Source organism: Streptomyces sp. AN091965 (genome assembly GCF_022698285.1).
GTDB lineage: Bacteria > Actinomycetota > Actinomycetes > Streptomycetales > Streptomycetaceae > Streptomyces.
Genome location: NZ_JALDMY010000001.1, coordinates 2,832,466 through 2,947,284, shown reverse-complemented (window position 1 = coordinate 2,947,284; position 114,819 = coordinate 2,832,466). Strand labels below are relative to the sequence as shown.

The following is a 114,819-nucleotide window of genomic DNA, read 5'->3' as shown; positions in this document are numbered from 1 at the left end:
CGGGCGGAGTTGACGCCCGATGATGAAGCAAGTTCTCTTCGCGGGTGTGATCGGGCTCTTCCTGACCCTGGTCGGGACGCCCCTGCTGATCAAGCTCCTGGCACGCAAGGGCTATGGCCAGTACATCCGCGACGACGGCCCGCGCGAGCACCACAGCAAGCGCGGTACGCCGACCATGGGTGGCATCGCCTTCATCCTGGCGACCCTCATCGCGTACTTCCTGAGCAAGATCATCACGGGTGCCGAGCCGACCATCTCGGGTCTGCTCGTGCTCGGCCTGATGGCGGGCATGGGCCTGGTCGGCTTCCTCGACGACTACATCAAGATCGTCAAGCGGCGCTCGCTCGGTCTGCGCGCCAAGGCGAAGATGGCCGGACAGCTGATCGTCGGCATCGCCTTCGCCGTGATCTCGCTGCAGTTCGCCGACGGCCGGGGCCAGACCCCGGCGTCCACGAAGCTGTCCTTCGTGGAGGACTTCGGCTGGTCGATCGGCCCGGTCCTGTTCGTCGTCTGGGCGCTGTTCATGATCCTGGCGATGTCGAACGGCGTGAACCTCACCGACGGCCTCGACGGCCTCGCCACCGGCGCCTCCGTGATGGTCTTCGGCGCGTACACGTTCATCGGTGTCTGGCAGTTCCAGGAGTCCTGCGCCAACGCCCAGGACCTCACCAACCCGGCCGCCTGTTTCGAGGTCAGAGACCCGCTGGACCTGGCCGTCGTGGCGTCCGCGCTGATGGGCGCCTGCTTCGGCTTCCTGTGGTGGAACACCTCGCCCGCCAAGATCTTCATGGGCGACACCGGCTCCCTCGCGCTCGGCGGCGCCCTCGCGGGCCTCGCCATCTGCTCGCGCACGGAGATGCTGCTCGCGCTCCTCGGCGGCCTCTTCGTCCTCATCACCATGTCGGTGGTCATCCAGGTCGGCTCCTTCCGACTGACCGGTAAGCGGGTCTTCCGGATGGCGCCACTGCAACACCACTTCGAACTCAAGGGCTGGTCCGAAGTCCTGGTCGTGGTCCGCTTCTGGATCATCCAGGGCATGTGCGTCATCGTCGGACTCGGCCTCTTCTACGCCGGATGGGCAGCCAAGAAGTGAGCGCCTCGCAGGACTCCTGGAAGGGTCTGCGCGTCACCGTCGCCGGGCTCGGCGTCAGCGGCGTCAGCGTCGCGCGCGCCCTCGCGGGCCTCGGCGCCGCGGTGACCGTCGTGGACGGCGGCTCGGGCCCGGCGCTCCAGGCGCGGGCCGCGGAGCTCGCCGAGGCGGGCGTCGCCGTGCGCCTCGGGGACGCGGAGACGCTGCCCGAGGGCACCGGCCTCGTCGTCACCTCGCCGGGCTGGAAGCCGGACAGCCCGCTGTTCGCGGCCGCCGCCGCGGCGGGCGTCGACGTCATCGGCGACGTGGAGGTCGCCTGGCGCCTGCGCGGCCCCGGCGCCGCCCCCTGGCTGGCCGTCACCGGCACCAACGGCAAGACCACGACCACGCAGATGCTGGCGTCGATCCTGCGCGCCGGCGGCCTGCGCACCGCGGCCGTCGGCAACATCGGCACGCCCATCGTCGACGTCGTCCTGGAGGACAGGGCGGCGCGCGAAGCACGGGCGGCCGGGACCGGTGGTGAGCGACGCGAGGACGACAACGCCTACGACGTCCTGGCCGTCGAGCTGTCCAGCTATCAGCTGCACTGGGCGCCCTCCCTGCGCGCGCACTCCGCCGCCGTGCTGAACCTCGCGCCGGACCACCTCGACTGGCACGGCTCCATGGAGGCGTACGCCGCCGACAAGGGCCGGATCTACGAAGGCAACCAGGTCGCGTGCGTCTACAACGCCGACGCCACCGCCAAGCCGTCCACCGAGGACCTGGTCCGCGAGGCCGACGTCGAGGAGGGCTGCCGCGCCATCGGCTTCACGCTGGCCGCGCCCGCCCCCTCGCAACTCGGCGTCGTGGAGGGCATCCTGGTCGACCGTGCCTTCGTACCGGACCGCCAGAAGCAGGCCCAGGAGCTCGCCGAGGTCTCCGACGTCCGGCCTCCGGCCCCGCACAACATCGCCAACGCCCTCGCGGCGGCCGCCCTCGCGCGCGCCTTCGGCGTGGCCCCGCAGGCGGTCCGCGACGGCCTGCGGGCCTTCCACCCGGACGCCCACCGCATCGAACACGTCGCCGACGTGGCCGGGGTCGCCTACGTCGACGACTCCAAGGCCACCAACACCCACGCGGCCCAGGCCTCGTTGGCGGCGTACGAGTCGATCGTGTGGATCGCGGGCGGCCTCGCCAAGGGCGCGACCTTCGACGAGCTGGTCGCCGCCTCGGCGAAGCGGCTGCGCGGGGCCGTCCTGATCGGCGCCGACCGCGCCCTGATCAGGGAAGCCCTCGCGCGACACGCGCCACAGGTGCCGGTCGTCGACCTCGACCGGACCGACACTGGGGCGATGGCCGAGGCGGTACGCCAGGCGGCACGGCTCGCAGCGCCGGGGGACACCGTCCTGATGGCCCCGGCCTGTGCGTCGATGGACATGTTCACCAACTACAACAAGCGTGGTGACGCGTTCGCGGAAGCGGTTCGCGAACTCGGCGCGAGCGCCTGACACGGACCCGGGACGGGTGCCGTCGTCAGGCACCCGGCACCGTGAGGAGGGCACGTGAAAGCGTCGGCGTTGTGGGTGTGGGGGCGTTCTCGGGTACGGCCGCGCGCCGGTCGGGGGCGGCGCTGATGGCCGGGCGCGCCCCGGTCCGCACGCCCCGGGCCCCGCGGACGCCGAAGCGCCCGGCCCGCCCGCGCAGCACCCCGGTGCCGCGCGAGAGCCCCGTGCGACGGCTCTACGTCCGGGCCCGGCGGGCCTGGGACCGGCCGCTGACCGCGTACTACCTGATCCTCGGCGCCGCCCTGCTGATCACCGCCCTCGGCCTGGTGATGGTCTACTCGGCGTCGATGATCCAGGCGCTGCAGCTGAACCTGCCCGCCTCGTACTTCTTCCGCAAGCAGTTCGTCGCCGCGGTGCTCGGCAGCGCGCTGCTGCTCGTCGCCATGCGGATGCCGCTCAAGCTGCACCGGGCGCTGTCCTACCCGATCCTCGCGGGGTCCGTCTTCCTGATGGTCCTCGTCCAGATCCCCGGGATAGGGCGCAGCGTCAACGGCAATCAGAACTGGATCTATTTGGGCGGTCCGTTCCAGCTCCAGCCCAGCGAGTTCGGCAAGCTCGCCCTGGTCCTGTGGGGCGCCGACCTGCTGGCACGCAAACAGGACAAGCGGCTGCTCACGCAGTGGAAGCACATGCTGGTGCCGCTCGTGCCCGTTACCTTCATGCTGCTCGGCCTGATCATGCTGGGCGGCGACATGGGCACGGCGATCATCCTCACCGCGATCCTCTTCGGCCTGCTCTGGCTTGCCGGGGCGCCCACGCGGCTCTTCGCGGGCGTGCTGAGCATCGCGGCCGTCCTCGGTGTGATCCTCATCAAGACGAGCCCCAACCGCATGGCGCGCCTGCAGTGCATCGGCGCGACCGAGCCGGGCCCCGGCGACTCCTGCTGGCAGGCCGTGCACGGCATCTACGCCCTCGCCTCGGGTGGGTTCTTCGGTTCCGGACTGGGCGCGAGTGTGGAAAAATGGGGTCAACTACCCGAACCGCACACCGACTTCATCTTCGCCATCACCGGCGAGGAACTCGGTCTCGCGGGGACACTGTCGGTGCTCGCCCTGTTCGCGGCTCTAGGCTATGCGGGTATCCGCGTGGCCGGACGCACGGAGGACCCCTTCGTGAGGTACGCCGCGGGAGGTGTGACCACCTGGATCACGGCCCAGGCCGTGGTCAACGTCGGTGCGGTGCTCGGCCTGCTGCCGATCGCCGGTGTCCCGCTCCCGCTGTTCTCCTACGGAGGCTCAGCCCTGCTGCCGACCATGTTCGCCGTCGGACTCCTCATCGCCTTCGCGCGACAGGACCCCGCGGCGAAGGCGGCCCTGGCCATGCGGCAACCTCGGGTGAGATGGAACACGATGCGACGGCGCGTCAAGGCGCGTTCGTCCGGAGAGCGGTGAATTTCGGTGCATGTCGTACTCGCCGGCGGGGGGACCGCCGGCCACATCGAGCCCGCGCTTGCCCTCGCAGACGCCCTGCGCAGGCAGGACCCGACCGTGGGCATCACGGCCCTCGGCACGGAGCGCGGCCTCGAGACCCGACTCGTACCCGAGCGCGGTTACGAACTCGCCCTGATCCCCGCCGTCCCCCTGCCGCGCAAGCCCACACCTGAGCTGATCACGGTGCCCGGGCGGCTGCGCGGCACCATCAAGGCGGCCGAGCAGATCCTGGAGCGCACCAAGGCGGACTGCGTCGTCGGCTTCGGCGGCTACGTGGCGCTGCCCGGCTACCTCGCGGCCAAGCGCCGCGGCGTGCCGATCGTGGTGCACGAGGCCAACGCGCGCCCCGGCCTCGCCAACAAGATCGGCTCCCGGTACGCGGCGGCCGTCGCGGTCTCCACGCCCGACAGCAAGCTGCGCGGCTCGCGCTACATCGGCATCCCGCTGCGCCGCGCCATCGCCATGCTGGACCGCGCGAAGGTGCGCCCGGAGGCCCGTGACACCTTCGGCCTGGACCCGAACCTGCCCACCCTGCTCGTCTCCGGCGGCTCCCAGGGCGCCCGCCGGCTGAACGAGGTCATCCAGCAGGTCGCCCCGGTCCTGCAGCGCGCGGGCATCCAGATCCTGCACGCCGTCGGCCCGAAGAACGAATTGCCGTACGTCGAGAACATGCCCGGAATGCCGCCGTACATCCCGGTACCGTACGTGGACCGGATGGACCTCGCGTACGCGGCGGCGGACATGATGCTCTGCCGCGCGGGCGCGATGACCGTCGCCGAACTCTCCGCCGTCGGGCTCCCGGCCGCCTACGTCCCGCTGCCCATCGGCAACGGCGAACAGCGGCTCAACGCCCAGCCGGTGGTCAAGGCGGGCGGCGGACTGCTGGTCGACGACGCGGAACTGACGCCCGAATGGGTCCAGTCCCAGGTGCTCCCCGTGCTCGCCGACCCGCACCGCCTGTACGAGATGTCCCGCGCCGCCTCGGAGTTCGGCCGCAGGGACGCCGACGACCTCCTCGTCGGCATGGTGCACGAGGCGATTGCGTCACGCCGCAGCGCGTGAGAAGGCAGGGGAGAGTGGCCGGACAGAAGACCGCCGAACGGCAGGGGCCCAAGTCCGGCCCGCCCCGCCCCCGCTCGCGCCGCCCCCGGCTGCCGAGGTCGCGCACCCTGATCCTGCTCGCGGCCCTGCTGTGCGTTCTCGGCGGGGCCGCGGTCTGGGTGCTCTACGCCTCGCCCTGGCTGCGCGTGGAGCGGGTCACGGCGACCGGGACGGTGGTCCTTCGGCCGGACCAGGTGCGCGAGGTGGCCGGGATCGGCACCGGCGGACCGCTGATTTCGGTCGACTCCGACGCCGTCGAGGAGCGGCTGCGCAGAGAATTGCCCCGGATTGACTCGGTTGACGTCATCCGCTCCTGGCCCCACGGAATCACCCTGAAGGTGACCGAGCGCACCGCCGCCCTGCTCATTGAAAAGGGTGGAAAGTTCGTCGAAGTGGACGCCAAGGGTGTGCGCTTCGCCACGGTCGACAAGGCTCCCAAGAACACCCCCCGGCTGGCCCTGACACCGCATCAGTCCGGCGACGCGGCGGCCAGCCTGCGCCGCTTCGGCCCCGACCGGCTGCGCCGGGAGGCGGTCCGGGTGGTCACGGACCTGCCCGGCGCCGTGGCCGGGGAGACCGCCACCGTCAAGGTCCGCTCGTACGACTCCATCTCGCTGGAGTTGGCGGACGGGCGCACCGTCGCCTGGGGGAGCAGCGAGAACGGGCGTATGAAGGCCGAAGCCCTGAGCGCCCTGATGAAAGCCGTCCCCAAGGCGCGGCACTTCGACGTGACGGTCCCCACCGCCCCCGCGTCATCGGCGAGTTGACGTACATCAGCGCAGGCCAGCACCCTGGATGGGCATTGCTACGCCTGATCACATAGGGTGAAAAGAAAAACGGGAGGTTCGGCGTGTTCGTTGAACGCGCGCCACTTGTCGACTTAGTGTCCTGTTCGGAAGAGTCCAGGGAACAGACACACTGGTAACCCTAAACTTCAGCGTTAGGGTTCGGGTCGGCGATTCGGACCGTCCCATTCGGCATCAGTCGGCGTATCGCGGCAGTGCGGTACGACGACACGTAACTCGAGGCGAGAGGCCTTCGACGTGGCAGCACCGCAGAACTACCTCGCAGTCATCAAAGTCATCGGTGTCGGCGGCGGTGGTGTCAATGCCATCAACCGGATGATCGAGGTCGGTCTCAAGGGCGTCGAGTTCATCGCCATCAACACCGACGCGCAAGCCCTGTTGATGAGCGACGCCGACGTCAAGCTCGACGTCGGCCGTGAACTCACCCGCGGACTCGGCGCCGGCGCCAACCCGGCCGTCGGCCGCAAGGCCGCCGAGGACCACCGCGAGGAGATCGAGGAGGTCCTCAAGGGGGCCGACATGGTCTTCGTCACGGCCGGTGAGGGCGGCGGCACCGGCACGGGCGGCGCGCCCGTGGTCGCCAACATCGCGCGCTCCCTCGGCGCCCTGACGATCGGTGTGGTCACCCGGCCGTTCACCTTCGAGGGCCGCCGTCGCGCCAACCAGGCGGAGGACGGCATCGCCGAGCTCCGCGAAGAGGTCGACACCCTCATCGTCATCCCGAACGACCGGCTGCTCTCCATCTCGGACCGCCAGGTCAGCGTGCTCGACGCCTTCAAGTCGGCCGACCAGGTCCTGCTCTCCGGCGTTCAGGGCATCACCGACCTCATCACCACTCCCGGCCTGATCAACCTCGACTTCGCCGACGTCAAGTCGGTCATGTCCGAGGCCGGTTCGGCACTCATGGGCATCGGCTCGGCCCGCGGCGACGACCGCGCGGTGGCCGCCGCCGAGATGGCGATCTCCTCGCCGCTCCTGGAAGCCTCCATCGACGGTGCCCGCGGGGTGCTGCTCTCCATCTCCGGCGGCTCCGACCTCGGCCTGTTCGAGATCAACGAGGCGGCCCAGCTGGTCAGCGAGGCCGCCCACCCGGAGGCCAACATCATCTTCGGCGCGGTCATCGACGACGCGCTCGGCGACGAGGTCCGGGTCACCGTCATCGCCGCCGGGTTCGACGGCGGACAGCCGCCCGCCAAGCGGGACAACGTCCTGGGATCGACCTCCAGCAAGCGCGAGGAGCCCGCTCCCACGAGCCGTCCCGTCGAATCCTCCCGTCCGGGACCGGCCTTCGGCGGCCTCGGCAGCGTCACGCCGCGCGAGGAGCCCCCGGCCCCGGAGCCCGTCGAACCGGCTCCGGTGAACGAGGCGCCCGCGACGTCGGCGACGCCCCCGCAGGTCCCGCCGACCCGTCTGCACCAGGACAGCCAGGCCGAAGAGCTGGACGTGCCGGACTTCCTGAAGTGATAGGCAAGCGCTCCGGAACGAGCACTGCGAGCGGCGCGCACTTCGCCTTCACCGACCGGTGGGGCGGAGTGAGCGCCGTTCCGTACGCGGAGCTCAACCTCGGCGGAGCGGTCGGCGACGACCCCGACGCCGTTCTGCGGAACCGCGAACTGGCCGCCAAGTCCCTGGGCATCGACCAGGGACGGGTGGTCTGGATGAACCAGGTGCACGGCCGGGACGTCGCCGTGGTCGACGGGCCCTGGCCCGCGGACCAGGAGATTCCGGCGGTCGACGCCGTCGTCACCGCCGAGCGGGGCCTCGCCCTCGCCGTGCTGACCGCCGACTGCACCCCCGTACTCCTCGCCGACCCGGTGGCGGGCGTCGCCGCCGCGGCGCACGCGGGCCGTCCCGGCATGATCGCCGGAGTGGTGCCCGCGGCCGTCCAGGCCATGGTGGCCCTCGGCGCGGAGCCCGGCCGGATCGTGGCCCGCACCGGGCCCGCGGTCTGCGGCCGCTGTTACGAAGTGCCCGCGGACATGCGCGCCGACGTCGCCGCCGTGGAACCCGCGGCGCACGCCGTCACGAGCTGGGGCACACCCGCGGTCGACGTGACCGCCGGAGTGCACGCCCAACTCGAACGGCTCGGGGTGCGCGACCGGGAGCAGTCGCCGGTGTGCACGCTGGAGTCGGGAGACCACTTCTCGTACCGCCGCGACCGCGTCACCGGTCGGCTCGCGGGCTATGTCTGGCTGGACTGATGGGGCATGACGGACCGTAAGTCGGAACTCGCCACAAATCTGGCGCATGTGGAAGAGCGCATCGAGGCGGCCTGCGCGGCCGCCGGGCGCAAGCGTGAAGAGGTGACCCTCATCGTGGTCACCAAGACCTACCCCGCGAGCGACGTACGCGCGCTCGCCGGGCTCGGCGTCCGTCACGTCGCCGAGAACCGCGACCAGGACGCGGCGCCCAAGGCCGCCGCCTGCGCGGACCTCCCGCTGGACTGGCACTTCGTCGGCCAGCTGCAGACCAACAAGGTGCGTTCCGTGGTCGGTTACGCGGACGTGGTGCAGTCGGTGGACCGGCCGAAGCTCGTCACCGCGCTCTCGGCCGCGGCCGTGCGCGCCGAGCGGGAGGTGGGCTGCCTGCTCCAGGTCGCCCTCGACGCCGGGGAGAGCGGCCGCGGGGAGCGGGGAGGCGTCGGCCCCGGTGGAATCGAAGAGTTGGCCGGTCTCGTGGCCGACGCCCCCGGGCTCCGGCTCGACGGTCTGATGACGGTCGCGCCGCTCACCGGGGAGTACGCGGGACGGCAACAGGCGGCGTTCGAGCGGCTGATGGTTTTGTCGACTGCCCTGCGCGTGGCCCATCCGGCTGCGAACATGGTGTCGGCAGGTATGAGTGCGGACCTCGAACAGGCCGTTGCGGCCGGTGCGACACATGTGCGCGTCGGGACAGCGGTACTCGGAGTCCGACGCGGGCTCGGGTAACGTCGCCAGGAAGTCGGACCACAGCAGAAAATATGGTCATTCCCACCGCTGAGCGGGGATGACTCGTGGATCGCGGGCAGTTGGTGACGACCCTCTCGATCCACCACAGAGCGGAGGACTCAGAGCATGGCCGGCGCGATGCGCAAGATGGCGGTCTACCTCGGCCTCGTGGAGGACGACGGTTACGACGGCCGGGGCTTCGACCCCGATGACGATTTCGAGCCCGAGCCGGAGCCCGAGCGCGACCGCCGGCGGCACGAACCACCGCACCAGTCGCACCAGTCCCACCTCGCGGACCGGGACTTGGAACGGGACGAATCGGTACGAGTGGTGCAGCCACCGGCACAGCGCGACCCGGCGCCGCGACCCGCTTCGCTTGCCGCCGAATCGGGACGACCGGCGCGAATCGCCCCCGTGGCATCTATCACACCTGAACGTCAGAGCCTGGAGAAGAACGCACCGGTGATCATGCCCAAGGTCGTGTCCGAGCGTGAGCCCTACCGCATCACCACGCTTCACCCCCGGACCTACAACGAAGCCCGTACCATCGGGGAACACTTCCGCGAAGGCACCCCGGTGATCATGAACTTGACGGAGATGGACGACACCGACGCGAAGCGACTTGTCGACTTTGCCGCCGGTCTGGTCTTCGGTCTGCATGGCAGTATCGAGCGAGTGACGCAGAAGGTGTTCCTGTTGTCGCCTGCTAACGTCGATGTCACGGCGGAGGACAAGGCCCGTATCGCAGAGGGCGGGTTCTTCAACCAGAGCTGAGACGCAGTGCAGTAGACAGCAGCAGTACCGGACCGATTCAGCGCGGATGCGACCAGAAGCAGGGGAGAGGGAAACGCGGACATGGGCGTGGTCTTGCAAGTGATCTACATCGCGCTGATGTGTTTCCTCATCGTGCTGATCTTCCGGCTGGTCATGGACTACGTCTTCCAGTTCGCCCGCTCATGGCAACCCGGCAAGGCGATGGTGGTCGTTCTGGAGGCCACCTACACTGTCACCGATCCACCGCTCAAGCTTCTGCGGCGGTTCATTCCGCCGCTACGTCTCGGCGGCGTGGCGCTCGACCTGTCCTTCTTCGTACTGATGATCATCGTCTACATCCTGATCACCGTCGTGAGTCAGCTGTGAACGATACGGTCTTGCCGAATGCCGACGACTACGTTGAGGTGAAGAGATGCCGTTGACCCCCGAGGACGTGCGGAACAAGCAGTTCACGACCGTCCGCCTCCGAGAAGGCTATGACGAGGACGAGGTCGATGCCTTCCTCGATGAGGTCGAAGCCGAACTGACGCGCTTGCTCCGCGAGAACGAGGACCTGCGCGCCAAGCTGGCCGCCGCCACGCGCGCGGCCGCGCAGAACCAGCAGCAGGGCAACATGCGCAAGGGCCCCGAGGGCGGCCCCCAGGACCAGCGAGGTCCCGGCGCGCCCGTGCCCGCCGCAATATCTGGTCCGCAGCCGGTTCCGCCGCAGCAGCAGATGGGCGGCCCGATGGGCGGCCCGCCGCAGCTGCCCGGCGGTGCGCCGCAGCTGCCCGCAGGCCCCAGTGGGCACGGCCCGCAGGGTGGTCCGCAGGGTCCCGGCCCGATGGGCCAGGGTCCGATGGGGCAGGGGCCGATGGGTCAGGGTCAGATGGGTGGCCCCATGGGCGGTCCCATGGGCGGCCACGGCCCGCAGATGCCGCAGCCCGGCCAGGGCCCCGGCGGCGACAGCGCCGCCCGTGTGCTCTCGCTCGCGCAGCAGACCGCCGACCAGGCGATCGCCGAGGCCCGTTCCGAGGCCAACAAGATCGTGGGCGAGGCCCGTTCGCGCGCCGAGGGCCTGGAGCGGGACGCCCGTGCCAAGGCCGACGCCCTGGAGCGGGACGCGCAGGAGAAGCACCGGGTCGCGATGGGCTCCCTGGAGTCCGCCCGCGCCACCCTGGAGCGCAAGGTCGAGGACCTGCGCGGCTTCGAGCGCGAGTACCGCACGCGGCTGAAGTCCTACCTGGAGTCGCAGCTGCGTCAGCTGGAGACCCAGGCCGACGACTCGCTCGCCCCGCCGCGCACTCCGGCGACCGCCTCGCTGCCGCCGTCCCCGGCGCCTTCGATGGCTCCGGCCGGCGCGGGTGCCCCGTCCTACGGCGGCAACCAGTCGATGGGCGGCAACCAGCCCGCGGGCGGTCCGTCGTACGGCGGCCAGCAGCAGATGTCGCCCGCGATGACGCAGCCGATGGCGCCGGTGCGGCCGCAGGGCCAGCCGCCGATGCAGCAGGCTCCGTCCCCGATGCGCGGCTTCCTCATCGACGAGGACGACAACTGACGGGCGACACCACGCCATAGGCGTCGGCAGCGTTCAGGGCGGAGCCCCCGGATTCCCCGGGGGCTCCGCCCTTTTGCGCGCCCTGCCGGGTGTGCGCTGACCGGTACCCGCCGGACCCACGGCGACGCGTACGACATGACGAAGGCCCGGCCCCACCAAGCTGCTTGGTGGGGCCGGGCCTTCGGGGTTGCCCGGGTTACGCCTTGCGGAGGCGGAACGTCAGGTTCAGGGAGTCGTCCTTGAACGGCTCGCCGTAGCTGTCGTCCGCGTCGCCGGAGGCGAAGTCCGTGGCCAGGACCTCGTCGGCGATGAGGGCGGCGTGGTCCGTGAGGGCCGTCACCGTGGCCTCGTCCGCGGACGTCCAGCGCAGCGCGATGCGGTCCGCGACGTCCAGGCCGCTGTTCTTGCGGGCCTCCTGGATCAGCCGGATCGCGTCGCGCGCGAGGCCCGCCCGGCGCAGCTCGTCCGTGAGCTCCAGGTCGAGGGCGACGGTGGCGCCGGAGTCGGACGCCACCGACCAGCCCTCGCGCGGGGTTTCGGTGATGATGACCTCGTCCGGGGCGAGCGTCACGGTCTCGCCGTCGACCTCGACGGACGCGGTGCCCTCGCGCAGGGCGAGGGACAGCGCGGCCGCGTCGGCTTCGGCGACGGCCTTGGCCACCGCCTGGACGCCCTTGCCGAACCGCTTGCCGAGGGCGCGGAAGTTGGCCTTCGCGGTGGTGTCGACCAGGGAGCCGCCGACTTCGGAGAGGGAGGCGAGGGAGGACACGTTCAGCTCTTCGGTGATCTGGGCGCGCAGCTCCTCGCCCAGCGTCTCGAATCCGGAGGCGGCGACCAGGGCGCGGGACAGCGGCTGGCGGGTCTTGACGCCCGACTCCGCGCGCGAGGCGCGGCCGAGCTCCACCAGGCGCCGGACCAGGACCATCTGCCGCGAGAGCTCCGGGTCGACGGCCGACAGGTCGGCCTCCGGCCAGGTGGACAGGTGCACCGACTCCGGGGCGTCCGGGGTGACGGGCACGATCAGGTCCTGCCAGACGCGCTCGGTGATGAACGGCGTCAGCGGGGCCAGCAGGCGCGTGACCGTCTCGACGACCTCGTGCAGGGTGCGCAGCGCCGCCTTGTCGCCCTGCCAGAAGCGGCGGCGCGAGCGGCGCACGTACCAGTTGGAGAGGTTGTCGACGAAGGCCGACAGGAGCTTGCCCGCGCGCTGGGTGTCGTAGGCGTCCAGGGCCTGCGTCACCTGGTCGGTGAGCGCGTGCAGCTCGCTGAGCAGCCAGCGGTCCAGGAGCGGGCGGTCGGCGGGCGCCGGGTCGGCGTCCGAGGGGGCCCACTTCGACGTACGGGCGTACAGCGCCTGGAAGGCGACCGTGTTCCAGTACGTCAGGAGGGTCTTGCGGACGACCTCCTGGATCGTGCCGTGGCCCACGCGGCGGGCCGCCCAGGGGGAGCCGCCCGCGGCCATGAACCAGCGGACCGCGTCGGCGCCGTGCTGGTCCATCAGCGGGATCGGCTGGAGGATGTTGCCCAGGTGCTTGGACATCTTGCGGCCGTCCTCGGCGAGGATGTGGCCGAGGCAGACGACGTTCTCGTAGCTCGACTTGTCGAAGACGAGGGTGCCGACCGCCATCAGCGTGTAGAACCAGCCGCGGGTCTGGTCGATGGCCTCGCTGATGAACTGCGCCGGGTAGCGGGACTCGAACAGTTCCTTGTTCTTGTACGGGTAGCCCCACTGTGCGAAGGGCATCGAGCCCGAGTCGTACCAGGCGTCGATGACCTCCGGCACGCGCACCGCTTCGAGGGAGCAGCCCTCGTGGGTGCAGGTGAAGGTGATGTCGTCGATGAACGGGCGGTGCGGGTCCAGGTCCGTCTGGTCGGTGCCGGTCAGCTCGGTGAGCTCCGCGCGCGAGCCGACGCAGGTGAGGTGGTTCTCCTCGCAGCGCCAGATGGGCAGCGGGGTGCCCCAGTAGCGGTTGCGGGACAGGGCCCAGTCGACGTTGTTGGTCAGCCAGTCGCCGAAGCGGCCGTGCTTGACCGACTCGGGGAACCAGTTGGTCTTCTCGTTCTCCTGGAGGAGGCGGTCCTTGACCCTCGTGGTGCGGATGTACCAGGACGGCTGTGCGTAGTACAGGAGAGCGGTGTGGCAGCGCCAGCAGTGGGGGTAGCTGTGCTCGTACGCGATGTGCTTGAAGAGCAGGCCGCGGTCGTCCAGGTCCTGGGTGAGCGTCTCGTCGGCCTTCTTGAAGAAGACGCCGCCGACCAGCGGGACGTCCTCCTCGAAGGTGCCGTCCGGGCGGACGGGGTTCACGACGGGCAGGCCGTACGACCGGCAGACCTTGAGGTCGTCCTCACCGAAGGCGGGGGACTGGTGGACGAGACCGGTGCCGTCCTCCGTGGTCACGTAGTCGGCGTTGACGACGAAGTGGGCCTCGGCCGGGAACTCCACCAGGTCGAAGGGGCGCTGGTACGTCCAGCGCTCCATCTCGGCGCCGGTGAACTTCTGGCCCGTGGTCTCCCAGCCCTCGCCGAGGGCCTTCTCCACCAGGGGCTCGGCGACGACCAGCTTCTCCTTGCCGTCGGTGGCCACCACGTAGGTGACGTCCGGGTGGGCGGCGACGGCCGTGTTGGACACCAGGGTCCAGGGGGTCGTCGTCCACACCAGGAGGGCGGCCTCGCCCGCGAGGGGGCCGCCGGTGAGAGGGAAGCGGACGTAGACGGACGGGTCGACGACCGTCTCGTAGCCCTGCGCCAGCTCGTGGTCGGACAGGCCGGTGCCGCAGCGGGGGCACCAGGGGGCGACGCGGTGGTCCTGGACGAGGAGGTCCTTCTTGAAGATCTCCTTCAGGGACCACCAGACGGAGTCCACGTACTCCGGGTTCATCGTGCGGTACGCGTCGTCCAGGTCGACCCAGTAGCCCATGCGGGTCGTGAGCTCGGCGAAGGCGTCGGTGTGGCGGGTCACGGACTCGCGGCACTTGGCGTTGAACTCGGCGATGCCGTACGCCTCGATGTCCTTCTTGCCGTTGAAGCCGAGCTCCTTCTCGACCGCCAGCTCGACGGGCAGGCCGTGGCAGTCCCAGCCGGCCTTGCGGGCCACGTGGTAGCCGCGCATGGTGCGGAAGCGCGGGAAGACGTCCTTGAAGACGCGGGCCTCGATGTGGTGGGCGCCCGGCATGCCGTTGGCGGTGGGCGGGCCCTCGTAGAACACCCACTCGGGGCGGCCCTCGGACTGCTCCAGGCTCTTGGCGAAGATCTTCTGCTCGCGCCAGAAGTCGAGCACGGCGTGCTCGAGGGCGGGCAGGTCGACCTGGGCGGGTACCTGGCGGTACTGCGGCGGCGTCATATCGCGCTTCCTCCGGCGGACGTGCGTTCCGTTCCGTCGGAGGGACGAGAGCCTTGTCTGCGCTCCCGCGGTACCACCCTCCTTGGCCGTCGTGGCGCCGGTGGCGCTCTTGACGACCCCCTCATTGGGGTCGCGATGCCGGTTCTACTCGCCTCTGCCCCGCCTCTGCGGCGGTGGGCCTGGCTTTCCTCCGGCGGCTCCGGGGTGATCTTCACGTCGCGCTCGCCCCCGGGCTCACACCGTCCCCGGGTCGCTCATGGCTGCGTACGTCGCTACTCGTCCCCATCCAAGCTTTTCGCTCCAGCCAGTGTACGGCGCCCGGGGAGGGGCGGCCCACCGGATTTCGACGGGCCCCCGGCGGTACGGGGCGCGAGGGGCGTACTGACCCGAATGGCGAGACGCGCGCCCACGCGTCCCGGTGCGCCCCGGCCGGCGGATTACGGGGCGGGGAGCTGGGCACAACGCATGAAGGCTCGCCGCGCGGCACCCGTGGGGCGGGCGAATCGGGCGGCGTGCCCCGTTGCCGCGGGCCTGGAGTCGATTTATCGTCCCAGCACGATTCGCGTGCAAGATCACAATATGTGAAGGGGCCGCGGCCATGGTGGCGAAGAAGACCGCCGTACAGCATTCGGCGTCCAGCAGATCCACAGCCGCGGGGGCCGGCGGGGCGGCCGGAGAAGGGGGCGGCAAGGCGTCCCGCGCCGTGAAGACCGTACGGGCGGGCAAGGCGGCGGGCGCCGCCGGGGAGGGGCCGAAGAAGACGGCCACGAAGGCGGCCGCCAAGAAGGCGGCTGCCTCCGGGGCCCCGGCCGGGAAGGCGGCCGCTGCCAAGGCCCCCGCCAAGAAGGCCGCCGCCAAGAAGGCCGCCGCTTCGAAGACGGCCTCCACGGCGGCCGCGAGGGCGACGGCCGAGAAGGCGACAGCCAAGAAGACCGCGACCAAGAAGACGGCGACCAAGAAGGCCGCGGGCAAGGAGGCAGCCGCGAAGGCCCCGCCCGAGGAGACGGGTGCCGAGCAGGCACCACCGGCGAAGCAGACCGCGACCAAGAAGACCGCGACGAAGAAGACCGTGGCCAAGGAGACCGCGACCAAGGAGACCGTGGCCAAGAAGTCCGTGGCCAAGAAGGCGGCGACCAAGAAAGCTGCCGCCAAGGAGCTGGTCGCCGAGAAGACGGTCGCCAAGGAGACCCCGGCCAAGAAGGCGGCTCCCAAGAAGGCCGCGGCCAAGAAGACGGCGTCGGCCAAAGCGGCGGCGCAGCCGCAGGCACCGCACGAAACGGCGGCGGCCGCGGCCGGGGGCGAGGGCGCGGCAGGAGACGCCGCCCCCGGCAGGGAGGTGAGCGGGGGTCGTGGTGCGTCCAAGAAGGGGACGGGGGCCACGGCGAGGAACCGAGGGACCAGCACACGTTCGGCCAAGAAGACGGCCGCGCCCGCGGCCGAGGATGCGGCTCAGGCCGCGGAGACGACGGGAGCCACGACAGTGGTTGCGAAGAAGACTCCGGGCACGGCGACGGCGACGCAGCAGGCGGCAGCCGCGACGAAGGCGGGAACGGTACCGAAGGCGCGGGCCGCGACCGTGCCGGGCGAGCTCGCGGTGCGGCCCGGTGAGGACCCGTGGACCCCGGCCGAGGTCGCCGAGGCGCGGACCGAGCTGATGGCGGAGACGATGCGGCTGCGCACCGAGATCGAGGCGTCCGAGACGTCCCTGGCGGGGCTGATGCGGGACTCCGGGGACGGCGCGGGCGACGACCAGGCGGACACCGGCACCAAGAACATCACGCGTGAGCACGAGATGGCCCTGGCCGCGAACGCCCGGGAGATGCTGGAGCAGACCGAGCGCGCCCTGGAACGCCTCGACGCGGGCACGTACGGGCTCTGTGAGAACTGCGGCAACCCGATCGGCAAGGCCCGCATGCAGGCCTTCCCGCGCGCGACCCTGTGCGTCGAGTGCAAGCAGAAGCAGGAGCGGCGCTCCTGAGCGCGGCCTGGAAACCGGCTGCCTTATGCGTGTGTCGTACCCTCGTCCCAGTCAGGTACCTAGGTTGAGGGATTCACGTGGCAGAGGCGGAGCGCATCATCGGTACGCCGGACATCCCTGAGGCAGAGCACGGCGCCGACGGCGGCCAGGACGCCGAGGGCGGCCAGGACGCCGAGGGCGGCCAGGACGCCGAGGGCGCACAGAAGCCCACGGGCAAGCGCAAGATCGCCGTGCTCTTCGGTGTGGCCCTGGTCGCGTACGCCCTGGACCTCGTCAGCAAGATGGTCGTGGTCGCCAAACTGGAGCACCACGAGCCGATCGACGTGGTCGGTGACCTGCTGCGCTTCAACGCGATCCGCAACGCGGGCGCCGCCTTCGGCATGGGCGAGGCGTACACCATCATCTTCACGGTGATCGCCACGGGCGTGATCGTGGTCATCGCCCGGCTCGCGCGCAAGCTCTACAGCCTGCCGTGGGCGATCGCGCTCGGCCTGCTGCTCGGCGGCGCGCTCGGCAACCTGACCGACCGGATCTTCCGCTCGCCCGGCGTCTTCAAGGGCGCGGTCGTCGACTTCATCGCCCCCAAGGGCTTCGCGGTGTTCAACCTCGCGGACTCGGCGATCGTCTGCGGCGGCATCCTGATCGTGCTGCTCTCCTTCCGCGGGCTCGACCCGGACGGGACCGTGCACAAGGACTGACCCGTACCGAAGGCCCCGCGCGCGGGGCCTTCGGTACGGGAGTGTCCGCCCCCTCCTGCATACTCGTGGGGTGAGCACGATTCCCGAGATCCGTACCCTGCCCGTGCCCGACGGCCTGGAGGGCGAGCGCGTCGACGCCGCCATCTCGCGCATGTTCGGGTTCTCCCGCACGAAGGCCGCCGAGCTCGCGGCCGCCGGCAAGGTGCTGGTCGACGGCGCGGTCGCCGGCAAGTCCGAGCGCGTGCACGGCGGCGCCTGGCTGGAGGTGGAGATGCCGCAGGCGCCCGCCCCGGTGCAGATCGTCGCCGAGCCCGTCGACGGCATGGAGATCGTGCACGACGACGAGGACATCGTCGTGATCGTCAAGCCCATCGGCGTCGCCGCGCACCCGAGCCCCGGCTGGACCGGCACCACCGTGATCGGCGGCCTCGCGGCGGCGGGGTACCGCATCTCGACGTCCGGCGCCGCCGAGCGCCAGGGCATCGTGCACCGCCTGGACGTGGGCACCTCCGGCCTGATGGTGGTCGCCAAGTCCGAGCGGGCGTACACGTCGCTGAAGCGCCAGTTCAAGGAGCGCACCGTCGACAAGCGGTACAACGCGCTGGTGCAGGGCCACCCCGACCCCATGAGCGGCACCATCGACGCCCCCATCGGCCGCCACCCGAACCACGACTACAAGTGGGCGGTCACCGCCGAGGGCAAGCCCTCGGTCACGCACTACGACCTGATGGAGGCCTTCCGCTCCGCCTCGCTGCTCGACATCAAGCTGGAGACGGGCCGCACCCACCAGATCCGCGTCCACATGGCCGCCCACCGCCACCCGTGCGTGGGCGACCTGACGTACGGCGCGGACCCGACGATCGCCAAGCGCCTGGGCCTGACCCGGCAGTGGCTGCACGCGGTGCGGCTCGGCTTCGAGCACCCCGGGGACGGCCAGTGGGTCGAGTACGCGAGCGGCTACCCCGACGACCTCCAGCAGGCCCTCGACCGGGTGCGGGCGGAGAGCCAGTGAGCACCCCGGTGACCTGCCGGGTCGCGGTCGGCCAGGAGGACCTGGACGCCTGTTTCGCCGTCCGCAAGGAGGTCTTCGTCGCCGAGCAGGGCGTGCCCGAGGACCTGGAGTACGACGCGTACGACACGGGCGCCGTGCACGTCCTCGCGGGGCGCCGCGAGGACGGGGCGCCGCTCGGCACCGGCCGGCTCCTCACGGGCGAGGCCGCGGCCGTCAAGAACGGCGGGGACGCCACCGTGGGGGCCCTGGGCAGGCTGGCCGTGCTGCGCTCCGCGCGCGGGCTCGGGGTCGGGGCCGCGCTGGTCCGGGCCATCGAGGACGCCGCCCGCCAGCGCGGGCTCGGCGCCGTCGACCTGCACGCGCAGACGCAGGCCCTGGGGTTCTACGAACGGCTGGGGTACGAGGCGTACGGCCCGGAGTTCCCCGACGCGGGGATCCCGCACCGCGCCATGCGCAAGGCGCTGCGCTAGCCGGACGCAGCCGGGCAGGCGGGTGATTCGCCCGGTTTACCCCCTTCCGTGGCAAGGTTGAGGTCCTGATCGTGCAGGACTCGGCTCCCGGAGGGCACCCGTGGATCAACTGGCGCTGCTGCTCGTCCTGTTGCTGGGGGCCGTGGTGACCGTGCCGCTGGGGGACCGGCTCGGGCTTCCCGCGCCCGTCCTGATGACGCTCGGGGGCATCGTCCTCGCGTATCTGCCCTTCGTGCCGAACGTGGACGTGCCGCCGGACTTCATCCTTCCGCTGGTGCTTCCGCCGCTGCTCTACGCCGCCGTGCAGCGCACGTCCTGGCGGCAGTTCGCGGCCAACATCCGCCCCATCCTGCTGCTCGCCGTCGCCCTCGTCTTCGTGACGACGGCGGCCGTCGCGGCCGTCGCGCACGCGATCGTGCCGGGCCTGCCGCTGGCCGCCGCGCTCGCCCTCGGCGCGCTCGTCGCCCCGCCCGACCCGGTCGCGGCGACCGCCGTGGCCGGGTCGCTCGGCCTGCCGCGGCGCCTCGTGTCGATCCTGGAGGGCGAGGGCCTGTTCAACGACGTCACGGCGATCGTGCTCTACCACGTGGCGATCGCCGCCGCCGTCAGCGGCACCTTCTCCTGGCCGTCGGCGGCCGGTCAGCTCGTGCTCTCGGCGGTCGTCGCCGTGGCCGTGGGGCTCGCGCTCGGCTGGCTGAGCAACCAGCTGATGGGCCTGCTCGCCGACGCCACGCTCCAGACGGGCCTGACCCTGCTCGTGCCGTTCGTCGCGTACGTCCTCGCCGAGGAGCTGCACGGCTCCGGCGTCCTCGCCGTCCTGACCACCGCGCTCTATCTCGCCGAGCACGCCGTCGACGCCGACGACGTGCTCGGCCGGATCACCGGCCAGTCCTTCTGGCAGATCGTCGACACGCTGGTCACCGGCGTCGCCTTCGGGCTCATCGGGCTCGAACTGCACAACGTCTTCGGTACGTCCGAGGGGCGCGAGTGGCAGATGCTCGGCTGGGGCGCCGTGGTCGTGGCCGTCGTCGTCGGCGTACGGCTGCTGTGGCTGCTGCCCGCGACGTGGCTCGCCAAGCGGCTGCACCAGCGGCGCGACTACGACGAGGAGATCCCGATGTCGTGGCGCGAGACCGTCGTCATGTGGTGGTCGGGGATGCGCGGCGTCGCCTCGGTCGCGCTCGCCCTCGCCATCCCGCTCAAGACGGACGACGGGGCCCCGTTCCCGGGCCGCGACGAGGTCGTCTTCATCGCCTTCTGCGTCATCATGGCCACGCTCGTCGCCCAGGGCCTGACCCTGCCCTGGCTGGTGAAGAAGCTCGACGTGCGTGCGGACACCGACGCCGAGCGGGCCCTGGAGCGTGACCTCGCGCTGCGCGCCGCCAAGGCCGCCAAGGCCCGGCTGCGGGAGATCGAGGAGGTCGAGGAGCTGCCCGAGGAGCTGTCCGAGCGGCTCCTGCGCGGCGCCTTCGACATCGGCGCCAGGATCAGCCCGGACATCGTCGACGACGAGCGGCGCGAGCGGTACGCCAAGCGCGTGGACCGCTTCAAGGCGGTCCAGCGCATCCAGCGCGAGATGATGTCGGCCGCCCGGCACGCGGTCCTCTCCGCGCGCAGCGAACCCGGCTCCGACCCGGAGATCGTGGACCGGGTCCTTCGCCAGCTCGACGTCCGCAGCCTGCGCTGACGGGCGCCCCGATCAGCCCCGGCCCGTGCGCGGCGTGTGCGGTGGCCTCGGGCGCGGCCGGGCGTCGTCAGGCGGCAGCTCCGCCCAGGCGGTGTTGACCCGCGGCAGCGCGTACGGATGGTGCTCGGCCAGCCAGGCGACGAGCTGCTCGCGGACGGTGACCCGTACGGTCCAGATGTCGTCGGCGTCCTTGGCGGTGGCGAGCGCGCGCACCTGGATCGTGCTGACCGTGGTGTCGGTGACCGCCAGGCCCCAGTCCCGGCCGTCCCAGGCGGCGCAGTCGCGCAGCACGTCGTGCAGCTTCTCGCGCATGGCCGCGACCGGGGCGCTGTGGTCGAGCTGGAAGAAGACCGTGCCGGTCATCTGGGAGCCGCCGCGCGACCAGTTCTCGAACGGCTTCGACGTGAAGTACGAGACGGGCATCGTGATCCGCCGCTCGTCCCAGGTGCGCACGGCCAGGAACGTCAGGGTGATCTCCTCGACGGTGCCCCACTCGCCGTCCACGACGACCGTGTCGCCGATCCGCACCATATCGCCGAACGCGATCTGAAGGCCGGCGAAGAGGTTCCCGAGCGTGGACTGCGCGGCGACGCCCGCCACGATGCCCAGGATGCCCGCGGAGGCCAGGAGCGAGGCCCCGGCCGCCTGCATCGCGGGGAACGTGAGCAGCATCGCGGCCACCGCCACCACGCCGATCAGGGCCGCGACGACGCGCTGGATCAGCGTCACCTGCGTACGGACGCGGCGCACCCGGGCGGGGTCGCGGTGGGCGGCGGCGTAGCGCGCGTACGAGGCCTCCACGATCGCCGTGGAGATCCGCACCGCGAGCCAGGCCACCGAGCCGATCAGGACCAGGGTGAGCGCTCTGCCGATGCCCGCCGAGTGGTCCTCGGCGATCTTCGCGTGCGCGTACGAGCCGCGCAGCACGGCGGCGCACAGGACGACTTGCAGGGGCAGGCGGCAGCGGCGGAGCAGTCCCCACAGGGGACGCTGCGGCTGCAGGGCGTCGGCACGGCGCAGCGCCGTGTCCACCAGCCAGCCGACGGCCAGGGTGAGCACGAGTGCGGCGCCGACCACGATCAACGGTCGCAGGACGTTCTCCATGTCTCCGAGGGTAGGTGGAGCGGGTGGGACGTTCGAGGGTAGGTGGGGCGGGTGGGGTCGGATGGCACGATGGATCCATGAACATCGTGCTTTTCCATTCGACGTACGGGCTGCGGCCCGCGGTGCGCGCGGCGGCCGACCGGCTGCGCGCGGCGGGCCACCAGGTGTGGACCCCCGACCTCTTCGAGGGGCGCGTCTTCGACACCGTCGAGGAGGGCATGGCCCACCAGGAAGAAGTGGGCAGGGACGAGCTCCTCAAACGTGCGGTTCTGGCCGCGGCGCCGTACTCGGACCGGGGCCTGGTCTACGCGGGCTTCTCGTTCGGCGCCTCCGTCGCGCAGACGCTCGCGCTCGGCGACGACAAGGCGCGCGGCCTGCTGCTCCTGCACGGCACGAGCGACATCGCCGAGAACGCGTCGGTGGACGGCCTGCCGGTGCAGCTGCACGTCGCCGAGCCCGACCCGTTCGAGACGGACGACTGGCTGAGCGCCTGGTACCTGGGGATGGGCCGGGTCGGCGCCGACGTGGAGGTCTACCGCTACGCCGGGGCGGGCCACCTGTTCACCGACCCGGACCTGGACGACTACGACGCCGACGCGGCCGAGACCACCTGGCGCACGGCCCTCGGCTTCCTGGAAACCCTCTAGGGGCCGCCCGCGGGGCACGGTGTCGCGCGTGCGCCACACCGTGCCCGGCGAGCGGTCAGCGCACCGGCTCGCGCACCCGCTCCACCTTCTGCGTCCCGCTGAGCGTGCGGTACGAGCGGGCCCAGGACGACGTGGCCTTGGGGTCCTTGCGGTCGGAGACCACGTAGTAGTCCATCTGCGAGCGCTCGGCGGTCACGTCGAGGACGCCGTAGCCGTGCGAGTCCATGTCCAGCCACTTCACATGGCGGTTGGCGGCCTTGACGGCGGCGACGCCGACGAGCGACAGCGTGTGCGGCGCCACCTTCAGGTAGTCGTCGACGTTGTCGGAGGTCACGGACGTGACGACGAACTCCGTGGCCGCCGACGGCGACGACGGGTACGTGGCGGCCGTGACGGGCACGTCGTTCGCCCAGGCCATGTGGATGTCGCCGGTCAGGAACACCGTGTTCTTGACGCCCTTGTCCCGCAGGTGCCCGATCAGCTCCTTGCGGTCGTGCGTGTAGCCGTCCCACTGGTCGGTGTTGACGGCCAGGCCCTCCTTGGGCAGGCCGAGCAGCTCGGCCAGCGGCGCGAGCAGATACGCAGGCAGCGAGCCGAAGGCCACCGGCGAGATCATCACCGAGGTGCCGACGAGCTTCCACGCGGCGTCGGAGGAGGCCAGACCCGCCTTCAGCCAGTCGAGCTGGGCGCGCCCCGTGATCGTGCGCTCCGGCGAGTCCACGGCGCCGCTGCCGGGCTTGGCCTGCTGGGAGCGGAACGAGCGCAGGTCGAGCAGGTGCAGATCGGCCAGCTTGCCGAAGCGAAGGCGGCGGTAGACGGTGCCTTCGGTGGAGGGGCGGACCGGCATCCACTCGAAGTACGCCTGCTTGGCGGCGGCCACGCGCGCGGCCCAGGGGCCCTCGGTCTCGGGCTGGTGGTTCTCCGCGCCGCCGGACCAGGTGTCGTTGGCGACCTCGTGGTCGTCCCAGATCGCGATGACCGGGTGCGTGGCGTGCATCGCCAGGGCGTCGGGGTCGGTCTTGTGGACGCCGTGGCGCTCGCGGTAGTCGGCGAGCGTGACGATCTCGTGCTCGGGGCGGTGCTCGCGCACCAGGCCGCGGGTGGAGGCGTAGCCGCCGGACGCGTACTCGTACAGGTAGTCGCCGAGGTGCAGGACCGCGTCGAGCTCCGTGCGGGCCGCGAGGTGGCGGTACGACGAGAAGTAGCCCGCCTCCCAGTTGGCGCAGGAGACCACGCCGAAGCGCACGCCGGGCGCGGCCGCGTCGTGCGCGGGCGCGGTGCGGGTCCGGCCGACGGGGGAGCGCACCGTGGAACCGCCCTCTACGGAGAAGCGGTAGTAATAGGTGGTCGCCTGGCTCAAGCCCCTTACGTCCGCCTTGACGGTGTGGTCGCTCGCCGCCGTCGCGGTGGTGGTTCCCCGGCCGACGACCCGGGTGAAGCCCTTGTCCTCGGCCACCTCCCAACCCACCCGCACGTCGGGTCCCTTGCCGGAGCCGGGCACCGCGTCCGGGGTCGGCGTGACGCGCGTCCAGAGCAGGACGCCGTCGGGCAGCGGGTCGCCGGAGGCGACGCCGTGTGCGAAGGCCGGGCCGTCGGCGGCGCGGGCGGTCCCGGCGGCCGCGAGCGGCGCGGCGAGGACGGCGGTGGCGGCCGCGGCTTTGACGACGGTCCGGCGGCGCGGCGCGAGGGCGGCGGCCCGCGGTCTGCCGGAGTCCTCGGCGCCCGCGGGGGAGTTGTTGTCTATTCGACTGGTCACGAGGAGGAACCCTACGGACCAGTAACGCGGAAAGAGCGGGCGCCCTCGAAAAGTTCGCCCGCTCTTCCACAAGTCGTCTACTGCGCTTGCGTGATAACTCCCGGTCAGGCCTTCAGGGCCTTGTCCACGGCCTTGGTGAAGTCCTCGGGCGTCATCGGGGCGTTGCGGCCGTCGGCGCCCTTGAGCTGCTTGCCGTTCATGACGAAGGCCGGGGTGCCCTCGACGCCGTCCTTGTTGTCGCTGAAGGCGTCCGACACGGCCAGGGCCCAGCGGTCGTACGTGCCGTCCTTGACGTCCTTCTTGAAGGCCGCGCTCTTCTTGAGCTCGGGCACCTCGTTGGCGATCTTCAGCAGGTACGCGTCGTCCTTGAACTTGTCCTGGTCCTCCGCGGGGTGGTTGTCGGCGGAGTACAGGGCCTTCTTGTAGGCGAGGAAGGCGTCCGGGGAGACGTTCAGGGCGGCGCCGAGCGCGCTCATCGCGTTGCGCGAGCCCTCGCCCGGGAAGTTGCGGTCGAGGAAGGTCGCGCCGACGAACTGGACCTTGTACTTGCCGTCCTTGAGGTCCTTCTCGACGGTCGGGCCGACGGCCTGCTCGAAGCTGGCGCAGATCGGGCAGCGCGGGTCTTCGTAGACCTTCAGGGTCTTCTTGGCGCCGGCCTTGCCGACGACGATCGTCGTGCCGTCCTTGCCCGAGGTGTTGGCGGGCTTGACCAGCTTCTGGTCCTTGGCCTCTTCCCAGTAACCGGGCTTGTTGTTCTGGACGACGGCGTAGCCGATGCCGCCGGCGATGGCGATGACGCCGACGACGGAAACGCCGACGATGATCGACCGCTTGCGCTTCTCGCGCTGGCGCTCGGCCTCCTGCTGGGCGCGGATCCGCTCGCGGGCGGCCTGCTTGGCGGCCTGGCTGTTGCGCTTGCTCATGGTGGTACTCCGTGATGGTGGGAGGGGGACGTGCGTACTCAGGCGACAGCGGCCGAGTACGGCGGTCCGCGCCGTCCCACGCAGTGCACGAAGAGCCGGGTGCGCGCCGCCCGGGCCCGGAGCACGGGCCGCGGCGCGCGCTGCTCCGGGGCGACCCGGGCGGTCACCACGGCCAGGGCGATCAGGAGCGGCCGGAAGGTGGCGGCGGCCACGGCGCGCAGCAGCTGGGCGAGGGCGCGCTCGCCCCGGTGCAGCCACGCGGCGGCGGCGAGACCGACGCCGACGTGCGTGGCGAGCAGCAGCCAGGCCGCGCCCGGGTCGGCGTCCGCGAGCAGGGCGGCGGCGCCGTGCAGCCGCTCGCCGCCCGCCATCCGGGCCAAGGGGCTGCCGACGTCGGCGCCGCCGCACAGCACGTCGACGCCGAAGGAGCGCAGCGGGCCCGCGACCGGGCCGCCGGCCTGGCCGTAGCAGACGTGCTGGCCGGTGGTGAAGACCGTGTCGGCGGCGAGCTCCAGCGGGACGAGCAGCGCGGCGATCTTGCCGAAGCCGCGCTCGCGCCCGGCCAGGGCGTACGCGATGACGTAGACGACGGCCGTGATCCCCAGACAGGTGGTCAGCGGCAGCGGGGCCCGGGACAGCAGGATGTGCGACGCGGCGGACAGCAGCACGACGACCGTCGTGAACAGCGCCGCGCGCACGACTCTCAGCTGGGTCCCGAATATGTCCATCGCGGAAGTGAGTGTCCCACGGGCCGTCGTAAGGGAGCCCTAAAGGGTCCCTGTGAATCGGACGACGCGGCCCCTCACGGCACCGGACCCTCTAGAGGCCCGGTATCCGGCCGTTGCGGAACAGGTCGACGAAGACCTGGTGGTCGGCGCGCGCACGGGCGCCGTAGCCGTGGGCGAAGTCGACGAGGAGGTCCGCGAAGCCCGCCTCGTCGGCCGCGATCGCGGCGTCGATCGCCCGCTCCGTGGAGAACGGCACCAGGTCCGAGTGGCCGCTCTCGTCGTCCGCCGCGGCGTGCATCGCGGCCGTGGCCCGGCCCAGGTCGGCGACCACCGCGGCGATCTCCTCCGGGTCGTCGATGTCCGACCAGTCCAGGTCGACCGCGTACGGCGACACCTCGGCGACGAGCTGGCCCGCGCCGTCCAGCTCGGTCCAGCCGAGCCAGGGGTCGGCGTGCGCCTGCAGGGCGCGCTGCGAGATGACCGTGCGGTGGCCCTCGTGCTGGAAGTACGCGCGGATCGAGGCGTCCGTGACGTGCCGCGAGACGGCCGGGGTCTGGGCCTGCTTGAGGTAGATCACGACGTCGTTCTCCAACGCGTCGCTGTTGCCCTCCAGGAGGATGTTGTACGAGGGCAGCCCGGCCGAGCCGATGCCGATGCCGCGGCGGCCCACGACGTCCTTCACGCGGTAGGAGTCCGGGCGGGTCAGGGAGGACTCCGGGAGCGTCTCCAGATAGCCGTCGAAGGCCGCGAGGACCTTGTAGCGCGTGGCGGCGTCCAGCTCGATGGAGCCGCCGCCCGGCGCGAAGCGGCGCTCGAAGTCGCGGATCTCCGTCATCGAGTCCAGGAGCTCGAAGCGGGTCAGGGAGCGGGCGGCGCGCAGCGCGCCGAGCAGCGGGCCCTCGGCGGTGTCGAGCGTGAAGGGGGGCACTTCCTCGCTCTTGGCGCCCGTCGCCAGGTCGTGGATCCGCGCGCGGTAGGCCGCCGCGTAGGTCCGCACCAGGCCGGTGATCTGCTCGTCGCTGAGCGCCTTGGTGTAGCCGATCAGGGCGAGCGAGGCGGCGAAGCGCTTCAGGTCCCAGGTGAAGGGGCCGACGTACGCCTCGTCGAAGTCGTTCACGTTGAAGATCAGGCGGCCCTGGGCGTCCATGTACGTGCCGAAGTTCTCCGCGTGCAGGTCGCCGTGGATCCACACCCGGCCCGTGCGGTCGTCCAGGTACGGACCGGTGTGTATCTCCCCGCCGCCGCGCCCGGCGTGCTCGCGCTCCAGGTCGTGGTAGAAGAGGCAGGCCGTGCCCCGGTAGAACGCGAAGGCGGAGGCCGCCATCTTGCGGAACTTCACCCGGAACGCCGCGGGGTCGGCGGCGAGCAGCTCGCCGAAAGCGGTGCCGAAGACGGCGAGGATCTCCTCGCCGCGCTGCTCGGCGGTGGGCTGCGGGACCGACATCGCGGGGTGCCTCCTGGTGCATGACATGGGACAGGTGTTCCGTGCCCCCTGCCCTCTTCCAACGCCCGACCGTACTCCTGAGTGCCCGCCCGTCACCCGACCACCACCCCACAACGAGACGCTGCGCGCCGCAGTATCAGACCCTGCTGTCAGTGACCCGGACTAGACTTCCCCGCTGTCCCCCCAGACTGTCCGCAGCCTGTCGCCGAGCGTTTCCGTTGGAGGCCCAAGCCGTGTCGAAGCCGCCCTTCACGCACCTGCACGTGCACACCCAGTACTCGCTCCTGGACGGCGCGGCACGGCTGAAGGACATGTTCAAGGCGTGCAACGACATGGGCATGACCCACATCGCCATGTCGGACCACGGCAACCTCCACGGGGCGTACGACTTCTTCCACACCGCCCAGAAGGCCGGGGTCACCCCGATCATCGGCATCGAGGCGTACGTGGCGCCGGAGTCGCGGCGCAACAAGCGCAAGATCCAGTGGGGCCAGCCGCACCAGAAGCGGGACGACGTCTCCGGTTCGGGTGGTTACACGCACAAAACGATCTGGGCGGCGAACAGGACGGGCCTGCACAACCTCTTCCGGCTGTCCTCGGACGCGTACGCCGAGGGCTGGCTCCAGAAGTGGCCCCGCATGGACAAGGAGACGATCTCCCAGTGGTCGGAGGGGCTCATCGCCTCCACCGGCTGCCCGTCCGGCGAGCTCCAGACCCGGCTGCGCCTCGGCCAGTTCGACGAGGCCCTGAAGGCCGCGTCGGAGTACCAGGACATCTTCGGCAAGGACCGGTACTTCCTGGAGCTGATGGACCACGGCATCGAGATCGAGCGCCGGGTCCGCGACGGCCTCCTGGAGGTCGGCAAGAAGCTCGGCATCCCCCCGCTGGTCACCAACGACTCGCACTACACGTACGCGCACGAGGCGACCGCCCACGACGCCCTGCTCTGCATCCAGACCGGCAAGAACCTCTCGGACCCCGACCGCTTCCGGTTCGACGGCACCGGCTACTACCTGAAGTCCACGGACGAGATGTACGCCGTCGACTCCTCGGACGCCTGGCAGGAGGGCTGCCGCAACACCCTCCTGGTGGCCGAGCAGATCGACACCAGCGGCATGTTCGAGAAGCGCGACCTCATGCCGAAGTTCGACATCCCCGAGGGCTTCACCGAGGTCACCTGGTTCCAGGAGGAGGTCCGCCGCGGCATGGAGCGCCGCTACCCGGGCGGCGTCCCCGAGGACCGCCAGAAGCAGGCCGAGTACGAGATGGACACGATCATCTCGATGGGCTTCCCGGGATACTTCCTGGTCGTCGCCGACTTCATCATGTGGGCCAAGAAGCAGGGCATCGCGGTGGGCCCCGGCCGAGGCTCCGCGGCCGGCTCGATCGTCGCGTACGCCATGGGCATCACCGACCTCGACCCGATCACGCACGGCCTGATCTTCGAGCGGTTCCTGAACCCCGAGCGCATCTCCATGCCCGACGTCGACATCGACTTCGACGAGCGCAGGCGCGTCGAGGTGATCCGGTACGTGACGGAGAAGTACGGCTCCGACAAGGTCGCCATGATCGGCACCTACGGCAAGATCAAGGCGAAGAACGCCATCAAGGACTCCGCCCGCGTCCTCGGCTATCCGTACGCGATGGGCGACCGCCTCACCAAGGCCATGCCCGCCGACGTCCTCGGCAAGGGCATCGACCTCGACGGCATCACCAACCCCACCCACCCGCGCTACAGCGAAGCGGGCGAGATCCGGGGGATGTACGAGAACGAGCCGGACGTCAAGAAGGTCATCGACACCGCCAAGGGCGTCGAGGGCCTGGTCCGGCAGATGGGCGTGCACGCCGCGGGCGTCATCATGTCCAGCGAGCCGATCGTCGACCACGCCCCGATCTGGGTGCGGCACACCGACGGCGTCACCATCACGCAGTGGGACTACCCGCAGTGCGAGTCGCTCGGCCTGCTGAAGATGGACTTCCTCGGCCTGCGCAACCTCACGATCATGGACGACGCCGTCAAGATGGTGAAGGTCAACAAGGGCATCGACCTGGAGATGCTCGACCTCCCGCTCGACGACCCCAAGACCTTCGAACTGCTCTGCCGCGGTGACACGCTCGGCGTGTTCCAGTTCGACGGCGGTCCGATGCGCTCGCTGCTCCGCCAGATGCAGCCCGACAACTTCGAGGACATTTCCGCCGTCTCGGCCCTGTACCGGCCGGGCCCCATGGGCATGAACTCGCACACGAACTACGCGGAGCGCAAGAACGGCCGCCAGGAGATCACCCCGATCCACCCGGAGCTGGAGGAGCCGCTCAAGGAGACCCTGGGCCTCACCTACGGCCTGATCGTGTACCAGGAGCAGGTGCAGAAGGCCGCCCAGATCATCGCCGGGTACTCCCTCGGCGAGGCCGACATCCTCCGTCGCGTGATGGGCAAGAAGAAGCCGGAGGAGCTGGAGAAGAACTTCGGCATCTTCCAGGCGGGCGCCCGCAAGAACGGCTACTCCGACGCGGCGATCCAGGCCCTGTGGGACGTCCTGGTCCCGTTCGCCGGATACGCGTTCAACAAGGCGCACTCCTCCGCGTACGGCCTGGTCACGTACTGGACCGCGTATCTGAAGGCGAACTACCCGGCCGAGTACATGGCGGCGCTGCTCACCTCGGTGAAGGACGACAAGGACAAGTCGGCCGTCTATCTGAACGAATGCCGGCGCATGCGGATCAAGGTCCTCCCGCCGAACGTGAATGAGTCGGTGCACAACTTCGCCGCCCAGGGCGACGACGTGATCCTCTTCGGCCTCGAAGCCGTCCGGAACGTGGGCACCAACGTGGTGGACGCGATCATCCGCTCCCGTAAGGCCAAGGGGAAGTACGCCTCCTTCCCCGACTACCTGGACAAGGTCGAGGCCGCCGCCTGCAACAAGCGCACCACGGAGTCGCTGATCAAGGCCGGTGCCTTCGACACCATGGGGCACACCCGCAAGGGCCTGACCGCGCAGTACGAACCGATGATCGACAACGTGGTCGCGGTCAAGCGCAAGGAGGCCGAGGGCCAGTTCGACCTCTTCGGAGGCATGGGCGAGGACGACTCCAGCGAGCCCGGCTTCGGCCTGGACGTGGAGTTCTCCGAGGACGAGTGGGACAAGACCTATCTGCTCGCCCAGGAGCGCGAGATGCTCGGTCTGTACGTGTCCGACCACCCCCTCTTCGGCCTGGAGAACGTGCTCTCGGACAAGGCCGACGCGGGCATCGGACAGCTCACCGGCGGGGACTTCTCCGACGGCGCCGTCGTCACCATCGGCGGCATCATCTCCGGCCTCCAGCGCAAGATGACCAAGCAGGGCAACGCCTGGGCCATCGCCACCGTCGAGGACCTCGCGGGCTCCATCGAGTGCATGTTCTTCCCGGCGACCTACCAGCTGGTGTCGACCCAGCTCGTCGAGGACGCCGTCGTCTTCGTCAAGGGCCGCCTGGACAAGCGCGAGGACGTGCCCCGGCTCGTCGCGATGGAGCTCCAGGTCCCCGACCTGTCGAACGCGGGCACCAACGCCCCGGTCCTCATCACCATCCCCACGGTGAAGGTGAGCCCGCCGATGGTCACCCGGCTCGGCGAGATCCTCAGCCACCACAAGGGCAACAGCGAGGTGCGGATCAAGCTCCAGGGGGCGCAGAAGACCACGGTGCTGCGGCTCGACCGGCACCGCGTGAAGCCGGACCCGGCCCTCTTCGGCGACCTGAAGGTGCTGCTCGGCCCGTCCTGCCTGACGGGCTGACCGACCGCCGGGTCAACGGGCCGCCCGCCCGCCGGGCCCACCGCCTGCCGGACCCGGAGCACCGCACGGCTGAGGGGCGCACCCGCATCGGGTGCGCCCCTCGGGTGTGCCTGAGCCCGCGTCAGTTGTGGCCGAAGCGGCGCTCGCGGTGCTTGCGGGCGACATCGCCCGGGTTCGCCTCGGCTGCGGACTTCGCCTGGGCCTCCATCGAGGACTGCTGGGCCTGCTGCTGACCGCGCTCGGCCTGGGCGGCGGCCTTCTGGTTCCGGTCGCGGTTCTTGTTCTTGGCCATATTGATCTTCCTCCTGCGAAGGATCGGGGGGCCAGGACGCGACCAGACTCACATATGCGTGACAATCGCGCATTTCGGGCACTCACCGTGCGTAATAGGGGCTGCCGGAGGGTACGGAGCGGATACGCCACGCCGAAGATCGAGTTTCGAGCCGTTAACCTCCGCGAGGTCGGGCAGACTCGAAGCGAACCCGAAGTGACCCCCAGGACCGCAGGTCCGCGGCCATGCGCCGGTGAGACCGTTCGGGGCACCCGTGGGGAGCTTTCGGGCAAGGCCGGGCAAGCCGGGCAACCTGGAAAGAGGGTGGATCGCGTGGACCGCTGCGTCGTCCTGGTGGACGCCGGGTATCTGCTGGGAGCCGCCGCGAGCCTCCTCGCGGGAGAGCCGTCCCGGTCCAGGATCACCGTCGATCACGCCGCGCTCATCCAGGGCCTGCGCGAGCGCGCCGAGTCCGACACCGAGCGGCCGCTCCTTCGCATCTACTGGTTCGACGGCGCGCCCGACCGCGTGCCGCAGCCGGAGCACCGCAGGCTGCGCGTCATGCCGCGCGTGACCGTCCGCCTGGGCGCCCTGACCCGCAGCGACGGGCGGTGGGCGCAGAAGGGCGTGGACGCCGCCATGCACGCCGAGCTGACGGAGCTGGCCCGCAACCGCGCCTGCTCCGACGTCGTGCTCGTCACCGGCGACGGCGATCTGCTGCCCGGCATGATGGCCGCCAAGGAGCACGGCGTCGCCGTCCACCTGTGGGCCGTCCAGGCCGCCGACGGCGACTACAACCAGTCCGAGGACCTCGTCGCCGAGGCCGACGAGCGGCGCGTCCTCGACCGCGCCTGGATCACCAAGGCCGTCCGCGCCAAGGAGCTCGGCGGCGTCTGCGCGCCGCCGCCGGTGCCCCGGCCCGAGATCGCCGCGATCCTCTCCGCGCCGCTGCCCGAGTCCGCCCTGACCGCCGCCTCCGCGGAGTCCGCCGAGCAGCCCGCGGCCCAGCACGCGGCCGCCTCCCCGCGCGCCCAGGAGAACGGCGACCGGGCCGCCAAGGGCGTCCCCACCCCCAAGGACCTCGCCGCCCTGCGCGGCCCCGGGCCCGTCCAGGCGGGCAAGGAGCACACGAGCGCGACCCTGCGCTGGTCGTCGGACAAGGGCTGGGTCGACCGCCCCGGCACCCCCTCCGAGTCCGCCGAGGCCGCCGCGCTGCCCACGCTCGCCCAGCTCACCACGGCCGAGCAGCGCTGGGCCGACCGCGAGGAGGACATCACCACCGTCGGCGGGGATCCGTACGAGGTCGGGCAGGTCTTCGCGCGCCGCTGGATGGCGCGCCTGCCCGAGCAGCACAACCTGCAGAAGCTGTCCACGATGTACCCGCGCATCCCGCACCGCGTCGACGGCGAGCTGCTGCGCTACGCCGCCCGCTTCGGGCTGCTCGCCCACAAGGACGACCAGATCGACGAGCACGACCGCTATGCGATCCGTGCCGGATTCTGGCGGGAAATCGACGTTCGTACCGCCGCCGAGCACGCGCCTGCCGGGGAGTGAGGGGTTTCGCGGGGCCCGCGGCGAGGGCCGGATAAGAACCCTCCAGGGGTTCGCGGCACGCCCGGACGGACGCGTGAGGCCCGCCCCGCGCGCCCCGCCGCGCGGCCGACCCCGTACCCTCGTCCTTCGTGAGTACGCGCGCGGCACAGGCAGTCCGAGGGGGGCTCCGGCAGGGGCACGGCAGCGATGCCGTCTGCGTGGTGCGCGATCTGGTCAAGGTCTACCCCGCCGCCCGGGGCAGACGCGGCAGGCCCGCGACGCCCGAGGTGCGCGCCAGCGACGGCGTCGGCATCCAGGTGGGCCGCGGCGAGATCTTCGGCCTCCTCGGGCCCAACGGCGCCGGGAAGTCCACCCTCGTACGCCAGCTGACCGGCCTCATGCGCCCCGACAGCGGCAGCGTCGAGGTCCTCGGCCACGACATCGTGCGCCACCCGGAGCTGGCCGCCCGGCTGCTCGCCTACCTCGGCCAGGAGTCGACCGCCCTCGACGAGCTGACCGTCTCCCTCGCCGTCGAGACGACCGCGCGCCTGCGCGGCCTCGACGCGGCCCGCGCCCGGGCCCAGCGCGACGACGTCCTCGACGAGCTCGGGCTCACCCCGCTCGCCTCCCGGCCCCTGAAGAAGCTCTCCGGCGGCCAGCGCAGACTCGCCTGCTTCGCCACCGCCCTCGTCGGGGAGCGGCAGCTGCTCGTGCTCGACGAGCCGACGACCGGCATGGACCCGGTCGCGCGGCGCGCGGTGTGGGGCGCGGTCGACCGGCGGCGCGCCGAGCGCGGCACGACCGTCCTGCTCGTCACGCACAACGTCATCGAGGCCGAGACCGTGCTCGACCGCGTCGCCGTGCTCGACCACGGCAAGGTCATCGCCTGCGACACGCCCACCGGCCTGAAGGAGAAGGTCGCGGGCGAGGTGCGGGTGGAGCTCGTGTGGCGGGAGCGGGCGCCCGTCGACGTCCCGGAGGTCGCCGCGCTGCGGTCGTCCGCCGTGGAGTCCGGGCGCCGCTGGACGCTGCGGCTCGCGCCGGAGGAGGCCAGGGCGGCCGTCGCCGCGGTCACGGGCGGCGGCGCCTTCGCCGCGCTCGACGACTTCACGCTGGCCACGCCCAGCCTGGAGGACGTGTATCTGGCCCTCGGCGGGCGCGGCGGGGACGGACTGGTGAAGGCGTGAGGGACCGAGCCGTGAAGCGTTGGGACGTCTGCAGGAAGGTTGTCCGTTGAGTGCCGTTCCCCTGGAGACCGTGATCCGGGCCGAGGACGACCGCGCGGCGGCGGTGGACGTGGCGGCGCCGCTGGGGCCGCGGGCCCGGATGCTTCCCGCCCTGGCCGCGGTCTACCGCGCCCAGCTGTCGCGGGCCCGGGTCGCGCGCATCCCGCTGCTCTTCGTCGCCACCTTCCAGTCCGTCGGCATCATGATCCTCATGCGCGGGGTCGTGGACGGCGGCGGCGAGGCCCGCGCGGTCGTGGCCGGCTCGTCCGTCCTCGTCGTGGCCTTCGTCGCGCTGAACCTGCTCGCCCAGTACTTCGGCCAGCTGCGCGGCGACGGCGGGCTCGACCACTACGCCACGCTGCCCGTGCCGCCCGCCGCCGTCGTGCTCGGCGCGGCCGCCGCGTACGCCTCCTTCACCGTGCCCGGCACCATCGTCACGGCGGTCGTCGGCTGCGGGCTCTTCGGCCTGCCGCTGACGCACCTGTGGGTGCTCGCCGCGGTGATCCCGCTCGCCGGTGCCGCGCTCGCCGGGCTCGGCGCCGCCCTCGGGCTGCTCGCGCCCCGGCCGGAACTGGCCACCCTGCTCGGCCAGATGGGCATGTCGGCGGCGCTCCTGCTCGGCGTCCTGCCCGCCGAGCGGATGCCGGGCCTCCTCCAGTACGCGCGCGACCTGCTGCCCTCCACGTACGGCGTCGAGGCGCTGGCCCGCACCTTCAGCGGCGACCCCGACTGGGGCGTCGTGCTGCTCGACCTCGGGGTGTGCGCGGCCGTCGGCGTGGTCTCGCTGACCGTCGCCACCTGGGCCTACCGGCGCGCGGCCGTGCGCTGACCGCGGGCCTCGTCCGTCCGGTGGCGCGGTTCTCAGGCAGAGCTGGCACCATGTGTGCGTGACCGCACCGCTGACGCCCTCCCAACCGCCGCAGCCCGAGCCCGAACACAATCCCTGGCAGGCGCCGCAGGCCTCCGCGCACGCGCCGGGGCCCGAGGCCGACACCTGGCACGAGGAGGGCGCGCCCGGCATGAAGCGCGAGATCGGGCAGGCCGCGGTGATCGCGGCCGCGGTGGCGGTCAGCGGCGTGCTGCTCGGCCTGCTGTGGCTGTGGCTGGCGCCCCGGGTGCCGCTGATCGCGGACAAGCAGGCGGTCTACCTCAAGGACACCGAGGGCGAGCAGGCCATCGGGGTCGACGGAACGTTCACCCTGCTGGGGCTCGCGTTCGGCTTCGTCAGCGCGCTCGTCGTCTTCCTCGTACGGCGGCGGGGCGGCATTCCGCTGGTCGTCGGGCTCGCCGCGGGGGCGCTGCTCGGGGCGGTGCTCGCCTGGAAGGTGGGCGTGTGGTTCGGGCCCGACACGGACGTGGTGGCGCACGCGCGGTCCGTGGGGCGGGGGGTCGTGTTCGACGCGCCGATGGAGCTGAACGCGAAGGGGGTGCTGCTCGCGTGGCCCGTCGCCGCGATGATCGTGCACCTCGTGCTCACGGCGCTCTTCGGGCCCCGGGATCCGGAGCCGTTCTCTTCCTACGGGGCGCGGCAGGAGCAGGCCTGAGCCCTCGCGGGGCTCCCCAATCCCGCCCCTTCCCGAACAAGGGGGCTCCGCCCCCTTGGACCCCCGGAAACGGCGCTCCGCGCCTCGTCCTCAAACGCCGGACGGGCTACTCGTAGCCCCTCCGGCGTTTGAGGAGCGGGGGTCTGGGGGCGGAGCCCCCAGGGAGGGCTCAGGCCGGGCGGCGGCCGTGGTTCGACTTGGATTTGCGTACCCGCCACTTCCGCTTTCTCGTTTTCTTCGACATGGGTGTGGTCCTAGTCGAGGATCGCGAGGGCGTCGAGGGGTCAATCACGCCCGATCGGGGCCAGCGTCGCCGCGGTGAGGGCGGCCAGGTCGGTGGGGGAGAGCTCCACCTCCAGGCCCCGGCGGCCCGCCGAGACGCAGATCGTGGCGTGGGCCGAGGCCGAGTCGTCCAGGACCGTGCGGAGCCTCTTGCGCTGGCCCAGGGGGGAGATGCCGCCGCGTACGTAGCCCGTGGTGCGCTCCGCCGCGGCCGGGTCCGCCATGACCGCGCGCTTGCCGGAGACCGCCGCCGCCAGGGCCTTGAGGTCGAGCGAGCCCGCGACCGGTACGACGGCCACGGTCAGCTCGCCGTCGACCTCGGCGACCAGGGTCTTGAAGACGCGGTCGGGGGACACGCCCATCGCCTCGGCGGCCTCGTCGCCGTACGAGGGGTGGGACGGGTCGTGGTCGTACGCGTGGAGGGTGAAGGCGACGCCCGCACCCGTGAGGGCGACCGTCGCCGGGGTGCCGCCCGTCTGGGACTTCTTCTGCTTCTTCGCCACTTCGCCTGCCCGTGGGGATGCGTCGGGATACGTCCGGGGTACGTCAGTTGAGGCTCGTCGCGCCGCGCGTCAGGTCCGTCGCGGGCAGCGACGGCAGATTGCGGATGATCGCGGTCTCGCTGCGCAGCAGCGTCAGCTCGTCGCGCAGCCTGGAGGCCGTGTCGGCGGCCTCCAGGAGGCGCTGCTTGGTGGGGGTGTCCAGGACCGCGGCCGCCGCGACCAGGTACGACACCACCGACGGGTCGTCCGGCAGCTCCGTGCCCGTCGACAGGGACCGCTCCCGCGCGCCCGCGAGGCGCTTCTGGTAGGAGCGGAAGGCCCGCAGGACGCCCTCGGCCAGGGCTCCCGCCTCGTCGCCGGGCTCCTCAGGCAGCGGTTCGAGCTCCGCCGTCAGATACGCGCCGGAGGCGTCGACCGAGCGCAGCCGCATCCGGGTGGTGCCGGTGGCGAGCACCTCGAAGCCGCCGTCCTCGCGCTCGCGGATGGTCGCCGCGTCCGCGACGCAGCCCACCGCGTGGAAGGCCCGCAGCGGGTCGTCGCCGAACCCCGCGGCGGGGCCCTGCTCGGGCCGGGTCGTCTGGTCGGGGAGGCCGGGCGCGCTCGGGGCGACCTCGCTGCCGTCGCGGATCGCCACGACGGCGAACTGCCGCTGGTCCTCGTCGGGAGACTTGAGCAGGTCGCGCATCATGGCGCGATAGCGCTCCTCGAAGACGTTCAGGGGCAGCACGAGCCCCGGGAACAGCACCGAGTTGAGTGGGAACAGGGGGAGCCGGACGGTCGTCACGAGCCGAAAGCCTAACGGCCGCCGGTGACCCCGCCGTCCGCGCGGCCGCGTCCGGACCGCAGCGGGGTGCGCGCGGCCACCTCGATGCGGACGCCGTCGCGCAGCTCCAGGAACTGTCCGAGCGGGTCGTCGGCGATCCGGTCCCAGGGGAACGAGGTCGCGTACGGGCCGATCAAGCGGAACTGGTCGAGCGCTTCCTGCCAGCGCTCCAGGCGGATGAGGACGTACGCCAGGAGGTTGCGCACCTCGGCCGGCCACGGGTCGGCGGGGGCGTAGGAGGCCGAGAGCGCGATGGCCAGGTCGGCGGCCCCGTCCAGGCGTTCGCGCGGCAGCCGGCCGCCGCCGCCCGCGAGGTACGCGAACGCGGCGCGCACCGGGAGCGCCTGTATCAGCGACCCGGGCAGCGCGTCCGCGGCGGCGCGCTCCGCGAAGTCGAAGCACTCGGTGTGCGAGCCGTACCAGGCCGCGGAGAGGTACATCAGCGCCGAGGCGTGACAGCCGTAGTGGTACGAGGAGCGGCGCACCGCCTGGCCCCACAGCTCCTCGAAGTCGGAGTGCGAGGCGTGGGTGCCGCGGGCGTGGTCGAGGGCCACGCGCCAGGGCACGGGGTCGCGCGGGTCGGCCGCGGCCGCCGCCGTGATCAGCGGGCTCACCTCGCGCAGGAGCTCGGCGCGCGCGGGCGACTCCCAGCCGCGCACGACCGCGAGCTCGGCCTTGAGCAGCAGGGCGTCCGGGTCGTGCGGGGCGACGGTCAGCCAGTCGTCGAACCACTCGGGCCGGGAGCGGGCGAAGGCGGCGAGGCGGGTGGCGTACCGGTCGCGGTTCTCCCACTCGGCGGCCTCGCGGGTGGTGGCGAGCAGCTTGGCGGCCGGGCCGTGGTCGCCGCGGCCCGCCGCCACGAGGGCCGGGCCGAGCCGGTCGTCCGGCACGTCGAGCAGCACCTCGTCGGCGGCGGGGAGGCCGTCGGCCAGCTGGGGGGTGTGCCGGACCATGCGGGCGGTGCGGATGAGGGCGCGCAGCAGCGGCATGTGCGGTCCCCCTCGTACGCCTGGACATTCTGGTGCGGTCGTTGCTGTTGACGGGTGGGGCGGAGGCTTGGTTGTGCGGGGCCGCATAACGGTTCGGCCGCGAATCGGGGGCTTCGCGGGCGGGCGCCGGGCCGTCAGTTCCTGCGGAGGAGGCGGGTCGCGCCCGCGGCGACCGTCGTGGCCAGGATCCAGCCCGTGAGGATCAGGGCCGCCGCGAACCACTGCCAGCCGCCGCGGAGCTGCCAGTAGGTGTCCTGGCCCAGGTCGATGACGGGCAGGAGCAGGTCGAGGGCGAACAGGGCCGGGTTCCAGTCGGGGTGCTCGCCCTCCTTGAGGGGCGGGTGGTCGGCGCGGGAGAAGGCGACCGCGCTCGCCGCCCACAGGATGGCCATCCACAGCGCGGCCCGCCCCGGCCGGTAGCCGTAGGCCACCGTCCAGTCCTGCGCGTACCCCCAGAGCTTGGCCGCCAGCGGCAGCGTCTCGCGGCGGCGGCGCTGCTTGGCGAGCAGGACCTCGCGGGCGTCGGCGTCCTCGCCGCCGTTGCGCAGGACGGCGGCGAGCTTCTCGTACGGCTCGGGGTTGTACTCGGCGGTGGCCGCGGCCACCCACTCCAGGCGCCGCGACAGCGGGAAGCCGCTCTGCGGGATGAGGTTCTCGTACGTGAAGCCGCCCATCTGGAGGGCGCCCGGGCCCGGCCAGCTCGTCGCCCGGTCCATCAGGTTGACGACGCGGGCGCCGGACAGGACGACCTTGCCGTGCTGCGGGGCCTCGCCGAGGAAGCGCAGCTCGGGCGTCTGCACCCGGCGCAGCGACACCTCCTGGTCCTCCTTGAGCGTGAAGCGGGCCTGGCCGAAGTCCACCGCGTCGCCGAAGCGCCCGTCGTCGAGGCGGATGCCGCCCTCGCAGCTGAAGCGCTGGACGCGGGTCCCGCGCGCGGGCGTCGTGCCGCTGGTCTGCGGCGGATTGCCGACCCCCGCGGGCGTCAGGTACAGGGTGCGCTCGACGGTGAGCTGCGGGGCGTTCAGGGCGTAGCGGCCGTACGGGTTGGCCAGGCGGCTGCCGCGCAGGCTCAGGCTGACGCCGACCTTCGCGCCGCGCAGGCGCAGCTCGCCGTGCGACTCCAGCATCTCGGCCTGGAGGTCCTGGCCGACGGTCATGCCGTCGGCCATCAGCGAGCGGGTGCGCCGGTCGCGGTAGACGACGGCCTGGTTGAGCAGCAGGTCCGTGCCGATGTGGGCGTCGGTCAGGCGCATGCCGTTGTGGATGCGGCAGCGCGGCAGGTGCAGATCGCCCTCGGTGTGCAGCCGGGCGGCCTCCAGGCGGGGGATGGAGCAGTCGACCATGCGCAGCGTGGTGAAGCGGGCCTCCGGCAGGAGGACCTCCTTCTCGAAGCGGCAGCCCTTCAGCTCCGTGTACGGCACCACCGTGCCGCCCGCGAGGTCCAGGACGTCCGTGATCTGTACGCCCGTGAGCTTCAGGGACGACACCCGGCCCGCGAGCGCGGGCGGCCCGTCGAGCAACAGCCACGCCAGGATGCGGGCCCGCACGCTGCGCTCGGGGCCCCAGGGGTGGGCGCCGTGCGGATCGTCGACCGTGGCGTTGCCCGACCGCAGGTCGTACACCGTGCCGTTGCGGAACGCCTGCCACATCCCGATCTCCGCGGCGGTCAGCCCGTCCGGCGGGTCGCCGGTGCCGGTGTCGTCGACCACTGGTGTCGTCCTCCCGTGGATGCTCTGGGGCGTCCGTGTCTCGTACACCTGTTCATGCCCGCTCCGTGACCGCCTGAACGCTAGTGGTGAACGGGGGCTCCCGGGAATTCGGGGCGGTGGGCCCCGGACGCCGCCCGGACATTCGGAACGAAGGGCTCCGCCGGTGGGCGTCGCGTCGCCGGGCCTGTCGCCGGGTCCTGGCCCGTCTCGTATCAGTGACTGATACGGCCGACCGGCCGCCCGCGGCCGTCTGCGAGAATTGGCCATGTGATCTCTCGAATCGATCTGCGCGGCGAGGCCCTCCCCGAGGGTCCCGCGCTGCGCGCCCTGCTGCCCCGTGCCGACTTCGACGTCGCGGCCGCCCTGGACAAGGTGCGGCCCATCTGCGAAGACGTGCATCATCGCGGCGACGCGGCGCTGATCGAGTACGCGGAGAAGTTCGACGGCGTGCGCCTGGAGCGGGTCCGGGTGCCCGCGGCCGCGCTCGCCGAGGCCCTCGCGGGCCTCGACCCGGACGTGCGCGCCGCCCTGGAGGAGTCCATCCGCCGGGCCCGCACCGTCCACCGCGCCCAGCGCCGCGCCCCGCACACCACCCAGGTCGTGCCCGGCGGCTCGGTCACCGAGAAGTGGGTACCGGTCGAGCGCGTGGGCCTCTACGCCCCGGGCGGCCGGTCCGTCTACCCCTCCTCCGTGATCATGAACGCGGTGCCCGCGCAGGAGGCGGGCGTCGCCTCCATGGCCCTCGCCTCGCCCCCGCAGGCCGACTTCGACGGCCTGCCGCACCCGACGATCCTCGCCGCCTGCGCGCTTCTCGACATCGACGAGGTGTACGCGGTCGGCGGCGCCCAGGCCGTGGCGATGTTCGCGTACGGCACCGAGGAGTGCGCCCCGGCCAACATGGTCACCGGGCCCGGCAACATCTGGGTCGCCGCCGCCAAGCGGTACTTCACCGGCCGCATCGGCATCGACACCGAGGCGGGCCCGACGGAGATCGCGGTCCTCGCCGACGACACCGCGGACCCGGCGCACATCGCGTCCGACCTGATCAGCCAGGCCGAGCACGACCCGCTCGCGGCGGCCGTCCTGGTCACGGACTCGGTGGCGCTCGCCGACGCGGTGGTCAAGGAACTGGAGCCGCAGGTCGCCGCCACCAAGCACGTCGAGGACCGGATCGTGCCCGCCCTGAGCGGCCGCCAGTCCGCGATCGTGCTCGTGGACGGCCTGGAGGAGGGCCTGCGCGTCGTCGACGCGTACGGCGCCGAGCACCTGGAGGTCCAGACCGCCGACGCCCCCGCCGTCGCGGACCGGGTGAAGAACGCGGGCGCGATCTTCGTCGGCCCGTGGGCGCCGGTCTCGCTCGGCGACTACTGCGCGGGCTCCAACCACGTGCTGCCCACCGGCGGCTGCGCCTGCCACTCCTCGGGCCTGTCCGTCCAGTCCTTCCTGCGCGGCATCCACATCGTGGACTACACCCGCGACGCCCTCGCCGAGGTGGCGCACCACGTGGTGACGCTCGCCGAGGCGGAGGACCTGCCCGCGCACGGCGCCGCCGTGAAGGCCAGGTTCGGCTGGAAGGTGCCGGGCCAGTGACGCGGATCGACGACCTCCCCGTACGGGACGAGCTGCGCGGCAAGTCCCCGTACGGCGCCCCGCAGCTCGACGTCCCCGTCCGCCTGAACACCAACGAGAACCCGTACCCGCTGCCCGAGCCCCTCGTCGAGCGCATCGCCGAGCGCGTCCGCGAGGCCGCGCGCGGTCTGAACCGCTACCCCGACCGGGACGCCGTCGAGCTGCGCACCCGGCTCGCCGCCTATCTGACCCGCACCGGCGGCCACGAGGTCACCCGCGCCCACGTCTGGGCGGCGAACGGCTCGAACGAGGTCATCCAGCAGCTCCTGCAGACCTTCGGCGGCCCGGGCCGCACCGCCATCGGCTTCGAGCCCTCGTACTCGATGCACGCCCTGATCGCGCGCGGCACCGGCACCGGCTGGATCTCCGGACCGCGACGCGAGGACTACACGATCGACGTCGAGGCCGCCACCACGGCCATCGCCGAGAACGCGCCGGACGTCGTCTTCATCACCACGCCCAACAACCCCACGGGCAACGCCGTGCCCCGCGAGGCCGTCATCGCCCTGTACGACGCCGCCCAGGCCGCCAAGCCGTCCATGGTCGTGGTCGACGAGGCGTACGTGGAGTTCAGCCACGGCGAGTCGCTGCTCCCACTGCTCGCGGGGCGGCCGCACCTGGTGGTCTCGCGCACCATGTCCAAGGCGTTCGGCGCGGCGGGCCTGCGCCTCGGCTATCTGGCCGCCGACCCGGCGGTCGTGGACGCCGTCCAGCTGGTGCGCCTGCCGTACCACCTGTCGGCCGTCACCCAGGCCACCGCGCTCGCCGCCCTGGAGCACACGGACACGCTCCTCGGGTACGTCGAGCAGCTCAAGGCCGAGCGCGACCGCCTCGTCACCGCGCTGCGGGACCTCGGCTTCGAAGTGACGGAGTCGGACGCCAACTTCGTCCAGTTCGGGCGGTTCGCCGACGCCCACCGCGCCTGGCGGCGGATCCTCGACCACGGGGTCCTCGTCCGCGACAACGGCGTGCCCGGCATGCTGCGGGTGACCGCGGGAACCCCCGCCGAAAACGACGCGTTCCTCGATGCGGTACGCGCACTCAAGAAGGAGCAGGGAGCATGAGCCGCCTAGGCCGTGTCGAACGGACCACCAAGGAGACCTCGGTCGTCGTCGAGATCGACCTCGACGGCACCGGCAAGGTCGACGTGTCGACCGGGGTCGGCTTCTACGACCACATGCTCGACCAGCTCGGCCGCCACGGCCTGTTCGACCTCACGGTCAAGACCGAGGGCGACCTGCACATCGACACCCACCACACCATCGAGGACACCGCCCTCGCGCTCGGCGCCGCCTTCAAGCAGGCGCTCGGCGACAAGGTGGGCATCTACCGCTTCGGCAACTGCACGGTGCCGCTCGACGAGTCCCTCGCCCAGGTCACGGTCGACCTCAGCGGCCGCCCGTACCTCGTCCACACGGAGCCCGAGAACCTGGCCCCGATGATCGGCGCGTACGACACGACGATGACCCGGCACATCTTCGAGTCCTTCGTCGCCCAGGCGCAGATCGCCCTGCACATCCACGTGCCGTACGGGCGCAACGCCCACCACGTCGTCGAGTGCCAGTTCAAGGCCCTCGCGCGAGCGCTGCGGTACGCGAGCGAGCGCGACCCGCGCGCCGCCGGCATCCTCCCCTCCACCAAGGGAGCGCTGTAAACCGCATGAACGGCATCTCCACCATGCTGCTCTTCGTCGGGCTCTTCCTGCTCGGCGGCGTCTACTCCTTCGCCAAGCAGAAGCAGTCCAAGAGCCTGATCACGCTGCTCTCCATCGGCGCGGGAATGTGCCTGCTCGCGGGCATCGTCCGCCTGGAGGTATGGAATTGACCTCCGCCGGATCCTCCAAGAAGGTCGTCGTCCTCGACTACGGCTTCGGGAACGTGCGGTCCGCCGAGCGTGCCCTCGCCCGCGTGGGCGCCGACGTCGAGATCACCCGTGACTACGACACGGCCATGAACGCCGACGGCCTCCTGGTGCCCGGCGTGGGCGCCTTCGCCGCCTGCATGCGCGGCCTGCGCTCCGTGCGCGGCGACTGGCTCGTCGGCCGCCGCCTGTCCGGCGGCCGCCCCGTCATGGGCATCTGCGTCGGCATGCAGATCCTCTTCGCGCAGGGCATCGAGCACGGCGTCGAGACCGAGGGCCTGGACGAGTGGCCCGGCACCGTCGAGCCCCTGAAGGCCGACGTCGTGCCCCACATGGGCTGGAACACGGTCGAGGCCCCCGAGGGCTCCGGGCTGTTCCGCGGCCTGGCCCCCGACGAGCGCTACTACTTCGTGCACTCGTACGCCGTCCAGGACTGGACCCTGGAGGTCGCGAACCCCGCGATGCGCGCCCCCAAGGTCACCTGGGCCACGCACGGCTCGCCCTTCGTGGCAGCCGTCGAGAACGGCGCCCTGTGGGCCACGCAGTTCCACCCCGAGAAGTCCGGCGACGCCGGAGCGCAGCTGCTGAAGAACTGGATCGGAACCCTCTGATGGCCCCTCTCACGGCCCCGAAGCTCGAACTCCTCCCGGCCGTCGACGTCCGCGACGGACAGGCCGTCCGCCTCGTGCACGGCGAGTCCGGCACGGAGACCTCGTACGGCTCCCCTCTCGACGCCGCCCTCGCCTGGCAGCGCGCGGGCGCCGAGTGGCTGCACCTGGTCGACCTCGACGCCGCCTTCGGCACCGGCGACAACCGCGACCTGATCGCCGAGGTCACCGGGGCCATGGACATCAAGGTCGAGCTCTCCGGCGGCATCCGCGACGACGCCTCGCTGGCCGCCGCGCTCGCCACCGGCTGCACCCGCGTGAACCTCGGCACGGCCGCCCTGGAGACCCCCGAGTGGGTCGCCAAGGTCATCGCCGAGCACGGTGACAAGATCGCCGTCGGCCTCGACGTGCGCGGCACCACGCTGCGCGGCCGCGGCTGGACCCGCGACGGCGGTGACCTGTACGAGACCCTGGAGCGCCTCAACGCCGAGGGCTGCGCCCGCTACGTGGTCACCGACATCGCCAAGGACGGCACGCTCCAGGGCCCGAACCTGGAGCTCCTGCGCACCGTCTGCGCGGCCACCGACCGCCCGGTCGTCGCCTCCGGCGGCGTCTCGTCCCTGGACGACCTGCGCGCCATCGCCGAGCTCGTCCCGCAGGGCGTCGAGGGCTCCATCGTCGGCAAGGCGCTGTACGCGAAGGCGTTCACCCTCGAAGAGGCCCTGGAGGCCGTGTCCCGATGACCGGCGTACGGCGCGTGCACGAAAGAGGGGGCCCGGAGGGCCTTCCTCAGAAGGGCGGTGGTGGGAGACGGGAGGGCCCCTGGGAAGAGGCCTTCGGTTTCGCACGCGCCGTCGCGGCGGGCGACCGGGTCGTGGTCGGCGGGACGACGGCCTTCCGGGGCGACGTCCTGCACGGCGAGGGCGACCCCTACGAGCAGGCCAGGACGGCCTTCGCAAACGCCCTCGAAGCGCTCGGGGAGTTCGGCCTCGGCGCCGACTCCGTGATCCGCACCCGCATGTACCTGACCCATGCGCGGGACGTCGACGACGTGGGCCGGGCCCACCGGGAGTTCTTCGACTCCGTGCGCCCGGTCACCACGCTCGTGGTCGTGTCCGGCTTCGTCGACCCGCGCATCCTGGTCGAAGTAGAACTCGAAGCATTCCGAGAAGTCCCCCAAGGAGCACCATCGTGACGCTCGCCGTCCGAGTCATCCCCTGCCTGGACGTCGACAACGGCCGGGTCGTCAAGGGCGTCAACTTCCAGAACCTGCGCGACGCGGGCGACCCCGTCGAGATGGCGAAGGTCTACGACGCCGAGGGCGCCGACGAGCTGACCTTCCTGGACATCACCGCCTCGTCCGGCAACCGGGAGACCACCTACGACGTGGTCCGCCGTACCGCCGAGCAGGTCTTCATCCCGCTCACCGTCGGCGGCGGCGTGCGCACCGCCGAGGACGTCGACAAGCTGCTGCGCGCGGGCGCCGACAAGGTCGGTGTGAACACCGCGGCCATCGCCCGCCCCGACCTGATCCGCGAGATCGCCGAGCGCTTCGGCCGCCAGGTCCTCGTCCTGTCGGTGGACGCCCGCCGCACGGAGTCGGGCACCTTCGAGGTCACCACGCACGGCGGCCGCAAGTCCGCAGGGATCGACGCCGTCGAGTGGGCCCACCGGGCCGCCGAGCTCGGTGCGGGCGAGATCCTGCTCAACTCGATGGACGCCGACGGCACGAAGGACGGCTACGACCTAGAAATGATCGAGGCCGTCCGCAAGCACGTCACCGTCCCCGTCATCGCCTCCGGCGGCGCGGGCCGCCTCGACCACTTCCCGCCCGCCGTGGCCGCGGGCGCCGACGCGGTCCTCGCCGCGTCCGTCTTCCACTTCGGCGACCTGCGGATCGGCGAGGTGAAGGAGACCCTGCGGACGGCGGGGCACCCGGTGCGCTGACCCGCCCCGCGGCCCCCGCCGCCCGGCGGCGCTAGAGCCCCAGCTGCTTGGTCTCGTGGAGCTTGGCCACGGCCTCCTTGTCGCCCTCGAGCTCCACGTCCGCCACCTCCTGGCGGCCGAAGACGAACATCAGGAGCTCGGCGGGCTCCCCGGTGGCCGTGACCACCGGAGTGCCGCGGTGGGCCACCGCCGTCTGCCCGTCGGGGCGGCGCAGGACCAGGCCCACGGGCGCCTTGCGGCCGATGACGCGGGCCGTGCGCTCCAGGCGTGCCCACAGGGCGTCGGAGAAGACGGGGTCGAGCTCGCGCGGGGTCCAGCCGGGCTCGGCCCGGCGCACGTCCTCGGTGTGGACGTAGAACTCGACGGCGTTCGCCGCCTCGTCGACCTGCTTCAGATTGAAGGGCGAGAACCGCGGCGGACCCGTGCGGATCAGCTGGATCAGCTCCTCGTACGGCTTCGCGGCGAACTCGGCCTGCACCCGCTCCAGACGGGACGCGAGCTGCTTGATCACGATTCCGCCCGCGGCGTCCGCGCGCCGCTCGCGCACCACCACGTGCGCGGCGAGATCACGGGTGCTCCAGCCCTCGCACAGGGTCGGTGCGTCCGGTCCCGCCGCCTCCAGGAGGTCCGCGAGGAGGAGTCGTTCACGCTTGGCATGGGTCGACATGGGAGCCAGCGTACGACCGCGCGTGCGGTCCGCACAGTGGACCTCCGCGGGGCGCGCCGCCCGGGCGCGGCACAATGGCGGGCATGAGCAGCACGCCCGCACCCAGCAGCCTCGACCCCGAGATCGCCGCCCGCATCAAGCGCGGCGCCGACGGGCTCTTCCCCGCCATCGCCCAGCAGTACGACACCGGTGAGGTGCTCATGCTCGGCTGGATGGACGACGAGGCGCTGCACCGCACCCTGACCACCGGCCGCTGCACCTACTGGTCGCGCAGCCGCCAGGAGTACTGGGTCAAGGGGGACACCTCCGGGCACGTCCAGCACGTGAAGTCCGTCGCCCTCGACTGCGACGCCGACACCGTCCTCGTCAAGGTCGACCAGGTCGGCGCCGCCTGCCACACGGGCACCCGCACCTGCTTCGACTCCGACGTGCTCCCGCTCGGCCAGTAGGGTCGCCCCATGGATCTTGAGACCTTCCGCAAGCTCGCGGCCGACCGCCGAGTGATCCCCGTCAGCCGCCGGCTCCTCGCCGACGGCGACACCCCGGTCGGGCTCTACCGCAAGCTCGCCGCCGAGCGGCCCGGCACCTTCCTCCTGGAGTCCGCGGAGAACGGCCGCGCCGACTTCCTCTGGTCTCGCTACTCCTTCGTCGGCGTGCGCAGCTCCGCCGCCCTGACCGTGCGCGACGGCGAGGCCCACTGGCTGGGCACCCCGCCGGTCGGCGTGCCCACGTCCGGCGACCCGCTCGCCGCGCTGCGCGCCACCGTCGCCGCCCTGCACACCCCGCGCGACCTCACCGGGGCCGAGGGCCTGCCGCCCTTCACCGGCGGCATGGTCGGCTACCTCGGCTACGACATCGTGCGCCGCCTGGAGAAGATCGGCCCCGGCGAGGTCGACGACCTCGGCCTCCCCGAGCTCACCATGCTGCTGACCAGCGACCTCGCCGTGCTCGACCACTGGGACGGCTCGGTCCTGCTCATCGCCAACGCGATCAACCACAACGACCTCGACACCGGCGTCGACGAGGCCCACGCCGACGCCGTGGCCCGGCTCGACGCCATGGAGGCCGACCTGTCGCGGCCGGTCGCGCAGCCCCCGGCCGCCCTTCCGCCCTCCGAGCTGCCGGAGTTCACCGCCCGCTGGGGCGGCCCCGATTACCAGGCCGCCGTCGAGGACATCAAGGAGCGCATCCGCGCGGGCGAGGCCTTCCAGGTCGTGCCCTCGCAGCGGTTCGAGACGCCGTGCGCGGCCAGCGCCCTGGACGTCTACCGGGTGCTGCGGGCCACCAACCCCTCCCCGTACATGTACCTGCTCCGCTTCGAGGGGTTCGACGTCGTCGGATCGAGCCCCGAGGCCCTGGTCAAGGTCGAGGACGGGCGCGCCATGGTGCACCCCATCGCCGGGACCCGCCCGCGCGGCGCCACGCCCAAGGAGGACCAGGAGCTCGCCGACGAGCTCCTGGCCGACCCCAAGGAGCGCGCCGAGCACCTGATGCTCGTCGACCTCGGCCGCAACGACCTCGGGCGCGTCTGCGAGCCGGGCTCCGTCGAGGTCGTGGACTTCATGTCCATCGAGAAGTACTCGCACGTCATGCACATCGTCTCGACGGTCACCGGCCGCGTCGCCGAGGGCCGCTCCGCCTTCGACGTGCTCACCGCCTGCTTCCCCGCGGGCACCCTCTCCGGCGCCCCCAAGCCCCGCGCGATGCAGATCATCGACGAGCTCGAACCCGCCCGGCGCGGCCTGTACGGCGGCTGCGTCGGCTATCTCGACTTCGCGGGCGACTCCGACACCGCCATCGCCATCCGCACCGCGCTGCTGCGCGACGGCACCGCCTACGTGCAGGCCGGGGCGGGCGTCGTCGCCGACTCCGACCCCGTCGCCGAGGACACCGAGTGCCGCAACAAGGCCGCCGCCGTGCTCCGCGCCATCCATACCGCGAACCGCCTGCACACCGCCGCGGGCCGTGAGGGATAGTGGACGGGTGACTTCTGCAGTACCTACGCCCCGTACCGAGGACGCGCCCCCGGCCGCCACGAGCCGCGCCGCGCGCGGCGGCCGCCGCAGCCTCGCCGCCGCCCTGCTGCTCGGCGCCGCGGGCGCGGCCCTCGCGCTGCTCGCCTCCCGGCAGTCCTGGGCGCACGGCTCCACGGCCGTCGCGGGCGGTGACTTCCCGCTGACCGCCAAGGGCAGCGACGTCACGGGCGTGCCCGCCGCGCTCGCGATAGTCGGCCTGGCCGCGCTCGTCGCGGTCTTCGCCGTCCGCCGCGCCGGGCGCGTGCTCGTGTCGGCGCTGCTCGCCCTCAGCGGTGTCGGCATCGCCGTCGCGGCGCTGCTCGGCGCGAGCGACCGCGCGGCCCTCGACGAGAAGGCCGCGACCGCCTCCGGCGACGCCGCGGCCGAGGTCGCCGGGCTCAGCCACACCGGCTGGCCGTACGCGGCCGTGGCCGCCGGCGTGCTCATCCTGGCCGCGGGGCTGCTGGCCCTGACCCGCGGCCGCGCCTGGCCCGCCATGTCCGGACGCTACGAGCGCGACGGCGCCCCGCGCCCGCGGGCCCGCCGCGCCCCGGACCCCGACCGCCCCGAGGACCTGTGGAAGGCCATCGACCGGGGCGAGGACCCGACACAGGCCGGCTAGCGGCCGTGCCGACCTGCCGGGACACCCCGGCACAGGGCATGATCCCGCGTACGGGACAATGGACCCAGCGTTCCACACACGCACAGCCACAGCTAACGAGGAGCAAGTCATGGCGGGACATGGCCACGGACACACCCCGGCCGCCTGGACCGGTGTCATCATCGCCTTCATCGGTTTCTGCGTCGCGGGTGCCTTCATGGTGATGGCGAAGCCCGTCGGCTTCTGGGCCGGCATGGCGATCATCCTCGTCGGCGGCCTCGTCGGCTTCGCGATGCGCCTGGCGGGCCTCGGCCAGAAGCCGCACCAGCACCAGGTGGCCCGCGCCGAGGGCTGACCGCGCGCGTACGCCGACGGGGCGGCCCGGACACACGTCCGGCCGCCCCGTCGGCGTACCGGCCGGGTGCCCGGACGGCGCCCGGGCGGCCCGCGGGGGACAATGCCCCGGTGACCGCCGAACAGGAGACCGCCGCGCCCGCGGGCGCGGGCCCCGCGCTGCGCCGCCTCGCCGTGCCGCTCGGCGTGCTCGGCTCCGTCGCCGCCGCCTTCGCGTACGTCGCCACCGTCGACCCGAACGAGCCCGGCCACTACCCGACCTGCCCGCTGCTGTACTTCACGGGCGTGTACTGCCCCGGCTGCGGCGGTCTGCGCAGCGCGTACGCCTTCGCCCACGGCGACCTCACCACGGCCCTCGGCGCCAACGCCGTCGCCGTCGTCGGCTACGGCCTCTTCGCCGTCCTGTGGGTGCTGTGGGCCGTCCGGGCGGTGCGCGGCAGACCCCCGCGGATCGAGCTCGGCCGGGCCCAGCTGTGGGCCGTCGGGGCCGTCCTCGCGCTCTTCACCCTCGTGCGCAATCTGCCGTTCGGGTCCTGGCTGCACCCCTAGCCGCCCCCGAGAGGCCGCCGCGGAACCGGCGTAGAGTCCAGGTAGTGAGAGCCTCGTCAACCGGATGCGAGTACTACGCCGTGCTGCGGATACCATCGCAGTGACCATCGGAAAGCAGGGAAGGGGGCCGCTCGCGTGAGTGTGCTCGACGAGATCATCGACGGAGTCCGTGCCGACCTCGCACAGCGGCAGGCGCGCGTCAGCCTCGACGAGCTCAAGGAGCGCGCGGCGAAGGCCCCGGCGGCCAAGGACGGCGCGGCCGCGCTGCGCGGCGAGGGCGTCAAGGTCATCTGCGAGGTCAAGCGCTCCAGCCCGTCCAAGGGTGCGCTCGCCGCGATCGCCGACCCGGCGGGCCTCGCCGCCGACTACGAGGCGGGCGGCGCCGCCGTCATCTCCGTGCTCACCGAGGAGCGCCGCTTCGGCGGCTCGCTCGCCGACCTGGAGGCCGTGCGCGCCAAGGTCGACATCCCGGTGCTTCGCAAGGACTTCATCGTCACCTCGTACCAGCTGTGGGAGGCCCGCGCGTACGGCGCCGACCTCGCCCTGCTGATCGTCGCGGCCCTCGACCAGCCCGCCCTGGAGTCGCTGATCGAGCGCGCCGAGTCCATCGGCCTCACCCCGATCGTGGAGGTCCACGACGAGGACGAGGCCGAGCGGGCCCTCGACGCGGGCGCCCGCGTCATCGGGGTGAACGCGCGGGACCTGAAGACCCTCAAGGTCGACCGCGCCACGTTCGAGCGCGTCGCGCCCGAGCTGCCCGACTCCGTGGTGAAGATCGCCGAGTCCGGCGTGCGCGGGCCGCACGACCTCATCGCCTACGCGAACGCGGGCGCCGACGCGGTGCTCGTGGGCGAGTCCCTCGTCACCGGCCGCGACCCGAGGGCCGCCGTGTCCGACCTGGTCGCGGCGGGTGCCCACCCGGCCCTGCGGCACGGCCGGAGCTGACCTCCCCCATGTCCGCCGAACGCCTCGCCGCCACGCGCGACCCGTACGCCCGCCTCGCCCGCGGGTGCCGGCCGCGTGGCTGCCGGGCGCCTGCGCGGCGGGTGCACGGGCGGCGCGTGCGGTACGTCATCGGGGACGAGCCCGGGCAGGTCAACGGCATGCGATGGCGCCCTCGCGGCGCGCGCCCCTGACGCTTTCCGCGGCTGGTCCGGCACCGCCGGTCCGGTCCGCAGGGGTTTCTCGCCGTCGCGGCGGATCCTGACTTCCCCAAGCCCACCCCTTCCCGAGACCGGGGGCTCCGCCCCCAGGACCCCGGGCGGGTGGGAGGATCCGCCGTGGAGCGGCGGCGCGCAGACGGTTACCCACGTTCGCTCACGCACGACAACGAGGTACCCACATGCCCAGCGAGTTCTTCATCCCCGACCCGGACGGCCAAGTCCCGAGCGCCGAAGGCTACTTCGGCGCCTTCGGCGGCAAGTTCATCCCGGAGGCCCTGGTCGCGGCAGTCGACGAGGTGGCCGTCGAGTTCGACAAGGCGAAGGCCGACCCCGAGTTCGCCCGGGAGCTCGACGACCTGCTCGTGAACTACACGGGCCGCCCCAGCGCCTTCACCGAGGTGCCGAGGTTCGCCGAGCACGCCGGTGGCGCTCGCGTCTTCCTGAAGCGGGAGGACCTCAACCACACCGGCTCCCACAAGATCAACAACGTACTCGGGCAGGCCCTGCTCACCCGGCGGATGGGCAAGACCCGGGTGATCGCCGAGACCGGGGCGGGCCAGCACGGCGTCGCCACGGCGACGGCCTGCGCGCTCTTCGGCCTCGACTGCACCATCTACATGGGCGAGATCGACACCCAGCGCCAGGCGCTGAACGTCGCCCGCATGCGGATGCTCGGCGCCGAGGTCATCGCGGTGAAGTCCGGCAGCCGCACGCTGAAGGACGCCATCAACGAGGCCTTCCGCGACTGGGTCGCCAACGTGGACCACACCCACTACCTGTTCGGGACCGTGGCCGGGCCGCACCCCTTCCCCGCCATGGTGCGGGACTTCCACCGCGTCATCGGGGTCGAGGCCCGGCGGCAGATCCTGGAGCGGGCCGGACGCCTGCCCGACGCCGCGATCGCCTGTGTCGGCGGCGGCTCCAACGCCATCGGCCTCTTCCACGCCTTCATCCCGGACACCGGCGTCCGGCTCATCGGGTGCGAGCCCGCGGGCCACGGCGTCGAGACCGGCGAGCACGCGGCCACGCTGACCGCGGGCGAGCCGGGCATCCTGCACGGCTCGCGCTCCTACGTCCTGCAGGACGAGGAGGGCCAGATCACCGAGCCCTACTCCATCTCGGCGGGGCTCGACTACCCGGGCATCGGCCCCGAGCACGCCTTCCTCAAGGACAGCGGCCGCGGCGAGTACCGGGCCGTCACCGACGACGCCGCCATGCAGGCCCTGCGCCTGCTCTCCCGCACCGAGGGGATCATCCCGGCGATCGAGAGCGCCCACGCGCTCGCGGGCGCCCTGGAGGTCGGCCGGGAGCTGGGCAAGGACGGCCTGATCGTCGTCAACCTCTCCGGGCGCGGCGACAAGGACATGGACACGGCCGCGCGCTACTTCGGCCTGTACGAGACCGACGCCGAGGTCGCCGCGGACGCCGCGGGCACCGCCGAGATCCAGGAGGACGCCAAGTGAGCGGCAACGTCCAGCTGTTGAGCGACACCCTCGCCGCCGCCAGGGCCGAGGGCCGGGCCGCGCTCATCGCGTACCTGCCCGCCGGCTTCCCGACCGTGGACGGCGGCATCGAGGCGATCAAGGCCGTCTTCGACGGCGGGGCGGACGTCGTGGAGGTGGGTCTGCCGCACAGCGACCCCGTCCTCGACGGGCCGGTCATCCAGACCGCCGACGACATCGCCCTGCGCGGCGGCGTCAGAATCGCGGACGTCCTGCGCACGGTGCGCGAGGCCCACGCGGCGACGGGCAAGCCGGTCCTCGTCATGACGTACTGGAACCCCATCGACCGCTACGGCGTGGAGCGCTTCACCGCCGAGCTCGCCGAGGCCGGCGGCGCGGGCTGCATCCTGCCCGACCTGCCCGTCCAGGAGTCGGCGCTGTGGCGCGAGCACGCGGCCAAGCACGACCTGGCCACCGTCTTCGTCGTCGCGCCGAGCAGCAAGGACGAGCGGCTCGCCACCATCACGGCGGCGGGCTCCGGCTTCGTGTACGCCGCCTCCCTGATGGGCGTCACCGGCACCCGCGTCTCGGTCGGAGCGCAGGCCGCTGACCTGGTCCGGCGCACCCGCGCCACCACCGACCTGCCGGTCTGCGTCGGCCTCGGCGTCTCGAACGCCGAGCAGGCCGCCGAGGTGGCGGGCTTCGCCGACGGCGTCATCGTCGGCTCGGCCTTCGTCCAGCGGATGCTCGACGCCGAGGACGAGTCCGCGGGCCTGGCGGCGGTGCGCGACCTCGCGGGCGAGCTGGCCCGGGGCGTGCGCGAGGGCTTGTCGTACGGGCGGTAGCTCGTACGGGTGGACCTGGACCGGGGAGGCGCGCTCGCGCCTCCCCGGTTCGTTTGGTCCCGTATGAGCGAGAAGAACCGTGAGGGTAAGCGCACGGCCCGGGAGCGCCTGGCCGAGGAGCGCGAGCGGCAGAAGAGAAGCGACAAGCGGCGCCGCGCGCTGCTGGTGAGCGCCGCAGTCGTCGGCGTCCTGGCCCTGGCCGCGGTCGGCGGCCTGCTCGCGGCCAACGCGGGGGACGACGACAAGAAGAAGGACACCTCGGGCCCCCTCGTCGCCCCCACGGGCGCGGCGGGCAAGGACAAGCTGGCCATCCAGTCGGGCAAGGACACCGCCAAGTCCACCCTCACCGTCTGGGAGGACTTCCGCTGCCCGGCCTGCAAGCAGTTCGAGGACGGCTACCGCTCGACGATCAACGACCTCGTGGGCAAGGGCAGCCTGAAGGTCCAGTACCACCTCGCGACCCTCATCGACGACAACATGGGCGGCTCCGGCTCCCTGCGCGCCGCCAACGCCGCGGCCTGCGCCCAGGACGCGGGCAAGTTCGCGCCGTACCACGACGTGCTGTTCGAGAACCAGCCCATGGAGACCGACGACGCCTTCGCGGACAACGACAAGCTGATCGAGCTCGCGGGCAAGGTCGAGGGACTCGACACCGCCCCCTTCAAGAAGTGCGTCACCGACGGCACGCACAACAGCTGGGTGACCAAGTCCGACAAGGCCTTCGAGGACGCGGGGCTGCGCGGCACGCCCACGGTCCTGCTCGACGGGAAGAACATCTTCGGGGACCAGAAGAACCCGCTGACCCCCGCCAAGCTCAAGGCCGCCGTGGAGAAGGCGAACGGCTAGCGGGCGCCCGCCCGGCGGCGACCGGATCTTGACCCGCCGCCGGGCCCCTGTTACGGACCCGTTGTCGGGCTGGTTGCCGCCGCCCCCGCCCGGCAGGGTAGCGTCGACCCTGCCATGGAATTTGCCTACATCCCCAGCCCCTCGCGCGGAGTGGTCGACCTCGGCCCCATCCCGCTGCGCGGCTACGCGTTCTGCATCATCATCGGCGTGTTCGTCGCCGTGTGGCTCGGCAACAAGCGGTGGGTCGCCCGCGGTGGGCAGCCCGGCACCGTGGCCGACATCGCCGTCTGGGCGGTGCCCTTCGGCCTGGTCGGCGGCCGTCTCTACCACGTGATCACGGACTACCAGCTGTACTTCGGCGACGGCCGTGACTGGGTGGACGCCTTCAAGATCTGGGAGGGCGGCCTCGGCATCTGGGGCGCGATCGCGTTCGGTGCGGTCGGCGCCTGGATCGGCTGTCGCAGGCGCGGCATCCCGCTGCCCGCCTGGGCCGACGCCCTTGCCCCCGGCATCGCCTTCGCCCAGGCGATCGGCCGCTGGGGCAACTGGTTCAACCAGGAGCTGTACGGCAGGGCGACCGACGTCCCCTGGGCGCTGAAGATCACCAGCTCGGACGACGGCCGCGTCCCCGGCACCTACCACCCGACGTTCCTGTACGAGTCGCTGTGGTGCGTCGGCGTCGGACTGCTCGTCCTCTGGGCGGACCGGCGCTTCAAGCTGGGCCACGGCCGGGCCTTCGCGCTGTACGTCGCCTCGTACTGTGTGGGCCGCTTCTGGATCGAGTACATGCGCGTCGACGACGCGCACGAATTCCTCGGCCTGCGCCTGAACAACTGGACCGCGCTCCTGGTCTTCGTGCTCGCCGTGGTGTACCTCGTGCTGTCGGCCCGGCTGCGGCCCGGGCGCGAGGAGGTCGTCGAACCGCTTCCCGCCACCGGCGCCCCCGGTGGTGCCAAGGGCGAGCCCGTGGACGCCCTGGCCAAGGCCGGTGCGGACAAGAGCGAGGTGGAGAAGCCCGGGGCGGAGAAGGCCGGGTCCGGCGGCGAGGCGGAGTCCGCCTCCAAGGGCTGAGGCGGAGGCGGCTACGGCGTGCGGTGGAACAGGGCGAGCGTCCTGTGGGCCTGCTCCACCACCGCGCGGTCCACGAAGCGGCCGTCGGGGAGCGCCTGCGCCCCCTGCTCCGCGGCCGCCGCCTTGAGGACCTCCTCCGCCTGTTCGACCTCCTGCGGTGTCGGCAGATAGGCGCGCTCGATCACCGGCAGCTGGCGCGGGTGGATCGCCGCGCGGCCGAGCAGCCCCAGGGCGCGGCCGCGGGCGCAGGACGCCGTGAGGCCGTCCAGATCGCGGACGTCGGGGTAGACCGACTGGGCGGGCGGCGGCAGTCCGGCCGCCCGGGCCGCCACGACCACGCGGGAGCGGCACCAGTCCAGGCCCGTCTCGTCCCGTACGCCGAGGTCGGCGCGGAGGTCCGCCTCGCCGATGGACAGGCCGCGCAGCGCCGGGTGGGCGGTCGCGACGGCGAAGGCCCGCTCCACGCCCAGGGCCGACTCAAGGAGGGCGTACAGGGCGGGGGCGCCGCCGTCCCGGGGAGCGGCCCGTTCGGCGGTGCGGATCACGTCGGCGGCCGAGGCGACCTTGGGCAGCCGCAGGCCCGCGAGGCCGGGCAGCGGGGCCAGCGCCGCCAGATCGGCGTCGGACGGGGGAGTGCCGAGGGCGTTCACGCGGACGTGGACCGGCACGGGGCACGGCTCGGCGAGCAGCTCGGCGGTGGCCGCGCGGGCGTAGGCCTTGCGGCCTCGGGCCACCGCGTCCTCCAGGTCGACGATCACCACGTCCGCGCCCGCCACCAGCGCCTTGGCCACCACCTCGGGCCGGTCGCCGGGGACGTACAGCCAGGTCAGCGGGTGCGGTCTCACAGGGCGCCCGCCGTGCGCAGCGAGGCGATCTCCGCGGCCGTCAGGCCGAGCCCGGTGAGGATCTCGTCGGTGTCGGCGCCGTGCGGGCGGCCCGCCCAGCGGATCGCGCCGGGCGTCTCGGAGAGGCGGAACAGCACGTTCTGCATGCGCAGCGGGCCGAGCTCGGCATCGGGGACCGTGGTGAGGGTGCCCAGGGCCGCGTACTGCGGGTCCGTCATCACGTCCCGTACGTCCTGGACCGGGGCCACCGCCGCCTCCGCCTTCTCGAAGGCCTCGATGACCTCGGCGCGGGTGTGCCGGGCGATCCAGGAGCCGACGGCCTCGTCGAGGACGTCCGCGTGCGCGGCGCGTCCGGCGCCCGTGGTGAACCACGGCTCGGCGGTCAGCTCGGGGCGGCCGACCAGGCGCATCACCCGCTCCGCGATCGACTGGGCCGACGTGGACACCGCGACCCAGCCGCCGTCGGCCGTGCGGTAGGTGTTGCGGGGCGCGTTGTTCGTCGAGCGGTTGCCGGTGCGCGGCTGTACGTGGCCCAGCTGGTCGTACCAGAGCGGCTGCGGGCCGAGGACCGTGAGGATCGGCTCGATGATCGCCATGTCGACGACCTGGCCCCGGCCCGTGCGCTCACGGGCCGCAAGCGCCGTCATCACCGCGTACGCCGTGGCGAGCCCCGCGACGGAGTCCGCGAGGCCGAACGGCGGCAGCGTGGGCGGCCCGTCGGGCTCGCCGGTCACCGCGGCGAAGCCGCTCATCGCCTCGGCGAGGGTGCCGAAGCCGGGGCGGCGCGCGTACGGGCCGAACTGTCCGAAGCCCGTGACGCGGGCCAGGACCAGGCGCGGGTTGGCCGCGCTCAGCTCCTCCCAGCCCAGGTCCCACTTCTCCAGGGTGCCCGGACGGAAGTTCTCCACGAGCACGTCCGCGGCTGCGGCCAGGCGCAGCAGGGTCGCCCGGCCGCCGGGCGTCGACAGGTCGAGCGTCATCGTGCGCTTGTTGCGGCCGAGCAGCTTCCACCACAGGCCGACGCCGTCCTTCGCCGGGCCGTGGCCCCGCGAGGGGTCGGGGCGCGTGGGGTGCTCGACCTTGATGACGTCCGCGCCGAAGTCGCCGAGGAAGGTGGCGGCCAGCGGCCCAGCGAAGAGCGTGGCGAGGTCGACGACGCGCAGGCCGTCCAGCGGGGGCCGCGTCACCGGTCCGCCGCCGCTTCGGCCCGGGCGCCGGACTCCGCGTCGATCTCCGCGCGGTACGGCATGGACGCGGCCGCGCCCGGCCGCCGCACGGACAGCGCGGCGGCCGCCGAGGCCCAGGCGAGCGCGGCCGGCATGGGCCTGCCCTCGCCGAGGGCCACCGCGAGGGCGCCCACGAAGGTGTCGCCCGCGCCCGTGGTGTCCACGGCCGTGACCCGGGGCGCGGGCACCGTGACCGGTTCGGCGCCGCGCGCCGCGTACAGGCTGCCCTCGGCGCCGAGCGTGACGACGACCTCCGGGACCCGGTCGAGGAGCGCGTGGGCCGCCGCGTGCGGGTCGGCGGCCCCGGTGAGGGCGGCGGCCTCGTGCTCGTTGGGGATCAACAGGTCGGTGGCGTCGAGGAGTTCGGGCGGCAGGGGCCGTGCGGGGGCGGGGGTGAGGACGGTGCGCACACCGTGGTCGCGGGCGTGGCGGGCGGCGGCGACGACCCCGTCGAGCGGGACCTCCAGCTGGAGCAGGAGCAGGTCCGCGGAGGTGATGAGCGCTTCGTCGCCGTGGGTCAGGGCGGTCAGGGTGGCGTTGGCGCCCGGCACGACCACGATGGCGTTGCCGCCGTCGTCGTCGACGACGATGTGCGCGGTGCCTGTCGTGCCCTCCACGGTGCGCAGCAGGTCGGTGTCCACGCCCGAGTGGTCGAGCGCGGTGCGCAGCTGGGTGCCGAAGGCGTCGGTGCCGACCGCGCCGACCATCGAGACGGTGGCACCCGCCCGGGCCGCGGCGACGGCCTGGTTGGCGCCCTTGCCGCCGGGGAAGGTGCGGAACTCGCGGCCGGTGACGGTCTCGCCGCGCCGCGGGGCCTCGGGCACGTACGCGACGAGGTCCATGTTGGTGCTGCCCAGGACGACGATGTGGGGGGCCATCAGGGAGACGTCTCCTCTACGGGATGATGGTGCGTCAGTTCGGTGGTCAGGTCGGCCAGTTCGTCGAAGCCGATGCCGTCGAAGGCGCCGACGGACGTGGCGAGGCGGTTCTTCAGCGGGGCGGTCCAGCGGGCCGGGAGCGCGTCCGGGTGCCCGGCGAGCAGGCCCGCGACCGAACCGGCCGTCGCGCCGCCCGAGTCCGTGTCCCAGCCGCCGGAGACCACGCGCGTGATGGAGCCGGTGAAGTCGCCGTCGGCGTGGGTGAGGGCGGCGGCGAGCAGGGCCGCGTTCGGCACGACGTGGACCCAGTGGTAGTGGCCGTACGCGGCGTGCAGGGCGTCGGCGACGTCGTCGAAGCGGCGTGTCGTACGGGCCAGTTCGATGCCGTGCCCGACCGCGCGGGCGAGGCGGGACTCCGGTGGGACCACCGCAAGGCCCGCCGCCAGGCAGTGGTGGACGTCGCCGCTCCCGGACGCGGCCTGGGCGATCGTGGCCGCCGCGAACATCGCGCCGTACACGCCGTTGCCGGTGTGGGTCAGACACGCGTCCCGCCGGGCCTGTTCGGCGGCCGCCACGGGGTCACCGGGGTGGGTCCAGCCGTGTACGTCGGCGCGGATCAGGGCGCCGATCCACTCGCGGAACGGGTTGCGGTGCCGGGCCGTGCGGGGCGGTGCGACGCCGTTGAGGAGGTTGCGGTACGCGACGCGCTCGGCGGTGAAGGTGCGGGCGGCGGGGAGCTCGTCGAGCCAGAGCGCGGCCACGTCCGACGGGGTGAAGGCGGGGCCGTGGCGGCGCAGGAGCAGCAGGTTGAGGAGCGGGTAGTTGAGGTCGTCGTCCTCCGGCATGCCGTCGATGTTCTCGGCCAGGGAGGTGCGGGCGGAGCGCCTGTTCCAGGGGTGGCGCGCGATGAGCTCGGGCGGGACGCCCCGGGCGGTGAACCAGGTGGTCAGGGGCCAGTTGCCCGCGGCCTCGGCGAGGGCGCGGATGGCGTGCCGGGGGAGCTTCTCCACGGGTTTGCCCAGGAGGCAGCCCGCGGCTCTGCCGAGCCAGGCGGCGTGGACGCGGCCGCGGTGCCCTCGCGGGGGCGCCCCGGGTTCATCGCGCTGCGCGCTCGTCCTCAATCGCCGGACGGGCTGGATGTCCGCTTGCGCGCCGTCCAATTCCGCCAAGAGGTCTTCCGCCAGGGCCCGCAGGCGGGGCGGGGCCGGGTGGGGGGACGTGCCCGAGCGGGGTGGGGTCGGGTCGCCGCCCGCGGCCAGCCAGCGGGCCCGGGCCGCGGTGACGTCGCGGCCCTCCTCTTCCGCCTGGCGGAGTTCGTGGGCGATGAGGTCCTCGGCCTGGAGCCAGGTGAGGCGCATCAGGGGGCGCCGCCCGTCAGGGACGCGAACGCGTGCTCGTGGGCGCGGCGGCGGGCCCGGTCCTTGGCGAAGACCTCCTCGGCGACCGCCGTCAGGGCGCGGGCCGGGGCGTGCAGGTCCAGACGGCTCGCCTCGGCCACCCGCTTCGACCAGTCGGGCGGGACGGCGGCCTCGCCGCGCAGGGCGCCCGCGAGCGCGCCGCTCATCGTGGCGATCGAGTCGCAGTCGCGGCCGTAGTTCACCGAGCCGAGCACGGTGGCGCGGTAGTCGCCGTCGCCGATCAGCAGCATGCCGAGCGCGACGGGGAGTTCCTCGACGGCGTGCAGCCGCGAGGGGCGGCGGGCGCCCAGGGACGGGGCGCGGTAGTCGGGGCCGACGGTGTCGAAGGGGGCGATTGCCGCGCGCAGCGGGCGCAGTGCCGTCTCGTACGCGCGATGGCGGGCCGCCGTCTCCGCCACCGCCTCGATCGCCGCCCGCGTGCCGTCCTTCGCCAGGGCCAGACAGGTGTCGATCACCGTGGTGGGCGTGGCGCCGGGGGTGCAGGCCGCCGCCACGGCTGCCGCGAAGACGCCCGCGGCCTCCCGCCCGTACGACGACTGGTGCGCGCCCGCCACGTCCAGGGCCTCGGCGTACGCGGCCTCGGGGTGGGCGGCGTTGACCAGGCCGACCGGCGCCATGTACATCGCCGCGCCGCAGTTGACGATGTTGCCGGTGCCCGCCTCGCGCGGGTCCACGTGGCCGTAGTGCAGCCGGGCGACGAGCCACTTCTCGGCGAGGAAGAGGCGGTGCAGGGGCAGGGCCTCGGCTTCGAGCTCCGGGATCCAGCGCGGGTTCGACATCAGGTCGGGGACCAGGTGCTCGGCGATCGCGTACGCGTCCACGTGGTCGCGTACGGCCGTGTACACGCGGATGAGCGCGTGCGTCATCAAGGTGTCGTCGGTGACGTGGCCGTCGCCCTTGTGGTACGGGGCGAGGGGGCGGGCGGTGCGCCAGGCGTCGCCGTGCCAGGGGCCGACGACGCCGTGGACCGGGCCGCCGTGCCGGTCCGCGATCTGCTCGGGGGAGTAGCCCTCCACGGGGCCGCCGAGCGCGTCGCCGACGGCCGCGCCCACGAGGGCGCCGGTGACACGGTCCGCGAGCGGCGTCCTGTTCGGTGGTGGCATGTCTGGATCGCCTTCCTGGGGTGGTCAGTTCGTACGGGTCAGATGTCCGGCCAGCTCCACCAGGTCGGTACCCGCGAGGCGGGGCAGGGCACAGCCCGACAGGGTGCGGCAGGACGCGCGCCAGCTGTCGGGGATCGCGGCGGCCGTGCCCAGGACGCCGGTCAGGGCACCGGCGAGCGCGGGCGCCGAGTCCGCGACGCGGGACAGGCAGGCGGCGGCGGGCACCGCCTCGCGGACCCGGCCGCGGGCCGCGGTGGCCAGGGCCAGGGCGACCGGGACGGTCTCGGCGGCGGCGATGCCGTAGCTGTAGACGTGGTCGACGATCTCGTGCTCCAGGAGCGGGACCAGGGCGAACGTGGCGTCGGCGGCGGGCGCGCAGGTGCGGGCGAGCTGCACGGCGTGCCGGGCGTTGCGCCCGATCTCGGTGTGCTCGGGGAGCTGGGCGAGGGCGGCGTCCACCGCGGCGTCGGGCCCGGCGCCGCCGAGGGCGGCCGCGACCGCCGCGGCCATCGCGCGGGCGCCGTGCACGCCGTCGCCGTCCTGGGTGTAGCGGGCGTCGAACTCGGCGAGCCCGGCGGCCCGTTCGGGGTCGCCGGGGTGTACGAGGGCGAGGACGCAGGCGCGTACGCAGGCCGCGTCGTCGAAGAAGTGCGGGTTGTCGTGGCCGGTGGCGGGCGGGGTGAGGCCCGCGGCCAGGTTGCCGAGGCCCGCGCGCACGGAGATGCGGGCGCGCAGGGGGAGGACGGCGGACTCCACCTCGGGGGCGCGGGCCGCGGCGGCGGCCACCTCGCTGGCGAGGGTGTTCCAGGACAGGGCGAGGGTGGCGCGGGTGCGGCGGTCCCTGGTGAGGGCGGGGTCGAGGGTGCCGTCGGCCGCGTGCAGGACGGATTCGGCGGTGAGCGCGGCCCATTCGGCGTCGTCCGAGGGGCCGAGGCGCAGGGGCTCGGGGGGCTGGTTCAGGGCGATGGGGACGGGGAGGGTGGTAGTGGCGTTGTGCTCGGCGAAGGTGTCCAGTTCCCGGGTGAGGCGGCGGGTCCAGTCGGGCATGCGCGACGCCCTGTGCCGGGCCGATGGCCAACCGGCGGCGTCGCCTGCGGCCAGGCCCAGCAGGAGGCCCTCGACCTGGGCCCTGTCCAGGGCCCTGTGGGCGGGGCTGCGCCCCGGGCCCCGGGGCCTGGTTGCACAGTTGCTCGGCACCTGGGGCTGTGCCCACCCTTCCCCAAGCTCTCGGCTTCGCTCGAGCAGGGGAGACCCCACGTGCCCTGCGGGACGATTGCCCACAGCGGCAGGGGTTCTTGCCAGGAGTTCCGCTACCTCCAGTACGTGGTGGCCCTTCATGGAGGGGAGGCAGGTGCCCCTTACCGGGCCGATCGCCGCCGACCACTCCGGGGGGATCGAGGCGGCGCCGCCCGTGGCTCCGGCGAGGGCGCCCGCCACCGCCGCCGTGGTGTCCGCGTCGCGGCCCATGTTGACCGCGGTGAGGACCGCCGTCGCGAAGTCGCCCCGGGCGGCCGCGTACGCGCCGAAGGCGAGGCCCACCGCTTCGGGGGCCAGGTCCGTCCAGGGGTAGCCGCCGATGACGACCGCCGAGCGGACCGCGCGTTCGCCCCGGTGGGCCACGGCGACGGCGCGGCGCAGGGAGCGCGAGGTCCAGGAGTCGTACGGGATGACGGACAGGGCCGCGGCGACCACCGTCTCCACCGGGGCCCCGGCCATCGCCGCCGCGACGCCCGCCGCGACGGCCCGGCCGCCGTGGATGCCCTCGCCGTCGTGGCTGACGGTGCCGTCGACGGCGACCAGGCGGGCCGCCTCGGCGGGGCGCCCCGCGGCGAAGACGCCGAAGGGCGCGGCCCGCATCGCGAGGCCGTCGCTCCAGGCGTGCCGGTGCTGGGCGGAGATGGGGGCGGCCAGGCCCCTGCGCAGGTTCTCCAGGGTGCCGCGTTCGCTGAACCCGGCACCCCGGAAGGGGCCTTCGTCCAGGTCGGCGATCCACCGGTGCCAGGCGTGTTCGACGTGCGCGACGGTGAGGGCGGAGCCGTGCCGGGCGAGCAGCAGACCGGAGAAGATCGCGTACTCGGTGTCGTCGGTGCCCGCCGGGTGCTCGGCGACGTACCCGGTGATGCGGCCCCAACGGCGGCGGATCTCGGACGGTTTCAGGTTCTCGGCGGGCGCGCCGAGGGCGTCGCCGACCGCGAGACCGAGCATCGCTCCGCGGGCCCGCTCGCGCAGGCCGCCCGCGCCGTCGGGCGCCGGGACCGGGGGAACACAGGCGATGGACGCCATGTCCTGCCTCCCATCGCGCCGAGTGCCGGTGAATCGTGCTGGGAGCATCTCTGCCACGCCGGGCCACTCATGTGAGCATGCGGGCGCTCAGCATCACTCCTTCGGCATGTCCGCGACGGCTTTGCGGGGGCCACCCGCGAGGGCTCACAGGGGTGTGTTTTCGCAGGTAAGTACGGCCTTCCTTGCTGGCGAGAGCGATTTTTCGCGCGTACTTTCGAGATCGCCGACGAGATGTCAGAGCGATGCCGAGACGTACAGAGCCATTCCTGAGGGGGCCGCACCATGGCGATCATCGAGAACGAAGCGACACTGCACGAGGCGCACCGTGACAACCACACCCACCGTGACGTCAACGGTGGCTGGCTGCGCCCGGCCGTCTTCGGGGCCATGGACGGCCTGGTGTCCAACCTCGCCCTGATGACGGGCGTCGCGGGCGGGGCCGTGTCGCAGCAGACCGTCGTGATCACCGGGCTCTCCGGGCTCGCGGCCGGGGCGTTCTCCATGGCCGCGGGCGAGTACACGTCCGTCGCCTCGCAGCGCGAGCTGGTGCAGGCCGAACTGGACGTGGAGCGCCGCGAGTTGCGCAAGCACCCCAAGGACGAGGAGCAGGAGCTGGCCGCGCTCTACGAGTCCCGCGGCGTCGAGCCCGCGCTCGCCCGCGAGGTGGCGCGGCAGCTGTCGAAGGACCCCGAGCAGGCCCTGGAGATCCACGCCCGCGAGGAGCTCGGCATCGACCCGGGCGACCTGCCCTCGCCGGTCGTGGCGGCGGTCTCGTCCTTCGGCTCGTTCGCCCTCGGCGCGCTCCTGCCCGTGCTGCCGTATCTGCTGGGCGCCGACGCGCTGTGGCCCGCGGTGCTGCTCGCGCTCGTCGGCCTGTTCGCGTGCGGCGCCGTCGTCGCCAAGGTGACCGCCCGCTCGTGGTGGTTCAGCGGGCTGCGCCAGCTCGTGCTCGGCGGGGCGGCGGCGGGTGTGACGTACGCCCTGGGCAGCCTGTTCGGCACGGCCGTAGGATGACCGATCGCAGGGGTATGCGGAATCCCGTACAAGTATCCGTTTCCGGGCTGTTTCGATCCGCTGGTCGCCGGGCATGAGCCGTAAGCGCTGCGGGCAATGAGGCCCGTGGTCGCTCCGGGCCGACGGTCACCGATCTGCCTGTTCCGGCCCCCCTTCGCCGCTCTCCATCCCCAGAGCGCTGTCCAGATACTGGAATGAAGTATCCGCTTTTCGAGAAGCGGCCCATCATGTAACCTGCACGAAATTTCGCCAGGGCCAACGTCGTCCCTCGCCGCCCGCGCCCCCAGAGCCTGGGAGGTGCCCCACCACGACGACGGGAGTGCCGATGCGTTCCGACGCCTGGTCGCCCATGGACGGTCGCCCCGCCCCGCAGGGCATGTACGACCCCCGGAACGAACACGACGCCTGTGGTGTCGGCTTCGTGGCCACCCTCACCGGTGAGGCGAGCCACGAGCTCGTCGAGCAGGCGCTGACCGTACTCCGCAACCTGGAGCACCGCGGCGCCACCGGCTCCGAACCGGACTCCGGGGACGGCGCGGGCATCCTGCTCCAGGTCCCGGACGCGTTCCTGCGCGAGGCCGCGGGGTTCGAGCTGCCCGCCGCGGGCGCGTACGCCGTGGGCATCGCCTTCCTGCCCCCGCACGGCACGGACGAAGCCGTCTCACACATCGAGACGCTGGCCGCCGAGGAGGGCCTGACCGTCCTCGGCTGGCGCGAGGTGCCGGTCGCCCCGACGCTGCTCGGCGCCACCGCCCGCGCCACCATGCCGGTCTTCCGCCAGCTGTTCGTCACCGCCGGTGACAGGACCGGGCTCGACCTGGACCGCAAGGCCTTCGTCCTGCGCAAGCGGGCCGAGCGCGAGGCCGCCACCTACTTCCCGTCGCTCTCCGCGCGCACGATCGTCTACAAGGGCATGCTGACCACCGGCCAGCTGGAGCCCTTCTTCCCGGACCTGTCCGACCGCCGCTTCGCCACCGCGGTCGCCCTCGTCCACTCGCGCTTCTCCACGAACACCTTCCCGAGCTGGCCGCTCGCGCACCCCTACCGCTTCGTCGCCCACAACGGCGAGATCAACACCGTGCGGGGCAACCGCAACTGGATGCGGGCCCGGGAGTCGCAGCTGGTCAGCGAGCTGTTCGGCACCCAGGAGCAGCTGGAGCGGACCTTCCCGGTGTGTACGCCGGACGCCTCCGACTCCGCGTCCTTCGACGAGGTCCTCGAACTGCTCCACCTCGGCGGCCGCTCCCTGCCGCACAGCGTGCTCATGATGATCCCGGAGGCGTGGGAGAACCACACCTCCATGGACCCCGCCCTGCGCGCCTTCTACCAGTACCACTCCACGATGATGGAGCCCTGGGACGGCCCCGCCTGCGTCACCTTCACCGACGGCACCCAGGTCGGCGCGGTCCTCGACCGCAACGGCCTGCGCCCCGGGCGCTACTGGGTCACCGACGACGGCCTCGTCGTCCTCGGCTCCGAGGTCGGCGTCCTCGACATCGACCCCGCCAAGGTCGTCCGCAAGGGCCGCCTCCAGCCCGGCCGGATGTTCCTCGTGGACACCGCCGAGCACCGCATCGTCGAGGACGACGAGATCAAGGCCCGGCTCGCCGCCGAGCAGCCGTACCAGGAGTGGCTGGAAGCAGGCACCATCGAGCTCGGCGACCTGCCCGAGCGCGAGCACATCGTGCACACGCACGCCTCCGTCACCCGCCGCCAGCAGACCTTCGGCTACACCGAGGAAGAGCTGCGCGTGCTGCTCGCCCCGATGGCCAAGGCCGGCGCCGAGCCGATCGGCTCGATGGGCACGGACACGCCGATCGCGGCCCTCTCCGAGCGGCCCCGGCTGATCTTCGACTACTTCACGCAGCTGTTCGCCCAGGTCACCAACCCGCCCCTGGACGCCATCCGCGAGGAGCTCGTCACCTCCCTGCACTCCTCGCTCGGCCCGCAGGGCAACTTCCTGGAGCCGACGGCCGCCTCCTGCCGCTCCGTCACGCTGCCCTTCCCGGTCATCGACAACGACGAGCTGGCCAAGCTCATCCACATCAACGCCGACGGCGACATGCCCGGCATGAAGGCCGCGACCCTGTCCGGCCTGTACCGGGTGCACGGCGGCGGCGACGCCCTCGCCGCCCGCATCGAGGAGATCTGCGCCGAGGCCGACGCCGCCATCGAGGCCGGGGCCCGCCTGATCGTGCTCTCCGACCGGCACTCCGACGCCGAGCACGCGCCGATCCCCTCCCTCCTGCTCACCGCGGCCGTCCACCACCACCTCATCCGCACCCGGCAGCGCACCCAGGTGGGCCTGCTCGTCGAGGCGGGCGACGTGCGCGAGGTCCACCACGTCGCGCTGCTCATCGGCTTCGGCGCCGCGGCCGTCAACCCCTACCTGGCGATGGAGTCCGTCGAGGACCTGGTGCGCGCGGGCACCTTCCTGCCCGGCATCGAGGCCGAGCAGGCCATCCGCAACCTCATCCACGCCCTCGGCAAGGGCGTCCTGAAGGTCATGTCCAAGATGGGCATCTCCACCGTCGCCTCGTACCGCGGCGCCCAGGTCTTCGAGGCCGTCGGCCTGGAGGAGCCCTTCGTCGAGAAGTACTTCAACGGCACCACCTCAAAGATCGGCGGCGTCGGCATCGACGTCGTCGCCCAGGAGGTCGCCGCCCGGCACGCCAAGGCCTACCCGGCCTCCGGCATCGCGCCCGCCCACCGGGCCCTGGACATCGGCGGCGAGTACCAGTGGCGCCGCGAGGGCGAGCCGCACCTGTTCGACCCCGAGACGGTCTTCCGCCTCCAGCACTCCACGCGCAACCGCCGCTACGACGTCTTCAAGCAGTACACGGACCGCGTGAACGAGCAGTCCGAGCGCCTGATGACGCTGCGCGGCCTGTTCGCCCTCAAGAGCGACCGGCAGCCGGTGCCCGTCGACGAGGTCGAGCCCGCCGCCGAGATCGTCAAGCGGTTCTCCACCGGCGCCATGTCGTACGGCTCCATCTCCCGCGAGGCGCACGAGACGCTCGCCATCGCCATGAACCAGCTCGGCGCCAAGTCCAACACCGGCGAGGGCGGCGAGGACCCGGAGCGCCTCTACGACCCGGCGCGCCGCTCCAGCATCAAGCAGGTCGCCTCCGGCCGCTTCGGCGTCACCTCCGAGTACCTGGTCAACGCCGACGACATCCAGATCAAGATGGCCCAGGGCGCCAAGCCCGGCGAGGGCGGCCAGCTGCCCGGCCACAAGGTCTACCCGTGGGTGGCCAAGACCCGGCACTCCACGCCGGGCGTGGGCCTCATCTCCCCGCCGCCGCACCACGACATCTACTCCATCGAGGATCTCGCCCAGCTGATCCACGACCTCAAGAACGCCAACCCGCAGGCGCGCATCCACGTCAAGCTGGTCTCCGAGGTCGGCGTCGGCACCGTCGCCGCCGGTGTCTCCAAGGCGCACGCGGACGTCGTCCTCATCTCCGGCCACGACGGCGGCACCGGCGCGTCCCCGCTGACCTCCCTGAAGCACGCGGGCGGCCCCTGGGAGCTCGGCCTCGCCGAGACCCAGCAGACGCTGCTGCTCAACGGCCTGCGCGACCGCATCGTCGTGCAGACCGACGGCCAGCTGAAGACCGGCCGCGACGTCGTCATCGCCGCGCTGCTCGGCGCCGAGGAGTTCGGCTTCGCCACTGCACCCCTCGTGGTGTCCGGCTGCGTCATGATGCGCGTCTGCCACCTGGACACCTGCCCGGTCGGCATCGCCACGCAGAACCCCGCGCTGCGCGACCGCTTCAGCGGCAAGGCCGAGTACGTCGTGAACTTCTTCGAGTTCATCGCCGAGGAGGTCCGCGAGCTCCTCGCCGAGCTCGGCTTCCGCTCCATCGAGGAGGCCGTCGGCCACGCCGAGCTCCTCGACACCACCCGGGCCGTCGACCACTGGAAGGCCCAGGGCCTCGACCTGGCGCCGCTGTTCCACGTCCCGGACCTGGCCGAGGGCGCGGTGCGCCACCAGCTCGTCGCGCAGGACCACGGCCTGGAGAAGGCGCTCGACAACGAGCTGATCCGGCTCGCCGCCGACGCGCTCTCCGCGCACTCCCAGGAGGACGCCCAGCCGGTCCGCGCACAGGTCGCCATCCGCAACATCAACCGCACCGTCGGCACCATGCTCGGCCACGAGGTGACGAAGAAGTTCGGCGGCGCGGGCCTGCCCGACGACACCATCGACATCACCTTCACCGGCTCGGCGGGCCAGTCCTTCGGCGCCTTCCTGCCGCGCGGCGTCACGCTGCGCCTGGAGGGCGACGCCAACGACTACGTGGGCAAGGGCCTCTCCGGCGGCCGCGTGATCGTCCGCCCGGACCGGGGCGCCGACCACCTCGCCGAGTACTCCACCATCGCGGGCAACACCATCGCCTACGGAGCGACCGGCGGCGAGCTGTTCCTGCGCGGCCGCACCGGCGAACGCTTCTGCGTGCGCAACTCCGGCGCCACGGTGGTCTCCGAGGGCGTGGGCGACCACGGCTGCGAGTACATGACCGGCGGCCACGCCGTGGTCCTCGGCGAGACCGGCCGCAACTTCGCGGCCGGCATGTCGGGCGGCATCGCGTACGTGATCGACCTCGACCGCGACAACGTCAACGCCGGGAACCTGGCGGCCGTCGAGCCCCTGGACGACACCGACAAGCAGTGGCTGCACGACGTCGTGCGCCGCCATCAGGAGGAGACCGGCTCCACGGTCGCCGAGAAGCTGCTCGCCCAGTGGGACGTGGCCGTGACCCGCTTCAGCAGGATCATCCCCAGCACGTACAAGGCAGTGCTCGCCGCCAAGGACGCCGCCGAGCGAGCCGGACTCTCCGAGTCCGAGATCACCGAGAAGATGATGGAGGCGGCGACCCATGGCTGACCCCAAGGGCTTTCTGAACCACGGCCGTGAGGTCGCGCGGACCCGCCCCGTGGGCGAGCGCGTCCAGGACTGGAACGAGGTCTACGTCCCGGGCTCGCTGCTCCCGATCATCTCCCAGCAGGCCTCGCGCTGCATGGACTGCGGCATCCCCTTCTGCCACAACGGCTGCCCGCTGGGGAACCTGATCCCCGAGTGGAACGACTACGCCTACCGCGAGGACTGGTCCGCCGCCTCCGAGCGGCTGCACGCCACGAACAACTTCCCGGAGTTCACCGGGCGGCTCTGCCCGGCCCCCTGCGAGTCGGCGTGCGTCCTCGGCATCAACCAGCCCGCCGTCACCATCAAGAACGTCGAAGTCTCGATCATCGACAAGGCGTGGGAGACCGGCGACGTGGCGCCGCAGGCGCCGGAGCGGCTGAGCGGCAAGACGGTCGCCGTCATCGGCTCGGGCCCCGCCGGTCTCGCCGCCGCCCAGCAGCTCACCCGGGCGGGCCACACCGTCGCCGTCTACGAGCGCGCGGACCGCATCGGCGGCCTCCTGCGCTACGGCATCCCCGAGTTCAAGATGGAGAAGCGGCACATCAACCGGCGCATCGAGCAGATGCGCGCGGAGGGCACGAAGTTCCGCACCGGCGTGGAGGTCGGCCGCGACATCGACGCGGCGAAGCTGCGCAAGCGGTACGACGCCGTGGTCATCGCGGCGGGCGCCACGACGGCCCGCGACCTGCCGGTGCCAGGACGCGAGCTCAAGGGCGTCTACCAGGCCATGGAGTACCTGCCGCTCGCCAACAAGGTCCAGGAGGGCGACTACGTCACCACGCCCGTCTCCGCCGAGGGCAAGCACGTCGTCGTCATCGGCGGCGGCGACACCGGCGCGGACTGCGTGGGCACCGCGCACCGCCAGGGCGCGGCGTCCGTCACCCAGCTGGAGATCATGCCCCGCCCCGGCGAGGACCGGGCGCCCGGCCAGCCCTGGCCGACCTTCCCCATGCTCTACAAGGTCACCTCCGCCCACGAGGAGGGCGGCGAGCGCGTCTACTCCGTCTCCACGACCCACTTCGAGGGCGACGAGGACGGCAACGTGCAGTGGCTGCACCTGGTCGAGGTCGCCTTCGTGGACGGCAAGCTCACGCAGAAGCCGGGCACGGAGCGGCGCATTCCGGCGCAGCTCGTCACCCTCGCGATGGGCTTCACCGGTACGGACCGGGAGAACGGTCTGGTGGACCAGTTCGGCATCGACCTGGACGAGCGTGGCAATATTGCCCGTGACGGTGACTTCCACACCAGCGTGCCCGGCGTCTTCGTCGCCGGTGACGCGGGCCGTGGCCAGTCCCTGATCGTCTGGGCGATCGCCGAGGGGCGCTCGGCCGCGCGGGGAGTGGACCGCTTCCTCACCGGTGCGAGTGACCTTCCGGCCCCGATCCGTCCCACGGACCGTTCCCTGACGGTCTGACCCCTTCGGACCGTCTCCCCGGCGGTCCGGCCCTTGAGTGTCCCGTACAACGGCGTACGGAACTGGCGCGGTGCCTGCCATGTCCCCGACCGGACCTATGGCAGGCGCCGCGCGCCCTTTCCCGCCCCCTTCTCCGGGGCCGGGTCTCCCTCTGGACGGGCCTCCACGCCCGCGACGGGGCCTCCTGCCCTGTGCGGGCTCGGCGGTCAGCCGGGGTGGTGGCCAGGGCGCCGCGCTCCGCGCGGCTGCCGCGGGCCCACCCACCCGCCCCCACCGAGGGGGCGGCGGACCGATCGGTTTCGGCCACTCCGCAGTCTCGCCCTGGAGGGGGCCATTTCCTGGGTGGGGCGGCCTGCGTCGGACTCCTGCTTCGCCCGTTCGGCGTGCCACCCGTCCGGCGGTCACCTGGCACGGGCCGAGGTCCGCCCCCGGCGGGGGCACGTCCCCGTCGCGCCGTGGTCCTCGGTGGCCGGCGTCGGGCTTCCGCTTCGCGTGGGTGAGGAGGGGGCGGGCCGTATCCGCGTACCCGGTCACGTCACGCCGAGCCCACGGTGGGTAACCCCGTCACCCGGCCCGCCCGGGCGCAGGGCGCGCGGCCCGGCCCGCAACGGCCCCGCCGCAGCGCCCCGCGGTGGACACCGGCCCCGCGAGGCCGAGGCGTAAGGGGTGGGCGGGTGGACAAGGATCCCGGCGCGGCACGGCGTGGCCGGGTCCGAGGGGCGCCGTCCGAGGCCAGAGGCCCGGCGGGGGCGTGGGGCGGGGCGGGTCCGGAGGGGCCCGGTGTCGCCCGGCGGGCGGGAGATGTGGGGCAAACGGGTGGGACCGCGGAGGCGATCCGCCGCCCGGCGGCGACGTACGACACCGTCGGAACACAGCGATAGCGCACCGCGCAACGGTGATTACGGTTCGGCCGCTTCCCCGAAAGGGTCTAGACCGCCAACACCCTGCGTGAGCACAATCGCTCCCACTACAAGAACCTGAAGGGGGCCGGCATGAAGCGACGTGTCATCGCGGCGGGTTGTATCGCCCTGACGCTCGGTCTGACCGCAACCGCGTGCGGCGATGACGGCGACGGGGGCAAGGGCGACAAGGCCGACGGCAAGGGCAAGACCCTCACCGTCTGGATCATGGAGGGGACCAACCCCGACCCCCGGCCCTTCTTCAAGGAGGTCGGCGCGGCCTTCGAGAAGAAGACCGGCGCCAAGATCAAGGTCGAGTACCAGCAGTGGGCGACCGCCCAGAAGAAGTTCACGACGGCCATCGAGGGCGGCGAGGACCAGGTCCCGGACGTCGCCGAGGTCGGCACGACGTGGGTGCCGCAGTTCGCCGAGACCGGCGCGCTCGTCGACGTCTCCGACGACCTGAAGAAGTCGGGCCTGTCGAACGACCTGGTGGAGGGCCTGAAGGACGCGGGCACCCTGGACGGCAAGCAGTACGGCATGCCGTGGTACGCGGGTGTGCGGTCCATCGTGTACCGCAAGGACGTCTTCGAGAAGCACAACCTGAAGCCGCCGACGACCTGGAAGGAGCTCCAGGAGACGGCGAAGACGCTCAAGGAGAAGGAGCCGGACAAGATCGCCTTCCCGGTGGCGGGCGGCGCTGAGATGTTCGCGACGGCCTTCGTCTGGGGCGCGGGCGGTGAACTCGCCACCCAGCAGGGCGACAAGTGGAAGTCCGCGATCAACTCGCCCGAGGCCGTGAAGGGCCTCACGTACTACACGGACCTGGCGAGGAAGGACAAGGTCTCCCCGGCCAAGGTCAACACCTGGACGGAGAAGGAGGTCGGCGACGCCTGGAACAAGGGCGAGATCTCCATGTCGGTCGGCGGCAACTGGACCCCGAAGGCCATCATCGAGGCGAACCCGAAGCTCAAGGGCAAGCTCGGCGCCGTGCCGATCCCCGGCCAGAACGGCGGCATGAGCAAGTCCTTCCTCGGCGGCTCGTACCTGTCCGCGTTCAACACGGACAAGAAGGAACTCGCCTGGGAGCTGGTCAAGTTGATGACCACCGGTGAGTTCGCCGCCAAGTGGGCCAAGCAGACCAACTACTTCCCCGGTCAGAACTCCGAGCTGAAGAAGATCGAGGCCCAGAAGGACCCGCTGGTCGAGCCGTTCGCGAAGCAGATGATCGAGGCCGGCGCCACCGTTCCGAAGACGAAGGCGTACGGAGAGATCCAGGCCTCGCAGGTCATCACCGGCATGGTCCAGTCGATCCTCACGGGCAAGTCGTCCGTCCAGGAGGCCGCGGACAAGGCGGCGAAGGACATGGACGACATCTTCGCCAAGGACAAGTAAGCGAAAGACGAGTCACGCCGTGAAAGACACGCTCGTCAGCGACGGGCCGGAGGTCACGCCTTCGGTCCGTCCGCAATCCGACGACGGTGGCGCCGAAGCCGCGCGCCGCCGCAAGAAACTGGTTACTCTCACCCGGCCCTGGCTGCTGCTCACGCCCTCGCTGATCGTCCTCGTGGGGCTGCTCCTGTGGCCCCTGATCCAGGTCGGCAAGCTGTCGCTGCAGGACTACAAGGTCAAGTTCGGCGGTGGCGAGGGCACGTACATCGGGTTCGACCACTACAAGGACCTGCTGACCGGCGACCTGCTGTGGAAGACGGTCCTGCCGAACACGGTGTTCTTCGCGTTCGCCTGCGTCGGTCTGACCGTGGCGCTCGGGACGCTCGTGGCCCTGCTGCTCAACCGGCTCGGCCCGACGTGGAAGCTGATCTGCTCGGTGTCCATCCTGGCCGCGTGGGCGATGCCCGCGGTCACCGGAACGTATGTGTGGATCTGGCTGTTCCAGCCGCAGGACGGCATGGTCAGCCAGGTCGCGGACTCGCTCGGCCTGATCGACGCGGAGACCACCAACTGGTTCACCGAGCGGCTGCCGTTCTACGGGATCGCGACGATCAACGTCGTGCACCACGGCTTCCCGTTCGTCGCGATCACCGTGCTCGCCGGGCTGCTCACCATCCCGAAGGAGCTGTACGAGGCGGGCGAGATCGACGGCGCCAACGCCTGGCAGCGGTTCTGGAAGATCACCGTGCCGAGCATCAGGCCGGTCTTCCTGGTGGTGACCATCCTGTCCACCATCTGGGACTTCAAGGTCTTCACCCAGGTCTTCCTGATGCCGGGAGGCAGCGGCTCCAATCCGGACGTCTACAACCTCGGCGTCTACTCGTACATCGAGGCGTTCGCCAAGAACGACTACGGCACGGGCGCCGCGGCCGCTGTCCTGCTGACGGTGCTGCTTCTCGTGATCACCGTGATCTACATCCGTACGCTGTTCCGGCAGGGGGAGGAGGAACTGTGAGTGTCCGCCGTACCACGCTCGCCTCGCGCATCGGCCTGCCGGTCGCGGTGATCGCGCTGCTGGTCTTCACGCTGTTCCCCGTCTACTGGATGGTCTCCACGGCGCTGGACCCGAAGGCGATCACGCGCGGCTCGGACCTGCTGCCGAGCGGCCTGACGTTCGACCACTTCGACTTCGTCTTCGACCGGGGCAACTTCGGCCAGTACCTGCTGAACTCGGCGATCGTCGGCGTCGCCACGATCGCCGCGGCGGCCGCACTCTCGCTGTTCGCGGCGATCGCGGTGGCCCGGTTCAAGTTCAAGTTCCGCACCTCCGTGCTGATCATGGTTCTGATCGTGCAGATGGTGCCGCTGGAGGCCCTCGTCATCCCGCTGTTCATCCAGATGCGGGACTTCGAGATGCTCAACTCGCTGCTCGGGCTCTCGGTGGTGTACATCGCGCTGTCGCTGCCGTTCGCGATCTGGACCCTGCGCGGCTTCGTCGCGGCGGTGCCCAAGGAGGTCGAGGAGGCGGCGTACATCGACGGCGCGTCCTGGTTCCGCATGTTCTGGTCCGTGCTGCTTCCGCTGGTCGCGCCGGGCCTGGTGGCCACCTCGATCTTCGCCTTCATCACGGCGTGGAACGAGTTCGTGTTCGCGTACACCTTCATGAAGGGCAGCGACAAGTACACGGCGGCCGTGGGCATCTTCCAGTTCTTCGGTGAGAACACCACGTCCTGGGGGCCCGTCATGGCCAGCTCCACGCTGGTCACGCTGCCGGTGATGATCTTCTTCGTGATCGTGCACCGCCGCCTTGGCTCCGGCCTCGCGGCCGGGGCGGTCAAGGGCTGACCCGCGCCGTACGCCCGTGCCGGGCCCGGATTCCCGTGTGGGGTCCGGGCCCGTGGCGTGCCCGGCCCGAGCCAAGCGCCGCCGGATGTGCCGCGCCGTGCCGGCGGGCGTCTGCGGACTCGATGCGGCTTGTCGCGCCCGCGCGGCGGAGCCGCGGATCGATACAGGCCCGCGCCCCTTCAGGGCGCTCCCGTGCGGTACCTCTCGCCGTACACCCGCCACGTCAGCGGCGTGCGCAGGTCCAGGTTCCCCTCGCGGAGGAAGCGGCGCTGGGCTGTGTCTATGCGGGTGGTGTCGCGGTGGGACTTCTCGGTCCTCATCAGGGTGCGGCGTACGTCGAGGAAGGTGTCGAGGTACGTCTTCTCCGGGCCGCCGTCCGTGGGGGTGTTCGCCTTCCTGCGTGCGGCATCGCGTAGGCCGTGGAACGACTTCGGGCCCGTGCCGGGACCGTGCATGACCATCGCGTCGTAGTACACGAACTGCCCGAGCGTGCCGAGCCCGTCGAGCTTGGCGAGGCGGACCGCCGGGTCGAAGTACAGGCGGTCGCGCACCGCGTCCTGGGCCCGCCGGAAGGCGGCCTGCCGGGCCTCCCGCGCCCACGCCCGGGTGAAGGGCCGCCCCAGGCCCGCGTGCGAGTCGCTGCCGTCGACCGCGCGCAGGGCGGGCAGGAAACGGGCCAGGCCGTTGTCCGGGCGGGCCTTCGTGTAGTCCTCGACGAGTTCCAGGAGGTCGTGGGTTCCGGTGCAGAAGCCGATGATGCCCGCGGTGTAGCCGCGGCCGTCGCCTATGTCCTCGATGTAGCCGTACTGGCCGCGCCAGTCGAGCGTGGAGTTCTCCGCGCTCGCGACGAGCTTCATCGCGAGCTCCTTCTTCGCGGGCGCCGCGAGCCCCGGCGGCAGGCCCGCGAGCCGCTCGTCGTCCGTGCGCCGGTCGGCCGAGGAACCGTCCTCGTCGTACGGCCGCGCGGCGGCGGGCCTGTCCTTCCCGGTGTCCTCGGAGCACGCGACCGCGGTGAGGGCGAGGGGGACGACCGCGAGAAGAAGCAGACCAGCGCGTTTCATTCGGCCAAGCGTACGGGTGCGGACGCCGGAGAACGGCGGCCCGTCCCCGCTATTGACTATTATTCAATTCCGCTCCACGCTCGGGACGCGAACCCGCAGCAGCCACGCGTCGTGGGAGGTCCCCGTGAGCACCCGAGCAGTGGAGCAGCTGAAGACGGAGCTGGGGGCCGAACCCCCGGAAGGCGTCGGGAGGTTGGCGCCCGAGCACATCGAGCGGCTCACCACCGCACTGCGCCGCGAGCGCGAACGCCGGGCCTCCGGGCTCGGCGAGGCGGCCGAGGAGGCCCTGAAGCTCGTGCCCGCCCTGGCCCGCGGCCCGGTCCGCCGGATCCTCTTCCGCTAGGGGGCGTGGACCATGGACAAGCTGCGCGCCAGGGCCGAGACCCTGAAGACCGCCCGCCTCCTCGACGTCGACCCCGCCGACCTCGCCTTCCTCGGGGAGCTGCCCGCCGACGACGTACGCCGCTTCCGCGCCGACTGCGTGGCCGCGCTCTTCGACCGGTCGCCGGAGATGCTCGACCGCATCGCCTCCGCGACCAAGCTGGTGCCCGCCGGGGTCGCCGCCGCCATCTCGCAGAAGGCGCTCGGGCCCCGGCTCGCCGCGGCCGTCGCCGGGCGCCTCGACGCGGCCCGCGCCGCCGACATCATCGACAAGCTCCCCGTCGCCTTCACGGCCGAGTCCTGCGGGCACCTCGACCCGCGGCGCATCAGCGGCATCGTCGACCGGCTCGACGAGGGCCTCGTCGTCCGCATCGCCCTCGAACTCGCCGGGCGCGAGGACCACCTCACCATGGGGCGGTTCGTCGGCCATCTGCGGGACTCCGCGCTGAGCCGCATCCTGCCGCAGGTCGGCGACGCGGCCGTGCTGCGCACCGGCTTCCTCGTCGACGAACCCGAACGCCTGGGCCGGATCGTCGAGTTGATGGGCGAGGAGCGGCTCGCGGCCGTCATCGCCTCCGCCGCCGCGGACGGCCTGTGGCCCGAGGCGCTCGCCGTCGCCGGGACGGTCACCGGCGAGCAGCGCGGGCGGATCGCCTCGCTCGCGGCGGCCCAGCCCGCCGAGCACCTCGACGCGCTCGTCACCACCGTGGCCGCCGAGGGCCTGTGGGAGTCGCTGCTCCCGCTGGTCGCGCTGCTGTCCGACGAGGAGCGGCGCACCGTCGCGGCCCTGCCCGCGCTCCGGGAGCCGGGCGTTCTCGAAGGCGTCGTGCCCGCCGTGGTGTCCACCGGCCTGTGGGCCGAGTTCCTGCCCCTCGTGGAGGTCCTGCCCGAACCCTCGCGGCAGGTCGTCGCGGAGCGGGCCGGGGCCCTCGGCGACGAGGACCTCGACGGGCTCGCCCGGGAGGTCGACAAGCGCGACCTGTGGGACCTCGTGCTGCCCCTGGTCGAGCTGATGTCGGACGAGGCGAAGACCAGGATCTTCGCCCTGCCGTCGTTCCGTGACGCCACGCCCTGACGGCCTTCCCGGCCCGCCGCCACCCGTCCCGGTGCGGGGCGGGTGGGCAGGTGGGGGAGGATGGGGGCGTGATGAGCGAGATGAGCGGGGCGGACCTCACGCGTGAGGGCACCTCGCGCGTGGCCGAGGCCGAGGGCCTGCGGCTGCGCTACCACGAAGCAGGCCCCCAGGACCCCGCCGCCCCCGTCCTGGTGATGCTGCACGGCGGCGGCCCCGGCGCCTCCGCCTGGTCGGCCTTCGGCCCCCTCCTGCCCGGCCTCGCGCGCCACTTCCGTACGCTCCTCGTCGACCAGCCCGGCTTCGGCGCCTCCGACAAGCCCGAGCTCGACCGGGACTTCTTCTCCTTCAGCGCCGCCGCCGTCGCCGCGCTCCTGGACGAACTGGGCGTCGCCCGCGCCCATTTCGCGGGCACCTCGCTCGGCGGCGGCGCCTGCGTGCGCCTGGCCCTCGACCACCCGGACAAGGTCGACAGGCTGCTGCTCATGGCACCGGGCGGCCTCTCCCTGAACGTCTTCTCCGCCGACCCGCCCGAAGGCGTACGACGGCTCATCGAGTTCGGCGCGGCGCCCGAGCCGACGCGCGAGGGGATGCGGGCGTTCCTGGCGACCCTCGTCCACGATCCGTCGTACGTCACCGACGACCTCGTCGACGAGCGGTACGCCGCCGCCCTGGACCCGGGCGCACGGCGCGGCGCCCAGCACGTCGGCGCCGCGTTCGCCCGGTGGCCCGAGGGCGCGCTGCTGTGGCGCGAGGCGCACCGCGTCACCCGGCCGACGCTCCTGACCTGGGGGCGCGAGGACCGCGTGAACCCGCTCGACGGCGCGTTCGTCGCCCTGAAGGCCATGCCCGACGCGCGCCTGCACGTCTTCCCGCGCTGCGGCCACCTGGCCTTCGCCGAGCGGGCCGAGGAGTTCCTGCGCCTGGCCGTCGACTTCCTCAAGGGCCCGGCGTGACCGCGGCGATCAGCCTCCGCAAGGTCGAGGAGACGGCCCCCGCCCTCGTCAGCCTCTACAAGACGGCGGGCACCTCCGTGCGCGCGCACGGCCTGGCGGGCGAGCGGGCCGCCGTCTATCTGGTGCTCGACCACTCCGGCTCCATGCGGCCGTACTACAAGGACGGCAGCGTCCAGGCGCTCGCTGACCGCGTCCTTGGCCTGTCCGCGCACCTGGACGACGACGGCGTCGTGCCGACCGTGTTCTTCTCCACGGACGTGGACGCCGTCGCCGAGGTCGAACTGGCCCGCCACCACGGCCGGATCGAGGAGATCGCCCGCGGCCTCGGCCACATGGGCAGGACCAACTACCACCTGGCCATGGACGCCGTCATCGAGCACTACCTGGACGCGGTGGAGCACGCGCGGAGCACCGGCGGCGGCCCGCCCGCGCCCGCGCTCGTCGTCTTCCAGACCGACGGCGGGCCCCTCGACAAGGCCGCCGCCGAGCGGTACCTGTGCAAGGCCGCGAAGCTGCCGATGTTCTGGAAGTTCATCGGGTTCGGCGACCCCGGGAGCAGGCAGTTCGACTATCTGCGGCGCCTGGACGACCTGGCCGTGCCCCAGCGGCGGGCCGTCGACAACGCCGGGTTCTTCCACGCGGGCGCGAAGCCGCGCGCGGTGCCCGACGACGTCCTGTACGACCGCCTGGTGGGGGAGTTCCCGCGGTGGCTGAAGGCGGCGCGGGAGCTCGGGATCGTCGCCCCGCGCGCGGTCTGACCGCCTGCCGCGGGCCCGCTGCGGCTCAGCCGACCAGGCGTTCGCGCAGGCCGAGCAGGATGCGCGGGTCCAGGCCGAGGCCCTTGGTCAGATAGCCGCCGAAGCCGCCGTAGCGCCGGGTCGCCTCGGTGAGCGCCGCGTCCAGGTAGTCCGTACGGACCTCCTGGAGCGGGATGAGGAGCTCCGGCTTGAGCATGATGCCCGCCTGCTTGAGTGACGCGCGGACCCCGGCGTCGTACGCGGCGCGGAAGGTGTTGGACGCCAAGTAGTCGTCTGTGGCCGCCCGTTCGGGCACGCCGACCGCGCGCAGCAGGACGTACGTCAGCCAGCCGGTGCGGTCCTTGCCCGCCGTGCAGTGGTAGAGCAGCGGTACGGAGCCCCCGGCCGCGAGGTCGCGCAGCGTGGCCGCGAAGTGCGCGCGGCCCGTGGCGTCCGTGACGAACGCGCGGTACACGTCCCGCATGAAGGCCTCGGCCCTGCCGCCGCCGAGCAGCTCCTCCTGCTTGACCGGGTCGCGGGAGCCGATCACGGTCATGAGCTGCCGGAAGAGGCCGTTGTCGGGCACCGGCCGCGCGGTGGCGGCGAGCCCGGCGGGGAGCCGGTCCGGGCCGTCGTGGCGGACCTCGTCCGCGACGCGGAAGTCCACCACCGTACGCAGCCCGAGCCCGGCAAGCACGGCGACGTCCGCGTCGGTGAGCCGGGTGAGGGCGTCGGCGCGGTAGACGAGGCCGCGGCGGACCCGCTCGCCGTCGTAGGTGCGGTGGCCGCCCACGTCACGGACGTTGACGGCGCCCTGGAGCGGGATCTGCCGGACGTCCGGGAGCTGTCCGGCCGCCGTCCGCGGCGCCGCGTGCGAGGGGTCCGGCGCGGGCGCCGCGGGCGCGGCGCCGAGGCCGAGTGCCACGACGACGGCCGTGGCCGCCGTGAGGGTGCGAGTGCTGCCGCGCATCGGTCCGCCTTCCGCCGAGCCGTGGTCGTCCGGACGTGGCGGACGGTAGCGAGGGGGTCTTGAAGGGGGAAGGCGGACGCGCGGAGTTTTTGACGGTTAGTCAGTTGCATCGGCGCTCTCGCGCGGCTCCGGCCCGGCGCGCTCAGGTGTCGCAGTCCAGGAGGGTGTGGCAGAGGGCGCAGCGGGCGCGGAGCTTGCCGCGGGCGGGGAGGCGGATCCGCTGGTGGCACGTGGGGCAGGGGAAGGAGACCCGCAGCGGGCCCGCCGCCTCGGGCCGGGAGAAGGCGTACGACCCTCCGGTCCGGGGCCCCGAGCCGTGGTCGAGGGCGTAGCGCCGGTCCTTGGCGTAGCGGCGGCGCCCCGCCCGGCCCGCCGCGGTCAGCGGGGGCTGCTGCTCGTCGCGGCGGGCCTGCGCCAGGCCCCGCGTGTACGCGGTGTACGCCTGCGGGCTGGTGAACCACGTCTCGGGCGCCTCGCCGAACGCGAGGGCCCGCTTGGCGAGCACGTAGCCGAACTCCTCCGGCGTGAGGTAGCCGAGCTTCTGCGAGGACGCGCCGTCCTCGCGGTAGGCGTCCAGGAGGAGCCAGCCCGCGCCGAGGTAGGTCGTCGCGGTGTCCGTGAGGATCTCGTTGGCGCGGGTGCCGGGGAAGGTCAGGCCGAGGCGGTGCAGGTAGACGTGCATGACCTCGTGCGCGAGGGCCGCCCCGACGTCCCGGCGGTGGCGCCGGAAGCGGTCGTTCAGCTCGATGAAGTACTCCGGCCCCGCGGTCAGTTCGACGAACGCGGCGTGTTCCATCTCGCGGAACGACACGATCACGCGGGCGTCGGGGAGCCGCAGGTGCCGCACCAGCTCGCGAGCCACCCGCTGCGCGCCCAGGTGCAGGTCGTCGCCGTCGCCGAAGGCCACGTCCGCGGGCGCCACGCTGGTGTCGAAGGAGCGGACGGTGTCGTACGAGAGCCGCTTGTACAGCGCGGTGACGGCCGAGCGAACCGTCTCCAGATGGGGGTAGCCGTGCTCCACGGGCCGGTCGTTGGCCACCTCGTCCCCCCTGGGCCGCGGCGGGATCCGCTGCCGGACCCCGCGTGGATCATCCCAACTCGTCCCTACTGTACGGGTGTTGTTCGCGGTCGTAAGCAGCCCGAAACTCAATGCCTGGCCGAAAACCGCCCCTTGTCGGCCGTGCGTGGGCCTCCTCATAATCCAACAACGCTTTGGCGGGCTCATGCCACGCAGTGCTCCGGCGCGTGCGGCGTGGGCCCGTCGCGCTGCGCAACCCCCCACACCTCCCATGAAGGGAATCACGTTGAAGACCGACAAGCTTCGTGGAGTCAAGAGAGCCGCCGTCCTCGGGTCGATCGCTCTCGCCGGATTCAGCCTGCAGCCCGTCGCCGCCCAGGCGGCCCCGCACCCCGGCCCCACCCCCGGCCAGCAGGTCGTCGGCGGCACGCGCGCCGCGCAGGGTGAGTTCCCGTTCATGGTCCGCCTGTCGATGGGCTGTGGCGGCTCCCTGCTGAAGCAGGACGTCGTCCTCACCGCCGCGCACTGTGTCGACGGCTCCGGCAACAACACCTCCATCACCGCCACCGGCGGCGTCGTCGACCTGCAGAGCTCCAGCGCCATCAAGGTCAAGTCCACCAAGGTCCTGCAGGCCCCCGGCTACAACGGCAGCGGCAAGGACTGGGCGCTCATCAAGCTCGCCAAGCCGATCAACCAGCCCACGCTGAAGATCGCCACGGACACCAAGTACAACAACGGCAACTTCACCATCGCGGGCTGGGGCGCCGCCCGCGAAGGCGGTGCGCAGCAGCGCTACCTGCTCAAGGCCACCGTGCCGTTCGTGAACGACGCGGACTGCTCGCGCGCGTACAACGGCGAGATCATCCCCGGCGAGGAGATCTGCGCGGGCAAGCTCGGCGTCGGCGGCGTGGACACCTGCCAGGGCGACTCGGGCGGCCCCATGTTCCGCAAGGACGACGCGGGCCAGTACATCCAGGTCGGCATCGTCAGCTGGGGCACCGGCTGCGCCCGCCCGGCCTACCCCGGCGTCTACACCGAGGTGTCGACCTTCGCGGCCGACATAACCAAGTACGCCAACCAGCTCTGACGCACCGCCCCGCCGCCGCGATGCGGACGCGGTGAGCGACGCGTGACGGAGCCGGGCCCCGGTGGGGCCCGGCTCTCCGCATGCCGCCACCGGGCTCCGGTCCCCGCATGCCGTCACCGGGAACCGCCGCCCGTACAGGAGTGCGACCCCGGGTGCGCACATATGGGACACTCGTCGCGTACGAGACAGGCGACGGCGAGGCAGCGGCACATGGCGATCACGGTGGTCATCGCGGACGACCAGGAGATGGTCCGCACCGGCTTCCGCATGATCCTGGAGAGCCAGCCCGACATCGAGGTGCTCGCCGACGTCGTCGACGGCGAGGCCGCCCTCGACGCCGTCGAGGAGCACGACCCCGACGTCCTGCTCCTGGACATCCGCATGCCCCGCCTCGACGGCCTGGCGGCCACCCGCCGCCTCACCGCCCGCGGCAGCCGCCCCCGCATCGTCATCGTCACCACCTTCGACCTCGACGAATACGTCCACGCCGCCCTGCACGGCGGCGCCTGCGGGTTCCTCCTGAAGAACGCCAGCCCCGCCATGCTCGTCGAGGCCGTCCGGGCCGCCGCCGTCGGCGACGCCCTCGTCTCACCCGCGATCACCGTGCGCCTGCTGCGCGAACTGGCCCCCCGCAAGGCGGCCCCCGGCCCCGCCGAACCCCTCACCCAGCGCGAGCGGGACGTCGTCCGCGCCCTCGCCCGCGGCCGCACCAACGCCGAGATCGCCGCCGAACTGTACGTGTCCCTGTCCACGGTCAAGTCCCACCTCGCGAACGTCCAGGCCAAACTGGCCGCCCGCAACCGCGTGGAGATCGCCGCCTGGGCCTGGGAGAGCGGACTCGCCACCAAGGCCCCGTGAGCCCGCCGTGCGCCCCGCCCTGAAACCGCCCGCCCTCGACCGGCACCCCGCGCTGCGCCCCGTCGCCCGGCTGCTGCTCGCCGCCGCCCTCGTGCTCCTGGTCCTCGTCGAGAGCCTCACCCTCACCCGCAACCCCACCGAGCCGCGCGCCGCCCTGCTGACCGCGGGCATCGTCACCTGCCTGTGCGCCGTGCCCCGGCCCCGCCCCTCGCTCACCGCCCGCGCCTGGACCGCCGCCGGGGTCTCCTGGGCCGCCACCCTGTACGTCTTCGTCAGCGGGCGGCCGCTCGCCGTCTGGGGCCTGGGCGAGGCCGTCGCCCTGCTCGTGCTGCTCACCGGCGTCCTGCTGCGGCTGCCCGCCCGGCGCGCCGCCGTGCTCGGGCCGCTGCTCGCGCTCGCCTGCGCGGCGGCACCCGTGCGCGACGCCGCGCCCGGCCGCTTCACGCTCCTGTTCTCCGCCCTCGCCGCCGTGGTGAGCGCCTTTTCGCTGCTGCTGCGCGGCACGGAGGCCCAGCGGGTGCGCGACACGGAGGCCGCGCGCGCCGCCGAACGCCTCGACCTCGCCCGGGAGCTGCACGACCTCGTCGCCCACCACGTCACCGGCATCGTCGTCCAGGCCCGCGCCGCCTCCTACACCGCGGACACCGCGGGCCACGTGCCCGCCACCGCCGACACCTTCACCCGCATCGCGGACGCGGGCGACGCGGCCCTCGGCGCGATGCGCCGCCTGGTGCGCGTCCTGCGCGAGGGCGAGGCGCGCACGGCGCCCCTGCCGGGGCTCGCCGAGCTGCGCGCGCTCGCCCACTCCGGTGCCGTCGGCGGGCCGCCCGTGACGGTTGAGGTGGAACACGGCCTGGAGGAACGCCTTCCGGCCGATCTCGCGGCCACCGCCCACCACATCGTGCGCGAAGCGCTCACCAACGTACGCAAACACGCCGCCGACGCCACCGCCGTCCGCGTCACGCTGCGTCCGGCCGAGGGCGGCCTTGAGGTCCGGGTCACTGACGACGGCGCTCCGGCGCCGTCGCCCGGCCCCGGCGACCGGGGTGGGTTCGGCCTCGTCGGCCTGGCGGAGCGCGTGCGTGCCCTTGGGGGGCGGCTCACCGCGGGCCCGCGCCCGGACGGGGGCTGGGAGGTTCGCGCCGTACTGCCGTACGGGCAGGGGGAGGCGGCCTGAGTCACGGGCTCAGCGTTTCGTCTGCGGGTCCGTCGTGGCTGGTCGCGCAGTTCCCCGCGCCCCTTCGGGGCGCTTCCGCTTTGGGGCGCTGCTGACGCCGAGGCCCCGCGCTTAGTCCAACACCTCCCGCTCCTTTGTCCATGGGCGCCCCCTGCGCCCCCGGCGCATCGTGACCGTCACGAATTCCGTCCCACCAAGGGGTGCGTTCATGCTGCCGTCACAGCCGTCCGGGCCGAGCCGCAGAGCCGTCGTCGCCACCGGAGCACTCGCCTCACTGGGCGCCGCCGTGGGCGCGCCCACGGCGCACGCCGCGCCCGCCGGACCCGCCGCCGGTCCGCGCGCCGACGAGGCGGTGCTGCGCTCGGCCGCCCTCGACGTCCGCGTCGCCACCGCCTTCCCCCGCGTCGTGTCGTACACCGACCGCGCGAGCGGCGCCGTGCTGCACGCACAGCCCGACCCCGTCACCACGCTCCTCATCGACGACGAGGAACACACCCCGCAGGTCACCGCGGTGACCCGCGACGACCGCGCCGCCTACGTCCTCACCTTCGACGGCGGCACCCGCATCGACGTGGAGATCTCCGTCGAAGGCCGCCACGTCCACTGGCGCGTCACCCGCATCCGGGACACCGCGGCCCTGCGCGTCGGCACCCTCCGCGTGCCCGGCCTCGCCCTGCTGTCCGTCCGCAGCGACCAGCCCGGCGCGACCCTCCTCGCCGCCCGCGTACAGCTCGACAAGGCCAAGAGCGGCGACACCCTCCTCCGGCTCGCCGCGGACACCCCCGCCCAGGCACCCACGGGCTGCGCCTACGCCGTGCTCGCGCACGACCGGCTCGGCGGCGCCATCGAGACCAACACCGTCTACGACAAGCCCACCGCCGAGACCAGCTGGGACAACGGCCGACTGTGGCGCCAGACCCTGCGCACCGACGGCCGCACCGAAGCCCGCCTCACCCCCGGCCAGTGGACCCACCGCGCCGCCACCGCGCCCGTCGACGCCACCGAACCGCTGCCCTACGCCACCGTCGTCGTCACCGGCGACCGCAACGGCGACGGCACCGTCGACTGGCAGGACGCCGCGATCGCCTTCCGCGACATCATGGTGAACCCCCTCGGCGCCGACGAGCAGCACCTGCGCGTCGTCCCGCACATCCCCTTCAACTTCGCCTCGCAGGCCACCAACCCGTTCCTCGCCACCCTCGACGAGGTCAAACGCATCCACCTGGCCACCGACGGCCTGCGCCAGTACACCCTCCTCAAGGGCTACCAGTCCGAGGGCCACGACTCCGCGCACCCCGACTACGCGGGCAACCACAACACCCGCGCCGGCGGCCTCGACGACCTCAACACCCTGGTCCGCGAAGGCGCCCGGTGGAACAGCGACTTCGGCGTCCACGTCAACGCCACCGAGTCCTACCCCGTCGCCCGCGCCTTCTCCGAGAAGCTCGTCGACAAGAGCAACGAACAGTGGGACTGGCTCGACCAGAGCTACCGCATCGACCAGCGCCGCGACCTCGTCTCCGGCGACATCGTCAAGCGCTTCGCCGACCTGCGCCGCGAGACCCACCGGGCGCTCGACACCCTCTACATCGACGTCTTCCGCGAGTCCGGCTGGACCTCCGACCGCCTCCAGCGCGCCCTGCGCGACCAGGGCTGGACCATCACCACCGAATGGGGCCACGGCTTCGAACGCGCCGCGGTCTGGTCCCACTGGGCCACCGAGACCGACTACGGCCCCGACACCTCGCGCGGCATCAACTCCCAGCTGATCCGCTTCATCCGCCACCACCAGAAGGACGTCTTCGCCGACAAGTGGCCCACCCTCCTCGGCATCGCCCGCATGGGCAACTACGAGGGCTGGGTCGGCAAGACCGACTGGACCGCGTTCCACCGGCTGATCTGGACCCACGCGCTGCCCGCCAAATACCTCCAGGCCCACCCCATCAGGACGTGGACCGCACACGAGATCACCTTCTTCGGCGCTGGCGCCACCTCAGTGACCGACACCGACGGCACCCGCCGCATCACCACCGACGGCCACCCGGTCTACGACGACGGCACCTACCTGCTGCCCTGGGAACCCCGCCGCGCCACCGACCCCACCAAGCTCTACCACTACAACCCCCGCGGCGGCAGCAGCCGATGGACCCTGCCGAGCGGCTGGGCGGGCACCCGCACGGTGCACCTGTACCGCCTCACCGACCAGGGCCGCGTCCACGAACGCGCCCTGCCCGTCCGCGCCGGGAAGATCACCGTCGACGCCCGCGCCGCACAGCCCTACGTCGTGTACCGCACCCGCCCCCGCGCCCTGCCCGACCCCGACTGGGGCCAGGGCACCCCCCTGCGCGACCCCGGCTTCCACGCGGGCACCCTGGACGCCTGGCAGGTCACCGGGCCCGCCACCGTCGTCCGCAGCGCCCTGGGCGACCACGAACTGGTCATCGCCCCCGGCGCCGCCGCCTCCGTCACCCAGCGCCTGCGCCGCCTCGCCCCCGGCTCGTACGTCGCCTCCGTCCAGGTCGAAGTCGGCGAACGGGCGGGCGAGGAGCGCACCGCGACCCTGGAGGTCCGCACCGCCGACGGCGTCACCGCCGCGAACCGGACCGCCACCTCCACCGCGGCGAACTTCGTCGCCGCCGACCGCAAGCACGGCACCCGCTTCCAGCGCCTGTTCACCCCCTTCACCGTGCCCGAGGGCGGCGGGCCCGTACGGCTCGCGCTGCGCGCCGCGGCCGGGCGGGCCCGCGTCCGCTTCGACAACGTCCGCGTCGTGCCCGCCGCGCCCGCGCCCCGCCTGCCCCGAGGCGTCCTGTGCCGCGAGGACTTCGAGCACGTGCCCCAGGGCTGGGGGCCCTTCGTCAAGGGCGACGCCGGGGGAGTCACCGACCCGCGCACCCACATCGCGCAACGGCACGCCCCCTTCACCCAGCGCGGCTGGAACGGCAAGGCCGTCGACGACGTCGTGGACGGCGGCCAGTCCCTCAAGTCCCGCGGCGAGAACGAGGGCCTGGTCTACCGCACCGTGCCGCACACGGTCCGCTTCGTCGCCGGGAAGCGGTACCGGGTGTCCTTCCGCTACGCGAACGAGACCGCGGGCCAGTACGCCTGGATCACCGCCGTCGACACCCCCGACCCCCGCGAACTCTCCCGCGAGCCCCTCCCGGTGGCCCTCACCCCCACGACCCTCTCCTACGAGTTCACCGCGCCGGGGGAGGGCGAGGCCTGGGTGGGCCTCCGCAAGACCGGCGACGACGGGAAGGCGGAATTCGTCCTGGACACCTTCGAGGTCCGCGAGGCGTAGCCCGCACGGGGCGTCCCAGGAATCGGGAAGGGGCGGGCCAGGGGCGCCCCACGCGGGGCTACCGCAACAACCGCACCTCCGCAAGGCCCGCCACCCCCTCCACCTCCAGCACCCACACCTCGTTCGCCCCCTCCCGCAGCACCGGCCCCGGCACGTACAGCCCCCGCTGCGGCCCCACCTCCCAGTACCGCCCGAGACAGAAGCCGTTCACCCACACGAACCCCCGCGTCCAGCCGGGGAGTTCGAGGCGGGCGTCACCGGGGACGCCCACCTCGACGACGCCCCGGTACAGCCCCGGGCGGCCCCGCGCGGCGCCGCCCGCGGGCACGCCCCGCACCGCCGGCGCCTCCTCGAACGCCCCCAACGGCACCCCCACCGCCCGCACCCCGTGCACGTACTGCCGCTCGTGCAGCACCCCGCCCGTCAGCCCCTTCGCCTCCCCGAGCCGAGGCCCGTAGCTGACCCGCCCCAGCGACTCCACCCACAGCTCGACCCGCGCACCCCCGGGCACCGGGGCGGGCAGGGCGGGGGAGTCCTCGGTCAGCACCCCGGCCCGCACCCCGTCGACGTACACCACGGCCCGGTCCCGAAGACCCGGCACGCTCAGCGGATACGGCCCGCGCGGCGCGGGCAGCGTGAAGGAGTAGCGCACGAGCCCCCGGTCGACCCCCAGCTCCTCGAACGTCGGCGGCACCGCGTACTCGGCCTCCGGCCCGCCGAGCCGCGCGGCCACCGCGTCCAGCGGAGCCCACGCGTCGAGCCGCGCCACGACGGGCGCGCCCAGCGCCGCGGGAGCGGACGGCGGCTCGGGCAGCGGCTCCTCCGCGTACGCGGCGAGGACCTCGCGGAACAGCCAGAACTTCTCCGTGGGCCGCCCGCGCTCGTCGACCGGCGCGTCGTAGTCGTAGGACGTCACGTCCGGCTGCAGGACCCCGTCGTGCAGCGCGCCACCGTCCCGGTTCGCCCCCGCCCACCCGGCGAAACTCGTCCCGCCGTGCGCCATGTACAGGTTCACCGACGCCCCGCACTCCAGGATCTCCCGCAGCGCCCCGGCCGCGTCCCCCGGCTCGCGCACGATGTGCTCCGCACCCCAGTGGTCGAACCAGCCGCACCAGAACTCCATGCACATCAGCGGCCCCACAGGTCGGTGCCGCCGCAGCACGTCGAAGCCCTCCCGCGCCCCCGACCCGAAGTTCACCGTCGCCAGGACACCGGGCACGCTCCCGCCCGTCAGCATGTGGTCCTCCGGCCCGTCGGACGTGCACAGATCCGCCGTGACCCCCAGGCCGCGCAGCAGCTCCGCCAGCGCGCGCAAATACACCCCGTCCGAGCCGTAGCTGCCGTACTCGTTCTCGACCTGCACCAGGACCACCGGGCCGCCCCGGTCGTGCTGACGCGCCACGACCTGCGGAAGCAGCCGCGCGAACCAGCGCTCCACCCGCTCCAGATAGCGCGCGTCCCGCGTGCGCACCCGCGCCCCCAGCTCCCCGGTCAGCCACGCCGGAAGCCCCCCGTTGTCCCACTCGGCACAGATGTACGGGCCCGGCCGCACGATCGCCCACAGCCCCTCGCGCTGCGCCGCGTCCAGGAACCGGCCGAGCGCCTCCACGTCGTCGAACTCCCCCGGACGCGGCTCGTGCACGTTCCACGGCACGTACGTCTCCACGCAGTTGAGGCCCATCGCCCGCAGCATCGCGAGCCGGTGCCCCCACTGCGCCTCGTGCACCCGGAAGTAGTGCAGCGCCCCGGACAGCAGCCGCACCGGCCGCCCGTCCACCTCGAAGCCGTCCTCGCCCACCCTGAACCCGTTCACCCTGTCCCCTCCCGATCCGCCGACAGCCGCCACGATTGCCTCTGGCGGGCGGCCCGGTCCATGGACAAAGATCGAGCCCGATTGGACTAGGCGCCCGGACGCGAACGGACCCTTGCGGACGCGGCCGGACACGACGGACCGGGAGGGCGGCAGGGATGTACCACACCTGGATGCGGTACTTCACCCCGAGCCCCGTCCACCACCGCCTCGGCCTGGTGTGCCTCGGCGTCGGCCTCCAGCACGGCACCCTGCCCACCGTCGGCCCGCGCACCCTCGACCACCACGTCGCCCTCGTCGTCAGCGCGGGCAGCGGCTGGTTCGCCACCCCCGACGGCCGCCGCACCCCCGTCACCGCACCCGCCCTGATCTGGCTCGTGCCCGGCGTGCCCCACCACTACGGCGCCGACCCGCACACCGGCTGGGACGAGTGCTTCGTCGACTTCACCGGGCCCGCCACCGCCACCTACACCGAACTCGGCTACATCGAACCCCAGCGGCCCGTCGTCGCCCTGGCCGACCCTGCGGCCGCCCGCGCCGTCGTCGCCCGCGTCGCCCGCGCCGCCCGCCGCGGCAACCCGCTCCTGGAGGTCGAGACCGCCGCCGCCGTCCACGAACTCCTCGTCGCCCTGCGCCGCGCCCGCGCCGACCTCGCCCCCGACGGCGACCCCGTCCTGCAGGCCCTGGCCCGCGACGCCTTCCAGCCCCTGTCCATCGCCGAACACGCCGCCCGGCACGGCATGACCCCCGCCGAGCTGCGCACCGCCGTACGCCGCGGCGCCGGCTGCAGCCCCAAGGACTACCTCCTCGGCATCCGCCTCGGCCGCGCCAAGGAACTCCTCGCCGCCACCGAACTGCCCGTCGCCGCCGTCGCCCGCCGCGTCGGCTACGACGACCCCGCCTACTTCTCCCGGCTCTTCACCCGCCGCGTCGGCACGGCCCCGGTGCGCTTCCGCGCCCAGCAGGGCCGCACCGTGCCCGGCGGCTGGTCACGGCAGGTCCCCGACCCGGACGACCCGCCCATGCTCACCTCCGGCGGCCCCGGCGCGGCAACGTAGGCTCCCATGCCATGACCACGAACCACCACGCCGACCACGCCGAGCCTGCCGACCCCGCCGTGCTCGCCGAGCTGAGCCGGCTGCGCGACAGCATCGACAACATCGACGCCGCGGTCGTCCACATGCTCGCCGAACGCTTCAAGTGCACCCAGCAGGTCGGCCACCTCAAGGCCAACCACCAGCTGCCCCCCGCCGACCCGGCCCGCGAGTCCCGCCAGATCGCCCGCCTGCGCGAACTGGCCGAGAACGCCAAACTCGACCCGGCCTTCGCGGAGAAGTTCCTCAACTTCATCATCGCCGAGGTGATCCGGCACCATGAGCAGATCGCCGACGGGGCCGTGACCAGCGACGAAAGCCTCCCTGAGTGATCCCCGTCGATCTCCTGGAGATCGTTTAGGAGAGATTTAGGAGATCAACATCAGTCGGCGGTCTTCTGCGACTCCGGCCAGATCTCCGACCACCCCAGGTTGGCCGTCGCGCGAACGAACAGCCGCTGCAGCCCGTCGAGTCGGTGCTTGCGCATCGCCGGGGTGGGGCAACCGGGCCAGCAGGAGCACTTCCTCCGGCGTGGCGATGATGCTGTCGTCGTCCTCGACTTCGCTGCCCTCATGCGCGACGGCCTCGGGCGTCGGTGCCTGCTCGGCGCCGGACAAGCCGGTGAGGCGCCTCCCGTGGAGCGGGTTGACCAGGAGGTGCTTCCCGTCCACGGCCCCGGTGAGGATGCGGGAGATGAGCTGCACGCTCTCGCGGGTCGTCCGCGGTGCGCACACCAGAGTGCGCGCCCACGCCTCGACATCGAACCAGTTGAACGCGACGAGCGGCGTGTGCTTCCACTTCGGCAGGATGTGAGCCTCCAGCCGTTCCCGCCGGTTCGTCGTAGTTCGGCCGCGTGGCTTCTGGACGGCCATCCACTCCCGGGCCCACACCCCGAACTGCTTGCGCATCAGCTCAGGGTCGACCCACCGGCCCTCCCGGATCGCAGCCTCTTGAGCCTCGCCCCATTCCTCGGCGATTCGTTTCGTCGGGACCCGGGCTCTGACGGCCATGCTGGTACGTGCCCTTCCGGCGCCTTGTACCGGGCCCGTCACGTGTACTGCTTCGTCTTCTGTCCGTTGCGGACCTTGTAGACCTTCTCCGCGTAGGCCATGAGACCCTCCGCCCGCGCCGCCGTCAGCTCGCCATGAGGTGCACGACGTACCGTGCTGGGGTTCTCATCCAGTCCGGCGACCGCTCGGACTGCGAGCCCGTGATGACCTCGCCCGCGTGCCGCTTGATCAGGTCCGCGCGCACCACGCAGTGGATGCCGCCCGCGCGGTCGTTCACGACGATCGCCTCGCGCTCGTCTTCCATGTGCTCGCGCAGGCCCCCGCTCCCCGGCTGGGACCCCGACGACACCTGGGAGCCCTCCAGCAACGATGCCCACTACGCCGTCGTCGACGACCCCACCGACCCCACCGACTACTACGACCACTGACCGCCCCGCCGGGCCGCGCCCGACACCGGCCCCGCCGCGCCACTCAGGCGCGACGGGGCCTCCTCTGTCTGCACACCCAGTCCGATCCCTCCTTCGGGGTTACCGCAGACTCAGCCCTCGCTACGAGCGTCACCGGCGCCCCCTACCGGCCCAGAAGGCGGGGGTCCACGTCGCCCTGGCGGATGTTGACTTCCGTCACACCACGGTCCGTGGCCGCTCCAGCCAACCGGAGGGCTTTGCGTGTCACGGCCACGGCGATGTCCGCCGCCTTGCCGGGCGTGTCGGCCGACACCTGCACAGTGGCGCCGACGGAGAAGAAGGCGCCGGTCGGGCCGTTGGACGTGGCAGTCGGTACGATTTCGTACTGCGGTTCCGCCGCCATCGAGTCGACCATCCCCTGCTGCAGCCGCTCCCACTCACCGTCGGCAACGTCCATCAGCAGTTGTACGTCGACTTCCCAGTCACTGGCCATAGCAAGGCGCCTCCGACTACTTGGGTTTGAGGTCGGCTGTCTTGCTGACAACCTGCGTCTTGGTGCCCACGATAGGTGACACGATCTGTGCGGTGCTCTGCCCCCAGAACCGCGCACCGTACTTCACCTTCTTGCCGTTCGGGACAGGGGCGTAGAACGTCGCTTTGCCGCCACCGGTCCGCACGGTCTGGGTCTTCTTCGCCGTCGCGGCGACGAGCGGCTTCGGCGCACCCGCCCGCATCAGCTTGGAGGTGACCTTCAACTGAACCGAGGGGACGTTGCCGTAACACTGGGCGCGCGTCTTGTAGATAACGCTCTTACCCTTCTTGGACCAGTGGGGAGTGTCCGCCGTGATGTTGCAGTACGCGCGAATCGTCTTTTTGTGACCGTCCGTGCTCGGCGCGTTCAGCTGGATCCGCGTAGCGCCCTCCGCCTTCGGCGTGACGTCGTCGTCCGGCGTATCTGCGGAGCGTGATGAGACCTTCGTCGCGCCCGTTAGAGCGGGGTCGCTATTGGCGTGCGCTGCGGGAGCAAGTGTCAACGCCGGACCAAGGATTACGCAGGACGCTGTAAGCAGTGACTTGCCGAGTATGCCCCTCTTGTTCAACTTTCCATCCCTCTTTCGCGCTTGAGCGGAATTCACGATAAGCAGCTGCCACACAGGGCATCCACTAAATGCGATCGATCCAGTTCATTTACTCATCGCCGGACGCTACTCGACTTTTTGGGCTAGGTGAATCAGAAAAATCCGATATGGCGATAGGGCGCCTCTTTAACCTCTCCATCCCCTAGCGAATCGATCGCTTCATGGGGAGTCGCGAGGGGCAAGGCTGAACCCCGCCGCGCCCGTACGGCGGGGCCTTCGCCGTTCCTGCGCGATCACTGCCTGCGCGCCACTACGCTCCGGGGCTCACACCGTCCTCGGGGGGACCCATGCGCCGCACCTGCATCGCCGCACTCGCCGTCGTGTCGCTCGCGCTCGCGGGCTGCTCCAGCTCCGACGACGAGCCCGGGAAGCCGAAGTCGTCCAAGACGTTGACCGTCGACGCGGCCGAGCAGGGGCGAGCCTGCATCAAGGCCTGGATGGACACGATCGAATCGCGCCCGGACGACTTCGACCCGGAGACCGACGAGGACCCAGAGCCCGACGCGTGCTCGAAGGTGCCGGACGCGAGCCGCGAGGACATGTACATGGACGCCTTGGAGCGGGTAAACGAAGAAGGCCAGGAGGGGCTCAGGGACTGCCTGGACGATCCGAGTTGCACAAGATTCCCAGTCGGCGGCTGAGGTGTAGCAGGGCTCGGTCCCCGCTTTACGCAGTACCTTGCTGGAATGCGAGACATGCCGCCCAGGGCAGTGTTCGTCACGGTGCAAGTGAAGCCCGAGCAGCGTGAGCAAGCCCGCTTCGCCCTCCAAGCGCAAGGCATCGCCTCCGAGTTCAGCTACCGTCGGGACACTGAGGTCGAAGCCTGGTTCCAACCGCCCAGCGAGGAATGGCCACCCGCCATCGACTTCGTGTGGAACTGCTACAGCAAGGTCACCGATGCTCTTGCGGACACCCCCTTCATCGCTATCGAGCCCGGAGGCTTAGAGGGCAGCGACCTGACTAGCTGGGCTGCTTTCGACCAGCAGACGGGACGCGGGCTCGGCTTCGTCATTGACCCGACATGCGTCCGCGCCGTGCAGCTACTTGACCTCGCCGAGCTCCTCGAACACCAGGGGCTGACCAATAGCGACATCACGTGGCGTGCCGTGGGAGATCCTGAGGGCCTCGGCGAGTAGCGAGCCTCGTAACGCATCATGAGCCCAGGGAGTGTCGCTCCACCCGCTCAGCCGAGGCGACCTCCTCGATCCTGCCAATGCCCGCTCATCACACCAGCGGTGCAACAGCGGACGCGGCAACCGCACGGCATCGCATGGAAAACGGCCAGCTTCACGGCGATGGTGACGTGGGGCGACCAGGGTCTCTCCTCTGCGTTTGGAGTTCAGCGATCCGCTCCTCTGCAGCGCGGCGCAATTCCTCAACCTCACGCCTTAGCAGTGTGCGACGCCGCACGCTCCCCGTCTCTTCGGTAGGGATCAGGACGATGGGCGCCATGGTTACGATCAGGAATCCGAGGGCGATCGACGTGAAGCAGAAATCAGCGACCTCAGGCCTCGCACCTGACTCCTTGCTGGGCCCTCCGTCGTCGCAGAGCCACCGCAAAGCTAAGATCGAAGAAAGCACAAGGCAGGTGGTCAGCGCCGTCCAAACTACATACATCACCATGATCGTCGTAGGCGTCTTCGTCTCCGCCAGATGCTTGAGACCCGCCTGAGTATCGAGGGCGCCCAGTGGTTCGGGACCACGAACCCCGAGGCCCCAACCACTGGCTGAAGAAGGAGACCCTCGACCGCGCGCGCCTGCACTTGCGCCGCGACGGCACCCTCATCGAGACGCAGAATGCGGGCGCCCTGGACGTGCACCGCTTCAGCTTCGTCCTCGACGACAACCTGTCCTTGCCGACCGTGTACGTGGACTCGCTGAAGCGGTCCCATCAGGGCCTGCTCCACCGCCGGTACATCCGGGGCGAGTGGTGCCTGGCCGAGGGTGTCATCTACGACGCTTTCGACGAGGCCAAGCACGACATCGACCTGGTGCCGGACGTTGCCCGGTGGATGTGCGTGGGCCTGGACTACGGCACGGCCAACGCGTTCTCCGCGCTGCTCATCGGCATGGGCGAGGACGGGCGCCGGTACGCGGCCTCGGAGTACCGGCACGACTCGCGGGTGGCCCGCAGGCAGCTGACGGACGCGCAGTACAGCGTGGGGCTGTGGCAGTGGCTGGCCGGGCACGAGCACCGCGGGGTGAAGAGCGTCGCCCCAGAGTGGCTCTCCGCGAACCCCGACCGGCTCGCCTACCGCTACCTCAACCGGCACCGTGACAACGCGTGCTTCGCGCCGCCCGCGAACCGGCCCTCGCCGTACCGCGGCGGCGTCGTAGGACGCGTGAGCCGCTGGTTCTGGGGCAAGACCGGCGCGGCGGGACGCGATGGCACGGACGGATCTACGGGCGAGCCGGGGGCGCCCGGGACCGACGGCTCCAATGGAGGGGACGGCCCTGCTGGCCCGCCCGGACCGCAGGGCGAGCCGGGGCCGGCGGGCCCGCGTGGCGAGCAGGGCCCGCCCGGGGAGCCCGGCCGGGACGGACAGACCTACCCGGACGGGTACAGATTCCAGCCACCGGCCGACGACCCTGACGACGTCTGCGTGGACGGCAGCCTCCCACACGGCCGCAGCGGGGCGCGTGGCGGCCCGGGGCGGGGGTTGGGGGACATGCCTGTCGGCGTAGGCGGTCGCACCGACAGCGGCCATGGCGCAGGAGCAGTACCGGTCAGCTCGTGACAGTGCAACGCCCTAGGCTCACAGGGGTGATTGAAACCATCGTCTTCGACGTCGGCGAGACCATCACCCGAGACGATCGCTACTGGGGATCGTGGGCGGACTGGCTCGACATCCCCCGCCACACCCTGTCCGCGCTCGTCGGTGCTGTCGTCGCGCAGGGCCGCGACAACGCGGACGCCGTGCGCCTGGCCCGCCCCGGGGTCGACATCGCCGCCGAGTACGCGGCGCGCGAGGCTGCCGGGCACGGCGAGTTCCTCCACGAGGACGACCTGTACGACGACGTCAGACCAGCCCTCTCCGGGCTCCGTAAGCTCGGCGTGCGCGTCATCATCGCCGGGAACCAGACCGGCCGCATGGGCGAGCTCCTGCGCGACCTGAACCTGCCTGCTGACCTGATCGTGACCTCCGGGGAATGGGGAGTAGCGAAGCCTGATCCGGCGTTCTTCGCCCGGGTGCTGGACGTCGCCGAGGCGGCCCCGCGCGAGACCGTGTACGTGGGCGACCACCCCGCCAACGACCTGTATCCGGCCAAGCACGCCGGGCTGCGGGCCGCGCACATCCGCCGCGGCCCCTGGGGGCACCTGTGGGCGGACGACCCGGACGTGGTGGCGGCTGCGGACTGGCGCATCGCCAGCCTCACCGAACTGACGTCCATCATCGCTGACTGACCGGCACGGAAACGGCCCCACCTGCCCAGACAGGAGGGGCCGTTCACGTATCCGGCACGTAGTCGCGCGGGTACGGTTCGGAGTGGACGCCCCGAACTGGAGCCAGTATGCCCGCGGACAGCAAGCGCGAGGTAGGCCGCCGCATCGCGACCATCCGCCACGCGCGCCGGATGACCCAGACCGACCTCGCCCGCACCGCGTACCTCTCACTCGCCATGATCAAGAGCATTGAGCGGGGCGCCCGATCACCCAGCGACGACTCCCTCGAATCCATCGCGGCCGCGCTCGGCGTGGACCCCGGCCGCCTCATCACCGGCGACACCATTGCCCTCAGCCGCATCCGCACGGCCATCCCCGCCATCTCCGCATCCATCGCGGGATACGACATCCCCATGGGGCCGCCCCGCCGTACGCTCGCCGAGCTGCACGCCGCAGCCGACGAGGCCGTCAACTGGCGTCTCGCCGCGCAGTACACCCGCATCGCCAAGCACGCCCCCACCCTGCTCGACGACGCCCTCCGCTCCCTGCATCACACGACGGGCCCCGACCAGCAGCACGCCGCCCGCTTACTCGTCGGCATCGCGCGCGCCGCCGACGCCGTCGCCTACAAGTACGGCCACCACGACCTCTCCGCGCGCCTCATCGAGCTGATGCGCTGGGCGGCACGCCACTCCGAGGACCCGCTCGTCGAAGCCAGCACCGCCTACGTGCGCACCGAGACGTTCTTCGCCGCCCGCGCCCATGGCCCGGGCCTGCTCGCCCTGGAGCAGGCCATCGACGCCAGCCCGTCACCGTCCAGCCCAGAGGAGCACGCCGTCCGCGGCGCGCTGCACATGCGCGCCGCCGTCATCGCCGGGCGCGGGCAGGACGCGGACGCTGCGGACACCCACCTCGCGGAAGCCCGGCGCCTCGGCGACGCTGTGCCCGAAGACGAGTACCAGGGCACGGCGTTCGGCCCCGACTCGGTGCGCATCCACGAGGTGTCCGTGGCCGTCAGCCTCGGCAGCGACCAGGTCGGCCGCGCCCTTGACGTGGCCAGAGAGTGGACCCCGCCCGGCGACCTGCCGGCCGAGCGGCAGTCCAGCTTCTGGATCGAGCTCGCACGCGCGCAGCTGTGGGCCGGGCTGCCAGACGACGCCTGGGAGAGCCTGCAGGTCGCACGCCTCGTCGCTCCACAGCACACCCGTGGGCACCCTTGGGCCCGCGAGACCGCAGCCACGCTGCGGCGCCTTCGTCGTTCGGACGCTGAGGATCTGACGGCCTTCGCGGAGTGGATCGGCGCCGTCTAGGGCCCCGGGGGCGGAAGGGATACACGTTGTAGTCCTTGTGGCCCTTGTAGGCGCCCATCATCTGTCTGCCCACGGAGTTCAGGCAGATGGGAGCGGTTATGACCATGCTGAAACCGGTCGCGCCGATCAAGGCCGAGGGGCGGGTGAGCATCGCTCGTCTGCACGGCCGGGCGTGCTGGTACTGCGGCACCGTCAGCAAGCGCCTCGTACCGGCTGGGCATGTCTGCAGGGGCGGCCGCATATGGCCCACCGTGCGCTGCAGCTGGCACCTCGTGGGAGGTGCCGCGTGAGAGCCGCTGTGAGAGCACAACTGCCCTGGCTCCCGCCGGTCGGTGTGGTCTGGCACGTCGAGGCAGGCGTTGACTTCGACGCCGTCCGTACCCCTCGCACACTCGGGCTGCGGATCATCGCCACCCTGGGCAGTGAGTGCGGCGCCGTGATCTGCGACCCCTGGACACGGATCCACTACTTCCTCGTGGCCCCAGGGGCGACGGGGGGCTGGAGGTTGCCGCAGACCGTGGCGTGCGGTCGGGCCACGTACATCGTCGTGCCGCCGTTGGGCGCCTCGGAGCCGTCCCTGCACTGGACGGTTGAGCCGTCAGCGGCCCGGGTGCACACCAACGTGGACCGGCTCCGGCGCACGGTGCAGCACGTCCTGAACACCCACTGGCGGGAGGACCGTGATCATCATGCTGAGTAAGTGGCCGGTTGCTCGCTGGCTCGCACTGTCCGCCCTGGCGCGCACGGTGGGCCGATGATGGCCCCCGACCTGCCTCCGCTGGAGCAGCGCGCCGATAACGCGTACCTCATGTACCTGGATCACCTGCGCGTCTGCCCCAGATGCGGCCTGAGCTGGAAGGGGCGGCGCTGCCCGGCGGGCCTGTTCCTCAAGGGGAATCTCCGGGCCGCCCGTACGGCAGCGCGCCTGTACGAGCGCGGAAGGAAGAGCTGATGAGCGACGTGGGCCGGGGCCTGCGCCTCTTCGTGGTGCCCGCCCTCAGCACCGTCACGATCCAGCAGCGGTCCGGCACCGTGTGCGTGTGGTGCCCGCGCACCCTCGACGGAGGCGAGGGCGTAGACCTCGGCGCCCTCGGCGACTGGCACCTGCGCGCATGCCCGGCCTGTCACGAGGTCCAGGGCCGAGTCCTGGCCACGTACCTCGACTGGTACGACCACGGCATCGCGTGCCTGTACTGCCCCCTCGGCCCCTGCGAGCGCGGCAAGGAGCTCGGTGCCCAGCACCTCGCCGCGCGGGAGCAGGCCGGGAAGCCGGAGCTGTCGTGCGTGGGCTGCCGGACCCCCATCGCCCCTGGTGAGGCGATCCGCCCGCATCTCTGGCAGGGCTTGGGCGGGCCGGTGTTCTCCTACCTCCACGCCCGCAGGTGCCCGCAGTAGGGCGTCAGCGGACGAGGCCGGCGAGCGACATGTCCAGCACCCGGGCGATACGCGACGGCGTGGACAGCGCGGTCTCCTCGCCGACCTCAACGCGCTGGAGGGTGCCGCGGCTTACGCGGGCCGCCATCCACAACGCGTCCTGGGTGAGGTTCCGCTCCACGCGCGCGTCCCGGACGGCGGCGCCGCCGGACCGGCGGGGGCATCCGCCACCACGAGACCATCGCGAACGAGAAGGCCCGAGCGGCGCACGCCCCCGCGCACAAGCCCCTCCCCGGGCGGGCCACCCCCTGCCAGGCGCCCCGCCGCATCAGGCACCATGGCCAGATGCCCGCACTGACGCGCGACGAAGCGCAGACCCGAGCCCAGCTCCTCGACGTCCGGCGGTACGAGATCGCCCTCGATCTCACCACCGGCGAGGAGACCTTCGACTCCCGCACGGCGATCACCTTCACCGCCGCCGCGGACGGCGACACGTTCGTCGAGTTGAAGCCCGCGCACCTGCGCTCCGTCACGCTCGACGGCACCCCCCTCGATCCGGGCACCCTGGCGGACAACAGGCTCCCCCTGACTGGCCTCACCGCGGGCGAACACCGGCTCACCGTCGACGCCGCCATGCGCTACTCCCGCACCGGCGAGGGCCTGCACCGCTTCACCGACCCCACCGACGGCGAGACGTACGTCTACACCCAGCTCTTCCTCGACGACATCCAGCGCGTCTTCGCCGCCTTCGACCAGCCCGACCTGAAGGCCGTCTTCCAACTGGCCGTCACCGCCCCCAAGAGCTGGACCGTCCTCGCCAACAGCGTCACCGAGCACACCGGCGCCGGCACCTGGAAGGCCGCCCCCACACCCCCGCTGCCCACCTACCTCGTCGCCGTCGCCGCGGGCCCCTGGCACTCCGTGCGCACCGAACACCGCGGCCTGCCCTTCGGCCTCCACTGCCGCCGCTCCCTCGCCCCCCACCTCGACGCCGACGCCGACGAACTCCTCGACGTCACCCGCGCCTGCTTCGACCGCTACCACGAGAAGTTCGCCGAGCCCTACCCCTTCGACTCCTACGACCAGGCGTTCGTCCCCGAGTTCAACGCCGGCGCCATGGAGAACCCCGGCCTCGTCACCTTCCGCGACGAATTCGTCTACCGCTCCGCCGTCACCGACACCCAGCGCCAGACCCGCGCCATGGTCGTCGCCCACGAGATGGCCCACATGTGGTTCGGCGACCTGGTGACCCTCAAGTGGTGGGACGACATCTGGCTCAACGAGTCCTTCGCCGAGTACATGGGCTACCAGACCCTCACCGAAGCCAGCCGCTTCGGCGACACCTGGGTCGACTTCGGCGTCGCCCGCAAGTCCTGGGGCTACGACGCCGACCAGCGCCCCTCCACCCACCCCGTCGCCCCCGCCCCCGACGCCGTGCCCGACACCGCGTCCGCGCTGCTCAACTTCGACGGCATCTCCTACGCCAAGGGCGCAAGCGCCCTGCGCCAGCTCGTCGCCTGGCTCGGCGAGAAGGACTTCCTCGCGGGCATCAACGCCCACTTCGCCCGCCACAAGTTCGCCAACGCCACCCTCGCCGACTTCATCGACAACCTCGCCTCCGCCACCGACCGCGACGTCCACGCCTGGGCCGAGGCCTGGCTGCGCACCACCGGCGTCGACACCTTCACCCCGACCGTCAGCCACAGCGGCCGCGCCTGGACCCTGCGCCTGGACCGCGACGGCAGCCGCCCCCACCGCGTCGCCGTCGGCGTCTACGACCGCGACCTCTCCGACGGCCGCCAGCTCGTCCTGCGCGAACGCTACGAGACCGACCTGCCCGAACAGTCCCCGCCCACCCCGCGCGACGGCGGCTGCCCCGCCCTCATCGTCCCCAACGACCACGACCTGACCTACGCCAAGATCCGCCTCGACCCGGTCTCCCAGGACACCGCCCTGCGCTCCCTGTCCAGCGTGCCCGACCCGCTCACCCGCGCCGTCCTGTGGAACGCGCTGCGCGACATGGTCCGCGACGGCGACCTCGAACCCGCCGTCTACCTCGACACCGCCCGCACCCACCTGCCCGCCGAGACCGACCTCGCCCTCGTCTCCGGCGTCCTCACCTTCGCGGGCGCCGTCATCGCCGACCAGTACACCCCGCGCGCCCGGCGGCCCGCCGCCCTCGCCACCCTCGACGCCCTGTGCCACGACATCGTCCGCCACACCGAGGACGGCTCCGACCCCGGCCTGCGCCTCATCGCCGTACGCGGCCTCATCGACGCCGCCCCCCAGGCCGAGCCCCTGCACACCTGGCTCGCCCAGGGCGCCGTACCCGGCGGCCCCGAACTCGACCCCGAGCTGCGCTGGCGCGCCCTCGCCCGCCTCGCCGTCCTCGGCGAGGCCGACGAGGACACCATCGCCGCCGAACTGCGCCGCGACCCCAGCGCCACCGGCCAGGAAGGCGCCGCCCGCTGCCGCGCCGCCCTGCCCCACCCCGACGCCAAACGCCGCGCCTGGGACGCCCTGTTCACCACCGACGCCCTGTCCAACTCCCTGTTCATCGCCACCGCCCAGGGCTTCTGGCAGCCCGAACAGGACGACCTCGTACGCCCCTACCTGGCCCGCTACTTCGACGACGCCGTCGACCTCGCCGCCCGCCGCGGCCCCGCCATCGCCGACGCCACCGGCCGCCACGCCTTCCCGTCCGCCGTCGACGACGAGACGCTGCGCCTCGGCGAGGCCTGCCTGGCCCGCACCGACCTCACCCCGGCGCTGCGCCGCCGCCTCGCCGACCAGCTCGACGACCTGGCCCGGGCCCTGCGCGTGCGCCGCAAGGCCGAACAGAGCTGACCCCGCCGCTCGGCCTAGGACCGACGCCCTAGGCCGAGCTCCGCCCTCCCGACGATCCGGAGAACCCCTCCGGTTGCCTAGGGTCGTGCACACAGCGGACCGGACCAACGGCCCGCCCCACCCGCACACCCCAGGAGCCCACCATGATCGTCGTCAGCGGAGCCACCGGAAACGTCGGCAACGCCCTCGTCCACCAGCTCACCGCCACCGACACCCCCGTACGCGCCCTCGTCCGCGACCCGAACCGCGCCCACCTGCCCGCCACCGCCGACGTCACCCGCCTCACCGTCAGCGCCGAACCCGCCGACATGACCGCCCAGTTCGACGGCGCCGACGCCCTCTTCCTGCACGCCTCCGTCACCGGCGACCACACCACGGCCTTCCTCGCCGCCGCCCGCACCGCCGGCGTCCAGCACGTCACCGTCCTGTCCAGCATCGCCGTCGAGGACGCACCCGACGAACACGAGTCGTTCATCCACACCTGGCACCACACCCTCGAACAGGACGTCCGCGACAGCGGCCTCGACTGGACCTTCCTGCGCCCCGGCGCCTTCGCCACCAACACCCTCCAGTGGGCCCGCCAGATCCACGCCGGCGACACCGTCCGCGGCCCCTACGCCCGAGGCGTCAACTCACCCATCCACGAGGCCGACATCGCCGCCGTCGCCCGCCACAGCCTCCTGGAACGCCACACCGGCGCCGCCCACGTCCTCACCGGCCCCGAAGCCATCACCACCGAGGAACAGATCGCCGCCCTCGCCCACGCCCTCGGCCGCCCGCTCACCTACACCGAAATACCGCCCCAGGACGTCGTCCCCGACATGTTCCCCCTCATCCCCGCCGACCTGGTCCCCGGCTTCGTCGCCTCCCTCGCCACCACCGTCGACACGCCCCCGCCCCTGACCAACACGGTCCAGACCATCACGGGCACCCCGGGCCGCACCTACGCCCAGTGGGCCCAGGACCACGCGGACGACTTCCGTACGACGAACTGAGCGCCCGCACCAGCAACCACCGAGCCCGTCCGGCACTTGAGGACGAGGCGCACAGCGCCGCTACGGCGCCCCGGCCCCTGGAGGAGCGGGCCGGGGCAGCCCCCCGGCGTTCGGAAAGAGCGGACCGGGGCAGCCCCCCCCGCAAGGCCCGGCGCAGCCCCTAGCACCTCCACCCCGTGCAGACACGATTTCCCCGCACAGCCGTACCCCTTTCGGGTTCCGAAACCCCCACCCCACCGCACACCCCACCCCCACCCACCAGGCTGGTGCCCCCGTCCGCCCACCGGAGGTCACCACCCATGCGCACCCCGCCGCCCCTCGCCGGGGGCGCCCAAGGCCCCGACGCCCTCCAACCCCTGCTCACCGTCGCCCTGGACGCCCTCCGCGAAGGCGCGGCAGCCCGCGGCGGCCCCCTCCCACCCGGCGGCCCCACCACCGTCGCCGCCCGCGTCCACGCCGCCGCCCACCCCCTGCTGCCCACCCACGGCACCGGCGCCCACACCGCCCTGCGCACCCTCGTCCACGCCACCGCCCACGGCGCCGCCGACCCCGCCGAACCCCTCTGCGCCGCCCATCTGCACTGCCCGCCGCTCGCCCTCGCCGCAGCCGCAGACCTCGCCGCCTCCGCGCTCAACCCCTCCCTCGACTCCTGGGACCAGGCCCCCGCCGCCTCCGCCCTCGAAACCCTCCTCACCACCACCCTCGCCACCGAGGTCCACGGCCGCGGCGACGCCCTCATCACCACCGGCGGCACCGAATCCAACCAACTCGCCCTGCTCCTCGCCCGCGAACGCGCCACCGCCCACGGCCGCACCCTGCGCATCCTCACCGGCGCCAACGCCCACCACTCCCTGCACCGCGCCGCCTGGCTCCTCGGCCTGCCCGCCCCCCTCACCCTGCCCGCACCCACCGGCGTCCTCGACCCCCACGCCCTCGCCACGGCCCTCACCGAACACGCCACCCACCCCGCCGACCTCCTCGTCACCGCCACCGCGGGCACCACCGACGCCGGCCTCATCGACCCCCTCACCACCATCGCCGACCTGTGCGCCACCCACGGCGCCCGCCTCCACATCGACGCCGCCTACGGCGCCGGACTCCTCTTCAGCGACACCCACCGCACCAAACTCCACGGCCTCGACCGCGCCGACACCGTCACCCTCGACCTGCACAAACTCGGCTGGCAACCCGCCGCCGCCGGGATCCTCACCGTCCGCGACCCCACCGACACCCACGCCCTCACCCACCGCGCCGACTACCTCAACGCCGACGACGACACCGAAGCAGGCCTGCCCGACCTCCTCGGCCGCTCCCTGCGCACCACCCGCCGCCCCGACGCACTCAAGATCGCCATCACCCTCAAGGCCCTCGGCCGCACCGGCCTCGGCGCCCTCGTCGACCACGTCTGCGACCAAGCCCGCCGACTCGCCGACGCCATCGCCGCCCACCCCCGCTTCGACCTCTACGCCGCCCCCACCATCAGCACCGTCCTCTTCCGGCCCACCCACGCCGACGACGACCACATCGCCCACATCCGCCGCACCCTCCTCACCGACGGCACCGCCGTCCTCGGCCGCGCCCAACTCGACGGCCGCCGCTGGCTCAAAGCCACCCTCCTCAACCCCCACACCACCCCCGACGACCTCACCACCCTGCTCAAGCTCGTGGAAGGAACCACCCCCCGATGACCCCGACCCGCCCACCAGGCACCCCCGACCAGGCCACCCAGCCACCCACCACCCCCGACAACCCCCGCGACCTGGTCGGCATCGGCATCGGCCCCTTCAACCTCTCCCTCGCCGCCCTCGCCCAACCCCTCGACCTCGACACCGCCTTCTACGAACAGCGCCCCGCCTTCCACTGGCACCCCGGCCTCCTCATCGACGGCGCCACCCTCCAAGTCCCCTTCCTGGCCGACCTCGTGACCCTCGCCGACCCCGCCAGCCCCTGGTCATTCCTCAACTACCTCAAGACCCGCGAACGCCTCTACCCCTTCTACTTCGCCGAGCGCTTCCACATCCAGCGCGCCGAATACGACGCCTACTGCCGCTGGGTCAGCGACAACCTCCCCCAGCTCCACTACGGCCACCAGATCGACGCCGTCCGCTGGAACCCCGAACACGACCTGTTCGACATCGACTTCACCCAACTCGACGCCGACGGCGAAGCCGAAGCCCTCGGCCGCACCCACGCCAAGAACATCGCCCTCGGCATCGGCACCGCCCCCCACGTCCCCGAACCCCTCAAGCCCCTCGCCGACGCCCCCACCGTCCCCGTCATCCACGCCGCCGACTACCTCCTGCACCGCGACCGCTTCCTCACCGCCGACCACATCACCGTCATCGGCTCAGGACAGTCCGGCGCCGAAGTCTTCCTCGACCTGCTCCGCCACCGCCCCCCGGGCGCCGAAAAACTCCACTGGCTCGCCCGCACCCCCGCCTTCGCCCCCATGGAGTACTCCAAGCTCGGCCTCGAACACTTCACCCCCGACTACACCCGCTACTTCCACGCCCTGCCCGAAACCGTCCGCGACCAGCTCGTCCCCGGCCAGTGGCAACTCCACAAAGGCATCGACGCCGACACCATCGCCGCCATCCACGACGAGCTCTACCAGCGCACCCTCCACGGCGGCTGGCCCGACGCCGTCCTCACCCCCGGCGTCAACGTCCGCACCGCGGGACGCGTCGCCACCACCCGCGTCGAACTCCACCTCGAACACGTCGAACAAGGCACCCGCACCCGCCTCACCACCGACGCCGTCATCCTCGCCACCGGCTACCGCGAACGCCCCCTCGACCGCCTCCTCGCCGGACTCACCCCCTACCTCCGCCGCGACTCCGCCGACCGCCCCCGCATCGACGAACACCACCGCCTCACCCTCGACCCCTCCATCACCGGCACCATCTACGTACAGAACGCCGAACGCCACACCCACGGCGTCGGCGCCCCCGACCTCGGCCTCGCCGCCTGGCGCAGCGCCGGCATCCTCAACTCCCTCACCGGCAAAGAGCCCTACCCCCAGCCCCAGCGCACCGCCTTCACCCACTTCGGACTCCACCAGGCGGCGCACCGCGCCACCCCCCGCCCCGGCGGAGAACAACGCGGCACCCTCGTCCACCTGAAGAACTGACCCCACCACCCCGGGCCTTCAGCCCCCGGCCACCTCCGCCAACGCCCCCACCGGCGCCACCACCCGCCCCGACCGCGGACACGACCACACCGCCACCCTCCCGACCACCCGCGCACCCAACGGATGCCCCAGCGGATGGTCGGGACACTCCGGCCACGTCGCCGGCAACAACAACGCCGCCAACGCCTCCACAGCCCAGTCCTTCACCTGCTCCGCCAACTCCACCACCTGCTCCGCCGCACCCACCCCCGCAGGCACCGAAACCCCCACCCCCGAACCATCCGCCTCATACAGCATCACCAGCGGATCCCCGTCGAAGTCCAACTCCTCACGGACGATCGGCTGCACCGCACACGTGGCCGACAAATCACGCCGCACCACCGCCAGCGCGGCCGCAAGATCCTCATGCATCGCAACAACCCCCACCTCAGAAAACCGGAATCCCCGCACGCGTCAACCGCCAGTCCACCCGCGCGAATTCCACCGGATCGACCGTGCCCTTCGCCTTCACCCACGCAATGATCGTGTTACGGATCTCATCCGAATGCGCCCACACCTGCTTCGCCCTCGCCACATGCGGGAAATTGCCACCCCCGCTCGCCCGGTAGTTGTTCACCGCCAACACGAACTCGGCCGCCGGATCCACCGGCTTCCCCCCGAACCGCAACCCCACGATCCGCGAACCCACCGGCTGCGCGATGTCCACGTCGTACGCGACCCCGTACAACGCGTCATAGTTGTAGTCCGGCACCCCCTCCGCATTCGTCAGCCCCGCCGGATCCACCGGTGCGTCCGGCGCCGTCCGCACGTAATACCGCGCCGAGAACTCCAGATAGTCCTTCAACTGCGCACCCGTCATCACACGCGCCTCCAGCGTGTTCTCGAACGGATACAGACCCGCCGCGTCCCGGATCGTCACCTCACCCGCCGGAATGCCCGCCGTACGCGAGAAACACGACGCCTGCGACACCACAGGAAGCTTCCCGTACGCACCACCCGCGAGCGCCGCCCGCACCGTCTCCGCCTGCACATGACTGATCAGATCAATGATCGGCACATCCTTGTACGGACCCTCCGCCGTACTCATCGCCGCCTTCGACGTACCGATGACCTGATTGACGTACCCCACGACCTTCCGGTGCTCACCCGCCAACAACCGCGTAATGCGCTCGTCCTCCGCCACCGCGTTGGAGTTCAGGACCTTCGCCCCCACCTTCTCCACCCGCCAACGACCCTTCGACCACACCACGTCGAAGTCGAACAACGTCAACCGCTGCCCCCACTTCAACGGCTCCGAAAGCACCACCTTCCGGCCCGTCACCTCGTTCTCGACCACATACTCCGCAATCTCCGTGTGCGCGTGCCCCACCAGAATCGCGTCGATCCCCGGCACCTGCCGCGCCACCAACGCCGCCGCGTTCTCCACGTACGGCAACTGATCCCCGTACGACGACGTACCGCTCGACCCCGAATGCGCCGACACGATCACCACGTCCGCACCCATCGAACGCAGCCGCGGCACCCACTTCGCCGCCTGCTCCTCAAGCCCCGGAAACGTCATCTTGCCCTGAACGTGCGCCTTGTCCCAGATCGCGATCCCCGGATTCGTTAGACCGAGCACCGCCACCCGCACATCCCGGCCGTGCGGCGTCCGCAACCGATGCATGCTGTACGGCGGAAAAGCAGGACGCTGCGACTTCGCATCCAACGCGTTCGCCCCAAGCAGCGGAAAATCACACTGCTCCTGGAACTTCCGCAACACCGGAATCCCATAGTTGAACTCGTGATTCCCGAGCGCCGCCGCGTCATACCCGATCGCGTTCATCGCCCGCGCCATCGGATGCACCGGACCCCGCGCCGCGGTGATCGGATCCACCTTCGCGTAGTAGTACGACAACTGCGTACCCTGAATCGTGTCACCCGCGTCGATCAACAGCGTATTGCGACGCCCCTTCTCCGCACGCACCTGCGACACCAACGTCGAGACCTTCGCCAGCCCCACATCGTTGTGGTCCTTGTCGTCGAACTCCCGGTCCGTGAAGTAATCCCAGTTGAAGACGTTCCCGTGCAGATCCGTCGTCCCCATCACCGTGAACGAGTACCGTCGCGGCTGCTTTCCCGGCCCAGCGGCGGGCACCGCCTCGGCGGACGCCGCGGGGCCCACGAGCGCCACCCCCGCACCCGCGGCGGCGGAACTCCCCAGGAAAGACCTTCTGTCGATCGGCATGACGACTCCTTCATGAACCTTCGTGATCTACGCGCGCGCTGGCGACGCGCGTAGATTCTGGCTCAGAAGCCCCCCACGACAACACCCCCACGAGGTTTCGATCCGATGACCACCCCAAACCCCGCCCCGGTGCCACAGTGGAACCCATGACCACCCACGAACAGACACCCACCACCCCCTACGGCACCCCCGACGCACCCCGCGTAGCAGTCCGCGGCGAAGCCCACCTCGAAGTCGACCCCGAAATCGCCCGCATCGGCATCACCATCACCGCCCGCGGCACCGACCGCCGCGACGCCCTCACCCACCTCACCCGCCGCAACACCGACGTCATCACCCTCATCAAAACCTACGGCGAAGCCGTCGAACGCCTCGAAACAGGCGCCTTCTCCGTCACCCCCGAACTCACCAAACGCGGCAAAGGCGAACGCGTCCGCACCTACCACGGCCGCGTCCACCTCAGCGCCGAACTCACCGACTTCACCGCCCTCGGCGAACTCACCACCCGCATCGCCGACCTCGACCTCACCCACGTCGACGGCCCCTACTGGTCCCTGCGCCCCACCTCACCCGCCCACCGCACCGCCCGCCAACAAGCCGTCAAAGAAGCCGTCCAACGCGCCCGCGAATACGCCGAAGCCCTCGGCACCACCCTCCACGCCCTCGTCGAACTCGCCGACATCGGCGCCGACCACACCCCCGACTACGCCTACCCCGCACCCCCCGGAATGGCCCGCGCCGCCTTCGCCGGCGGCCCCGAAGCCGCCCCCGCACTCGACCTCGAACCCCAACGCCAATCCGTCTACGCCCAAGTCAACGCACGCTTCACCATGAACCCACCCCAACTCTGAGCCACCCACACCACTCCGACGACCCTTGAACATGCTCATCAGAGCAGGCCCGCGCCCACTTCAACAGTTGTCAAAAGCCTTTCACCCAACGGTTGTTGAGTAGTCACGCCCAACCAATCCACTACCGACCAGTAAGGCCTACTGTCGAAGACATGCGCCGAGCGAAAATCGTTTGCACCCTGGGACCCGCCACCGACACCTACGACCAGATCAAGGCCCTGGTCGAAGCCGGAATGGACGTGGCACGCTTCAACCTCAGCCACGGCAGCTACGCCGACCACGAGGACCGCTACCAGCGCGTGCGCAAGGCCGCCGACGAGACCGGCCGCAGCGTCGGCATCCTCGCCGACCTTCAAGGCCCGAAGATCCGCCTCGGCCGCTTCACCGAAGGCCCCGTACTCCTCGAACGCGGCGACGAGTTCACCATCACCGTCGAACCCGACGTCCCCGGCGACCGCCACATCTGCGGCACCACCTACACCGGCCTCGCCGACGACGTCACCACCGGCGAACGCATCCTCGTCGACGACGGCAAAGTCACCCTCGAAGTCACCGCCGTCGACGGCCCCCGCGTCACCACCACCGTCATCGAAGGCGGCATGGTCTCCGACAACAAGGGCCTCAACCTCCCCGGCGTCGCCGTCTCCGTCCCCGCCCTCTCCGACAAGGACGAAGCCGACCTCCGCTGGGCCCTGCGCACCGGCTTCGACGTCATCGCCCTCTCCTTCGTCCGCAGCGGCCGCGACATCGACGACGTCCACCGCATCATGGACGAGGAGAAGCGCCGCCTCCCCGTCATCGCCAAGGTCGAGAAGCCCCAAGCCGTCGACGCCATCGACGACATCGTCGCCGCCTTCGACGGCATCATGGTCGCCCGCGGCGACCTCGGCGTCGAAATGCCCCTGGAACAAGTCCCCATCGTCCAGAAGCGCGCCGTCAAACTCGCCAAGCGCAACGCCAAACCCGTCATCGTCGCCACCCAGATGCTCGACTCGATGATCGACAACTCCCGGCCCACCCGCGCCGAAGCCAGCGACGTCGCCAACGCCGTCATCGACGGCACCGACGCCGTCATGCTCTCCGGCGAGACCAGCGTCGGCAAATACCCCATCGAGACCGTCCGCACCATGGCCCGCATCGTCGAAGCCGCCGAGGAAGACATCCTCGCCAAGGGCCTCCCGCCCCTCACCGAACGCAACAAGCCCCGCACCCAGGGCGGCGCCGTCGCCCGCGCCGCCGCCGAAATGGGCGACTTCCTCGGCGCCAAGTTCCTCGTCGCCTTCACCCAGTCCGGCGACACCGCCAAGCGCCTCTCGCGCTACCGCTCCCCGATTCCCCTCCTGGCCTTCACCCCCGACCCGGCCACCCGCTCCCAGCTCAACCTCACCTGGGGTGTGGAGACCTTCCTCGGCCCGCACGTCGACTCCACCGACGCGATGGTCGCCCAGGTCGACGAGCACCTCCTGAAGATCGGCCGCTGCCGGCCGGGCGACACCGTCATCATCACCGCGGGCTCCCCGCCCGGAGTCTCCGGCTCCACGAACCTGGTCCGCGTCCACCACATCGGCGAGGCCGCCCGGTAAACCGGGGCGGGTCTCAGTACTTCGGCCCGACGTGCACGTCCATGAGCGCTACGGAGGCCTTGCGGGCGATGGATATGTTGAACGGGTCGCTGCCCCGGGCCAGGCTCGTCCACCCCACTCCGACCTTGTCCAGGGTGTCGGTGAAGAGCTTCCGGATGTCGTCGGACTTGTTGGTGAAGAAGTACCGGGGGTACTCGTAGCGCTTCCGCTCACCCGCGACGATCCGGGTGGTCCAGTTCGTGACCCGACACCCATCGGAGTGGACGAGCCCCCGGATGAACTCCCAGGGGTGCGCGTCGATGATGTCCTGTTGCCAGGATTCGAGCGCGATGGCCCGCTCGTGCTTCCTGCCGGGGCCGTGCTGGGGGAACAGGCACGGAAGGTGAGTCGAGTAGATCTTGATGTCATGGCAGCCGACCTTGCGGGCTCTGCATGTCGAGCCATCCGGGAACACAGCCCGTACCACCCGCTCGCATTCGTCCATGAGGCCTGGCCAAGAATCGTCACAGGTGATTCTGAGGCTGGGAGCTCTGTGATCCGAGTGCTGGGAAATATAACCGTCTCCCAGGTACCAGCCCAGAAGGTAGGAGTACGCCTTAGTGTCGAGCTTGCGCTTGCCACACCGTGGGCATTCATGGGATCGCGCGCCCGGCAGCTCGCCCCGCCGAGCGCGGTCTCGGTGGAGCCATACCCTGACTGTGCTTGACGGAAGACCTAGCTGACGGGCGACGTCAGCGTTCCGCGCACCGCCGCGCAGCAGAGCTAACGCTTTCTGTCTCACCTCTGCGCCATAAAGGTTCATACGGCTACTCTGTGCGACTGACCGCATTCGAGTGCAGCGAAAAGCGGAGGTTCACGAGAACGTGATCCTCCGCTACAAGCTGTGCCGGGTACGGGATTCGAACCCGTATGTCCTTTCGGACAGATGTGTTTGAGACATCCGCGTAAGCCTATTCCGCCAACCCGGCTAGAGCGCCACACGCTCCCGGGAAGCATACCGGTTCACCTCGGGGCGCCGCAGCTAGGTACCCTGACGAGGCAGCGCACCTGCCATGAACGAGGAGCCCCCGTGACCCCGCCCGAGTCGCCCAAGGCCGTAGACGCGTCCGACGACAAGTCGCACGTCCCGCCCCTGACGACCCGCGTCGTCATCGCTGAGGACGAGGCGCTGATCCGTCTCGACCTCAAGGAGATGCTGGAGGAGGAGGGCTACACGGTCGTCGGTGAGGCCGGTGACGGCGAGACCGCGATCGAGCTGGCCCGGGAGCACAAGCCGGACCTGGTGATCCTGGACGTGAAGATGCCCGTCCTGGACGGGATCTCCGCGGCGGAGAAGATCGCGGAGGAGTCGATCGCCCCGGTCCTGATGCTGACGGCGTTCTCGCAGCGGGACCTGGTGGAGCGGGCCCGGGACGCGGGCGCGATGGCGTACCTGGTGAAGCCGTTCAGCAAGAGTGACGTCGTACCGGCGATCGAGATGGCGGTGTCGCGGTTCACGGAGCTGAAGACGCTGGAGAAGGAGGTCGCGGACCTCACGCAGCGCCTGGAGACGCGGAAGCTGGTGGACCGGGCGAAGTCGATCTTGCAGACGGAGTACGGCCTGACGGAGCCGGCGGCGTTCCGGTGGATCCAGAAGACGTCGATGGATCGTCGTCTGTCGATGCAGCAGGTGGCGGAGGCGGTCATTGAGGACGCCGAGGAGAAGAAGGCGGCGAAGGGCTGAGAGCGGCCCCGTAGGGGTGCGGGGAGCTGTGCGACCGGCCCCCACCGGCGGGTAGCCGGACAGAAGAGCGCAGCGAGGGCGGTCACTCCACATCGGGGTGACCGCCCTCGCTGCTCAGGGCCCAGGGGCCAGGCCTAGTCCTCGCCGAGGTAGGCCTTGCGGACGGATTCGTCGTGGAGGAGGTCGCGTCCGGTGCCGGAGAGGGCGATGCGGCCGACTTCCATGACGTGGCCGTGGTCGGCGAGGGAGAGCGCGGCTTGGGCGTTCTGTTCGACGAGCAGGATGGTGGTGCCTTGGGATTTGAGTTCGCTGATGGTCTGCATGATTTTCTGCATCATGATCGGGGAGAGGCCCATGGAGGGTTCGTCGAGCATGAGGAGTTTGGGTCGTGACATGAGGGCGCGGCCCATGGCGAGCATTTGTTGTTCGCCGCCGGAGAGGGTGCCTGCGGCTTGTTTGCGGCGTTCGCCGAGGATGGGGAAGAGTTCGTAGGCGCGTTGGATGTCTTTGTCGATTCCTTCTTTGTCGTCGCGGAGGTAGGCGCCGAGGAGGAGGTTTTCGACGATGGTGAGGCGGGGGAAGATGTGGCGGCCTTCGGGGGAGTGGGCGAGTCCGAGGGCGACGATTTTGTGTGCGGGGATGCCGTGGAGGGGCTGTCCGTCGAAGGTGATTTTTCCGGCGGAGGGTTTGAGGAGGCCGGAGAGGGTGCGCAGGGTGGTGGTTTTGCCTGCGCCGTTGGTGCCGATGAGGGTGACGACTTGGCCGGCTTCGACGGTGAAGGAGATGCCTTTGACGGCTTCGATCTTGCCGTAGGCGACCCTGAGGTCTTCGACCTCCAGTAGTGCGGTCACTTGGCTGTTCCTTCCGGGCCGGAGGCGCGGGGGGCGCCGGTTTCGTCCTGGGGTGTGTCCGGCGGGGTGTCGCTGAGGGGGGTGGTGGTGTCCTGGTGGGCTTCGGCTTCGGCGGCTTCGACTTCGGCGACTTCGGCGGCGCCGGGTGCGCCTTCGAAGGGGGTGCCGAGGTAGGCGGCGACGACGCGTTCGTCGGCCTGGACGGTTTCGGAGGTGCCTTCGACGAGTTTTTCGCCTTGGACGAGGACGGCGACGCGGTCGCAGAGGTTGAAGATGAACCGCATGTCGTGCTCGATGACGAGGACGGCTATGCCTTGGTCGCGGATGGCGAAGACGAGTTCTTCGGCGGCGCGGGTTTCCTGGGGGTTCATGCCCGCGGTGGGTTCGTCGAGGAGGAGGAGCCCTGGTTCGCTGGCGAGGGCGCGGGCGATCTCCAGTTTCCGCTGTTCGCCGTACGGGAGGTTTCTGGAGAGGTGGTCGGCTTTGTGGGCGAGGCCGACGAATTCCAGGAGTTCCATGGCGCGGGCGTGGGAGGCCGCTTCGGCTCGTTTGAAGCCCGGTCCTCTGAGGAGTGCGCTCCAGAGGCCTTCCTTGGTCCTGGTGTGGCGCCCGACGAGGACGTTTTCCAGGACGGTCATGTTGGCGAAGAGCCGGATGTTCTGGAAGGTGCGGGCGATGCCTGCGTCGGTGACGAGGTGGGGTTTGGAGGGCAGGACGGTGCCTTTGTAGGCGACGGTGCCTTCGGTGGGGACGTAGAGGCCGGTGAGGCAGTTAAAGAAGGTGGTTTTTCCGGCGCCGTTGGGTCCGATGAGGCCGACGATTTCGCCGGTGTTGACGGTGAGGTCGACGGAGCGTACGGCGGTGAGGCCGCCGAAGCGCATGGTGACGCCGGTGGCTTGGAGGACGGTGGTCGTGGTGGTGGTCGTCATGGTGGTCACGCCCCCGCCTTGCTGACGCCGACGGTGCCTTCGGGGAGTTTCTGCTGGTCGGGTACGTCGAGTTGGTCTGTCTCGTGGTACTCGAGCTGGGCGCGCTTGTTGGCGACGAGGCCTTCGGGGCGGAAGCGCATGAGCAGGATGAGGGCGAGGCCGAAGAGGAGGAGTTGGTAGTCCTCGAGGAATTGGAGTTTGGCGGGGATGAGGTAGAGGAGGGCGGCGCCGATGAGGGGGCCGCTGATGGTGCCCATGCCGCCGAGGATGACGGCGGCGAGGAGGAAGGCGGAGTTGGGTGGGACGGTGTTGGCGAAGAGGTATTGCTCGGGGGTGATGCTGTAGGAGACGTGGGCTTGGACGGTGCCGGCGAATCCGGCGAGGGTGGCGCCGAGGGCGAAGGCGATGAGCTTGACGCGGAAGCCGTTGATGCCCATGGCGGTGGCGGCGGTTTCGTCTTCGCGGATGGCGACCCAGGCGCGGCCGATGCGGGATTCGCCGCTGCGGCGGAAGACGAGGACGACGACGGCGGTGAAGAAGAGCATCAGCAGGTAGTAGTTGGCGGGCCTGCTGAGGGTGAAGCCGAGGATGTCGTGTTCGGTGCCGAGGTCCCAGCCGAGGATTTTGAGGTCGGGGATGTTGGGGATGCCTTGGGCGCCGTTGGTGAGGTCGGGGCCTGCGCTTCCGTTGAGGTTGTTCATGGTGATGCGGAAGATCTCGCCGAAGCCGAGGGTGACGATGGCGAGGTAGTCGCCGCGGAGGCGCAGGGTGGGGGCGCCGATGATGACGCCGAAGGCGAGGGAGACGGCGGCGCCGGTGAGGACGGCGGCCCAGAAGGGGAAGTGGACGTCGAAGGTGGAGGCGGGGGAGCCGGAGACGAGGGCCGCGGTGTAGGCGCCGACGCCGAGGAAGGCGACGTATCCGAGGTCGAGGAGTCCGGCGAGGCCGACGACGACGTTGAGGCCGAGGGCGACGGTGGCGAAGATGAGGATGTTGACGCCGATGAGGGCGTAGCTGGCGTCGCTCTGGGTGAAGGGGAAGAGGGC

Annotated in this window: 106 protein-coding genes, 1 tRNA gene and 2 pseudogenes (2 of these 109 cut by a window edge); 74 read left to right on the top strand and 35 right to left on the bottom strand. The window is 71.9% G+C overall.

Annotation, left to right across the window (positions count from 1 at the left end; genetic code table 11):
- From MQV74_RS12245 to MQV74_RS12190, 12 genes are all read left to right on the top strand, one after another.
- Nucleotides 1-23: the end of a UDP-N-acetylmuramoyl-tripeptide--D-alanyl-D-alanine ligase gene (locus MQV74_RS12245; protein ID WP_242716887.1), read on the top strand. The gene continues 1,411 nt to the left of window position 1, outside the view; only the last 23 of its 1,434 coding nucleotides appear in the window; its start codon lies beyond the left edge, outside the window; its stop codon occupies nt 21-23.
- The gene (gene mraY / locus MQV74_RS12240) at nt 20-1,093 is read left to right on the top strand and encodes a phospho-N-acetylmuramoyl-pentapeptide-transferase (RefSeq protein WP_030679360.1); all 1,074 of its coding nucleotides are present in this window, start codon (nt 20-22) and stop codon (nt 1,091-1,093) included. Before MQV74_RS12245 ends, mraY begins: the two co-directional genes overlap by 4 nt.
- Complete coding sequence (murD, locus tag MQV74_RS12235; protein WP_242716885.1) at nt 1,075-2,577, top strand: UDP-N-acetylmuramoyl-L-alanine--D-glutamate ligase; 1,503 nt, start codon at nt 1,075-1,077, stop codon at nt 2,575-2,577. Before mraY ends, murD begins: the two co-directional genes overlap by 19 nt.
- A 125-nt stretch (nt 2,578-2,702) precedes the next feature.
- A complete protein-coding gene (ftsW, locus tag MQV74_RS12230) occupies nt 2,703-4,025 on the top strand; it encodes a putative lipid II flippase FtsW (RefSeq protein ID WP_242728624.1) in 1,323 nt (440 codons plus the stop codon).
- 6 nt (nt 4,026-4,031) lie between these two features.
- Nucleotides 4,032-5,126, top strand: coding sequence for an undecaprenyldiphospho-muramoylpentapeptide beta-N-acetylglucosaminyltransferase (gene murG / locus MQV74_RS12225; protein WP_242716883.1), 1,095 nt, complete (start codon nt 4,032-4,034; stop codon nt 5,124-5,126).
- Nucleotides 5,127-5,140: 14 nt separating this feature from the next.
- Nucleotides 5,141-5,932 (top strand): cell division protein FtsQ/DivIB, encoded by a 792-nt coding sequence (locus MQV74_RS12220; protein ID WP_242716881.1) that lies wholly within the window; start codon nt 5,141-5,143, stop codon nt 5,930-5,932.
- Nucleotides 5,933-6,208: 276 nt separating this feature from the next.
- Nucleotides 6,209-7,435, top strand: coding sequence for a cell division protein FtsZ (ftsZ, locus tag MQV74_RS12215; RefSeq protein ID WP_242716879.1), 1,227 nt, complete (start codon nt 6,209-6,211; stop codon nt 7,433-7,435).
- Nucleotides 7,432-8,172, top strand: coding sequence for a peptidoglycan editing factor PgeF (gene pgeF, locus MQV74_RS12210; RefSeq protein ID WP_242716876.1), 741 nt, complete (start codon nt 7,432-7,434; stop codon nt 8,170-8,172). Before ftsZ ends, pgeF begins: the two co-directional genes overlap by 4 nt.
- Before the next feature lie 6 nt (nt 8,173-8,178).
- Nucleotides 8,179-8,898, top strand: a complete 720-nt coding sequence (locus tag MQV74_RS12205; protein WP_242716870.1) for a YggS family pyridoxal phosphate-dependent enzyme — start codon at nt 8,179-8,181, stop codon at nt 8,896-8,898.
- A gap of 126 nt (nt 8,899-9,024) precedes the next feature.
- Nucleotides 9,025-9,672, top strand: coding sequence for a cell division protein SepF (locus tag MQV74_RS12200; RefSeq protein WP_138959225.1), 648 nt, complete (start codon nt 9,025-9,027; stop codon nt 9,670-9,672).
- An 81-nt stretch (nt 9,673-9,753) separates the two neighbouring features.
- Entirely contained in the window at nt 9,754-10,038 is a 285-nt protein-coding gene (locus MQV74_RS12195; RefSeq protein ID WP_030679335.1) for a YggT family protein, read from the top strand.
- 46 nt (nt 10,039-10,084) lie between these two features.
- Nucleotides 10,085-11,209 (top strand): DivIVA domain-containing protein, encoded by a 1,125-nt coding sequence (locus MQV74_RS12190; protein ID WP_242716868.1) that lies wholly within the window; start codon nt 10,085-10,087, stop codon nt 11,207-11,209.
- A gap of 196 nt (nt 11,210-11,405) precedes the next feature.
- Here the strand turns inward: MQV74_RS12190 and ileS are convergent, their stop codons facing one another.
- Nucleotides 11,406-14,549, bottom strand: a complete 3,144-nt coding sequence (gene ileS, locus MQV74_RS12185) for an isoleucine--tRNA ligase (protein ID WP_242716866.1) — start codon at nt 14,547-14,549, stop codon at nt 11,406-11,408.
- Between the two features lie 598 nt (nt 14,550-15,147).
- Here ileS and MQV74_RS12180 point away from each other — a divergent pair.
- The 5 genes from MQV74_RS12180 (at nt 15,148) to MQV74_RS12160 (ending at nt 20,394) form a co-directional block, all read left to right on the top strand.
- The gene (locus tag MQV74_RS12180; protein ID WP_242716864.1) at nt 15,148-16,527 is read left to right on the top strand and encodes a TraR/DksA family transcriptional regulator; all 1,380 of its coding nucleotides are present in this window, start codon (nt 15,148-15,150) and stop codon (nt 16,525-16,527) included.
- Between the two features lie 77 nt (nt 16,528-16,604).
- Nucleotides 16,605-17,225, top strand: coding sequence for a signal peptidase II (gene lspA / locus MQV74_RS12175; RefSeq protein ID WP_242716862.1), 621 nt, complete (start codon nt 16,605-16,607; stop codon nt 17,223-17,225).
- A 70-nt stretch (nt 17,226-17,295) separates the two neighbouring features.
- The gene (locus tag MQV74_RS12170; protein ID WP_242716860.1) at nt 17,296-18,237 is read left to right on the top strand and encodes an RluA family pseudouridine synthase; all 942 of its coding nucleotides are present in this window, start codon (nt 17,296-17,298) and stop codon (nt 18,235-18,237) included.
- On the top strand, nt 18,234-18,707 hold the full coding sequence (locus MQV74_RS12165) for a GNAT family N-acetyltransferase (protein ID WP_242716858.1): 474 nt from the start codon (nt 18,234-18,236) through the stop codon (nt 18,705-18,707). Before MQV74_RS12170 ends, MQV74_RS12165 begins: the two co-directional genes overlap by 4 nt.
- 100 nt (nt 18,708-18,807) lie before the next feature.
- Entirely contained in the window at nt 18,808-20,394 is a 1,587-nt protein-coding gene (locus tag MQV74_RS12160; protein WP_242716855.1) for a Na+/H+ antiporter, read from the top strand.
- Nucleotides 20,395-20,406: 12 nt separating this feature from the next.
- Here the strand turns inward: MQV74_RS12160 and MQV74_RS12155 are convergent, their stop codons facing one another.
- A complete protein-coding gene (locus MQV74_RS12155) occupies nt 20,407-21,498 on the bottom strand; it encodes a mechanosensitive ion channel family protein (RefSeq protein WP_242716853.1) in 1,092 nt (363 codons plus the stop codon).
- Nucleotides 21,499-21,575: 77 nt separating this feature from the next.
- Here MQV74_RS12155 and MQV74_RS12150 point away from each other — a divergent pair, with 77 nt between their 5' ends.
- Entirely contained in the window at nt 21,576-22,145 is a 570-nt protein-coding gene (locus MQV74_RS12150; protein WP_242716851.1) for a dienelactone hydrolase family protein, read from the top strand.
- Nucleotides 22,146-22,200: 55 nt separating this feature from the next.
- Here MQV74_RS12150 and MQV74_RS12145 read toward each other — a convergent pair whose 3' ends face one another.
- The 4 genes from MQV74_RS12145 to MQV74_RS12130 all read right to left on the bottom strand — a co-directional run bounded on the left by MQV74_RS12145 (nt 22,201) and on the right by MQV74_RS12130 (nt 26,996).
- Nucleotides 22,201-23,889: an alkaline phosphatase D family protein gene (locus tag MQV74_RS12145; protein ID WP_242728622.1), complete on the bottom strand. Its 1,689-nt coding sequence runs from the start codon at nt 23,887-23,889 to the stop codon at nt 22,201-22,203.
- 116 nt (nt 23,890-24,005) lie between these two features.
- Nucleotides 24,006-24,824, bottom strand: a complete 819-nt coding sequence (locus tag MQV74_RS12140) for a thioredoxin domain-containing protein (RefSeq protein ID WP_242716849.1) — start codon at nt 24,822-24,824, stop codon at nt 24,006-24,008.
- 38 nt (nt 24,825-24,862) lie between these two features.
- A complete protein-coding gene (locus tag MQV74_RS12135; protein ID WP_242716846.1) occupies nt 24,863-25,552 on the bottom strand; it encodes a hypothetical protein in 690 nt (229 codons plus the stop codon).
- Nucleotides 25,553-25,643: 91 nt separating this feature from the next.
- Nucleotides 25,644-26,996 carry a DUF2252 domain-containing protein gene (locus MQV74_RS12130; protein ID WP_242716844.1) on the bottom strand — a complete coding sequence of 451 codons (1,353 nt, stop codon included), beginning with the start codon at nt 26,994-26,996 and terminating at the stop codon, nt 25,644-25,646.
- A gap of 233 nt (nt 26,997-27,229) precedes the next feature.
- Here MQV74_RS12130 and dnaE point away from each other — a divergent pair, with 233 nt between their 5' ends.
- Entirely contained in the window at nt 27,230-30,769 is a 3,540-nt protein-coding gene (gene dnaE / locus MQV74_RS12125) for a DNA polymerase III subunit alpha (RefSeq protein ID WP_242716842.1), read from the top strand.
- A 121-nt stretch (nt 30,770-30,890) separates the two neighbouring features.
- Here the strand turns inward: dnaE and MQV74_RS12120 are convergent, their stop codons facing one another.
- Nucleotides 30,891-31,061 carry a hypothetical protein gene (locus MQV74_RS12120; RefSeq protein ID WP_170316405.1) on the bottom strand — a complete coding sequence of 57 codons (171 nt, stop codon included), beginning with the start codon at nt 31,059-31,061 and terminating at the stop codon, nt 30,891-30,893.
- Nucleotides 31,062-31,373: 312 nt separating this feature from the next.
- Between MQV74_RS12120 and MQV74_RS12115 the strand changes: the two genes are divergently transcribed.
- The 4 genes from MQV74_RS12115 (at nt 31,374) to MQV74_RS12100 (ending at nt 35,343) form a co-directional block, all read left to right on the top strand.
- The gene (locus MQV74_RS12115; RefSeq protein ID WP_242716840.1) at nt 31,374-32,594 is read left to right on the top strand and encodes an NYN domain-containing protein; all 1,221 of its coding nucleotides are present in this window, start codon (nt 31,374-31,376) and stop codon (nt 32,592-32,594) included.
- A 128-nt stretch (nt 32,595-32,722) separates the two neighbouring features.
- Nucleotides 32,723-33,760, top strand: coding sequence for an ABC transporter ATP-binding protein (locus MQV74_RS12110; protein WP_242716838.1), 1,038 nt, complete (start codon nt 32,723-32,725; stop codon nt 33,758-33,760).
- A gap of 46 nt (nt 33,761-33,806) precedes the next feature.
- Entirely contained in the window at nt 33,807-34,628 is an 822-nt protein-coding gene (locus MQV74_RS12105; RefSeq protein WP_374120608.1) for an ABC transporter permease, read from the top strand.
- Nucleotides 34,629-34,686: 58 nt separating this feature from the next.
- Nucleotides 34,687-35,343 carry a DUF2567 domain-containing protein gene (locus MQV74_RS12100; RefSeq protein WP_242716836.1) on the top strand — a complete coding sequence of 219 codons (657 nt, stop codon included), beginning with the start codon at nt 34,687-34,689 and terminating at the stop codon, nt 35,341-35,343.
- Between the two features lie 284 nt (nt 35,344-35,627).
- On the opposite strand, the gene ybaK is transcribed toward MQV74_RS12100, so the two are convergent.
- From ybaK to MQV74_RS12080, 4 genes are all read right to left on the bottom strand, one after another.
- On the bottom strand, nt 35,628-36,128 hold the full coding sequence (ybaK, locus tag MQV74_RS12095; protein WP_242716834.1) for a Cys-tRNA(Pro) deacylase: 501 nt from the start codon (nt 36,126-36,128) through the stop codon (nt 35,628-35,630).
- A gap of 43 nt (nt 36,129-36,171) precedes the next feature.
- Complete coding sequence (locus MQV74_RS12090) at nt 36,172-36,912, bottom strand: LON peptidase substrate-binding domain-containing protein (protein ID WP_242716832.1); 741 nt, start codon at nt 36,910-36,912, stop codon at nt 36,172-36,174.
- A gap of 11 nt (nt 36,913-36,923) precedes the next feature.
- Complete coding sequence (locus MQV74_RS12085; RefSeq protein ID WP_242716830.1) at nt 36,924-37,940, bottom strand: hypothetical protein; 1,017 nt, start codon at nt 37,938-37,940, stop codon at nt 36,924-36,926.
- A gap of 134 nt (nt 37,941-38,074) precedes the next feature.
- Nucleotides 38,075-39,589: an oxidoreductase gene (locus tag MQV74_RS12080; RefSeq protein WP_242728618.1), complete on the bottom strand. Its 1,515-nt coding sequence runs from the start codon at nt 39,587-39,589 to the stop codon at nt 38,075-38,077.
- 327 nt (nt 39,590-39,916) lie between these two features.
- Between MQV74_RS12080 and hisD the strand changes: the two genes are divergently transcribed.
- The 8 genes from hisD to hisF are packed head-to-tail and all read left to right on the top strand — an operon-like array spanning nt 39,917 to nt 45,693.
- Nucleotides 39,917-41,239, top strand: coding sequence for a histidinol dehydrogenase (gene hisD / locus MQV74_RS12075; RefSeq protein ID WP_242716828.1), 1,323 nt, complete (start codon nt 39,917-39,919; stop codon nt 41,237-41,239).
- A complete protein-coding gene (locus MQV74_RS12070) occupies nt 41,236-42,342 on the top strand; it encodes a histidinol-phosphate transaminase (protein ID WP_242716820.1) in 1,107 nt (368 codons plus the stop codon). The genes hisD and MQV74_RS12070 overlap by 4 nt, the downstream gene beginning before the upstream one ends.
- Complete coding sequence (hisB, locus tag MQV74_RS12065) at nt 42,339-42,932, top strand: imidazoleglycerol-phosphate dehydratase HisB (RefSeq protein WP_242716818.1); 594 nt, start codon at nt 42,339-42,341, stop codon at nt 42,930-42,932. The genes MQV74_RS12070 and hisB overlap by 4 nt, the downstream gene beginning before the upstream one ends.
- Before the next feature lie 5 nt (nt 42,933-42,937).
- Entirely contained in the window at nt 42,938-43,102 is a 165-nt protein-coding gene (locus tag MQV74_RS12060; RefSeq protein ID WP_242716816.1) for a hypothetical protein, read from the top strand.
- Nucleotides 43,093-43,749, top strand: a complete 657-nt coding sequence (gene hisH / locus MQV74_RS12055; protein WP_242716814.1) for an imidazole glycerol phosphate synthase subunit HisH — start codon at nt 43,093-43,095, stop codon at nt 43,747-43,749. The genes MQV74_RS12060 and hisH overlap by 10 nt, the downstream gene beginning before the upstream one ends.
- A complete protein-coding gene (gene priA / locus MQV74_RS12050; protein ID WP_242716805.1) occupies nt 43,749-44,489 on the top strand; it encodes a bifunctional 1-(5-phosphoribosyl)-5-((5-phosphoribosylamino)methylideneamino)imidazole-4-carboxamide isomerase/phosphoribosylanthranilate isomerase PriA in 741 nt (246 codons plus the stop codon). Before hisH ends, priA begins: the two co-directional genes overlap by 1 nt.
- The gene (locus MQV74_RS12045) at nt 44,486-44,941 is read left to right on the top strand and encodes a RidA family protein (protein WP_242716796.1); all 456 of its coding nucleotides are present in this window, start codon (nt 44,486-44,488) and stop codon (nt 44,939-44,941) included. The genes priA and MQV74_RS12045 overlap by 4 nt, the downstream gene beginning before the upstream one ends.
- Nucleotides 44,938-45,693 carry an imidazole glycerol phosphate synthase subunit HisF gene (hisF, locus tag MQV74_RS12040; RefSeq protein ID WP_242716794.1) on the top strand — a complete coding sequence of 252 codons (756 nt, stop codon included), beginning with the start codon at nt 44,938-44,940 and terminating at the stop codon, nt 45,691-45,693. Before MQV74_RS12045 ends, hisF begins: the two co-directional genes overlap by 4 nt.
- Before the next feature lie 31 nt (nt 45,694-45,724).
- Here the strand turns inward: hisF and MQV74_RS12035 are convergent, their stop codons facing one another.
- On the bottom strand, nt 45,725-46,360 hold the full coding sequence (locus MQV74_RS12035) for a TIGR03085 family metal-binding protein (protein ID WP_138959196.1): 636 nt from the start codon (nt 46,358-46,360) through the stop codon (nt 45,725-45,727).
- An 83-nt stretch (nt 46,361-46,443) separates the two neighbouring features.
- On the opposite strand from MQV74_RS12035, the gene hisI reads away from it, so the two are divergent.
- The 11 genes from hisI to lgt all read left to right on the top strand — a co-directional run bounded on the left by hisI (nt 46,444) and on the right by lgt (nt 55,246).
- Complete coding sequence (gene hisI, locus MQV74_RS12030) at nt 46,444-46,809, top strand: phosphoribosyl-AMP cyclohydrolase (RefSeq protein WP_242716785.1); 366 nt, start codon at nt 46,444-46,446, stop codon at nt 46,807-46,809.
- Nucleotides 46,810-46,818: 9 nt separating this feature from the next.
- Nucleotides 46,819-48,336, top strand: a complete 1,518-nt coding sequence (locus tag MQV74_RS12025) for an anthranilate synthase component I (protein WP_242716777.1) — start codon at nt 46,819-46,821, stop codon at nt 48,334-48,336.
- Nucleotides 48,337-48,343: 7 nt separating this feature from the next.
- Complete coding sequence (locus MQV74_RS12020; RefSeq protein WP_242716775.1) at nt 48,344-48,997, top strand: TIGR02234 family membrane protein; 654 nt, start codon at nt 48,344-48,346, stop codon at nt 48,995-48,997.
- A 109-nt stretch (nt 48,998-49,106) separates the two neighbouring features.
- The gene (locus MQV74_RS12015) at nt 49,107-49,331 is read left to right on the top strand and encodes an HGxxPAAW family protein (protein WP_242716773.1); all 225 of its coding nucleotides are present in this window, start codon (nt 49,107-49,109) and stop codon (nt 49,329-49,331) included.
- Between the two features lie 110 nt (nt 49,332-49,441).
- Entirely contained in the window at nt 49,442-49,879 is a 438-nt protein-coding gene (locus tag MQV74_RS12010) for a DUF2752 domain-containing protein (RefSeq protein WP_242716771.1), read from the top strand.
- 135 nt (nt 49,880-50,014) lie between these two features.
- Nucleotides 50,015-50,824, top strand: coding sequence for an indole-3-glycerol phosphate synthase TrpC (gene trpC, locus MQV74_RS12005; protein WP_138959190.1), 810 nt, complete (start codon nt 50,015-50,017; stop codon nt 50,822-50,824).
- An 8-nt stretch (nt 50,825-50,832) separates the two neighbouring features.
- Nucleotides 50,833-51,015, top strand: coding sequence for a tryptophan biosynthesis modulator TrpM (gene trpM, locus MQV74_RS41145; RefSeq protein ID WP_138959189.1), 183 nt, complete (start codon nt 50,833-50,835; stop codon nt 51,013-51,015).
- A gap of 206 nt (nt 51,016-51,221) precedes the next feature.
- Complete coding sequence (gene trpB / locus MQV74_RS12000) at nt 51,222-52,505, top strand: tryptophan synthase subunit beta (RefSeq protein WP_242716769.1); 1,284 nt, start codon at nt 51,222-51,224, stop codon at nt 52,503-52,505.
- Nucleotides 52,502-53,329 carry a tryptophan synthase subunit alpha gene (trpA, locus tag MQV74_RS11995; RefSeq protein ID WP_242716767.1) on the top strand — a complete coding sequence of 276 codons (828 nt, stop codon included), beginning with the start codon at nt 52,502-52,504 and terminating at the stop codon, nt 53,327-53,329. Before trpB ends, trpA begins: the two co-directional genes overlap by 4 nt.
- A gap of 63 nt (nt 53,330-53,392) precedes the next feature.
- Nucleotides 53,393-54,175 (top strand): DsbA family protein, encoded by a 783-nt coding sequence (locus MQV74_RS11990; RefSeq protein WP_242716758.1) that lies wholly within the window; start codon nt 53,393-53,395, stop codon nt 54,173-54,175.
- Nucleotides 54,176-54,289: 114 nt separating this feature from the next.
- On the top strand, nt 54,290-55,246 hold the full coding sequence (lgt, locus tag MQV74_RS11985) for a prolipoprotein diacylglyceryl transferase (RefSeq protein ID WP_242716756.1): 957 nt from the start codon (nt 54,290-54,292) through the stop codon (nt 55,244-55,246).
- A gap of 11 nt (nt 55,247-55,257) precedes the next feature.
- On the opposite strand, the gene MQV74_RS11980 is transcribed toward lgt, so the two are convergent.
- The 7 genes and pseudogenes from MQV74_RS11980 to MQV74_RS11950 form a co-directional block, all read right to left on the bottom strand.
- Nucleotides 55,258-56,091, bottom strand: coding sequence for an HpcH/HpaI aldolase/citrate lyase family protein (locus MQV74_RS11980; RefSeq protein WP_242716748.1), 834 nt, complete (start codon nt 56,089-56,091; stop codon nt 55,258-55,260).
- On the bottom strand, nt 56,088-57,278 hold the full coding sequence (locus MQV74_RS11975; RefSeq protein WP_242716746.1) for a CaiB/BaiF CoA transferase family protein: 1,191 nt from the start codon (nt 57,276-57,278) through the stop codon (nt 56,088-56,090). Before MQV74_RS11975 ends, MQV74_RS11980 begins: the two co-directional genes overlap by 4 nt.
- Nucleotides 57,275-58,195 (bottom strand): ribokinase, encoded by a 921-nt coding sequence (rbsK, locus tag MQV74_RS11970; RefSeq protein ID WP_242716744.1) that lies wholly within the window; start codon nt 58,193-58,195, stop codon nt 57,275-57,277. The genes MQV74_RS11975 and rbsK overlap by 4 nt, the downstream gene beginning before the upstream one ends.
- Nucleotides 58,195-59,553 carry an ADP-ribosylglycohydrolase family protein gene (locus tag MQV74_RS11965; RefSeq protein WP_242716742.1) on the bottom strand — a complete coding sequence of 453 codons (1,359 nt, stop codon included), beginning with the start codon at nt 59,551-59,553 and terminating at the stop codon, nt 58,195-58,197. Before MQV74_RS11965 ends, rbsK begins: the two co-directional genes overlap by 1 nt.
- Nucleotides 59,553-60,716, bottom strand: coding sequence for an ADP-ribosylglycohydrolase family protein (locus MQV74_RS11960; protein WP_242716740.1), 1,164 nt, complete (start codon nt 60,714-60,716; stop codon nt 59,553-59,555). Before MQV74_RS11960 ends, MQV74_RS11965 begins: the two co-directional genes overlap by 1 nt.
- Nucleotides 60,717-60,740: 24 nt before the next feature.
- Nucleotides 60,741-61,853, bottom strand: a complete 1,113-nt coding sequence (locus MQV74_RS11955; RefSeq protein WP_242728616.1) for an ADP-ribosylglycohydrolase family protein — start codon at nt 61,851-61,853, stop codon at nt 60,741-60,743.
- A 162-nt stretch (nt 61,854-62,015) separates the two neighbouring features.
- A pseudogene (locus MQV74_RS11950) lies at nt 62,016-62,999 on the bottom strand (ADP-ribosylglycohydrolase family protein); the annotation flags it as partial.
- 282 nt (nt 63,000-63,281) lie between these two features.
- Between MQV74_RS11950 and MQV74_RS11945 the strand changes: the two are divergent.
- From MQV74_RS11945 to MQV74_RS11920, 6 genes are all read left to right on the top strand, one after another.
- Nucleotides 63,282-64,013: a VIT1/CCC1 transporter family protein gene (locus MQV74_RS11945; protein WP_242716738.1), complete on the top strand. Its 732-nt coding sequence runs from the start codon at nt 63,282-63,284 to the stop codon at nt 64,011-64,013.
- A 376-nt stretch (nt 64,014-64,389) separates the two neighbouring features.
- Complete coding sequence (gltB, locus tag MQV74_RS11940) at nt 64,390-68,901, top strand: glutamate synthase large subunit (protein ID WP_242728614.1); 4,512 nt, start codon at nt 64,390-64,392, stop codon at nt 68,899-68,901.
- Entirely contained in the window at nt 68,894-70,354 is a 1,461-nt protein-coding gene (locus tag MQV74_RS11935) for a glutamate synthase subunit beta (RefSeq protein WP_242716736.1), read from the top strand. The genes gltB and MQV74_RS11935 overlap by 8 nt, the downstream gene beginning before the upstream one ends.
- 992 nt (nt 70,355-71,346) lie before the next feature.
- Nucleotides 71,347-72,648: a sugar ABC transporter substrate-binding protein gene (locus MQV74_RS11930; protein ID WP_242716734.1), complete on the top strand. Its 1,302-nt coding sequence runs from the start codon at nt 71,347-71,349 to the stop codon at nt 72,646-72,648.
- Between the two features lie 19 nt (nt 72,649-72,667).
- The gene (locus MQV74_RS11925; RefSeq protein WP_242716732.1) at nt 72,668-73,660 is read left to right on the top strand and encodes a carbohydrate ABC transporter permease; all 993 of its coding nucleotides are present in this window, start codon (nt 72,668-72,670) and stop codon (nt 73,658-73,660) included.
- Entirely contained in the window at nt 73,657-74,490 is an 834-nt protein-coding gene (locus tag MQV74_RS11920; protein WP_242716730.1) for a carbohydrate ABC transporter permease, read from the top strand. Before MQV74_RS11925 ends, MQV74_RS11920 begins: the two co-directional genes overlap by 4 nt.
- 179 nt (nt 74,491-74,669) lie before the next feature.
- On the opposite strand, the gene MQV74_RS11915 is transcribed toward MQV74_RS11920, so the two are convergent.
- A complete protein-coding gene (locus tag MQV74_RS11915; protein WP_242716728.1) occupies nt 74,670-75,551 on the bottom strand; it encodes a chitosanase in 882 nt (293 codons plus the stop codon).
- Nucleotides 75,552-75,675: 124 nt separating this feature from the next.
- Here MQV74_RS11915 and MQV74_RS11910 point away from each other — a divergent pair, with 124 nt between their 5' ends.
- From MQV74_RS11910 to MQV74_RS11895, 4 genes are all read left to right on the top strand, one after another.
- Complete coding sequence (locus MQV74_RS11910; RefSeq protein WP_242716726.1) at nt 75,676-75,894, top strand: hypothetical protein; 219 nt, start codon at nt 75,676-75,678, stop codon at nt 75,892-75,894.
- 12 nt (nt 75,895-75,906) lie between these two features.
- Complete coding sequence (locus MQV74_RS11905; RefSeq protein WP_242716724.1) at nt 75,907-77,007, top strand: hypothetical protein; 1,101 nt, start codon at nt 75,907-75,909, stop codon at nt 77,005-77,007.
- A 71-nt stretch (nt 77,008-77,078) separates the two neighbouring features.
- Nucleotides 77,079-77,960 carry a 4,5:9,10-diseco-3-hydroxy-5,9,17-trioxoandrosta-1(10),2-diene-4-oate hydrolase gene (gene hsaD, locus MQV74_RS11900; protein ID WP_242716722.1) on the top strand — a complete coding sequence of 294 codons (882 nt, stop codon included), beginning with the start codon at nt 77,079-77,081 and terminating at the stop codon, nt 77,958-77,960.
- Complete coding sequence (locus tag MQV74_RS11895; RefSeq protein ID WP_242716720.1) at nt 77,957-78,718, top strand: VWA domain-containing protein; 762 nt, start codon at nt 77,957-77,959, stop codon at nt 78,716-78,718. Before hsaD ends, MQV74_RS11895 begins: the two co-directional genes overlap by 4 nt.
- Nucleotides 78,719-78,743: 25 nt before the next feature.
- Here the strand turns inward: MQV74_RS11895 and MQV74_RS11890 are convergent, their stop codons facing one another.
- Both MQV74_RS11890 and MQV74_RS11885 read right to left on the bottom strand, forming a co-directional pair.
- The gene (locus MQV74_RS11890; RefSeq protein WP_242716718.1) at nt 78,744-79,667 is read right to left on the bottom strand and encodes a tyrosine-protein phosphatase; all 924 of its coding nucleotides are present in this window, start codon (nt 79,665-79,667) and stop codon (nt 78,744-78,746) included.
- Nucleotides 79,668-79,809: 142 nt separating this feature from the next.
- Nucleotides 79,810-80,706, bottom strand: a complete 897-nt coding sequence (locus MQV74_RS11885; protein WP_242716716.1) for a hypothetical protein — start codon at nt 80,704-80,706, stop codon at nt 79,810-79,812.
- Nucleotides 80,707-80,956: 250 nt separating this feature from the next.
- Here MQV74_RS11885 and MQV74_RS11880 point away from each other — a divergent pair, with 250 nt between their 5' ends.
- The 4 genes from MQV74_RS11880 (at nt 80,957) to MQV74_RS11865 (ending at nt 87,108) form a co-directional block, all read left to right on the top strand.
- Entirely contained in the window at nt 80,957-81,772 is an 816-nt protein-coding gene (locus tag MQV74_RS11880) for a S1 family peptidase (RefSeq protein ID WP_242716709.1), read from the top strand.
- A 210-nt stretch (nt 81,773-81,982) separates the two neighbouring features.
- Nucleotides 81,983-82,630, top strand: coding sequence for a response regulator (locus tag MQV74_RS11875; RefSeq protein WP_242716707.1), 648 nt, complete (start codon nt 81,983-81,985; stop codon nt 82,628-82,630).
- A 7-nt stretch (nt 82,631-82,637) separates the two neighbouring features.
- Nucleotides 82,638-83,807 carry a sensor histidine kinase gene (locus MQV74_RS11870; RefSeq protein ID WP_242716705.1) on the top strand — a complete coding sequence of 390 codons (1,170 nt, stop codon included), beginning with the start codon at nt 82,638-82,640 and terminating at the stop codon, nt 83,805-83,807.
- 208 nt (nt 83,808-84,015) lie between these two features.
- Nucleotides 84,016-87,108, top strand: a complete 3,093-nt coding sequence (locus tag MQV74_RS11865) for an endo-alpha-N-acetylgalactosaminidase family protein (RefSeq protein ID WP_242716703.1) — start codon at nt 84,016-84,018, stop codon at nt 87,106-87,108.
- Between the two features lie 58 nt (nt 87,109-87,166).
- On the opposite strand, the gene MQV74_RS11860 is transcribed toward MQV74_RS11865, so the two are convergent.
- Nucleotides 87,167-88,921 (bottom strand): glycoside hydrolase family 35 protein, encoded by a 1,755-nt coding sequence (locus tag MQV74_RS11860; RefSeq protein ID WP_242716701.1) that lies wholly within the window; start codon nt 88,919-88,921, stop codon nt 87,167-87,169.
- 155 nt (nt 88,922-89,076) lie between these two features.
- Here MQV74_RS11860 and MQV74_RS11855 point away from each other — a divergent pair, with 155 nt between their 5' ends.
- A complete protein-coding gene (locus tag MQV74_RS11855; protein ID WP_242716699.1) occupies nt 89,077-89,976 on the top strand; it encodes a helix-turn-helix domain-containing protein in 900 nt (299 codons plus the stop codon).
- A gap of 11 nt (nt 89,977-89,987) precedes the next feature.
- Entirely contained in the window at nt 89,988-90,344 is a 357-nt protein-coding gene (locus tag MQV74_RS11850) for a chorismate mutase (RefSeq protein WP_242716697.1), read from the top strand.
- Between the two features lie 36 nt (nt 90,345-90,380).
- On the opposite strand, the gene MQV74_RS11845 is transcribed toward MQV74_RS11850, so the two are convergent.
- Nucleotides 90,381-90,920 (bottom strand): hypothetical protein, encoded by a 540-nt coding sequence (locus MQV74_RS11845; protein ID WP_242716695.1) that lies wholly within the window; start codon nt 90,918-90,920, stop codon nt 90,381-90,383.
- 226 nt (nt 90,921-91,146) lie between these two features.
- Nucleotides 91,147-91,326, bottom strand: a complete 180-nt coding sequence (locus MQV74_RS11840; RefSeq protein WP_242716693.1) for a hypothetical protein — start codon at nt 91,324-91,326, stop codon at nt 91,147-91,149.
- On the opposite strand from MQV74_RS11840, the gene MQV74_RS40755 reads away from it, so the two are divergent.
- On the top strand, nt 91,325-91,450 hold the full coding sequence (locus MQV74_RS40755; protein WP_278194133.1) for a hypothetical protein: 126 nt from the start codon (nt 91,325-91,327) through the stop codon (nt 91,448-91,450). The two genes, MQV74_RS11840 and MQV74_RS40755, sit on opposite strands and share 2 nt — an antisense overlap.
- 142 nt (nt 91,451-91,592) lie before the next feature.
- Here MQV74_RS40755 and MQV74_RS11835 read toward each other — a convergent pair whose 3' ends face one another.
- Nucleotides 91,593-91,922, bottom strand: a complete 330-nt coding sequence (locus MQV74_RS11835) for a hypothetical protein (protein WP_242716691.1) — start codon at nt 91,920-91,922, stop codon at nt 91,593-91,595.
- Between the two features lie 16 nt (nt 91,923-91,938).
- The gene (locus MQV74_RS11830) at nt 91,939-92,529 is read right to left on the bottom strand and encodes a hypothetical protein (RefSeq protein WP_242716689.1); all 591 of its coding nucleotides are present in this window, start codon (nt 92,527-92,529) and stop codon (nt 91,939-91,941) included.
- Between the two features lie 326 nt (nt 92,530-92,855).
- Between MQV74_RS11830 and MQV74_RS11825 the strand changes: the two genes are divergently transcribed.
- From MQV74_RS11825 to MQV74_RS11790, 8 genes are all read left to right on the top strand, one after another.
- On the top strand, nt 92,856-93,209 hold the full coding sequence (locus tag MQV74_RS11825; RefSeq protein WP_242716687.1) for a hypothetical protein: 354 nt from the start codon (nt 92,856-92,858) through the stop codon (nt 93,207-93,209).
- Between the two features lie 45 nt (nt 93,210-93,254).
- The gene (locus MQV74_RS11820) at nt 93,255-93,704 is read left to right on the top strand and encodes a hypothetical protein (RefSeq protein ID WP_242716685.1); all 450 of its coding nucleotides are present in this window, start codon (nt 93,255-93,257) and stop codon (nt 93,702-93,704) included.
- A gap of 552 nt (nt 93,705-94,256) precedes the next feature.
- On the top strand, nt 94,257-95,306 hold the full coding sequence (locus MQV74_RS11815; RefSeq protein ID WP_242716683.1) for a hypothetical protein: 1,050 nt from the start codon (nt 94,257-94,259) through the stop codon (nt 95,304-95,306).
- 26 nt (nt 95,307-95,332) lie between these two features.
- Nucleotides 95,333-95,974 carry an HAD family hydrolase gene (locus tag MQV74_RS11810; protein ID WP_242716681.1) on the top strand — a complete coding sequence of 214 codons (642 nt, stop codon included), beginning with the start codon at nt 95,333-95,335 and terminating at the stop codon, nt 95,972-95,974.
- A 107-nt stretch (nt 95,975-96,081) separates the two neighbouring features.
- The gene (locus tag MQV74_RS11805; protein WP_242716679.1) at nt 96,082-97,263 is read left to right on the top strand and encodes a helix-turn-helix domain-containing protein; all 1,182 of its coding nucleotides are present in this window, start codon (nt 96,082-96,084) and stop codon (nt 97,261-97,263) included.
- Between the two features lie 286 nt (nt 97,264-97,549).
- The gene (locus tag MQV74_RS11800) at nt 97,550-97,963 is read left to right on the top strand and encodes a hypothetical protein (protein WP_242716676.1); all 414 of its coding nucleotides are present in this window, start codon (nt 97,550-97,552) and stop codon (nt 97,961-97,963) included.
- Nucleotides 97,964-98,017: 54 nt separating this feature from the next.
- Complete coding sequence (locus tag MQV74_RS11795; RefSeq protein ID WP_242716674.1) at nt 98,018-98,215, top strand: hypothetical protein; 198 nt, start codon at nt 98,018-98,020, stop codon at nt 98,213-98,215.
- A complete protein-coding gene (locus MQV74_RS11790; RefSeq protein WP_242716672.1) occupies nt 98,215-98,658 on the top strand; it encodes a hypothetical protein in 444 nt (147 codons plus the stop codon). The genes MQV74_RS11795 and MQV74_RS11790 overlap by 1 nt, the downstream gene beginning before the upstream one ends.
- A gap of 4 nt (nt 98,659-98,662) precedes the next feature.
- Here the strand turns inward: MQV74_RS11790 and MQV74_RS40750 are convergent.
- A pseudogene (locus tag MQV74_RS40750) lies at nt 98,663-98,821 on the bottom strand (hypothetical protein); the annotation flags it as partial.
- A 161-nt stretch (nt 98,822-98,982) separates the two neighbouring features.
- Here MQV74_RS40750 and pepN point away from each other — a divergent pair.
- The 4 genes from pepN (at nt 98,983) to MQV74_RS11770 (ending at nt 105,609) form a co-directional block, all read left to right on the top strand.
- Complete coding sequence (pepN, locus tag MQV74_RS11785; protein ID WP_242716670.1) at nt 98,983-101,484, top strand: aminopeptidase N; 2,502 nt, start codon at nt 98,983-98,985, stop codon at nt 101,482-101,484.
- 143 nt (nt 101,485-101,627) lie between these two features.
- Complete coding sequence (locus tag MQV74_RS11780; protein WP_242716668.1) at nt 101,628-102,479, top strand: SDR family oxidoreductase; 852 nt, start codon at nt 101,628-101,630, stop codon at nt 102,477-102,479.
- Between the two features lie 299 nt (nt 102,480-102,778).
- Nucleotides 102,779-104,167: a pyridoxal phosphate-dependent decarboxylase family protein gene (locus MQV74_RS11775; RefSeq protein WP_242716665.1), complete on the top strand. Its 1,389-nt coding sequence runs from the start codon at nt 102,779-102,781 to the stop codon at nt 104,165-104,167.
- Nucleotides 104,164-105,609 (top strand): lysine N(6)-hydroxylase/L-ornithine N(5)-oxygenase family protein, encoded by a 1,446-nt coding sequence (locus tag MQV74_RS11770; RefSeq protein WP_242716663.1) that lies wholly within the window; start codon nt 104,164-104,166, stop codon nt 105,607-105,609. The genes MQV74_RS11775 and MQV74_RS11770 overlap by 4 nt, the downstream gene beginning before the upstream one ends.
- Before the next feature lie 18 nt (nt 105,610-105,627).
- Here the strand turns inward: MQV74_RS11770 and MQV74_RS11765 are convergent, their stop codons facing one another.
- Both MQV74_RS11765 and MQV74_RS11760 read right to left on the bottom strand, forming a co-directional pair.
- Complete coding sequence (locus MQV74_RS11765) at nt 105,628-106,020, bottom strand: hypothetical protein (RefSeq protein WP_242716661.1); 393 nt, start codon at nt 106,018-106,020, stop codon at nt 105,628-105,630.
- A gap of 16 nt (nt 106,021-106,036) precedes the next feature.
- Complete coding sequence (locus MQV74_RS11760; protein ID WP_242716659.1) at nt 106,037-107,836, bottom strand: bifunctional metallophosphatase/5'-nucleotidase; 1,800 nt, start codon at nt 107,834-107,836, stop codon at nt 106,037-106,039.
- A gap of 146 nt (nt 107,837-107,982) precedes the next feature.
- Between MQV74_RS11760 and MQV74_RS11755 the strand changes: the two genes are divergently transcribed.
- Nucleotides 107,983-108,687: an SIMPL domain-containing protein gene (locus MQV74_RS11755; protein WP_242716657.1), complete on the top strand. Its 705-nt coding sequence runs from the start codon at nt 107,983-107,985 to the stop codon at nt 108,685-108,687.
- Between the two features lie 152 nt (nt 108,688-108,839).
- A complete protein-coding gene (pyk, locus tag MQV74_RS11750; RefSeq protein ID WP_242716655.1) occupies nt 108,840-110,270 on the top strand; it encodes a pyruvate kinase in 1,431 nt (476 codons plus the stop codon).
- A 13-nt stretch (nt 110,271-110,283) separates the two neighbouring features.
- Here pyk and MQV74_RS11745 read toward each other — a convergent pair whose 3' ends face one another.
- Together MQV74_RS11745 and MQV74_RS11740 are read right to left on the bottom strand one after the other, a co-directional pair.
- Nucleotides 110,284-111,072, bottom strand: a complete 789-nt coding sequence (locus MQV74_RS11745; protein ID WP_242716653.1) for a helix-turn-helix domain-containing protein — start codon at nt 111,070-111,072, stop codon at nt 110,284-110,286.
- An 82-nt stretch (nt 111,073-111,154) separates the two neighbouring features.
- Nucleotides 111,155-111,238 (bottom strand) — tRNA-Leu (locus MQV74_RS11740).
- A gap of 101 nt (nt 111,239-111,339) precedes the next feature.
- Here MQV74_RS11740 and MQV74_RS11735 point away from each other — a divergent pair.
- A complete protein-coding gene (locus MQV74_RS11735) occupies nt 111,340-111,993 on the top strand; it encodes an ANTAR domain-containing response regulator (RefSeq protein ID WP_242716651.1) in 654 nt (217 codons plus the stop codon).
- 134 nt (nt 111,994-112,127) lie between these two features.
- Here the strand turns inward: MQV74_RS11735 and MQV74_RS11730 are convergent, their stop codons facing one another.
- The 3 genes in view from MQV74_RS11730 to MQV74_RS11720 are tightly spaced (each overlapping or abutting the next) and all read right to left on the bottom strand, a layout consistent with a single transcriptional unit that may run on beyond the window.
- The gene (locus tag MQV74_RS11730; protein ID WP_242716650.1) at nt 112,128-112,844 is read right to left on the bottom strand and encodes an ABC transporter ATP-binding protein; all 717 of its coding nucleotides are present in this window, start codon (nt 112,842-112,844) and stop codon (nt 112,128-112,130) included.
- Nucleotides 112,841-113,782, bottom strand: coding sequence for an ABC transporter ATP-binding protein (locus MQV74_RS11725; protein WP_242716648.1), 942 nt, complete (start codon nt 113,780-113,782; stop codon nt 112,841-112,843). The genes MQV74_RS11730 and MQV74_RS11725 overlap by 4 nt, the downstream gene beginning before the upstream one ends.
- A protein-coding gene (locus MQV74_RS11720) for a branched-chain amino acid ABC transporter permease (protein ID WP_242716646.1) crosses the window boundary here: on the bottom strand, nt 113,779-114,819 show its 3' portion. 780 nt of this gene lie beyond the right edge of the window; the window shows 1,041 of its 1,821 coding nt (coding positions 781-1,821); its start codon lies off the right edge, out of view; the stop codon is at nt 113,779-113,781. The genes MQV74_RS11725 and MQV74_RS11720 overlap by 4 nt, the downstream gene beginning before the upstream one ends.

Coding starts and splice junctions, on each gene's coding strand:
- MQV74_RS12080 (WP_242728618.1), bottom strand. CDS start 39,589: ATGTGGCAGGCGTTCCGCAACGGCACGGTGTACGACCTGCGGTCGGGC.
- MQV74_RS11945 (WP_242716738.1), top strand. CDS start 63,282: ATGGCGATCATCGAGAACGAAGCGACACTGCACGAGGCGCACCGTGAC.
- mraY (WP_030679360.1), top strand. CDS start 20: ATGATGAAGCAAGTTCTCTTCGCGGGTGTGATCGGGCTCTTCCTGACC.
- MQV74_RS11990 (WP_242716758.1), top strand. CDS start 53,393: ATGAGCGAGAAGAACCGTGAGGGTAAGCGCACGGCCCGGGAGCGCCTG.
- MQV74_RS12025 (WP_242716777.1), top strand. CDS start 46,819: ATGGATCTTGAGACCTTCCGCAAGCTCGCGGCCGACCGCCGAGTGATC.
- MQV74_RS12135 (WP_242716846.1), bottom strand. CDS start 25,552: ATGGACATATTCGGGACCCAGCTGAGAGTCGTGCGCGCGGCGCTGTTC.
- ftsW (WP_242728624.1), top strand. CDS start 2,703: ATGGCCGGGCGCGCCCCGGTCCGCACGCCCCGGGCCCCGCGGACGCCG.
- ileS (WP_242716866.1), bottom strand. CDS start 14,549: ATGACGCCGCCGCAGTACCGCCAGGTACCCGCCCAGGTCGACCTGCCC.
- MQV74_RS11745 (WP_242716653.1), bottom strand. CDS start 111,072: ATGAACCTTTATGGCGCAGAGGTGAGACAGAAAGCGTTAGCTCTGCTG.
- gltB (WP_242728614.1), top strand. CDS start 64,390: ATGTACGACCCCCGGAACGAACACGACGCCTGTGGTGTCGGCTTCGTG.
- MQV74_RS12060 (WP_242716816.1), top strand. CDS start 42,938: ATGAACGGCATCTCCACCATGCTGCTCTTCGTCGGGCTCTTCCTGCTC.
- MQV74_RS11820 (WP_242716685.1), top strand. CDS start 93,255: ATGCGAGACATGCCGCCCAGGGCAGTGTTCGTCACGGTGCAAGTGAAG.
- MQV74_RS12180 (WP_242716864.1), top strand. CDS start 15,148: ATGGTGGCGAAGAAGACCGCCGTACAGCATTCGGCGTCCAGCAGATCC.
- MQV74_RS11775 (WP_242716665.1), top strand. CDS start 102,779: ATGCGCACCCCGCCGCCCCTCGCCGGGGGCGCCCAAGGCCCCGACGCC.
- MQV74_RS12130 (WP_242716844.1), bottom strand. CDS start 26,996: ATGTCGGTCCCGCAGCCCACCGCCGAGCAGCGCGGCGAGGAGATCCTC.
- MQV74_RS11960 (WP_242716740.1), bottom strand. CDS start 60,716: ATGCCACCACCGAACAGGACGCCGCTCGCGGACCGTGTCACCGGCGCC.
- MQV74_RS11795 (WP_242716674.1), top strand. CDS start 98,018: ATGATGGCCCCCGACCTGCCTCCGCTGGAGCAGCGCGCCGATAACGCG.
- MQV74_RS11890 (WP_242716718.1), bottom strand. CDS start 79,667: ATGCGCGGCAGCACTCGCACCCTCACGGCGGCCACGGCCGTCGTCGTG.
- priA (WP_242716805.1), top strand. CDS start 43,749: ATGGCCCCTCTCACGGCCCCGAAGCTCGAACTCCTCCCGGCCGTCGAC.
- MQV74_RS11905 (WP_242716724.1), top strand. CDS start 75,907: ATGGACAAGCTGCGCGCCAGGGCCGAGACCCTGAAGACCGCCCGCCTC.
- MQV74_RS11760 (WP_242716659.1), bottom strand. CDS start 107,836: ATGCCGATCGACAGAAGGTCTTTCCTGGGGAGTTCCGCCGCCGCGGGT.
- MQV74_RS11880 (WP_242716709.1), top strand. CDS start 80,957: ATGAAGGGAATCACGTTGAAGACCGACAAGCTTCGTGGAGTCAAGAGA.
- MQV74_RS11835 (WP_242716691.1), bottom strand. CDS start 91,922: ATGGCCAGTGACTGGGAAGTCGACGTACAACTGCTGATGGACGTTGCC.
- MQV74_RS40755 (WP_278194133.1), top strand. CDS start 91,325: ATGTGCTCGCGCAGGCCCCCGCTCCCCGGCTGGGACCCCGACGACACC.
- hisH (WP_242716814.1), top strand. CDS start 43,093: ATGGAATTGACCTCCGCCGGATCCTCCAAGAAGGTCGTCGTCCTCGAC.
- hisI (WP_242716785.1), top strand. CDS start 46,444: ATGAGCAGCACGCCCGCACCCAGCAGCCTCGACCCCGAGATCGCCGCC.
- MQV74_RS11850 (WP_242716697.1), top strand. CDS start 89,988: ATGACCACGAACCACCACGCCGACCACGCCGAGCCTGCCGACCCCGCC.
- rbsK (WP_242716744.1), bottom strand. CDS start 58,195: ATGGCCCCCCACATCGTCGTCCTGGGCAGCACCAACATGGACCTCGTC.
- MQV74_RS11765 (WP_242716661.1), bottom strand. CDS start 106,020: ATGCATGAGGATCTTGCGGCCGCGCTGGCGGTGGTGCGGCGTGATTTG.
- trpM (WP_138959189.1), top strand. CDS start 50,833: ATGTCCGCCGAACGCCTCGCCGCCACGCGCGACCCGTACGCCCGCCTC.
- MQV74_RS12045 (WP_242716796.1), top strand. CDS start 44,486: ATGACCGGCGTACGGCGCGTGCACGAAAGAGGGGGCCCGGAGGGCCTT.
- MQV74_RS11825 (WP_242716687.1), top strand. CDS start 92,856: ATGCGCCGCACCTGCATCGCCGCACTCGCCGTCGTGTCGCTCGCGCTC.
- pepN (WP_242716670.1), top strand. CDS start 98,983: ATGCCCGCACTGACGCGCGACGAAGCGCAGACCCGAGCCCAGCTCCTC.
- MQV74_RS12190 (WP_242716868.1), top strand. CDS start 10,085: ATGCCGTTGACCCCCGAGGACGTGCGGAACAAGCAGTTCACGACCGTC.
- MQV74_RS11915 (WP_242716728.1), bottom strand. CDS start 75,551: ATGAAACGCGCTGGTCTGCTTCTTCTCGCGGTCGTCCCCCTCGCCCTC.
- MQV74_RS12035 (WP_138959196.1), bottom strand. CDS start 46,360: ATGTCGACCCATGCCAAGCGTGAACGACTCCTCCTCGCGGACCTCCTG.
- MQV74_RS11855 (WP_242716699.1), top strand. CDS start 89,077: ATGTACCACACCTGGATGCGGTACTTCACCCCGAGCCCCGTCCACCAC.
- MQV74_RS11755 (WP_242716657.1), top strand. CDS start 107,983: ATGACCACCCACGAACAGACACCCACCACCCCCTACGGCACCCCCGAC.
- hisB (WP_242716818.1), top strand. CDS start 42,339: ATGAGCCGCCTAGGCCGTGTCGAACGGACCACCAAGGAGACCTCGGTC.
- MQV74_RS12140 (WP_242716849.1), bottom strand. CDS start 24,824: ATGAGCAAGCGCAACAGCCAGGCCGCCAAGCAGGCCGCCCGCGAGCGG.
- MQV74_RS11845 (WP_242716695.1), bottom strand. CDS start 90,920: ATGCGCAAGCAGTTCGGGGTGTGGGCCCGGGAGTGGATGGCCGTCCAG.
- MQV74_RS12205 (WP_242716870.1), top strand. CDS start 8,179: ATGACGGACCGTAAGTCGGAACTCGCCACAAATCTGGCGCATGTGGAA.
- MQV74_RS12015 (WP_242716773.1), top strand. CDS start 49,107: ATGGCGGGACATGGCCACGGACACACCCCGGCCGCCTGGACCGGTGTC.
- MQV74_RS12150 (WP_242716851.1), top strand. CDS start 21,576: ATGAACATCGTGCTTTTCCATTCGACGTACGGGCTGCGGCCCGCGGTG.
- MQV74_RS12195 (WP_030679335.1), top strand. CDS start 9,754: ATGGGCGTGGTCTTGCAAGTGATCTACATCGCGCTGATGTGTTTCCTC.
- MQV74_RS12200 (WP_138959225.1), top strand. CDS start 9,025: ATGGCCGGCGCGATGCGCAAGATGGCGGTCTACCTCGGCCTCGTGGAG.
- MQV74_RS12085 (WP_242716830.1), bottom strand. CDS start 37,940: ATGCCGCTGCTGCGCGCCCTCATCCGCACCGCCCGCATGGTCCGGCAC.
- pyk (WP_242716655.1), top strand. CDS start 108,840: ATGCGCCGAGCGAAAATCGTTTGCACCCTGGGACCCGCCACCGACACC.
- MQV74_RS11875 (WP_242716707.1), top strand. CDS start 81,983: ATGGCGATCACGGTGGTCATCGCGGACGACCAGGAGATGGTCCGCACC.
- MQV74_RS12120 (WP_170316405.1), bottom strand. CDS start 31,061: ATGGCCAAGAACAAGAACCGCGACCGGAACCAGAAGGCCGCCGCCCAG.
- MQV74_RS11790 (WP_242716672.1), top strand. CDS start 98,215: ATGAGCGACGTGGGCCGGGGCCTGCGCCTCTTCGTGGTGCCCGCCCTC.
- MQV74_RS11780 (WP_242716668.1), top strand. CDS start 101,628: ATGATCGTCGTCAGCGGAGCCACCGGAAACGTCGGCAACGCCCTCGTC.
- MQV74_RS11930 (WP_242716734.1), top strand. CDS start 71,347: ATGAAGCGACGTGTCATCGCGGCGGGTTGTATCGCCCTGACGCTCGGT.
- hsaD (WP_242716722.1), top strand. CDS start 77,079: ATGAGCGAGATGAGCGGGGCGGACCTCACGCGTGAGGGCACCTCGCGC.
- MQV74_RS11935 (WP_242716736.1), top strand. CDS start 68,894: ATGGCTGACCCCAAGGGCTTTCTGAACCACGGCCGTGAGGTCGCGCGG.
- lgt (WP_242716756.1), top strand. CDS start 54,290: ATGGAATTTGCCTACATCCCCAGCCCCTCGCGCGGAGTGGTCGACCTC.
- MQV74_RS12155 (WP_242716853.1), bottom strand. CDS start 21,498: ATGGAGAACGTCCTGCGACCGTTGATCGTGGTCGGCGCCGCACTCGTG.
- MQV74_RS11770 (WP_242716663.1), top strand. CDS start 104,164: ATGACCCCGACCCGCCCACCAGGCACCCCCGACCAGGCCACCCAGCCA.
- MQV74_RS11865 (WP_242716703.1), top strand. CDS start 84,016: ATGCTGCCGTCACAGCCGTCCGGGCCGAGCCGCAGAGCCGTCGTCGCC.
- MQV74_RS11805 (WP_242716679.1), top strand. CDS start 96,082: ATGCCCGCGGACAGCAAGCGCGAGGTAGGCCGCCGCATCGCGACCATC.
- trpB (WP_242716769.1), top strand. CDS start 51,222: ATGCCCAGCGAGTTCTTCATCCCCGACCCGGACGGCCAAGTCCCGAGC.
- MQV74_RS11840 (WP_242716693.1), bottom strand. CDS start 91,326: ATGGAAGACGAGCGCGAGGCGATCGTCGTGAACGACCGCGCGGGCGGC.
- murD (WP_242716885.1), top strand. CDS start 1,075: ATGGGCAGCCAAGAAGTGAGCGCCTCGCAGGACTCCTGGAAGGGTCTG.
- MQV74_RS11965 (WP_242716742.1), bottom strand. CDS start 59,553: ATGCGCCTCACCTGGCTCCAGGCCGAGGACCTCATCGCCCACGAACTC.